103 protein-coding genes, 11 tRNA genes, 3 rRNA genes, 2 CRISPR repeat arrays, 1 riboswitch and 1 other annotated feature (1 of these 121 cut by a window edge) are annotated in these 115,343 nt (G+C 37.7%); of the genes, 102 read left to right on the forward strand and 15 right to left on the reverse strand.

The genetic code is table 11. The annotated features are described in order from the left end of the window. Window positions 1-191 precede the first annotated feature (191 nt). Window positions 192-1,133: an NAD(P)H-binding protein gene (locus AC3B6D_RS06435; RefSeq protein WP_489775219.1), complete on the reverse strand. Its 942-nt coding sequence runs from the start codon at window positions 1,131-1,133 to the stop codon at window positions 192-194. Between the two features lie 155 nt (window positions 1,134-1,288). Continuing rightward, entirely contained in the window at window positions 1,289-2,179 is an 891-nt protein-coding gene (locus tag AC3B6D_RS06440) for a LysR family transcriptional regulator (RefSeq protein ID WP_489775220.1), read from the reverse strand. 195 nt (window positions 2,180-2,374) lie between these two features. Between AC3B6D_RS06440 and AC3B6D_RS06445 the strand changes: the two genes are divergently transcribed. The 27 genes from AC3B6D_RS06445 (at window position 2,375) to AC3B6D_RS06575 (ending at window position 29,872) form a co-directional block, all read left to right on the forward strand. Continuing rightward, on the forward strand, window positions 2,375-3,238 hold the full coding sequence (locus AC3B6D_RS06445; RefSeq protein WP_489775221.1) for a phosphate ABC transporter substrate-binding protein PstS family protein: 864 nt from the start codon (window positions 2,375-2,377) through the stop codon (window positions 3,236-3,238). A 1-nt stretch (window position 3,239) separates the two neighbouring features. After that, window positions 3,240-4,163, forward strand: a complete 924-nt coding sequence (pstC, locus tag AC3B6D_RS06450) for a phosphate ABC transporter permease subunit PstC (protein ID WP_489775222.1) — start codon at window positions 3,240-3,242, stop codon at window positions 4,161-4,163. Then, window positions 4,160-5,044: a phosphate ABC transporter permease PstA gene (pstA, locus tag AC3B6D_RS06455; protein WP_489775223.1), complete on the forward strand. Its 885-nt coding sequence runs from the start codon at window positions 4,160-4,162 to the stop codon at window positions 5,042-5,044. Before pstC ends, pstA begins: the two co-directional genes overlap by 4 nt. A 4-nt stretch (window positions 5,045-5,048) precedes the next feature. Continuing rightward, on the forward strand, window positions 5,049-5,846 hold the full coding sequence (gene pstB, locus AC3B6D_RS06460) for a phosphate ABC transporter ATP-binding protein PstB (RefSeq protein WP_489775224.1): 798 nt from the start codon (window positions 5,049-5,051) through the stop codon (window positions 5,844-5,846). 11 nt (window positions 5,847-5,857) lie between these two features. Then, window positions 5,858-6,616, forward strand: coding sequence for a phosphate ABC transporter ATP-binding protein PstB (pstB, locus tag AC3B6D_RS06465; protein ID WP_489758260.1), 759 nt, complete (start codon window positions 5,858-5,860; stop codon window positions 6,614-6,616). A gap of 12 nt (window positions 6,617-6,628) precedes the next feature. After that, a complete protein-coding gene (gene phoU / locus AC3B6D_RS06470; protein ID WP_489758261.1) occupies window positions 6,629-7,282 on the forward strand; it encodes a phosphate signaling complex protein PhoU in 654 nt (217 codons plus the stop codon). A gap of 275 nt (window positions 7,283-7,557) precedes the next feature. Then, entirely contained in the window at window positions 7,558-8,622 is a 1,065-nt protein-coding gene (locus AC3B6D_RS06475) for a 2,3-butanediol dehydrogenase (protein ID WP_489758262.1), read from the forward strand. 225 nt (window positions 8,623-8,847) lie between these two features. Continuing rightward, window positions 8,848-9,192, forward strand: a complete 345-nt coding sequence (locus AC3B6D_RS06480; RefSeq protein WP_489758263.1) for a phage holin family protein — start codon at window positions 8,848-8,850, stop codon at window positions 9,190-9,192. 21 nt (window positions 9,193-9,213) lie between these two features. Then, the gene (gene hprK / locus AC3B6D_RS06485) at window positions 9,214-10,143 is read left to right on the forward strand and encodes an HPr(Ser) kinase/phosphatase (RefSeq protein WP_489758264.1); all 930 of its coding nucleotides are present in this window, start codon (window positions 9,214-9,216) and stop codon (window positions 10,141-10,143) included. Window positions 10,144-10,145: 2 nt separating this feature from the next. Next, entirely contained in the window at window positions 10,146-10,979 is an 834-nt protein-coding gene (lgt, locus tag AC3B6D_RS06490) for a prolipoprotein diacylglyceryl transferase (protein ID WP_489775225.1), read from the forward strand. A 69-nt stretch (window positions 10,980-11,048) separates the two neighbouring features. Then, window positions 11,049-11,987, forward strand: coding sequence for a thioredoxin-disulfide reductase (gene trxB, locus AC3B6D_RS06495; protein WP_489758266.1), 939 nt, complete (start codon window positions 11,049-11,051; stop codon window positions 11,985-11,987). 172 nt (window positions 11,988-12,159) lie between these two features. Next, a complete protein-coding gene (locus AC3B6D_RS06500; RefSeq protein ID WP_489758267.1) occupies window positions 12,160-13,329 on the forward strand; it encodes an alpha/beta fold hydrolase in 1,170 nt (389 codons plus the stop codon). A gap of 226 nt (window positions 13,330-13,555) precedes the next feature. Continuing rightward, complete coding sequence (locus AC3B6D_RS06505; RefSeq protein WP_489758268.1) at window positions 13,556-15,277, forward strand: phospho-sugar mutase; 1,722 nt, start codon at window positions 13,556-13,558, stop codon at window positions 15,275-15,277. A gap of 223 nt (window positions 15,278-15,500) precedes the next feature. Further along, window positions 15,501-17,513 carry an excinuclease ABC subunit UvrB gene (gene uvrB, locus AC3B6D_RS06510; RefSeq protein WP_489758269.1) on the forward strand — a complete coding sequence of 671 codons (2,013 nt, stop codon included), beginning with the start codon at window positions 15,501-15,503 and terminating at the stop codon, window positions 17,511-17,513. Beyond that, complete coding sequence (uvrA, locus tag AC3B6D_RS06515) at window positions 17,513-20,359, forward strand: excinuclease ABC subunit UvrA (RefSeq protein WP_489769621.1); 2,847 nt, start codon at window positions 17,513-17,515, stop codon at window positions 20,357-20,359. Before uvrB ends, uvrA begins: the two co-directional genes overlap by 1 nt. Before the next feature lie 196 nt (window positions 20,360-20,555). Next, window positions 20,556-21,452, forward strand: a complete 897-nt coding sequence (gene rapZ, locus AC3B6D_RS06520) for an RNase adapter RapZ (protein ID WP_489769622.1) — start codon at window positions 20,556-20,558, stop codon at window positions 21,450-21,452. Beyond that, on the forward strand, window positions 21,449-22,477 hold the full coding sequence (locus tag AC3B6D_RS06525; RefSeq protein WP_489769623.1) for a gluconeogenesis factor YvcK family protein: 1,029 nt from the start codon (window positions 21,449-21,451) through the stop codon (window positions 22,475-22,477). Before rapZ ends, AC3B6D_RS06525 begins: the two co-directional genes overlap by 4 nt. Before the next feature lie 36 nt (window positions 22,478-22,513). Further along, a complete protein-coding gene (gene whiA / locus AC3B6D_RS06530; RefSeq protein WP_489758273.1) occupies window positions 22,514-23,464 on the forward strand; it encodes a DNA-binding protein WhiA in 951 nt (316 codons plus the stop codon). 12 nt (window positions 23,465-23,476) lie between these two features. After that, window positions 23,477-24,157: an SDR family oxidoreductase gene (locus tag AC3B6D_RS06535; RefSeq protein ID WP_489775226.1), complete on the forward strand. Its 681-nt coding sequence runs from the start codon at window positions 23,477-23,479 to the stop codon at window positions 24,155-24,157. A gap of 278 nt (window positions 24,158-24,435) precedes the next feature. Continuing rightward, a complete protein-coding gene (locus AC3B6D_RS06540; RefSeq protein WP_489775227.1) occupies window positions 24,436-25,452 on the forward strand; it encodes a hypothetical protein in 1,017 nt (338 codons plus the stop codon). A 161-nt stretch (window positions 25,453-25,613) separates the two neighbouring features. After that, entirely contained in the window at window positions 25,614-25,748 is a 135-nt protein-coding gene (locus tag AC3B6D_RS06545) for a bacteriocin (RefSeq protein ID WP_489775228.1), read from the forward strand. 474 nt (window positions 25,749-26,222) lie between these two features. Next, window positions 26,223-27,065, forward strand: a complete 843-nt coding sequence (locus AC3B6D_RS06550) for a sensor histidine kinase (protein WP_489775229.1) — start codon at window positions 26,223-26,225, stop codon at window positions 27,063-27,065. A 2-nt stretch (window positions 27,066-27,067) separates the two neighbouring features. Further along, complete coding sequence (locus tag AC3B6D_RS06555; protein ID WP_489769628.1) at window positions 27,068-27,811, forward strand: response regulator transcription factor; 744 nt, start codon at window positions 27,068-27,070, stop codon at window positions 27,809-27,811. A gap of 134 nt (window positions 27,812-27,945) precedes the next feature. Beyond that, window positions 27,946-28,299 (forward strand): YisL family protein, encoded by a 354-nt coding sequence (locus AC3B6D_RS06560; protein WP_489758279.1) that lies wholly within the window; start codon window positions 27,946-27,948, stop codon window positions 28,297-28,299. 19 nt (window positions 28,300-28,318) lie between these two features. Continuing rightward, window positions 28,319-28,975 carry a CPBP family intramembrane glutamic endopeptidase gene (locus AC3B6D_RS06565; protein ID WP_489775230.1) on the forward strand — a complete coding sequence of 219 codons (657 nt, stop codon included), beginning with the start codon at window positions 28,319-28,321 and terminating at the stop codon, window positions 28,973-28,975. A gap of 10 nt (window positions 28,976-28,985) precedes the next feature. Then, a complete protein-coding gene (locus tag AC3B6D_RS06570) occupies window positions 28,986-29,288 on the forward strand; it encodes a DUF4176 domain-containing protein (protein ID WP_489769630.1) in 303 nt (100 codons plus the stop codon). 2 nt (window positions 29,289-29,290) lie between these two features. Next, window positions 29,291-29,872: a 5-formyltetrahydrofolate cyclo-ligase gene (locus tag AC3B6D_RS06575; protein ID WP_489775231.1), complete on the forward strand. Its 582-nt coding sequence runs from the start codon at window positions 29,291-29,293 to the stop codon at window positions 29,870-29,872. Between the two features lie 49 nt (window positions 29,873-29,921). On the opposite strand, the gene clpP is transcribed toward AC3B6D_RS06575, so the two are convergent. Continuing rightward, a complete protein-coding gene (gene clpP, locus AC3B6D_RS06580; RefSeq protein ID WP_489758283.1) occupies window positions 29,922-30,509 on the reverse strand; it encodes an ATP-dependent Clp endopeptidase proteolytic subunit ClpP in 588 nt (195 codons plus the stop codon). A gap of 183 nt (window positions 30,510-30,692) precedes the next feature. After that, window positions 30,693-31,247, reverse strand: coding sequence for an NADPH-dependent FMN reductase (locus AC3B6D_RS06585; RefSeq protein WP_489769632.1), 555 nt, complete (start codon window positions 31,245-31,247; stop codon window positions 30,693-30,695). 332 nt (window positions 31,248-31,579) lie between these two features. Between AC3B6D_RS06585 and AC3B6D_RS06590 the strand changes: the two genes are divergently transcribed. The 16 genes from AC3B6D_RS06590 to pepT all read left to right on the forward strand — a co-directional run bounded on the left by AC3B6D_RS06590 (window position 31,580) and on the right by pepT (window position 49,252). Continuing rightward, window positions 31,580-31,651, forward strand: a tRNA-Arg gene (locus AC3B6D_RS06590). A gap of 151 nt (window positions 31,652-31,802) precedes the next feature. Continuing rightward, window positions 31,803-32,885, forward strand: coding sequence for a sugar-binding transcriptional regulator (locus AC3B6D_RS06595; RefSeq protein ID WP_489769633.1), 1,083 nt, complete (start codon window positions 31,803-31,805; stop codon window positions 32,883-32,885). A gap of 39 nt (window positions 32,886-32,924) precedes the next feature. Beyond that, entirely contained in the window at window positions 32,925-33,944 is a 1,020-nt protein-coding gene (gap, locus tag AC3B6D_RS06600) for a type I glyceraldehyde-3-phosphate dehydrogenase (RefSeq protein WP_489758286.1), read from the forward strand. A gap of 172 nt (window positions 33,945-34,116) precedes the next feature. After that, complete coding sequence (locus AC3B6D_RS06605; protein ID WP_489769634.1) at window positions 34,117-35,331, forward strand: phosphoglycerate kinase; 1,215 nt, start codon at window positions 34,117-34,119, stop codon at window positions 35,329-35,331. 25 nt (window positions 35,332-35,356) lie between these two features. Continuing rightward, window positions 35,357-36,112, forward strand: coding sequence for a triose-phosphate isomerase (tpiA, locus tag AC3B6D_RS06610; protein WP_489775232.1), 756 nt, complete (start codon window positions 35,357-35,359; stop codon window positions 36,110-36,112). A gap of 70 nt (window positions 36,113-36,182) precedes the next feature. Further along, on the forward strand, window positions 36,183-37,478 hold the full coding sequence (gene eno / locus AC3B6D_RS06615) for a phosphopyruvate hydratase (protein ID WP_489769635.1): 1,296 nt from the start codon (window positions 36,183-36,185) through the stop codon (window positions 37,476-37,478). Window positions 37,479-37,589: 111 nt separating this feature from the next. Next, window positions 37,590-38,351: direct repeats of the CRISPR family, unit length 36 nt; unit sequence GTTTTTCTATTGCTAAATCTTTAAGGGTACAAAAAC. 123 nt (window positions 38,352-38,474) lie between these two features. Beyond that, a riboswitch (TPP riboswitch) is annotated at window positions 38,475-38,575 on the forward strand. A 103-nt stretch (window positions 38,576-38,678) separates the two neighbouring features. Beyond that, the gene (gene thiM, locus AC3B6D_RS06620) at window positions 38,679-39,473 is read left to right on the forward strand and encodes a hydroxyethylthiazole kinase (protein ID WP_489769636.1); all 795 of its coding nucleotides are present in this window, start codon (window positions 38,679-38,681) and stop codon (window positions 39,471-39,473) included. A 1-nt stretch (window position 39,474) separates the two neighbouring features. Next, entirely contained in the window at window positions 39,475-40,299 is an 825-nt protein-coding gene (gene thiD / locus AC3B6D_RS06625) for a bifunctional hydroxymethylpyrimidine kinase/phosphomethylpyrimidine kinase (protein WP_489758291.1), read from the forward strand. Beyond that, window positions 40,292-40,936, forward strand: coding sequence for a thiamine phosphate synthase (gene thiE / locus AC3B6D_RS06630; RefSeq protein WP_489758292.1), 645 nt, complete (start codon window positions 40,292-40,294; stop codon window positions 40,934-40,936). Before thiD ends, thiE begins: the two co-directional genes overlap by 8 nt. A 290-nt stretch (window positions 40,937-41,226) precedes the next feature. After that, a complete protein-coding gene (gene secG / locus AC3B6D_RS06635; RefSeq protein WP_489758293.1) occupies window positions 41,227-41,463 on the forward strand; it encodes a preprotein translocase subunit SecG in 237 nt (78 codons plus the stop codon). Between the two features lie 58 nt (window positions 41,464-41,521). After that, complete coding sequence (locus AC3B6D_RS06640) at window positions 41,522-42,265, forward strand: alpha/beta hydrolase (RefSeq protein WP_489775233.1); 744 nt, start codon at window positions 41,522-41,524, stop codon at window positions 42,263-42,265. A gap of 13 nt (window positions 42,266-42,278) precedes the next feature. Beyond that, window positions 42,279-44,603, forward strand: a complete 2,325-nt coding sequence (gene rnr, locus AC3B6D_RS06645) for a ribonuclease R (protein ID WP_489758295.1) — start codon at window positions 42,279-42,281, stop codon at window positions 44,601-44,603. Between the two features lie 14 nt (window positions 44,604-44,617). Continuing rightward, window positions 44,618-45,091: an SsrA-binding protein SmpB gene (smpB, locus tag AC3B6D_RS06650; protein ID WP_489758296.1), complete on the forward strand. Its 474-nt coding sequence runs from the start codon at window positions 44,618-44,620 to the stop codon at window positions 45,089-45,091. Between the two features lie 38 nt (window positions 45,092-45,129). After that, complete coding sequence (locus AC3B6D_RS06655) at window positions 45,130-45,678, forward strand: TetR/AcrR family transcriptional regulator (RefSeq protein ID WP_489758297.1); 549 nt, start codon at window positions 45,130-45,132, stop codon at window positions 45,676-45,678. A 676-nt stretch (window positions 45,679-46,354) separates the two neighbouring features. After that, window positions 46,355-47,986 carry a peptide ABC transporter substrate-binding protein gene (locus AC3B6D_RS06660; RefSeq protein ID WP_489775234.1) on the forward strand — a complete coding sequence of 544 codons (1,632 nt, stop codon included), beginning with the start codon at window positions 46,355-46,357 and terminating at the stop codon, window positions 47,984-47,986. A 3-nt stretch (window positions 47,987-47,989) separates the two neighbouring features. After that, entirely contained in the window at window positions 47,990-49,252 is a 1,263-nt protein-coding gene (pepT, locus tag AC3B6D_RS06665; protein ID WP_489775235.1) for a peptidase T, read from the forward strand. On the opposite strand, the gene AC3B6D_RS06670 is transcribed toward pepT, so the two are convergent. Beyond that, window positions 49,212-49,769 (reverse strand): hypothetical protein, encoded by a 558-nt coding sequence (locus AC3B6D_RS06670; protein ID WP_489758300.1) that lies wholly within the window; start codon window positions 49,767-49,769, stop codon window positions 49,212-49,214. The genes pepT and AC3B6D_RS06670 overlap by 41 nt on opposite strands. Then, complete coding sequence (locus AC3B6D_RS06675; RefSeq protein WP_489775236.1) at window positions 49,766-50,659, reverse strand: Cof-type HAD-IIB family hydrolase; 894 nt, start codon at window positions 50,657-50,659, stop codon at window positions 49,766-49,768. Before AC3B6D_RS06675 ends, AC3B6D_RS06670 begins: the two co-directional genes overlap by 4 nt. A 51-nt stretch (window positions 50,660-50,710) precedes the next feature. Between AC3B6D_RS06675 and AC3B6D_RS06680 the strand changes: the two genes are divergently transcribed. From AC3B6D_RS06680 to tsaE, 3 genes are read left to right on the forward strand one after another with little or no spacing between them, the layout of a single operon-like run. Next, entirely contained in the window at window positions 50,711-51,397 is a 687-nt protein-coding gene (locus AC3B6D_RS06680; RefSeq protein WP_489775237.1) for a uracil-DNA glycosylase, read from the forward strand. Window positions 51,398-51,409: 12 nt separating this feature from the next. Further along, entirely contained in the window at window positions 51,410-52,378 is a 969-nt protein-coding gene (gene pta / locus AC3B6D_RS06685; protein WP_489769642.1) for a phosphate acetyltransferase, read from the forward strand. 7 nt (window positions 52,379-52,385) lie between these two features. Further along, the gene (gene tsaE, locus AC3B6D_RS06690) at window positions 52,386-52,844 is read left to right on the forward strand and encodes a tRNA (adenosine(37)-N6)-threonylcarbamoyltransferase complex ATPase subunit type 1 TsaE (RefSeq protein ID WP_489758304.1); all 459 of its coding nucleotides are present in this window, start codon (window positions 52,386-52,388) and stop codon (window positions 52,842-52,844) included. A gap of 45 nt (window positions 52,845-52,889) precedes the next feature. Here the strand turns inward: tsaE and AC3B6D_RS06695 are convergent, their stop codons facing one another. After that, on the reverse strand, window positions 52,890-53,426 hold the full coding sequence (locus AC3B6D_RS06695; RefSeq protein ID WP_489758305.1) for a 3'-5' exonuclease: 537 nt from the start codon (window positions 53,424-53,426) through the stop codon (window positions 52,890-52,892). A 91-nt stretch (window positions 53,427-53,517) separates the two neighbouring features. Here AC3B6D_RS06695 and murB point away from each other — a divergent pair, with 91 nt between their 5' ends. The 26 genes from murB to AC3B6D_RS06825 all read left to right on the forward strand — a co-directional run bounded on the left by murB (window position 53,518) and on the right by AC3B6D_RS06825 (window position 76,094). Continuing rightward, complete coding sequence (gene murB, locus AC3B6D_RS06700; protein WP_489775238.1) at window positions 53,518-54,456, forward strand: UDP-N-acetylmuramate dehydrogenase; 939 nt, start codon at window positions 53,518-53,520, stop codon at window positions 54,454-54,456. 8 nt (window positions 54,457-54,464) lie between these two features. Continuing rightward, window positions 54,465-55,301, forward strand: coding sequence for a diadenylate cyclase CdaA (cdaA, locus tag AC3B6D_RS06705; protein WP_489758307.1), 837 nt, complete (start codon window positions 54,465-54,467; stop codon window positions 55,299-55,301). Further along, window positions 55,301-56,302: a CdaR family protein gene (locus tag AC3B6D_RS06710; protein ID WP_489775239.1), complete on the forward strand. Its 1,002-nt coding sequence runs from the start codon at window positions 55,301-55,303 to the stop codon at window positions 56,300-56,302. Before cdaA ends, AC3B6D_RS06710 begins: the two co-directional genes overlap by 1 nt. Before the next feature lie 15 nt (window positions 56,303-56,317). Next, complete coding sequence (gene glmM / locus AC3B6D_RS06715; RefSeq protein WP_489758309.1) at window positions 56,318-57,679, forward strand: phosphoglucosamine mutase; 1,362 nt, start codon at window positions 56,318-56,320, stop codon at window positions 57,677-57,679. Window positions 57,680-57,877: 198 nt separating this feature from the next. Beyond that, window positions 57,878-58,519, forward strand: a complete 642-nt coding sequence (locus AC3B6D_RS06720; protein WP_489758320.1) for a deoxynucleoside kinase — start codon at window positions 57,878-57,880, stop codon at window positions 58,517-58,519. A gap of 69 nt (window positions 58,520-58,588) precedes the next feature. Next, window positions 58,589-59,080, forward strand: a complete 492-nt coding sequence (locus AC3B6D_RS06725; protein WP_489758310.1) for a QueT transporter family protein — start codon at window positions 58,589-58,591, stop codon at window positions 59,078-59,080. Between the two features lie 99 nt (window positions 59,081-59,179). Further along, on the forward strand, window positions 59,180-60,379 hold the full coding sequence (locus AC3B6D_RS06730; protein WP_489775240.1) for a glycosyltransferase family 4 protein: 1,200 nt from the start codon (window positions 59,180-59,182) through the stop codon (window positions 60,377-60,379). Further along, window positions 60,372-61,406 (forward strand): glycosyltransferase family 4 protein, encoded by a 1,035-nt coding sequence (locus tag AC3B6D_RS06735; RefSeq protein ID WP_489758312.1) that lies wholly within the window; start codon window positions 60,372-60,374, stop codon window positions 61,404-61,406. The genes AC3B6D_RS06730 and AC3B6D_RS06735 overlap by 8 nt, the downstream gene beginning before the upstream one ends. Further along, a complete protein-coding gene (locus AC3B6D_RS06740; RefSeq protein ID WP_489769648.1) occupies window positions 61,406-62,455 on the forward strand; it encodes a lysylphosphatidylglycerol synthase transmembrane domain-containing protein in 1,050 nt (349 codons plus the stop codon). Before AC3B6D_RS06735 ends, AC3B6D_RS06740 begins: the two co-directional genes overlap by 1 nt. Then, window positions 62,452-64,518: an LTA synthase family protein gene (locus AC3B6D_RS06745; RefSeq protein WP_489758314.1), complete on the forward strand. Its 2,067-nt coding sequence runs from the start codon at window positions 62,452-62,454 to the stop codon at window positions 64,516-64,518. The genes AC3B6D_RS06740 and AC3B6D_RS06745 overlap by 4 nt, the downstream gene beginning before the upstream one ends. Window positions 64,519-64,535: 17 nt before the next feature. Next, complete coding sequence (locus AC3B6D_RS06750) at window positions 64,536-64,991, forward strand: Fur family transcriptional regulator (RefSeq protein ID WP_489758315.1); 456 nt, start codon at window positions 64,536-64,538, stop codon at window positions 64,989-64,991. 273 nt (window positions 64,992-65,264) lie between these two features. Then, window positions 65,265-66,831: ribosomal RNA gene (locus AC3B6D_RS06755) — 16S ribosomal RNA — on the forward strand. A 97-nt stretch (window positions 66,832-66,928) separates the two neighbouring features. Next, window positions 66,929-67,002, forward strand: a tRNA-Ile gene (locus tag AC3B6D_RS06760). Window positions 67,003-67,014: 12 nt separating this feature from the next. Next, window positions 67,015-67,087, forward strand: a tRNA-Ala gene (locus AC3B6D_RS06765). A 102-nt stretch (window positions 67,088-67,189) separates the two neighbouring features. After that, window positions 67,190-70,106 (forward strand): 23S ribosomal RNA (locus AC3B6D_RS06770). Between the two features lie 73 nt (window positions 70,107-70,179). Continuing rightward, a 5S ribosomal RNA gene (gene rrf, locus AC3B6D_RS06775) occupies window positions 70,180-70,296 on the forward strand. The 16S, 23S and 5S rRNA genes sit together here with 8 tRNA genes alongside, the layout of an rRNA operon. A 9-nt stretch (window positions 70,297-70,305) precedes the next feature. Beyond that, window positions 70,306-70,378 (forward strand) — tRNA-Asn (locus tag AC3B6D_RS06780). Window positions 70,379-70,387: 9 nt separating this feature from the next. After that, window positions 70,388-70,478: transfer RNA gene (locus AC3B6D_RS06785), tRNA-Ser, on the forward strand. 13 nt (window positions 70,479-70,491) lie between these two features. Next, window positions 70,492-70,563, forward strand: a tRNA-Glu gene (locus tag AC3B6D_RS06790). Between the two features lie 5 nt (window positions 70,564-70,568). Beyond that, window positions 70,569-70,641, forward strand: a tRNA-Val gene (locus AC3B6D_RS06795). 28 nt (window positions 70,642-70,669) lie between these two features. Next, window positions 70,670-70,741, forward strand: a tRNA-Glu gene (locus AC3B6D_RS06800). 5 nt (window positions 70,742-70,746) lie between these two features. After that, window positions 70,747-70,819, forward strand: a tRNA-Val gene (locus tag AC3B6D_RS06805). 123 nt (window positions 70,820-70,942) lie between these two features. Beyond that, window positions 70,943-71,104 (forward strand): helix-turn-helix transcriptional regulator, encoded by a 162-nt coding sequence (locus AC3B6D_RS06810; RefSeq protein ID WP_489775241.1) that lies wholly within the window; start codon window positions 70,943-70,945, stop codon window positions 71,102-71,104. Between the two features lie 991 nt (window positions 71,105-72,095). Then, window positions 72,096-73,271, forward strand: a complete 1,176-nt coding sequence (locus tag AC3B6D_RS06815; RefSeq protein WP_489775242.1) for a class I SAM-dependent methyltransferase — start codon at window positions 72,096-72,098, stop codon at window positions 73,269-73,271. A 107-nt stretch (window positions 73,272-73,378) separates the two neighbouring features. Then, window positions 73,379-74,578 (forward strand): methionine adenosyltransferase, encoded by a 1,200-nt coding sequence (gene metK, locus AC3B6D_RS06820; RefSeq protein WP_489769650.1) that lies wholly within the window; start codon window positions 73,379-73,381, stop codon window positions 74,576-74,578. Between the two features lie 7 nt (window positions 74,579-74,585). After that, complete coding sequence (locus tag AC3B6D_RS06825; protein ID WP_489775243.1) at window positions 74,586-76,094, forward strand: MDR family MFS transporter; 1,509 nt, start codon at window positions 74,586-74,588, stop codon at window positions 76,092-76,094. Here AC3B6D_RS06825 and AC3B6D_RS06830 read toward each other — a convergent pair. Then, the gene (locus tag AC3B6D_RS06830; protein ID WP_489775244.1) at window positions 76,024-76,650 is read right to left on the reverse strand and encodes a phosphatase PAP2 family protein; all 627 of its coding nucleotides are present in this window, start codon (window positions 76,648-76,650) and stop codon (window positions 76,024-76,026) included. The genes AC3B6D_RS06825 and AC3B6D_RS06830 overlap by 71 nt on opposite strands. A gap of 177 nt (window positions 76,651-76,827) precedes the next feature. Between AC3B6D_RS06830 and AC3B6D_RS06835 the strand changes: the two genes are divergently transcribed. From AC3B6D_RS06835 to AC3B6D_RS06880, 10 genes are all read left to right on the forward strand, one after another. Then, entirely contained in the window at window positions 76,828-77,934 is a 1,107-nt protein-coding gene (locus tag AC3B6D_RS06835) for a glucosaminidase domain-containing protein (RefSeq protein ID WP_489775245.1), read from the forward strand. A gap of 42 nt (window positions 77,935-77,976) precedes the next feature. After that, window positions 77,977-78,184 (forward strand) — a binding site (T-box leader). Between the two features lie 36 nt (window positions 78,185-78,220). Continuing rightward, window positions 78,221-80,641 carry a leucine--tRNA ligase gene (leuS, locus tag AC3B6D_RS06840; protein WP_489757727.1) on the forward strand — a complete coding sequence of 807 codons (2,421 nt, stop codon included), beginning with the start codon at window positions 78,221-78,223 and terminating at the stop codon, window positions 80,639-80,641. Window positions 80,642-80,672: 31 nt separating this feature from the next. Continuing rightward, window positions 80,673-82,337 (forward strand): putative polysaccharide biosynthesis protein, encoded by a 1,665-nt coding sequence (locus AC3B6D_RS06845; RefSeq protein ID WP_489757728.1) that lies wholly within the window; start codon window positions 80,673-80,675, stop codon window positions 82,335-82,337. A 219-nt stretch (window positions 82,338-82,556) separates the two neighbouring features. Next, on the forward strand, window positions 82,557-83,051 hold the full coding sequence (locus AC3B6D_RS06850) for a hypothetical protein (RefSeq protein WP_489775246.1): 495 nt from the start codon (window positions 82,557-82,559) through the stop codon (window positions 83,049-83,051). After that, window positions 83,048-83,770, forward strand: coding sequence for a GntR family transcriptional regulator (locus AC3B6D_RS06855; RefSeq protein WP_489769657.1), 723 nt, complete (start codon window positions 83,048-83,050; stop codon window positions 83,768-83,770). The genes AC3B6D_RS06850 and AC3B6D_RS06855 overlap by 4 nt, the downstream gene beginning before the upstream one ends. A 124-nt stretch (window positions 83,771-83,894) precedes the next feature. Then, window positions 83,895-84,323, forward strand: a complete 429-nt coding sequence (locus AC3B6D_RS06860; protein ID WP_489757731.1) for a PTS sugar transporter subunit IIA — start codon at window positions 83,895-83,897, stop codon at window positions 84,321-84,323. A 14-nt stretch (window positions 84,324-84,337) separates the two neighbouring features. After that, window positions 84,338-84,811 carry a PTS sugar transporter subunit IIB gene (locus AC3B6D_RS06865; protein WP_489757732.1) on the forward strand — a complete coding sequence of 158 codons (474 nt, stop codon included), beginning with the start codon at window positions 84,338-84,340 and terminating at the stop codon, window positions 84,809-84,811. Between the two features lie 11 nt (window positions 84,812-84,822). Next, the gene (locus AC3B6D_RS06870) at window positions 84,823-85,608 is read left to right on the forward strand and encodes a PTS mannose/fructose/sorbose/N-acetylgalactosamine transporter subunit IIC (RefSeq protein WP_489757733.1); all 786 of its coding nucleotides are present in this window, start codon (window positions 84,823-84,825) and stop codon (window positions 85,606-85,608) included. Further along, complete coding sequence (locus AC3B6D_RS06875) at window positions 85,598-86,425, forward strand: PTS system mannose/fructose/sorbose family transporter subunit IID (RefSeq protein ID WP_489775247.1); 828 nt, start codon at window positions 85,598-85,600, stop codon at window positions 86,423-86,425. Before AC3B6D_RS06870 ends, AC3B6D_RS06875 begins: the two co-directional genes overlap by 11 nt. Before the next feature lie 21 nt (window positions 86,426-86,446). Further along, window positions 86,447-87,448 carry an SIS domain-containing protein gene (locus tag AC3B6D_RS06880; protein WP_489775248.1) on the forward strand — a complete coding sequence of 334 codons (1,002 nt, stop codon included), beginning with the start codon at window positions 86,447-86,449 and terminating at the stop codon, window positions 87,446-87,448. A 149-nt stretch (window positions 87,449-87,597) separates the two neighbouring features. On the opposite strand, the gene AC3B6D_RS06885 is transcribed toward AC3B6D_RS06880, so the two are convergent. Further along, window positions 87,598-87,681, reverse strand: a tRNA-Leu gene (locus AC3B6D_RS06885). Between the two features lie 58 nt (window positions 87,682-87,739). On the opposite strand from AC3B6D_RS06885, the gene AC3B6D_RS06890 reads away from it, so the two are divergent. Continuing rightward, window positions 87,740-88,582 carry an NAD(P)H-hydrate dehydratase gene (locus AC3B6D_RS06890; protein WP_489775249.1) on the forward strand — a complete coding sequence of 281 codons (843 nt, stop codon included), beginning with the start codon at window positions 87,740-87,742 and terminating at the stop codon, window positions 88,580-88,582. Window positions 88,583-88,676: 94 nt separating this feature from the next. On the opposite strand, the gene AC3B6D_RS06895 is transcribed toward AC3B6D_RS06890, so the two are convergent. Further along, window positions 88,677-88,747, reverse strand: a tRNA-Gly gene (locus tag AC3B6D_RS06895). Window positions 88,748-88,830: 83 nt separating this feature from the next. Here AC3B6D_RS06895 and AC3B6D_RS06900 point away from each other — a divergent pair. From AC3B6D_RS06900 to argS, 9 genes are all read left to right on the forward strand, one after another. Then, entirely contained in the window at window positions 88,831-89,676 is an 846-nt protein-coding gene (locus AC3B6D_RS06900; RefSeq protein WP_489757737.1) for a YitT family protein, read from the forward strand. A gap of 277 nt (window positions 89,677-89,953) precedes the next feature. Continuing rightward, window positions 89,954-93,337 carry a type II CRISPR RNA-guided endonuclease Cas9 gene (cas9, locus tag AC3B6D_RS06905; RefSeq protein WP_489775250.1) on the forward strand — a complete coding sequence of 1,128 codons (3,384 nt, stop codon included), beginning with the start codon at window positions 89,954-89,956 and terminating at the stop codon, window positions 93,335-93,337. Window positions 93,338-93,604: 267 nt separating this feature from the next. Then, on the forward strand, window positions 93,605-94,519 hold the full coding sequence (cas1, locus tag AC3B6D_RS06910) for a type II CRISPR-associated endonuclease Cas1 (protein ID WP_489757739.1): 915 nt from the start codon (window positions 93,605-93,607) through the stop codon (window positions 94,517-94,519). Between the two features lie 44 nt (window positions 94,520-94,563). Next, window positions 94,564-94,887 carry a CRISPR-associated endonuclease Cas2 gene (gene cas2, locus AC3B6D_RS06915; protein ID WP_489775251.1) on the forward strand — a complete coding sequence of 108 codons (324 nt, stop codon included), beginning with the start codon at window positions 94,564-94,566 and terminating at the stop codon, window positions 94,885-94,887. Then, on the forward strand, window positions 94,884-95,906 hold the full coding sequence (gene csn2-St, locus AC3B6D_RS06920) for a CRISPR-associated protein Csn2-St (protein ID WP_489757741.1): 1,023 nt from the start codon (window positions 94,884-94,886) through the stop codon (window positions 95,904-95,906). Before cas2 ends, csn2-St begins: the two co-directional genes overlap by 4 nt. 19 nt (window positions 95,907-95,925) lie before the next feature. Continuing rightward, window positions 95,926-97,875: direct repeats of the CRISPR family, unit length 36 nt; unit sequence GTTTTTGTACCCTTAAAGATTTAGCAATAGAAAAAC. 167 nt (window positions 97,876-98,042) lie between these two features. Further along, window positions 98,043-98,303 (forward strand): SemiSWEET family transporter, encoded by a 261-nt coding sequence (locus tag AC3B6D_RS06925; protein ID WP_489757742.1) that lies wholly within the window; start codon window positions 98,043-98,045, stop codon window positions 98,301-98,303. Window positions 98,304-98,326: 23 nt separating this feature from the next. Next, a complete protein-coding gene (locus AC3B6D_RS06930; protein ID WP_489775252.1) occupies window positions 98,327-99,673 on the forward strand; it encodes a hypothetical protein in 1,347 nt (448 codons plus the stop codon). A 79-nt stretch (window positions 99,674-99,752) separates the two neighbouring features. After that, entirely contained in the window at window positions 99,753-99,875 is a 123-nt protein-coding gene (locus AC3B6D_RS06935) for a hypothetical protein (protein ID WP_489757744.1), read from the forward strand. A 284-nt stretch (window positions 99,876-100,159) separates the two neighbouring features. Further along, entirely contained in the window at window positions 100,160-101,863 is a 1,704-nt protein-coding gene (gene argS, locus AC3B6D_RS06940; RefSeq protein WP_489775253.1) for an arginine--tRNA ligase, read from the forward strand. 217 nt (window positions 101,864-102,080) lie between these two features. Here argS and AC3B6D_RS06945 read toward each other — a convergent pair whose 3' ends face one another. Next, window positions 102,081-102,947, reverse strand: a complete 867-nt coding sequence (locus AC3B6D_RS06945) for an RluA family pseudouridine synthase (RefSeq protein ID WP_489775254.1) — start codon at window positions 102,945-102,947, stop codon at window positions 102,081-102,083. A 43-nt stretch (window positions 102,948-102,990) separates the two neighbouring features. Between AC3B6D_RS06945 and AC3B6D_RS06950 the strand changes: the two genes are divergently transcribed. The 3 genes from AC3B6D_RS06950 (at window position 102,991) to AC3B6D_RS06960 (ending at window position 106,583) form a co-directional block, all read left to right on the forward strand. Then, window positions 102,991-105,099, forward strand: coding sequence for a transglycosylase domain-containing protein (locus tag AC3B6D_RS06950; RefSeq protein ID WP_489775255.1), 2,109 nt, complete (start codon window positions 102,991-102,993; stop codon window positions 105,097-105,099). 15 nt (window positions 105,100-105,114) lie between these two features. Next, the gene (locus AC3B6D_RS06955) at window positions 105,115-105,456 is read left to right on the forward strand and encodes a YlbF family regulator (protein WP_489757748.1); all 342 of its coding nucleotides are present in this window, start codon (window positions 105,115-105,117) and stop codon (window positions 105,454-105,456) included. Window positions 105,457-105,626: 170 nt separating this feature from the next. Further along, complete coding sequence (locus AC3B6D_RS06960; RefSeq protein WP_489775256.1) at window positions 105,627-106,583, forward strand: 3'-5' exoribonuclease YhaM family protein; 957 nt, start codon at window positions 105,627-105,629, stop codon at window positions 106,581-106,583. Window positions 106,584-106,723: 140 nt separating this feature from the next. Here the strand turns inward: AC3B6D_RS06960 and AC3B6D_RS06965 are convergent, their stop codons facing one another. The 3 genes from AC3B6D_RS06965 to AC3B6D_RS06975 all read right to left on the reverse strand — a co-directional run bounded on the left by AC3B6D_RS06965 (window position 106,724) and on the right by AC3B6D_RS06975 (window position 108,473). Further along, window positions 106,724-107,647 carry a peptidylprolyl isomerase gene (locus AC3B6D_RS06965; protein WP_489757750.1) on the reverse strand — a complete coding sequence of 308 codons (924 nt, stop codon included), beginning with the start codon at window positions 107,645-107,647 and terminating at the stop codon, window positions 106,724-106,726. 110 nt (window positions 107,648-107,757) lie between these two features. Further along, on the reverse strand, window positions 107,758-108,030 hold the full coding sequence (locus tag AC3B6D_RS06970) for a hypothetical protein (RefSeq protein ID WP_489757751.1): 273 nt from the start codon (window positions 108,028-108,030) through the stop codon (window positions 107,758-107,760). Continuing rightward, the gene (locus AC3B6D_RS06975; protein ID WP_489775257.1) at window positions 108,027-108,473 is read right to left on the reverse strand and encodes an HIT family protein; all 447 of its coding nucleotides are present in this window, start codon (window positions 108,471-108,473) and stop codon (window positions 108,027-108,029) included. The genes AC3B6D_RS06970 and AC3B6D_RS06975 overlap by 4 nt, the downstream gene beginning before the upstream one ends. A gap of 91 nt (window positions 108,474-108,564) precedes the next feature. On the opposite strand from AC3B6D_RS06975, the gene AC3B6D_RS06980 reads away from it, so the two are divergent. From AC3B6D_RS06980 to trmB, 3 genes are read left to right on the forward strand one after another with little or no spacing between them, the layout of a single operon-like run. Next, window positions 108,565-109,293, forward strand: coding sequence for an ABC transporter ATP-binding protein (locus tag AC3B6D_RS06980; protein WP_489757753.1), 729 nt, complete (start codon window positions 108,565-108,567; stop codon window positions 109,291-109,293). Window positions 109,294-109,299: 6 nt separating this feature from the next. Next, window positions 109,300-110,508, forward strand: a complete 1,209-nt coding sequence (locus AC3B6D_RS06985; protein WP_489775258.1) for an ABC transporter permease — start codon at window positions 109,300-109,302, stop codon at window positions 110,506-110,508. A gap of 13 nt (window positions 110,509-110,521) precedes the next feature. After that, a complete protein-coding gene (gene trmB, locus AC3B6D_RS06990) occupies window positions 110,522-111,172 on the forward strand; it encodes a tRNA (guanosine(46)-N7)-methyltransferase TrmB (RefSeq protein ID WP_489775259.1) in 651 nt (216 codons plus the stop codon). Between the two features lie 141 nt (window positions 111,173-111,313). Here trmB and AC3B6D_RS06995 read toward each other — a convergent pair whose 3' ends face one another. Continuing rightward, window positions 111,314-111,628: a hypothetical protein gene (locus AC3B6D_RS06995; RefSeq protein WP_489757756.1), complete on the reverse strand. Its 315-nt coding sequence runs from the start codon at window positions 111,626-111,628 to the stop codon at window positions 111,314-111,316. A 119-nt stretch (window positions 111,629-111,747) separates the two neighbouring features. Between AC3B6D_RS06995 and AC3B6D_RS07000 the strand changes: the two genes are divergently transcribed. The 4 genes from AC3B6D_RS07000 to polA form a co-directional block, all read left to right on the forward strand. Beyond that, window positions 111,748-112,071, forward strand: a complete 324-nt coding sequence (locus AC3B6D_RS07000) for a thioredoxin family protein (RefSeq protein WP_489757757.1) — start codon at window positions 111,748-111,750, stop codon at window positions 112,069-112,071. A gap of 18 nt (window positions 112,072-112,089) precedes the next feature. After that, complete coding sequence (ytpR, locus tag AC3B6D_RS07005; RefSeq protein ID WP_489757758.1) at window positions 112,090-112,740, forward strand: YtpR family tRNA-binding protein; 651 nt, start codon at window positions 112,090-112,092, stop codon at window positions 112,738-112,740. Between the two features lie 26 nt (window positions 112,741-112,766). After that, the gene (gene murC, locus AC3B6D_RS07010) at window positions 112,767-114,086 is read left to right on the forward strand and encodes a UDP-N-acetylmuramate--L-alanine ligase (protein ID WP_489757759.1); all 1,320 of its coding nucleotides are present in this window, start codon (window positions 112,767-112,769) and stop codon (window positions 114,084-114,086) included. Between the two features lie 184 nt (window positions 114,087-114,270). After that, a protein-coding gene (polA, locus tag AC3B6D_RS07015; RefSeq protein WP_489769675.1) for a DNA polymerase I crosses the window boundary here: on the forward strand, window positions 114,271-115,343 show its beginning. 1,588 nt of this gene lie beyond the right edge of the window; only the first 1,073 of its 2,661 coding nucleotides appear in the window; its start codon is at window positions 114,271-114,273; the stop codon falls past the right edge of the window.

Genomic DNA, 115,343 nt, shown 5'->3' on the forward strand with positions numbered 1-115,343 from the left:
AATTGGTACCGATATAAATTTTGTTCCGCATTTATATTGGTACCAATTTTTTTGAGAATTATTTGAAGTGTCTTCCCAAGATTTATTTAGAATATGTTCCAAATAAATAAGGCTAGAATTGAATTGTTGACTGTTTGGATAATTTATTCATCCAATTAAGTTGTTCTAGTCTCATTTTTAAGTTTCAAATACTAATCGTCTTTTGAATGGCGTTCACCAATTTGAAATTCTGCTTGGTGTTCAAACATGTAACGCACAGATATCGGTTGACTACCTGTTAATTTGTAAAAATCATCGGTATAGGTATTCATTTTACCTTCACGAATGGCCTTGGCAAAAGTGACCATGCCATCAGATGAGAAGGGTGCTTCAGAATCTTTTTTAAATTGGCCATCAGTGGTTCGAGGGACACCCATGGCATCAAAGATTTGGTAATTTTCTTCATCACTAATGGCATGATATTGAATAGAATTGCCTGTGACGTCATTAGCAATATTGATAAAATCGCTGATGGTTAGTAAATCTTTACCATTGATGTTTAAAATTTGGTGGTGCAAATTATCAGCTAATAAGGCATACGCAACGGCTTTGGCACAGTCTTTACGTGAAATATAGGCCATTTGACCGTCCCCTTGGCTATTGGCTAAATCTTGTCCTTGTTTAACAAAGGTAAAGTAGTTGGTGATCATAGCTTCAGCATATTGTGAATTACGTAAGAACAGATAATCAAGTCCACTCTTTTTTAAATAGTCTTCGGTATAAGCATGGTCAATTTTTTCGATACTAGGATTACTAGGGTCGCCGGCATTGACTAGTGAAGTATAGACAATTTTAGTTACACCGGCTTGTTGAGCAGCATCAATGACATTTTTATGAGCTTGCTGGCGTTTAGCACCCACAAAAGGCATGGAAATCAAAGCAAGGACGTCACCGCCAGTAAACTTTTCCACTAAACCAGCCTTAGAATTAAAATCAGTTTGGCGAACATCAATTCCTTGCTGTGCATAGTTGGCGAGCACGTTAGGATCATAACCACAAAAGATGAGTTGCTGTTTATTGGCTAATTGAATTAGTTCTTGCGCAGCTTGACTACCTAAATTACCATCGACACCTGTTAAGATTAACTTTTTCATGAATTTTTCCTTTCTAGATAAAGCGGAAACAAGCTTATTAACTAACCTGATTAAATATCAAGTGGCGTCACTATACTTGCTTTCAACTTTTAATTAGCTTAATCATATGTGATTATTTGAGCAATTGCCAATATAAAAAATAACTAGGTTAGAGGTTAAACCTCTGCTGAGATTGAATGAGCTTGGTGAATAATTTGTGCTAATTTAGCATGATCAAAATCTTTCCGATAAGCTAAGACGATTTTAAAATGATGATGGGTTTGGTTAATAGGCAATAATTTTAAGTTGGAAGTTTGGTTGGGCAGCGGGTAGTTGTCCGGAAAAAAGCCGATCAAATGTTGTGTTTGAATCAAAAAAAGTTCTGTTTCTAAATCCTGTACTGTTGCTTTTATTTGAGGTGTAAAGCCATCTTGCTGGGCATGCTTTAACATTAGTTGATAAGATTTACCAATTGTCTGTGGAGCAAGCATGACGAGTGGATAGTGATATAACTGTTTCAAAGTGATTGCTTGGCAGTGATATAGAGGATGATCGCTATCAATAAGTGCACAGTATTTTCCTTGATATAAGGTAATGGTTTGCAATGAGGTCTCATTGTGAAATTCTGAATCAAAACTGATGGCTAAATCGTATTGACCATTATTTAAGTTATGAGCCACGTCTTTAAGTTGCTCTTTTTCTAATTCCAAAATTAAGTGTGATTGCTGCTTTAAAGTTTGCGTGATTTTGATTAAAAAATTTAAATCAATAAGTGAAGTATATTCTAGGCGAATACGTTGCTTGTCAGTACAAAAATCGGCCATGTCCTGCTCTAATTTTTGATACTGTTGACAAATTAAGACAGCTTTCGAGTAGAACAACTGTCCTGCAGCCGTAGGAACAATTGGTTGTACACTGCGATCAATTAATTGAACATTGAAATGATTTTCCAATGAACGAATTTGCTGACTAACACTTGTTTGTGCAATATGATTTTTTTGTCCAGTTTTCGTAAAACTGCCAGTATTTACTAGATCAATAAAATATTGCAATTTGTCTAAATTCATGTAAAAACCTCTCACAACCTTGGACTTAGGTCTCAATATTGTCTTAGTGATAAATTGACTGAAATTGGTTTTAGTTTAATCAATAATTAATTTAACTACAAGCAGCCTTAATTTTTCAGAAATTTACATATAATTTACACAATTAATAATAAAGTTTTACATTGGTTTGCTATACTGCTCCCGGAGGTTGAACCAATGAAAAAATTAAATTGGGGATTGCTATTGATCATGGCTGGTCTGCTATTAACTGGCTGTCGGCGTAGCCATCAGGAACAGAGCATTACAGCAGTGGGTTCGTCAGCGTTACAACCCTTAGTGGAAGCAGCTGGTGATCAATATAATCGGTCTCATCCTAATTCTTTTATTACAGTTCAAGGCGGTGGTAGTGGCACCGGATTATCGCAGATTCAACAACGAGCAGTGGCGATTGGCAATTCAGATGTTTTTGCAGAACAAAAGACCGGGATTAAGGCTCACAAGTTAATTGATCATCGTATTTGCGTGGTAGCGGTCGTGCCCGTCGTTAATTCTCAGGTAACGATCAAAAATGTTACTTTGCAGCAACTACAAGAGATTTTTGCAGGTAAAATTACCAATTGGCAAACTTTGGGTGGCCCTAATTTGAAAATTTCAATCGTTAATCGGGCACCAGGAAGTGGCACTCGCATGGTTTTTGAACAACAGGTTATGCAAGGACTAACTAGCGTCAAAGCGCCCGAACAAGATTCTAGCGGGATGGTCCGTCAAATTGTGAAAAATACGCCGGGAGCGATTAGCTATGTAGCTTTACCGTATTTGACGCATGATTTACGAACTTTGAAAATTGACAATATCGCGGTCTCCGCCAAAAACGTGCAAACTAATCGTTGGAAAATTTGGTCGTATGAGCATATGTATACCACTAAAAATCCTAATGTATTAACTAGAAAATTTATTGATTATCTATTAAGTACTGCTTTTCAAGAGCGTGAAGTTAAGCAAATGCACTATATTCCAATCCAGTCCATGCAATATCAACAAGATGCTCACGGCAAAGTCACGAAAGTTAGGGGAAAGTAAAATGTCAGATTCCATTACGAAAAAGCTAAATCGACCTTCCGTATCTGCCAAATTAGAACAACGGGGCAAGTTAATAACACAATGTTTAACTGTTTTGGTCGTCTTATTGGTTTTGGTCATTTTAGGTTTTATTGCCACCAAAGGGGTAGCAGTTTTTTTTCAGGATCATGGTAGCTTGGTGGATTTTTTAACAGGGAAAACTTGGAGTCCCGAACAAACTAATGGACATCATGAACCGTTGATTGGGGCATTACCGATGATTGTCGGTTCTTTTGCGGTGACCTTACTGGCAGTTTTGGTGGCTACGCCGTTTGCCATTGCAGCGGCCATTTTTATGACTGAAATTGCACCGCATAAAGGTAAGCAAATTTTGCAGCCAGTGATTGAACTATTAGTGGGGATTCCGTCGGTTGTCTATGGCTTTATTGGTTTAGAAATCGTCGTACCCATGGTACAAAAAGTTGCTGGTGGTAGTGGCTTTGGGATCTTGGCAGGAGCCATTGTGTTATTTGTCATGATTTTACCAACAATTACCTCAATGACGGTTGACGCTTTAACTGCAGTACCGCGTTATTACCGCGAAGCGTCACTGGCCTTAGGAGCGACCCAGTGGCAAACCATTGCCAAAGTAGTGTTAAGAGCAGCAGCACCGAACATTATGACGGCCATTATTTTTGGGATGTCACGGGCTTTCGGTGAAGCCTTAGCTGTACAAATGGTGATTGGGAATGCTATTTTAATGCCTACTAGTTTGGTAGCGCCTGCTACGACGTTAACGAGTGTCTTAACGATGAATATGGGGAATACAATTATGAAAACAACGGCTAACAATGCTTTGTGGTCCTTAGCCTTGTTATTGTTATTGATGTCTTTGTTGTTCAATATGCTTGTCAAATATTTGAGCAAACGAGGTGCGTTGAAATGAATCCACAAAAAGTTAATAAAATTATGACAGTGATAATTTATTGCCTGTCGGGGCTGATCATTTTAATTTTGTTGGCGTTATTACTATATATTTTTATCAAGGGAATTAGTGTAATTAATTGGCACTTTTTAACTAGTCCAGCTAAAAGTTTTCAAGCTGGTGGGGGAATTGGGGTGCAATTATTTAATTCACTATATTTATTGGTCTTATCAATGGGGATTTCGCTGCCCTTCGCTCTAGGAGTGGCTATCTATTTGTCTGAATATGCGCAAAATCTCCGTTTAACGAATTTGATCCGTTCAGCAATTGAAGTGCTTAGTTCTTTACCATCAATTGTGGTCGGTCTATTTGGCTTTTTAGTTTTTGTAATCAATTTACATTTACAATTCTCAATTTTATCTGGTGCCTTAACGTTAATGGTGTTTAATTTGCCCTTATTAATTCGGAATATGGAAGACGCTTTGCAAACAGTTAGTCTAAGCCAACGTGAAGCCGGCTTAGCGTTGGGCTTGTCGCGCTGGGAGACAGTGCTGCATGTTGTTATTCCGGAGTGTTTGCCCACGATTGTAACTGGCTTAATTTTAGCAGCGGGACGAGTTTTTGGCGAAGCAGCGGCTTTGATTTATACTGCGGGTCAAAGTGCGCCACCATTAAACTTTAGTAATTGGAATATCTTGAGTTTAACGTCACCACTTAATCCGTTGCGGCCCGCGGAAACTTTAGCCGTTCACATTTGGAAAGTGAATTCCGAAGGCTTAATTCCTGATGCACAGGCAGTTTCTTCGGGGGCATCGTTAATTTTAGTATTAGTAGTTTTAAGTTTTAATCTCTTGGCGCGTTATTTAAGTAAAAAACTATACCAGCATTTAACAGGAGAATAAGGTGATGGCAGAATTATTAACTTACACGGCTGCCTTAGCTGACCAGGCAGAAGTAGCGTTAGCGACTAAGAATTTGTGCGTCAGTTACGGTGCGAAAGAAGCTTTACACGAAGTGTCTTTACAATTTGAACGTTATAAAATCACATCGTTAATTGGGGCTTCTGGTTCGGGAAAATCGACGTTTTTACGCGCGCTCAATCGGATGAATGATACGGTTTTTAGTGCGCAAGTTCAGGGGAAAATTATGTATCGCGGAGTTGATATTAATGCTCCTAAAGTCGATGTTTACACGGTTCGTGAACAAATCGGCATGGTTTTTCAGCGTCCGAACCCGTTTGCGAAATCAATTCAAGATAATATTACTTTTGCTTTAAAACGGCGGGGGGTGACTGATCCACAAAAGTTGTCTGAAATTGTAGAAACTTCATTAAAGCAAGCGTCTTTATGGGAACAAGTCAAAGATAATCTGCATCAGAGTGCTTTATCATTGTCCGGTGGGCAACAACAACGCTTGTGTATCGCTCGAGCCTTAGCTTTGCAGCCAGATATTTTGTTGATGGATGAACCAGCTAGTGCCTTGGATCCGATTTCTACGGCAAAATTGGAGAATACGATGCAGCAACTAAAGCAAAAATATACCATTATCATTGTGACTCATAACATGCAACAAGCGGCGCGAGTGAGTGATTATACAGCCTTTTTTCAGTTGGGAAAGATGGTTGAGTTTGACCAAACGCGTAAAATTTTTACGCGGCCGAAAGTGCAATTAACTGAAGACTATGTATCGGGGCATTTTGGTTAAAGGAGGAGTATATGACAGCAGATATTTTAACGGCGCAAAATGTACATGTGTTTTATGGTACGAATGAAGCGTTGAAAGGAATTAATTTAGCCATTAAACAGCACGAAATTACTGCCATGATTGGTCCTTCCGGGTGTGGTAAGTCAACTTTTTTACGCTGTTTAAATCGGATGAATGACCTAATTGCAAATGTTAATATTCAGGGACAAATCGAATTAAAAGGACAAGATATTTATGCGCCTACTATGAATACTGTTCAACTGCGAAAACAAGTTGGCATGGTCTTCCAGCAACCCAACCCGTTTCCATTTTCGATTTATGATAATGTGATTTACGGATTAAAATTGGCGGGGATTCGTGAGCGTCAAGTTTTAGATGAAGCTGTCGAGACTAGTTTAAAAGCAGCGGCTGTTTGGGACGATGTCAAAGACAAACTACATCAAAGTGCCCTGGCCTTATCAGGTGGTCAACAACAGCGAGTTTGTATTGCACGGGTTCTAGCAGTTAAGCCCGAAGTCATCTTATTAGATGAACCAACTAGTGCTTTAGATCCCATTTCAGCCACTAAGATTGAGAATATGTTATTGGAACTACGCCAGAATTACACCATGGTAATTGTGACCCACAGTATGCATCAAGCGTCCCGAATTTCTGATCAAACGGCGTTTTTTTATCAAGGTGAGTTAATTGAAATGGATCAAACTAAAAAAATATTTTTGAATCCACAACAGCAAACAACCGAAGACTATATTAGTGGACGGTTTGGCTAGAAAGAGGTTTTTATGCGGAGTGATTTTACAACAGAATTAAACAATTTACATGTTCGCTTTGCGGAGATGGCAATGATGGTGAATGAAGCTCTCAAAAAAGCGATGACCGCTTTTATGCAGAATGATTTAACCATGGCACAAGCAGTAATTGATAATGATCAATATATTAATAATCGTGAAGTCAACTTAGAACAAAAGTCATTTGAAATGATTGCATTGCAGCAACCTGTGACGTCTGATTTGCGGATGATTGTAACCATTTTAAAGGCTAGTTCGGATTTAGAGCGGATGGGAGATCATGCGGTTCGCATTGCTCGCACGACCTTGAAACTTAAAAATAAAAATGCGGTTGGCCAAGTGAAACTACAGTTAGAACAACTAGCCCAACAAGTTGAAGTTATGTTTAATCAGGCATTAGATGCGTATTTAACCAATGATGCGCAAAAGGCGATAGTTGTTGCTCAGCAAGACGAACAAATTAATCAACTGGCTCATGAAATTGATCATCTTTGTGTGGCAGAAATGAAAGCTAATGCGCAAAGTATTGATGATGGAACTTCTTATTTATTAGTGGCGACCCATTTGAAACGCATTGGCGATTATGTCACTAATTTATGTGAGTGGGTCGTCTATCTTCAAGAAGGAAAAATCTGCGATTTAGGTTAACCAAAAGTTGCTGTAGGCGGGTTAGAACAATAGTTAAAAAATGTCATTAGAAAGTTTTAGACTAGCTGGTGATGTTTTTACAGACTTTGTTCTAACCTGTTTTTGTTTTTGAGCAGAAAGATAAATTTTGTTAAAGAATTAACTTATTTCATCTAGAATTATTTTGAGCAAAGTGATATTATTTACATGTTGAATACGGTTGCATTAAAAAGCAAATAAATAAATTATGCAGCGATATCTGACATTTAGTTATTGAATAATTGGGAGGCAAAATCATGAAAGCAGCAAGAATCTATGGTAAACAAGATTTACGAATCGAAGATGTTGAATTAGATGAGCCAAAATCTGACCAAGTTCAAATCAAGGTGAAAGATATTGGTATTTGTGGCAGTGATATTCATATGTACCAAGAAGGCACTGGTATCCCATATAAGAAGCATCCGTTAACCGGTAAAACTGTACCAATTACTGAAGGACATGAATTCTCTGGTGAGGTTGTGAAAGTCGGCTCCGACGTAACGAATGTTCAAGTTGGTGATCATGTTTGTGTTGAACCTATTATTGCCTGTGGCAAATGCGAATTTTGTCGTAAAGGCTTGTACAACTACTGCACACGTGGTGTGGGTCCCGATGGCAGTTTGCAATTTATTGGTTTTTCCGATGATGGTGCCATGGCTGAATATGTGAATGTGAAAGATATTTATACGTTCAAGTTGCCTGAAGGCATGGACTATGAATTAGGTGCCTTAGTAGAACCGACAGCTGTCACTTATGAAGCAGTGCGTGATAGTGGTTTGATTGCTGGCCAAACAGTTGCTGTTATTGGTGCAGGCCCAATTGGCTTGTTAACAGCTTTGGTAGCTAAATATGCTGGTGCAACTAAAGTTTATATTGCTGATTTATCACCTGAACGTTTGGCTAAAGCTAAAGAATTAGGCTTTAGTGACGTTATTAACTCTGGCGAAGTGGACTTAGTTAAACATGTTTATGAAGAATTACCACAAGGAGTGGACGTAGTCTTCGAATGTGCTGGTGCGCAACCAACTTTAGACCAGGCGGTGCAATTAGTTGCTCCAGCTGGTGTTTTAGAGATTGTGGCTTTATTTAATGGCGATTATAAATTCGACATTACCACTTTACAGAACAAGGGTGCTGATGTGCATACGATTATGGGTTATGCCAATGCTTTCCCACCTTCCATTGGAATTATTAACCAACACCGCGACGTCTTCAAACAATTAGTAACTAAGAAGATTAGTTTGGATGATGCTGAAGAAGGTATTAAGTCATTGATGACTGATAAGTCACAAGTGAAAGTAATGATTTCTCCCGAACTTTAAAAAATAGTTTTTGACTAGCTGATTTTGATTTGTTTCATACTATTGCCTGATGTCTATTAGGCGCAGTTGATACAAGTTGAGATCAGCTTTTTTTTATTATTGCCATTGAAAAAATGATTGCTTTTCAATTTGAGCAAAAATGATTCGAACGTTGTTCAAACAGAACCACGGTGATGTATGCGGGATATGCTATAATGAAAAAATAATGTTAAGGAGAGCCGAGCTTTGAAATTAATTTATCAGACCGTGATTAATACTTTGCTATTTATGGCCATTGCCAAAGTCCTGCCAACACTGTTTTATCTGAGTGATTGGATTACTGCTTTAATTGCTGGTTTTGTTCTAGTTTTGTTGAATTTAACAATTAAGCCATTACTGAAGATTATTTCTTTTCCAATTACGCTACTGACCTTTGGCTTGTTTTCGATTGTCATTAATGCCTTAACTTTAGAGATCATTGCCACCTTAGTTCCAGGTTTTGTATTTCATAATTTTTTAGCCGCAATGTTGACGGCTGTTCTAATGTCATTTGCAAATTCATTTGTTGGTTATCATGTTTTTCAAAGATAAAGTTGAGAGAGGATTTAATTGATGGTAACAGTTCAAGATTTAATCGATCATACGAATATTCAAGTTTACAGTGGAGCAGAATTTTTAAGTGAACGCAATATTACAGAAAGTGAAATTTCTCGACCAGGATTGGAACTAACTGGTTATTTTGATTATTATCCTGCGGAACGGGTTCAATTATTTGGTCAGACGGAGACCTCTTATGCGCAATCAATGACCTCCAAGAATCGTTACCATATTTTACGAGAAATGGCGACTGATCAAACACCAGCGTTTGTTTTTTCTAGAGGCATTCAGCCGTCAACGGAGATGCAGCGTGCCGCGAAAGAACATCGTATTCCTATTTTGACTTCACCCTTAACGACCACTCGAGTTTCCAACATTATTACGCAATATTTAGAAAAGGTTTTGGCGCCCCGGAAAAGTATTCACGGTGTCTTGATTGATGTTTATGGCTTAGGAATCTTGATTAAAGGTGATTCCGGGATTGGCAAAAGTGAAACAGCCTTAGAATTAATTAAAAATGGTCATCGTCTAGTAGCGGACGATCGCGTCGATGTTTACCAACAAAATGAGCATACGATAGTTGGTGAAGCTCCCCAAATTTTAAAAAATTTAATGGAAGTACGCGGAATTGGCATTATTGATGTGATGAATTTGTTTGGTGCAAGTGCGGTCAGAACCTCTATGGAAGTGCAATTAATTGTTAATCTAAGTGCTTGGTCAGAAGATCAGAATTATGATCGGATTGGGACAGACAATCAAACGGAACGGATTTTTGATGTTGATGTACCTTCAATGGTGATCCCGGTCAAAGTCGGGCGAAATATCTCTAATATTATTGAAGTGGCTGCTATGAATTATCGAGCTAAAAAATTAGGATATGATGCTGCCGCCCGTTTTGAAAAACAATTAAATAATTTAATCAAAGAACATTCAGAAAGTGAGTAAGTATGAGTTTAGCTTTAAATCCAATTTTTGTGCAATTTGGCCCCTTTGAGATTCATTGGTATGGGGTCATTATTGCTTGTGGTGCGATTTTAGGAGTTTTGTTAGCTTTAAACGAAGCTCCTAAACGGCAAATTATGAAGGATGACTTAATTGATCTAGTGCTCTGGGGAATTCCGTTTGCACTCATTGGTGCGCGTATTTATTACGTGGTGTTTCAATGGTCTTTTTATTCGAAATATCCGAGTGAAATTATTAAGATTTGGCATGGCGGCATTGCCATTTATGGTGGCTTGATTGCAGCTTTTATTGTGGCAATTATCTTTACTTATGTTCGACAACTGCCGTTTTGGCTAATCTTAGATATTGCTGCGCCGAGTTTATTAGTGGGACAGCTGATTGGGCGCTGGGGCAATTTTATGAATCAAGAAGCTTATGGAGCAGTGACTTCAGCACATTTTTTGCATGCTTTACATCTGCCATCATTTATTATTCACCAAATGTATATTGCGGGGGCTTATCGCCAACCAACGTTTTTATATGAATCATTGTGGAACTTGGTCGGTGTGGTTTTATTATTGAGTTTGCGTCACCGACCGCATTTGTTTAAGCAAGGTGAAGTCTTTTTAAGTTATGTATTATGGTATTCTTTTGGCCGCTTTTTTATCGAAGGAATGCGGACTGATAGTCTATACTTATTGAACATTTTAAGAGTTTCTCAAGTTTTGTCGTTAGTTTTGTTTATTGGCGCTGGTGTTCTAATATATTATCGGCGTAAAAAAGTGCAACCACCAGATTATTTGGCCGGAAGTGGCTTAAAATTTCCCTATCAACGTTAGTGGAAAGCACAATACTAGCTTTTGGTCAATTTAACTCTTATGATTATTATGTGATAAAAAGTAGAAAGTGTGGCTCAAATGCAAGAATATGATGTAATTGTAATTGGCGCGGGACCTGCCGGCTTAACGGCCGCTTTGTATGCTTCACGGGCTAACTTGAAAGTCTTAATTTTAGATCGGGGCATTTACGGCGGGCAAATGAACAATACCGCCGAGGTGGAAAATTATCCCGGCTTTGATTCCATTATGGGACCGGATTTAAGTGAAAAAATGTATCATTCAACTATTCAATTTGGTGCCAAGTATCAATACGGAATGGTGACGGATGTTGAGGATCATCAATCTTATAAAATCGTTAAAACCAGCGATGAAACTTTTAAGACGGGAGCTTTAGTGATTGCTACTGGCTCAGAGTATAAAAAAATCGGGGTTCCTGGCGAAGAAGATTATTCCGGTAAAGGTGTCTCTTATTGTGCTGTCTGTGATGGGGCTTTCTTTAAAAATGAAGATTTAGCGGTCATTGGTGGTGGTGATTCTGCTGTTGAAGAGGGAATTTATCTAACTCAACTAGCTAAATCAGTCACCATCATACACCGGAGAGACCAACTACGGGCCCAACCAATTTTACAAAAGCGGGCCTTTGCGAATGACAAAATTAAGTTTATTTGGAATGCCGACGTGGAGGAGATTCAGGGCGACCAAGCAAAAGTCACTGGTGTGAAATACCGTGATAAAATCTCTGGTGCCGAGCAAGTGCTACCAGCTAGTGGTGTGTTCATTTATGTTGGTATCCAACCTAATACACAGCAATTCAGTGACTTAAAGATTACTGATGAAGCTGGTTGGATTATTACGGATGATCAAATGCAAACCCCAGTCCCAGGAATTTTTGCGGTGGGTGATGTGCGCAAAAAGACTTTGCGGCAAATTACCACAGCAGTTGGTGATGGTGGCTTAGCAGGTCAAAATGTCTTTAATTATTTACAAACTTTGGCTGATGAAAAATAGCTAGTTTAGTTAATTATTTGAATTACAAGAGCAAGTCGCGTGGAAAAGTTTTTAACTTTTGTACGCGGCTTTTTTGGTATCAATTAGTATTTGTAGCTTTTTTGAGAGCAAGTACTTGCATTTAAAAACTATTACTGATACGATTCATTTGTGTTAGAAAGGAGTGGCGACAATGTATCAAAAGTATATGGACAATGAGCAATTTAATTTTCAAATTAATCGTTTTTTAGAACCGTATGAAAAGGACGTAGCAGTACAAAAGGTTATTGCACGAACAGCTTTGCAGATTAAAAGTCGTCAAGATTGGTATGAAACTTGGAATCAGCTAGCAATGAAGACGGCACAAAAAGCCACAGCAACTCAGCAAATGAAAGATTATGGCTTAGCTTCGACTTATTACCAGTTGGCAGATTTCTTTTTGACTGAGCAAGATGAACGCAAGCAAGCAACTTATCGAGGATATGTTGATAATTTTTACCACAGTATTGACACCACTAACTTGATTTTTGAAGATGTTCCTTATCAAAAAGGTATTTTGCCAGTAGTTCGAATCAATCATCCGCATGCGCAAAGAACTTTACTATTTCATGGTGGTTTCGATTCTTATTTGGAAGAAATGCTTCGTTTAGTCTTTCAATACGGTTTAGATGATCAATTACCAAATTATAATTTTGTTTTGTTTGAAGGTCCTGGTCAAGGACGAGCTTTACGTTCAGGGTTAGCTTTAACTTCTAAGTGGGAAGAACCCGTTGGGTATTTGCTTGATTATTATCAATTAGACTCAGCTGATTTATTGGGAATGTCTTTGGGCGGATATTTATCCGTGCGAGCCGCTGCTAAAGATCATCGAATTCGGCGCGTGATTGCCTATGATGCAATGTTGAATTTAAGTGATGCATTGGTAATGAAGTTGCCCCAAGCTAGCCAATATTTAGACCATTTAGATGATCCGAAAATTGCGACTAGTTTTAATGACTTTTTGGTTAAATTATCCAATAATAATGTTGATTTAGCTTTTAAAATGCAAAAAGGCATGGATATTACGTTAACTAAGCAGCCTGTTGATTTTGTAAAAGAGGCTTTAAATTATACCTTGAAGGGAGTATTAGATGAAGTAATAGCAGATGTATTATTAATAGGCGGGACTAAAGATTTATACGTTCCTGCAGCTGTTACTTTAAAAGAAGCAGCAGGTCTAGTTAATGCCAGATCTCTGACGGTAAAAATTTTAACGGAGGCTAGTGGCGGTGCTAGACATTGCCAAGTTGGAGATAAGAAATTGGCTTTTCAAATATTAACTGAATTTTTAAGTTCGAATAATTTAATGACGAATAAAAATTGAGTTGAATTAATTGCTTAAGTTAGCCACTCGAAAAGTAAAGGGCACCGAGATAAAAATTCAGCATCATTTTTTTAACAAAACTCCCAGTAGTTAAATGATTTCTTAAATATTTGGAACGGTCGCGTTTTTTCATTCAGAATAATTAAGTTGTCGTAACCACTTTTCTTAGTAGAACGGTATAATGAAACAGGAAGCTTTAAATAACTAACAAGGTGGAGGCTGAACCATGAGTTGGCAAGATAATTATCAAGTATGGGCACAATATCCGCATTTGGATCCGACTTTACAACAACAATTAACGAAATTAGCAACAGATACGAAACAATTGGAAGCCGCTTTTTATGAACCATTAGAATTTGGAACGGCTGGCATGCGAGGGTTAATGGGCCCAGGCATTCATCGGATGAATTTATATACTGTTCGCCAAGCAGCAGAAGGTTTGGCCAAATTGATGGATACTTTGACACCACAAGAAAAAAACAAAGGCGTGGTCATTAGTTTTGACTCTCGGTACAATTCTCTTTTGTTTGCACAAGAATCGGCGCGGGTTTTAGGTCAACATCAAATCCCAGTTTACCTATTTGACAGTTTGCGACCGACACCGGAATTGTCATTTGCCGTCCGGCATTTGCAAACTTATGCAGGCATTATGATAACGGCCAGCCATAATCCGGCCCCTTATAATGGCTTTAAAATTTATGGTCCTGATGGTGGGCAAATGCCACCGAAAGAATCAGATTTGATTACCAAATATGTGCGCCAAGCAGCCGATTTATTTCAAATTGCTGTGGCGGACTTACATGAATTACGGCAGCAACATTTATTAACAATGATTGGCGAAGATGTGGATCAAGCTTATCTCAAAGCTATTCAAGCAGTTTCAATTGACCGCCAGTTACTGGCTGATTATTCGCAAATGAAATTTGTTTATACGCCATTGCATGGAACGGGTAAAATGTTGGCGGGTCGCGTTTTTGAACAAGCTGGACTGAAAAATATGCAGTTAGTGAGTGAACAGGCGATTTTAGATCCCGAATTTGCCACGGTTCAATTTCCAAATCCGGAATTCGCGGAAACATTTAATCTAGCGATTCGCGATGGTCAAAAGAGTGCGGCTGATGTTTTAATCGCAACAGATCCCGATGCCGACCGCCTAGGAGCAGCTGTCTTGCAACCAGATGGCAATTACCAATTAATGACGGGCAATCAAATTGCTTGTGTTTTGTTGGAATATATTTTAAAGACTAAGCAACGCTTGCATCAATTACCTAAGAATGCGGCAGTGGTTAAATCAATTGTCTCTACCGAATTAGCAACGAAAATTGCCAATCATTATCAAGTCCAAATGATTAACGTTTTGACCGGTTTTAAGTTTATTGCGGAGCAAATTCAACAATTTGAACAAACGGGGGAACATCAATTTTTATTTGGGTTTGAAGAAAGTTATGGTTACTTGATTCAACCATTTGTCCGGGATAAAGATGCGATTCAAGCTAGTTTATTATTAGCTGAAGTGGCCGCGTATTATAAGAGTCAGAATTTGACTTTGTATGATGGCCTACAACAAATCTACCAACAATACGGTTACTTTAAAGAACAAACGATTGCGAAGACGTTTGCTGGTGTCGACGGTGTACAGCAAATGCAGACTTTGATGCAACAATTTCGTCAGCAGGTGCCCCAAACCATTAATGGGACCGCTGTTGTTAGTGTCCAAGATTTTCAAAGTGGTCAACAAATAAATGCCGATGGAACTCAAGCAACGTTGAATCTGCCCCAGTCTAACGTCTTGAAATTTATCTTAGCAGATGAAACTTGGATTGCGGTGCGGCCATCGGGTACAGAACCCAAGATTAAAAATTATGTGGGAGTTTGTGCCGATACCCAGGCCACGGCTGATGCTAAATTAGCTGCTTACGCCCAAGTGGTTAATGCGTGGTATGACTAAGTTGAAAACTTTTTGACTGCGGACTAGTTTAAGGTTATATGTTAATGGCGAAAATATGTTCGGAGTGGTATGATATGAACCACTAGGTTAAAAACTTTATGAAGAGTCAAATTACTAAAGTAAGTTTATCCTTTAGAATTTGGCTTTTTTGACTTTAAAGATTTAAAGTGAGTCGCACTTGAGACGAAAAGAATGCTCGTATTGATGTTAAGGAGGACTCAGAGTGATTGATCGGATAACAGATAATCAATTTGAATTAGTTTCTAAGTATCAGCCGGCAGGTGATCAACAACAAGCTATTGATCAATTAGTAACAGATTTTCAAAAAGGTAATCGTACGCAGGTGTTAAAAGGAGCTACCGGAACTGGAAAAACTTTTACCATGGCCAATGTTATTCAAAAATTGAACAAACCGACGCTCGTGATTTCCCATAATAAAACGCTGGCTGGTCAGTTGTATGGTGAATTTAAGGAATTCTTTCCTCATAATGCGGTGGAATACTTTGTGAGTTATTATGACTATTATCAGCCAGAAGCTTATGTGCCTTCTAGTGATACCTATATTGAAAAAGACTCCAGTATTAATGATGAAATTGATAAATTACGTCATGCGGCGACTTCGGCATTACTAGAACGTAATGATGTGATTGTGGTTGCTTCCGTTTCGTGTATCTTTGGTTTAGGTGATCCGCGGGAATATCAACAAAGTGTCATTTCCTTGCGGTCGGGGCAAGAGATTAGTCGCGATGAATTACTCAAGAACTTAATTAATAATCAATTTGAACGTAATGATATTGACTTTCAGCGGGGCCGTTTTCGGGTACGCGGTGATGTGGTCGATATTTTTCCAGCGTCACGCGATGATCATTCTTTACGCATTGAATTTTTTGGCGATGAAATTGACCGGATTTTAGAAATGGATCCATTAACTGGGGAATTAATTGGCGAACGTCCGCAGGTTTCGATCTTTCCGGCAACGCATTTTATGACTAATGAAACACAAATGCAGGCCGCTTTAGAACGCATCTCTTTGGAATTGGACCAACGTTTAAAAGAATTAAAACAGGCTGGTAAATTGCTGGAAGCCCAACGCTTGGAGCAGCGTACTAATTATGATATTGAAATGATGCGAGAAATGGGATATACGTCAGGCATTGAAAATTATTCGCGACACATGGAAGGGCGTAGCGAAGGCGAACCGCCGTTTACATTACTTGACTTTTTTCCCGATGATTTTAACATTATGATTGATGAATCTCATGTGACGATGCCCCAAATTCGTGGCATGTATAATGGTGATCGCGCCCGTAAGCAGATGCTAGTCGATTATGGCTTTCGCTTGCCAAGTGCTTTGGATAACCGCCCGTTAACTTTAGCGGAATTTGAACAGCATGTTAATCAGATTTTGTACGTTTCTGCAACGCCGGGGCCTTACGAAATGGAACAAACTAACGAAGTGGTGGAACAAGTAATTCGTCCGACTGGTTTGTTAGATCCTGAAATTGAAGTACGGTCGATTATGGGCCAAATTGATGACTTAGTAGGGGAAATTAATCAGCGTATTGAGCAACACGAACGGACGTTAGTGACGACTTTAACTAAAAAAATGGCTGAAGATTTAACCGACTATTTAAAAGATTTGGGCATTAAAGTGGCCTATTTGCACAGTGATATTAAAACTTTGGAACGCACGGAAATTATTCGGGATCTGCGGTTAGGCAAATACGATGTATTGATTGGCATTAATTTATTACGTGAAGGCATTGATGTACCAGAAGTGTCCTTAATTGCAATTTTGGATGCCGATAAAGAAGGTTTCTTACGCTCTGAACGGCCGTTAATTCAAACGATTGGACGGGCTGCGCGGAACGTTCATGGTCATGTCATTATGTACGCTGATCATATCACCGATTCAATGAAAGTAGCGATTGAAGAAACTAAACGGCGGCGGCAAATTCAGCAACATTTCAATGAAGTCCATCATATTCAACCACAAACAATTCAAAAGCCAATTCGCGCAGCGATTACGGCCTTAAAGACTGTTGATAATAGTAGCAGTCAAGAACAAGCAATTACGCAAGATCCGTTTGATTTTAATAATATGACCAAAAAGGATCAGACAGAACTGTTGACGCAATTGACTGATCAAATGAACCAAGCTGCCAAAAAATTAGACTTTGAACAAGCAGCCAATTTACGCGATACAATTTTAGAATTGAAAGCAGAGATTGATTAATGGTAAACGAAAATATTGTCATTCACGGTGCCCGTTCGCACAATTTAAAAAATGTCGATGTCACAATTCCACGCAATAAATTAGTGGTCATGACCGGTTTATCCGGTTCTGGTAAAAGTTCTTTAGCCTTTGATACTTTGTATGCTGAAGGTCAAAGACGGTATGTACAAAGTTTATCTTCTTATGCCCGCCAATTTTTAGGACAAATGGATAAACCAGATGTGGATTCAATTGATGGCTTAAGTCCCGCTATTTCTATTGATCAAAAAACAACATCCAAAAATCCGCGTTCCACCGTCGGCACTGTCACTGAAATTAACGATTATTTACGATTATTATGGGCGCGTGTCGGGACTCCGATTTGTCCGAATGATGGAACACCGATTACGAGTCAATCAGTGGAACAAATGGTTGATCGGTTATTACAATTACCCGAACGTACCAAGGTGCAAATTTTGGCGCCAGTTATTCGTGCCAAAAAAGGCCAGCATAAAAAAGTTTTGGCCAAAATTGCTAAGCAAGGTTATGTCCGTGTCTTAATTGACGGCGAGCAGCATGAAGTTAATGAACAGCTAGAGCTCAACAAAAATCAAAAACACGATATTTCTGTTGTGGTGGATCGGGTAGTTATCAAAGAACAGATTCGTTCGCGGCTGTTTGATTCGATTGAATCGGCCTTACGGTTATCCGATGGTTATATGACCGCCGATGTGATTGGTCAAAAGGCGTTAGTGTTTTCAGAGCACTATGCCTGTCCTTTATGTGGTTTTGGCGTTGGCGAGTTGGAACCGCGCTTATTCTCATTTAACGCTCCGTTTGGTGCTTGTCCGGAATGTGATGGTTTGGGGATGAAACTAGAAGTTGATCCCCAATTGGTGGTTCCTGATCCTGATTTGACGATTGCACAAGGGGCAATTGTTCCTTGGAGTCCAGAGCATTCTCAATATTATCCACAGGTATTGGAACAAGTTTGTGAGCAGTTGCAAATTCCTCAAGATGTGGCTTTTGCCAAATTATCACCTGCACAACAACAGACCGTTTTATATGGTAATGATCAACAAGAAATTCATTTACACTTTGATAATGATTTTGGCAGTGTCCGTGATGTTGATACCTATTTTGAGGGGGTCATTCCTAATATTAAACACCGGTATGAAAAACCTTCCAGTGCTTTTATGCGGGAAGTGATGCGGAAATATTTTACAGAGCTACAATGTCCGCTTTGTCATGGGCAACGGTTAAACCAAAAAGCCCTGTGCGTTCAAGTCAATGGTCAAAATATTGCCGCTGTGTCCGATTTAGCCATCAAACAAGCTTTGCCGTTCTTTCAAAGTGTTAAGCTGTCGCCACAAAATCAAGTGATTGCGCAACCAATTTTAAAAGAAGTTATTGATCGTTTATCCTTCTTACAAAATGTCGGTTTGGACTATTTAACTTTATCACGAGCAGCGGGAACTTTATCTGGTGGTGAAGCTCAGCGGATTCGTTTAGCCACGCAAATTGGTTCCAACCTCTCCGGGGTTTTGTATATTTTAGATGAACCGTCTATTGGTTTACATCAACGGGATAACGAACGCTTAATTCGCTCCTTAAAAAAGATGCGCGATTTAGGCAATACACTTATTGTGGTGGAACACGATGAAGATACGATGCGGCAAGCTGATTATTTGATTGATGTCGGTCCAGGCGCCGGTGCTGCTGGCGGCCAGATTGTGGCAGCAGGGACGCCGGCAGAGGTTCAGGCGAACCCGCAGTCGTTGACAGGACAGTATTTAGCTGGTAAAAAATATATTGCCTTACCTGCACAACGGCGCGCAGGTAATGGGCAATATATTGAAGTAACTGGTGCGGCGGAAAATAATTTAAAAAAGATTGATGTACAATTTCCGCTAGGCAAATTTATTGCGGTGACTGGTGTTTCGGGTTCCGGCAAGTCATCATTAGTTAATACGATTTTACAACGCGCTTTAGCTCAAAAAATCAATCATAATTCGCAACGCGCCGGTCAATATCAAAGTATTACGGGTTATCAACATCTAAAATCTTTAATTAATATTGATCAAAGCCCGATTGGTCGCACTCCCCGGAGTAATCCTGCAACGTACACAGGGGTCTTTGATGATATTCGGGGCTTGTTTGCGCAAACTAACGAAGCCAAAGTGCGGGGTTATACAAAGGGCCGGTTTTCTTTCAATGTCAAAGGTGGTCGGTGTGAAGCCTGCAAAGGTGATGGCATTATTAAGATTGAAATGAATTTCCTACCAGATGTTTATGTTCCTTGTGAAGTTTGCCATGGAACCCGTTATAATTCAGAAACCTTGGAGGTAACTTATAAAGGCAAGACGATTGCCGACGTGTTGAAAATGACGGTAATGCAAGCTTTAGAATTCTTTGATCATTTACCAAAGATTAAACGGAAGTTACAAACTATTGTTGATGTGGGGCTAGGCTATGTCCAATTGGGCCAGTCAGCAACAACTTTGTCTGGTGGTGAAGCTCAACGGATGAAACTAGCTTCTGAACTATACAAGAAAGTCGATGGGCAAAACTTTTATATCTTAGATGAGCCGACAACTGGGTTGCACGTTGATGATGTCAAACGACTTTTGGCGGTTTTACAACGCTTGGTGGATCAAGGAAATACCGTTTTAGTGATTGAACATAATCTGGATGTCATCAAATCGGCAGATTGGTTAATTGATTTAGGACCTGAAGGCGGTGACTTGGGTGGTCAAGTTGTGGCCACAGGAACCCCAGAAGAAGTAGCTGCTAATCCGCACTCATATACTGGGCATTATTTGCAACCTGTGTTAGAACAAACACCACGGGCAAAAGACTTGGATTAATATCCAAGTTTTTTTAATACTACGGGCTAATTATTTAATCGATAAGAATTGTTAATTGATAAAATAATCTCTATAATAAGTTTGTTAATTTCAGTAAGAGTAGTTGAAGTTTAAATTTGCTAGGACTTGTCAGTAAAAATTTTGCTGTCAGGATAGATACTGCAACTTAGTGGCGAGTAAAGGAGCGGATGACTGAGTGACTAAGCAACAAAAAAAGACGGATTTAGTAATTATTTCCGGAATGAGCGGTGCTGGTAAGACAGTAGCGGTTCAGGCTTTTGAAGACATGGGTTATTTTTGCATTGATAATTTACCACCAGCTTTATTAGGTAAATTTATTCAGCTAGTTCAAGAAGCAGGTAATATGAACAAAATTGCTGTAGTCATTGATTTACGGTCACAGGTTTTTTATGATCAGCTTTTGAGTAGTTTAACGGGACTAGAAGATTACTCAACGATTCAAACAAAAATTTTATTTTTAGATGCGACTAATGAAGAGTTAGTGGCACGTTACAAAGAAACTCGACGCTCACATCCATTGGCTATGGAAGGACGCTTGATTAATGGCATTGTCAAAGAACGCCGTTTATTAAAGCCACTATACCAACGAGCGGCTTTAATCGTTGATACCACTAATTTAACACCGCGCCAATTACGCGCCGAAATTTTTCATCAATTTGATCAACAACAAGTAACGCCGTTTCATATTGTGGTCATGTCCTTTGGCTTTAAGTATGGTGTGCCTATTGATGCAGATGATATGATGGATGTGCGCTTTTTACCCAATCCGTATTATGATCCAGTGATGCGGCAACAAACGGGGCTTCAAAAAAATGTTGCGGCTTATGTTTTTAGCCAAACCGCGGCACAGCAATTTTATCAACAATATTTTACTTTAATGAAAACGATCATTCCCCAATATCAACAAGAAGGCAAAACGATGTTGACAATTGCCATTGGTTGTACTGGTGGCCAGCACCGTTCGGTCGCCATCGCTCAACGATTAGGAGAAGATTTACAACAATTAAATTATGATGTCAAAATTGATCATCGAGATATCAATCGACATAAGGAGTCGGTGAATCGTTCATGAGAGATACTACGAAGACTATCAAGGTTATTAAAGGGCGGAAGCCTAAAATCACGGTAATTGGTGGTGGAACAGGCTTACCTGTTATCCTACACAGTTTACAGCAATTAAATGCTGACATCACAGCCGTAGTGACTGTAGCAGATAATGGTGGTTCCTCCGGGGCTATTCGTAATTATATTAATGTGGTTCCCCCAGGAGATATTCGTAATGTGTTAGTTTCTTTGTCCAATTGGGAGCAATTACCGTTAGACGTTTTTCAATATCGCTTTAATAGTGATGATTCTTTTTTGGCGGGGCATGCGATTGGCAATTTGGTGATTGCTGCTTTATCAGAAATGTATCAAAATGATATTTTTGATGCAGTGCAACAGTTGGCCAAAATGATGGAGGTGGAAGGACACGTCTTTCCAGTATCTAATTCACCACTGACTTTGCATGCTGAATTTACAGATGGTACGCAATTAGCTGGTGAACACGAAATTACTTACGCAGGTAAAAATATTCAACGCGTCTGGGTGAGTGATACCAATAATCCCCAGCAAAAGCCCGCGGCAGTTTTGCCGGTCTTAGCAGCTATTATGCAGGCCGATGTGATTGTGTTAGGACCGGGAAGTTTATTTACGAGTATTTTACCGAATTTAATGATTAGTAATGTGCAGCAGGCTTTGCAACAAACTTCAGCAGAAGTGGTTTATATTTGTAATATTATGACGCAGATTGGCGAAACTGTTAATTTTACAGATGCAGATCATGTTCGGGTGTTGAATCGTCATTTGGGCGGGCACTATATTAACACCGTGTTAGTTAATGGTAAGCCAGTTCCGAGTGATTATATGGATCATGAAAAATACAATGAATATTTGGCGCAAGTTAAGTCGGATTTTGCAGGCTTACGGCAACAAGGCTGTCGTGTCATTACGGATGATTATTTATCGTTGCATGATGGCGGTGCCTTTCATGATGGTGATAAAGTGGCGCGAGAATTGTTAAACTTGGCTTTTCAAGCGGGCACTAGAAAACAATAAAAATGAGTTTTGTATGTAAAAAAGGTGGTATGTCTGATGGCTTCTTATGCCAGCACTGTCAAAAAAGAATTAACTAGTCTAGAAGTTCATCCAGAGCATGCGCGGGCCGAATTATCGGCTTTAATTCGAATGAATGGCAGTTTATCGTTAGTTGATCATCATTTTATTTTGGATGTTCAAACAGAAAATCCCGCGATTGCGCGGCGGATTTACGCGTTATTGCAACAGTTGTATACCGTGGAGGCGGATCTAGTGGTTCGTCGCAAAATGAAATTGAAAAAGAATAATCAATATATTGTACGCTTGCGCCGGCAGGTGCAGCCTATTTTAGCCGATTTACGTATTGTAGAAGTTAATGGCTTTCAAATTCGGACTGATATCCCAGCAGATGTGCTGAATTCCAAACAACGCGCGCGGTCCTATTTGCGGGGGGCCTTTTTAGCGGGGGGAAGTGTCAATAATCCGGAAACTTCTAGTTATCATTTAGAAATTTATTCCTTATATGAAGATCAGAATCAGGGAATTTTGCAATTGATGAATCAATTTAACTTGCATGCGCGGGCGACGGCTCGGCGCAGTGGTTATATTGTTTACCTGAAAGAAGCTGAAAAAATTTCGGACTTTTTACGGGTGATTGGCGCCACGTCAGCAATGTTAAAGTTTGAAGATATTCGCATTGTGCGCGATATGCGGAACTCAGTTAATCGTTTAGTCAACTGTGAAAATGCCAATATTAATAAGACGATTAAGGCGGCGAGTCAGCAAGTTGAAAATATTAAATTTTGGCAAGATAATTTTGGTTTAGAAACGTTACCCCCGAAGCTTAAGGAAATTGCGGAATTACGTTTAGCTAACCCAGAGATGTCTCTAACCGAATTAGGACAGCTAGTACCCAGTGGCTCAATTTCTAAGTCCGGAATTAATCACCGCTTACGCAAACTTAATGATTTGATTAAAAGTAAAAGAACTGCTGGATTAGAAGTTTAAGGAGATAAATTAATGCGTGTTTTAGTGGTAGGAGCTCATGGTCAAATTGGACGATTAGTAGTTCAACAATTACAGTCAGAACCACAAATTCAGGTTGTGGCAGGTTTAAGACAGTCTGCGCAAATCGCTGCTTATCAGGCTCAAGGTGTGGCTACGCAATTCATTGATTTATCCGGTGAGTTAAATCAACTGGTGCAAGCAACCCACAATATTGATGCAGTGGTGTTTGCTGCGGGTTCTGGTGGCAAAACTGGGGCAGATCAAACCATTATGATTGACTTAGATGGGGCGATTAAAATGATTCAAGCTGCTCAGTTAGCGCAGGCTCAACGTTTCGTGATGGTTAGTGCTCTCCAAGCTGACAATCGTGGATTATGGTCTTATCAACGGCGGGCGTTATCAACGGGAAATTATTATTACGCTGCTAAATATTATGCTGATCAATGGCTACTGCACAGCGGCTTGGATTATACGATTATTCGCCCGGCAGTTTTAACTAATGCTGTTGGGCAAGGACGTATCCAACTAGCACCACGGTTGAGTTTACAAACTGATGCGGGCTTGCGCTCTATTGCCCGCGCTGATGTAGCGGCAACCATTGTGGCTTGTTTAAAAAATCCGCTCACGATTAAGCAAGCATTTGACCTCAGTAGTGGGGAACAACCAATTGAGCAAGCAATTGCCAGTTTTTAAGTAAAATTATTAATTGAAAAATTACAGCTAGGATCAAAGCTGTCTAACCATTAGACACTAGAGGTCCTAGCTTTTTTAGTAATTTAAGCCAGTAATTGTGATAAAAATATTGCAAAAAGGTTTGAAATTGATTAAGTGTCAGTTTATTTTATGGTTCAATTAAAAATATTTTGTATTTTAAACAATACTTTCGTTTTTGAATTTGTTCACATATGTTATTATTAAACTAAAATAAAGTTTTTGTGTATTTTTTAATTAATGAATTGAAGGGATAATTTTTGAAAAAAGACAAATTAATTTATTTAATTCAAGCAGAAATCAGTAGCCTTAACCAAAGTATCAATGAAAATAATCTATCAACTATTGTGGTGCGGATGCAGGAACAATTAAATATTTTATCAGCCATTGATAAAGCTACTTTTTTGGATGCTGACGTTCCTCTATCGGCACGGGATTTGACAGCAGAATTATCAGCTGGCGGTCCTAAAGCACAGGAGGTAACGGGATATTTTAAACAATTATTACGCGGAGGAATGCTTGATCTAACTCAACCTGTTCCAGTTCCGGAAGCAGTTGTCCGACAATTAAATTTACGTTCAGGAGATCTTGTCCGCGCCACTTTGACATCAGAAACTGTTAATGTGCAAAACACTGTAGAATCACCATATCAGTTTGAAGTTTTGGATCGTAGTCGTGAAGTCGAGTTGGCTGTGCGAGAAGTTAAGTCGCAATTATTAGTGCAACAGCAATCTGATTCCGATCAATTGTATATTGAATTTAATGATGATTCTGGAACGCAAAAGATTATTTTATTAACTGATGAAGATATTGAACCTTTTCAATTGGCAGCAGGAGATGTGGTTGATTATGCCCACGAAATTAATAATCCGGCATCTGGCAAAATCATTTGGAAATATTCAAATACTGAAAATATCACTAGGCCCGTGCTCGAAGCGACCACTGCTAAACATAAACGACGCAAGTTTAAGCCCCTTTTTAAGGGATTAAAGATTTTAACTATTGGTAGTAAATTGGCGGAAACGAAAGATACAATTACTTTAAGAGCTGGCGATTATCGCTCCTTAACTGGTCAGGAAGCACCGCAAGTTTTAGCAGAGCAGATTCAGGATGCAGATTTAATTGTGGTCTTTAATAAGAATCTTAGTTCCACTGAATTAAAAACTGTGCGGCAAATTTGTAAAGAATATCAGAAAGTGACGACTTATACCAAAGATTTAACCGGAACGCCCTTAGCCACCCGATTATCATTAATGAAAAAGCAGCTGAATAAATAAAGTTGAGATATTTTTTAGCTTGAAATAATTAAAATCTAATCAAATGATTATAAATAGATTAAAATGATTTTGATTATGGGCGAAAAGTAAGCGTTAATAAAATATTGCTGACTAATTTAATTCTTGGACTATAATATCAGTTATAAGGGAGGTATTTTATTATGTTGAAGAATTTATCAGATACAGAATTACAAAAAGTTACCGGTGGTGCACAAGTTTCTACAATGGCAACGGTAGTTGCACCAAATGAACCACTCCATGAATGGATATGGCATTTAATTCACAAACATGGATAATAGATGATTTTTGTTAATTTATGGGTTGATATTTTTGATAATTTTTTTATCTTATATTTGGTGTTAAATCTTATTCATTACTTTAATCGTAACTATCATTTGTACTTTATTCTTACGGACCTATTAGTAGCATTCTTTTGGGGGTGTATTGGTAGTGAAGTAGGTAATTTGTATTTTTTATTATGGCTAATTTCTTCTATATTTTTTTCGTTTATTAAATATAAAAAGTTGGATTATTTTAGCTATACTATTAAGACTGTATCTATTGTCCTTTTAATTTTTATCAGTATTTTTGTACAATTTATATTTAGAATATCTAATGTTTACAATCTTTATAATAATGTTGATGTAGTATTTTGGGCTAACTTTATTACCTTAATTTTAATAGTTTGCTTTATAAGCATAGATGCTTTTTATAAATTTAAAATAACAAATTTTTTATTTTATTTTAAAACTATGGATTTATCTAAGTACTTGTTTATTTTTATTTTTACGCTGTTTCTTATTGTAGAAGCTATTTTAGTTACTAGTGATAAAGTTAAATCCACTTATACTGCATTATCATTAATTTTGTTATTATTTGTGGTCTTTGCGACATGGACAATAGTTTACGCTTGGCTATTTTTTAAGGCTTATGTAGCGCGGCAACAGGCCGAGCAGAGGGTTAGAGAAGATCGCCAACTGCGTGCTGATTTAGCTAGTATTGAACAGCAATATTCAGAGTTACGCAAATTTAAGCATGACTACCAAAATATGTTATTGGGTTTAGAAGGTTTTGTCAAAAATGGTAATAATCAACAATTAACTGATTATTATCAAGAGCTACTAAAGCAACAACCTATTAAGCAAGATTTGAAGCAGATGACCATTGCGAATATTGATTATTTAAAAAATGATCCAATTCGTGGCTTGGTTATCCAAAAGTTTTTAACAGCTCAACATGTTGGAGTTCAATTACGGCTTGAATTAACTCAAGAAATTCGATTACAACAAGTTAATATTTTGACAGTTGTTAGAGTGCTGGGAATTTTGTTAGATAATGCGATTGAACAAGCACAAAAAGAAAAAGATCGAGTTGTTGGCTGTTCGTTTGTGTCATCTACTGGTCAAGTCGAGATTGTGGTTGATAATGCAGCATCGAATATTAAAAATGTGCATCAATTATTTGAACCCGGGTATACAACGAAAGCTGCTCATCAAGGTTTGGGATTAACTAATGTCCGGCAGTTAATTAGAGATGATGAACAACTTTGGTTAGATACGCAACTAGGTGAGAACCACTTATGTATTACATTAATAATTACAGAGGAGGGATAGTGATGCTCCCAGTATATTTGCTTGAAGATAATCAAGAACAGCAAATACAGTACGCTAAGATTATTCGTAGTGCAATTAGTGATAATCATATGGACATGGAGTTGATTTGTCAGACACTATCGCCACTGGAATTATTATCAATGGCTCAAGAAAGCGATAGCAATTACGGCTTGTTTTTCTTAGATATGGAAATTAATAACAATACGCATGCTGGTCTGCAATTGGCGGTAGAAATTCGTCACTTATTACCACAAGCTAAGATTGTTTTTATTTCTATCCATGATGAATTAGCCGTGATGACTATTGAACGGCGAGTAGCACCATTAGATTTTATTGATAAAGATCATGGTTTGGATAGCGTTGAAACCAAAATACGCGAAGATTTACATCTAGCCATTGTGGACTATCAAGCAATAGAACAACCACAACAGCGAATGTTTTCTTACCGAATTGGTAGTCGTTATTTCACGGTTCCGTTAGATCAGGTATTATATCTGACGACGGCAGAAGTTGCTGCAGGTCATGTCTTGTTGCATACCAAAACGCGGGAAACTGAATTTTTAGGTAGTTTAAATAATTTGGCACATCGTTATCAAGAGCTGTTTCGGAGTGATAAGAGTTATTTAGTCAATTTGCAACAACCTTGTAAGTATGATAACAAAACTAAACAATTAAGGTTTCAAGATGGTAGTAGCGCTTATGTTTCTTTGCGTCGGGCGCGGGAATTGATTAAATATTTGCGTTAATTAGTGAAGAATTGCAGTAATAAAAAAATGTTCGTGTAATCTGTTAAGATTTGCGAACATTTTTTGTGTAATTATTGCTTAATTACAATGATCTACTAAAATAAAAGTTATTAAATTGGAAAGGGTGAAGTTAGATGTTCTGGCCTTGGTTACATTTAATTGTCGTACTAATTTTAATAATTGCAGTCATTAGTGGTTTACGAAAAAATGGGCAACATCCCAAATTGTGGGCAATGATTGCGCGGCTAGGTTATTTAGTATTGTTAATCAGTGGAGTAGTCATGTTACCTTATCCGTGGCATGAACATCCATTATTAACAATTATCAAACTTTTGGCAGCGTTGGTCTTAATCGGAATTATTGAAATGGCTTTTGCGAAAAAGCAGCAACATAAATTAACTAGTAACTGGTTATGGCTGATGCTATTGGGAGCTGTCATTGTCATTACCTTAGGCTTTTGGCTCACTAGTGGTTTTCCATTATTTTAAAAAGTGAGGATTATTTTGTATGAAAGTAACTAGAAGTAGCCAACGAAATGTACGGCACATTGCAGTTTTAGTTGGTTATTTTTTATTGTATTCGTTGGCGCAAACGCCTATTGCTATCCCCTTATTGCAACGACAAGTGTCAAGCTTAGAATTGATCCTACTGCTTGTCTTATTGTTCATCTTGATGGGAGCATTGATTGCTGCATTGTGGAATAAATACCGCCACTTACCAGCTTTGCGAACAACTTGGCCACCTGTCAAACATGTGGGGCTTACTTTTGTCGGCTTATTTATTATAATGTTCTTGATTGGTCTTTTAAGTAATTTGTTTCCGACCTCTGCTAATCAACAAGAACTGGATTTATTGGCTAAAAAATCGCCAATTATGTTGAACTTGTTTACGATTATTTTTGGTCCCATTATCGAAGAATTCATTTTTCGTGGATTATTTTTTAAATATTTTTTTCCAAAGTTAAAAAATAATGGACAAACGGTCTTAGCAATTGTTTTGTCAGGTGCAATTTTTGGATTGATGCATGCTCCGGCTTTTAGTTTAGTAGTCATTCCCTATATTTTAGCTGGTTGTTTGTTAGCAACCACGTATGTTTTGTATCAAGGCGATATGCGCTATAACATTGCTTTACATTTTTTGAATAATTTAATTGCATCATTGTAAGGAGAATCATATGAAAATTTTACCAATTGGCTCAGTAGTAACCTTAAAGGGTGATCAGGAAACGCCCTTAATGATCGTGAACCGTGCAGCACTGTTTGAAGAAAAGAAAAATCAAATTGGTTATTTTGATTATTCGGGTGTTTTGTATCCCAATGGTGTCGATGAAACCGAAGATTTTTGCTTTTTTAATCAAGAAGATATCAAAGAGGTACTTTTTGAAGGATATCGTAACCAAGAAGAACAAGAATTTGCTCAGCAGTACGATCAATTGGTGGCGCAAAGTGGCTATCCTAAGTTAAAGAGTACGTTATAGTTATGACGGCAATTGAGCAGCAGAAGGTGCAGTTACGTCAAGAACTTTTAAAACGGCGGTCGCAGCTATCACCGAGCTATCGAAAACAAGCAACCAAAGCTATCACGAACTTGTTAATTAATTTGCCACAGTTTCAAATGAGTCACACGATTTTTACTTATTGGTCCGTGGGTTCAGAATTAGCGACGCAGCCTTTGGTTAAGGTGGCGCAAAGTGAGCAGAAGGTGATAGCCTTACCGCGAGTTTATGCACAACATCGGATGCAAGCGCAACTGTTTCAAGGACAACGAGCACTACAAAAAAGTTCTTTAGGAGTTTTAGAGCCACCAATCACAGCGCCTATTATTGCTCCAGCAGAATTAGATTTAGTGATTGTACCGTGTTTAACTTGCTCCTTAGCGGGCAAACGTTTGGGGTATGGTGGCGGTTATTATGATCGTTATTTACAACAACAGTCGTTAACAGCAACGACAGTGGCATTATGCTTTGCGCAGTTGCAAAGCGCACAAGTACCAGTAACGTCGCTAGATTATCCTGTTGATTTTGTGATTACTGAACAAGGTGTTAGTAAAGTGATTGAATAAAAAAACACGGCCATCAGGTCGTGTTTTTTGTAATGATTAATTTGCCCAATTATTTATTTGAATTGTTAGTCATAATATCATCAATTAAACCATAATCTTTAGCCTCTTGAGCGGTTAAATAGTTATCACGTTCAGTATCGCGTTCAATGGTTTCGATATCTTGGCCAGAATTATCTGCTAAGATTTTATTTAAACGTTTGCGGGTTTTTAAAATCTCTTCAGCCACAATTTCAATTTCGGTTTGTTGACCTTGAGCGCCGCCAGAAGGTTGGTGAATTAAGACCGTGGAGTTTGGTAAAGCAAAGCGTTTGCCCTTAGCACCAGAAGATAATAAGACACTAGCCATTGAAGCAGCCATTCCCATAGCAATGGTTTGCACATCGGCTTTGACAAAATTCATAGTATCCATAATTGCTAAGCCGGCGGTTACAGAGCCACCAGGAGAGTTGATGTACATATAAATATCTTTTTCAGAATCTTGAGCATCCAAGAATAACAGTTGGGCAATGACCGTATTAGCTAAATCATCAGTAACTTCGCCCGATAACATAATGATGCGGTCTTTTAATAAACGAGAATAAATATCGTAGGCACGTTCACCACGTGAATTTTGTTCAATAACTGTAGGAACTAACATAAAAAAGCCTCCTATTGCTTATTAGCACTCTATACATTACTCTGCTAATTTATCATATATTTAAAAAAAGTCAACTCTCATGACTTCATTTCCAGATTGCTTAATAGTAATAAATTAATTATTAAAAAAAGGACTCTAAGAGTCCTTCATGTGCGAACTTGAAAAAAGTTCCGATTGTATATCTTAATACCGATTGATCAATTCAACAAATGCATCAACAATGGATTGTAAGAATTGCTTTGTATTGTCATTATTAACTTGACCATTGTCATCTAGGTAATTCATCACATTGCCTAGGTAAGCTTCAGGCTGTTGCAAAGTTGGCATGTTTAAGAAGACTAATGATTGGCGTAAGTGGTGATTAGCACCAAAAGCACCAGGAGCACCAGGTGAAACACTAACAACTGCAGCAGGTTTCCTATCCCAAACGCTTTGTCCATAAGGACGAGAACCGACATCAAGGGCGTTCTTTAAAACAGCAGGCGTGCTGCGGTTATATTCTGGGGTAACGAATAAAATAGCATCCATGTCTTTAACATCATTACGGAAACGGCTGTAACTAGCTGGCTCTTCTAATTCACCATCTTCAAAATCTTGGTTGAAGATTGGCAAATCACTGATATCGATTAATTGTGCATCGTAGCCTTCAGGAAACATTTCTTTCATTGCATTAGCGATTGCCTTGGAAAAAGATTGCTTACGTAAACTACCGACGATAACTCCAATTTTTTTAGTCATAATTTTTCCTCCCAAATTTTATTACAAGAACATAGTATACATAACATTATTGGAAAAGAAAGTTTTTTGCTTCAAGAAAAAGAACGATTAGATACCATTGCAAAGCTAAAAATGCCGTTATTAATGGATTTGTCCACCATTTTTAGTGCTTGAAATTTATTTTCCAAAATCATTTGAAACTAATCAATAGATTTAAGTAGTAAGCACCCAAAATGAAACTTATCATTTTACTATGAGGTAAGATCTGCAGTTAAAATGTTGAAACTAATTAATAAAAAATCTATTTAGGTATTGCCAAATGTTCTTTCGTCGTGTAATATATTTCATGTGTTGCGCCGCTAGTGTAATGGATAGCACACAAGATTCCGGTTCTTGGGATCTGGGTTCGACTCCCAGGTGGCGCATAGTTGGTGGTTCATTACAATTTTGTGATGAACCATTTTTTTCTGTAAAAAAGTGGTTTTGTTTATTGCAAATTAAAAATTAAGTTGTTATAATCTTGTTGTGAGTTGGAAACGATACTCACATATATTTTTTGATTGGATGGGTCTTAATATGCCACACAGGGACAAAATTAGTCCCACGGCAAATGCATCGTCAGTCAACGATGAACTTGGTTGGATCGAAGCCATTGCACCAGATTTTTTAAGTACCCTGCGAAAGCGTTATCGAATTTTGCAGGAAATTCGCTGGATGCAACCAATTGGTCGGCGGATCTTGGCAAGTGAGTTGGATCTTTCAGAACGAGTTTTGCGGCGGGAAACAGATTTGTTTAAAACTAGTGGCTTAATTAGCTCCTCTAAATCAGGGATGATGTTAACCGAAAAAGGCGAAGAGATTGTTGCTCACCTCGATGTGGTTATTGGTAAGTTAAATGATACTTCCGTTATTGCAACGCGTTTAGCTTCCTTTTTAGGAATTGAACAAGTTATAATCATACCGGGTGATAGTGAACATCATCGACGGGTCTTGGAACTAATGGGTCAAGAGTTAAATCAGATGATGGATCATTTTTTGCCTAGCGGACGTTCAACCATCGCGGTAATGGGTGGTACAACAATGGCTGCTGTGGCGCAGGCATTGACTCCTAAGTTGTCACAGGAACGGAATTTATTGTTTGTGCCTGCCCGCGGTGGTTTGGGCGAAGGAGTTTCAATTCAGGCCAATACGGTCTGTGCTGAAATGGCACATCATGCTAAGGGACATTATCGTGCACTCTATGTTCCTGAAGATATCAGTGCTAAAAGTGTGGCCCCTTTACTGGAAGAACCTGTAGTTAAGTCGGTTTTGGATTTGATTAACCAAAGCGATGTGGTAATTCACAGTATTGGTCGTGCCAAAACTATGGCCAATCGGCGCAACATGTCGTCGAAAGAAATTGAGTTATTGGAAAACAAACAAGCTGTTTCAGAAGCTTTTGGTGTTTTTCTGGATGCTCAAGGTAACGTCGTCTATAAGATACCGAAAATTGGTTTACAGGTTTCGGATCTAATTAATGTTTCACATGTGCTAGCAATTGCTGGTGGTGCTAGTAAAGCTGCTGCAATTTGCTCATATATGAAAATTGCTCCTCAGCAGACGGTTTTAATTACTGATGAGGCAGCCTCAGAAGCGATTTTAAGGGATAAAAACCTTTAAAATAAAATATTTTATTTTTCCTGAAGGAGGAAATCTTACATGACTACAAAAGTAGGTATTAATGGTTTCGGACGCATTGGACGTTTAGCTTTACGTCGTATTTATGAAGTTGCAAATGATGACTTGGAAGTTGTTGCAATTAACGACTTGACATCACCAGATATGTTGGCTCATTTATTAAAGTATGATACAGCTCATGGTAACTTCAAACATGAAGTTTCAGCTACTGATGATGCAATCGTAATCGATGGTAAGAAGATTCCTGTTTACGCAGAATCAGATGCCCGCAACATTCCTTGGGTTAAGAATGACGGCGTTGAATTAGTACTTGAAAGTACTGGTTTCTACACATCAAAAGAAAAGTCACAAGCTCATATTGATGCCGGTGCTAAGAAAGTTTTGATTTCTGCTCCTGCTGGTGATTTAAAGACTGTTGTTTATGGTGTAAATGACGACACAATCACTAAAGATGATCAAATTATTTCTGCTGCTTCATGTACTACAAACTGCTTGGCACCACTTGCTAAAGCAATGAACGATGCTTTTGGTATCCAAACTGGTACAATGACAACAATCCATGCTTACACAGCTACTCAAAAGTTACAAGATGGTCCTGATCGTGGTGGTAACAAGCGTAATGCCCGTGCTGCTGCTCAAAACATCATTACTCACTCAACAGGTGCTGCTAAAGCTATTGGTTTAGTTATTCCTGAATTAAAGGGTAAGCTTGATGGCCATGCACAACGTGTGCCAGTTATTACAGGTTCTTTAACTGAATTAGTTGCTATCTTGGATAAGAAAGTTACAGCTGATGAAATTAATGATGCTATGAAGAAAGCTACTGATGGTAACGAATCATTTGGTTACAATGGTGACGAAATTGTTTCTTCCGATATCATTGGTACAGAATTTGGTTCTGTCTTTGACCCAACTCAAACACAAGTTGTTGAAGGTTCAAACGGCGAACAAATCGTTAAGACTGTTGCTTGGTACGATAATGAATCAGGCTTTACAGCTCAAATGATCCGTACTTTGCAAAAATTTGCAAGTATGTTGTAATACCTTAGCTCATAGTAGATGAATTACTGAAGAAGGCGGAGGGAGGATTTCTCCTTCTGCCTTTTTTGATTGAAATGATGCAATCGTAATTAAAATTATAATTTGAGATAAAATTCTTAATAGTTTGAATTTTTGAAGAGAGCATTTTTCTAAGTAAATTAGGAGGCCAATTATGGCAAAATTAATTGTTTCTGATGTTGACGTCAAAGACAAAAAGGTCTTAATGCGGGCAGATTTTAATGTTCCGTTAAAAGACGGTAAAATTACTAATGATAACCGGATTGTCGCAGCTTTGCCAACAATCAAGTATATCTTAGATAATGGTGGTAAGTTGATTCTATTGTCTCACTTAGGTCGTATTAAGAGTGACGCTGATAAAAAAGAATTAAGCTTACGTCCAGTTGCCGAACGTTTAAGCGAATTATTAAAGAAAGATGTCAAGTTTGTTCCTGAAAACGAAGGTCAAGCTGTTGAAGATGCTATTGCTGCAATGCAAGATGGCGATGTAATCTTGTTAGAAAACACACGTTTCCAAGACATTGATAATGATTTTGGCAAGCGTGAAAGCAAGAATGATCCTAAGTTAGGTGAATATTGGGCTTCTTTGGGCGATGTATTTGTTAACGACGCTTTTGGTACAGCTCACCGTTCGCATGCTTCTAACGTCGGGATTGCTACTGCTATGAAAGCAGCCAACAAACCGGTTGCTGCTGGTTTCTTGATGGAAAAGGAAATTAAGTTCTTAGGTAATGCCGTAGAAAATCCAGTTCATCCATTTGTGACAATTTTGGGTGGTGCTAAGGTTTCTGATAAAATTGCTGTGATCGAAAACTTAATTCCAAAATCCGACCATATTATTATTGGCGGTGGTATGGCTTATACCTTCTTAGCTGCTCAAGGTCATAAAATTGGTAAGTCATTATTTGAAGAAGACCGTGTACCAATGGCTAAAGAATTATTAGCTAAAGCTGGCGATAAGATTGTCTTGCCAGTTGACCATGTTGTGGCTACTGAATTTTCTAATGAGGCACCGCATGAAGTTACTGAAGGTGTCGATATTCCTGATGACATGATGGCTTTGGATATTGGTCCGAAGACTATTAAGTTATTTGAAGATACTTTAAAAGGTGCTAAAACAGTGGTTTGGAATGGACCAATGGGTGCTTTTGAAATGAGTAACTTTGCTAATGGTACTTTGCAAATTGGTCGAGCTTTAGGCGACTTGCAAGATGCTACAACAATCGTTGGTGGGGGCGATTCAACTGCTGCTGCCCAACAATTAGGAATTGCTGATAAGTTAAGCCATATTTCTACTGGTGGTGGTGCTTCCTTGGAATACTTGGAAGGTAAAGAATTACCAGGTATTGCTGCTATTTCTGATAAATAATTTAAAATTAAGGGAGAATTTAGTTATGCGGACACCAATTATCGCGGGTAACTGGAAAATGAATAATGCTCCAGCAGATACCACGAAGTTTGTTAATGCAGTTAAGGATCAATTACCTGATTCTAGTAAAGTTGAATCAGTCATTGCTGCTCCTGCTGTTGATTTACCAGCTTTATTAGCAGCTGCTAAAGGTAGTAATTTAAAGACTGCTGCTGAAAATTGTTACTTTGAAAATTCCGGTGCTTTCACCGGTGAAACTAGTCCTCAAGTTTTGGCTGAAATGGGCATTGATTATGTTATTATTGGTCATTCTGAACGCCGGGATTATTTCCATGAAACTGATGCAGAAATTAATAAGAAAGCACACGCAATCTTTGCTAACAAGATGTTACCAATCATTTGCTGTGGTGAAACTTTAGAAACTCGTGAAGCTGGTCAAGCAGAAGAATGGGTTAAAAACCAGGTTACAGCTGCGTTGAAAGATTTATCAGCACAACAAGTATCCCAATTAGTGATTGCTTATGAACCTATCTGGGCGATTGGCACGGGTAAGACGGCTACTTCTGAGCAAGCTCAAGAAATTTGTCACGTTATTCGCCAAACTGTTGCTGATTTATATGATGAAACAACAGCTGAAAACGTCCGGATTCAATATGGTGGTTCAGTAAAGCCTGCTAACGTGAAAGAATTAATGGCTAAACCTGATATTGATGGTGGTTTAGTTGGTGGCGCCAGCTTAGATCCAGAATCTTATTTACAATTAGTTAATTATCAAGATTAAGCAGTTTAATTAATTTAGTTTAAATGTTAAAATTAAGTGTGTTGATCATTTAACAAAAGGAGAATATTAAATGTCTGTTATTACTGATGTTTTAGCTCGTGAAATTTTAGATTCACGTGGCAACCCAACTGTTGAAGTTGAAATGTATACTGAATTAGGTGGCTTTGGTCGCGCTAGTGTTCCTTCTGGTGCTTCTACCGGTGAACACGAAGCTGTTGAATTACGTGATGGCGACAAGTCCCGTTTTATGGGCAAGGGCGTTTTGAAAGCTGTTAAAAATGTTAACGACGTAATTGCCAAAGAAGTTATTGGTATGGACGTTACTGATCAACGCGCTATTGATCAAAAAATGATTGAATTAGATGGTACTCCAAACAAGGGTAAGTTAGGTGCCAATGCTATTTTAGGTGTTTCTTTAGCTGCTGCTCATGCTGCTGCTGATGAATTAGGTTTACCTTTGTACGAATATTTAGGTGGACCAAACAGCCATGTTTTACCAACACCAATGATGAATGTTATTAATGGTGGTAAGCATGCTAACAACAATGTTGACTTCCAAGAATTCATGATTATGCCTGTTGGTGCTAAGAGCATCCATGAAGCTATTCGGATGGGTTCTGAAACTTTCCATAACTTAGCTTCTATTTTAAAGGAACGTGGCGACTCTACAGCTGTTGGTGATGAAGGTGGCTTTGCACCAAACAACATGAAGAACAATGAGGAACCATTCCAAGTTTTAGTTGAAGCTATTGAACGTGCTGGTTACAAGCCTGGTGAAGATATTGCCATTGCTTTTGACTGTGCTTCATCTGAATACTACAATACCGAAACTGGTAAGTATGATATGAAGGGTGACGGCAAGTCTTATACGGCTGAAGAAATTGCTGACTTGTTATCAGACTTAGTTGACAAGTACCCAATCGTTTCCATTGAAGATCCTTTGGATGAAAACAACTGGGAAGATTGGCAAATGTTGACCAAGAAGTTGGGCGACAAAGTCCAAATCGTTGGTGATGACTTATTTGTAACCAATACCGATTACTTGAAGAAGGGTATTGATATGGGTGTTGCTAACTCTATCTTAATCAAGGTTAACCAAATTGGTACTTTGACCGAAACCTTTGAAGCAATCGAAATGGCTAAAGAAGCTGGCTACACAGCGATTGTTTCTCACCGTTCTGGTGAAACTGAAGATACCACGATTGCTGACTTAGTTGTTGCTACAAATGCGGGTCAAATCAAGACTGGTTCTATGAGCCGGACAGATCGGATTGCTAAATACAATCAATTAATGCGGATTGAAGAACAATTAGGTTCCGCTGCTGAATATAAAGGTGCTAAGAGTTTCTACAGCATCAACAAATAATCAGTAAAAAATAAAAGCAGTGTTGGTGCGTTCATGTACCGGCACTGTTTTTTTGTATAAAAAAACTTAATTTTCAACTTACCGTCGAAAATTAAGCTACATAATCATACAATTTTTCTATTGCTAAATCTTTAAGGGTACAAAAACGTTGGCAGGGCACAATATGAATACTTCATTGTTTTTCTATTGCTAAATCTTTAAGGGTACAAAAACCATTGACCATTACCACCGTTATGAGTGGTGGTTTTTCTATTGCTAAATCTTTAAGGGTACAAAAACGCGGCATTGGTGATTGGATCCGCAAGCATAGTTTTTCTATTGCTAAATCTTTAAGGGTACAAAAACCTAATACTGAACAAGTCTTTGAGCAAATGTGTTTTTCTATTGCTAAATCTTTAAGGGTACAAAAACACAGCGACATTTTTCCACAAACTAAAATCAGTTTTTCTATTGCTAAATCTTTAAGGGTACAAAAACGACTGTGGGTCGGTGTTAACGTACTCCAGCGTTTTTCTATTGCTAAATCTTTAAGGGTACAAAAACTCAGTACCCTTAAAACAGTAGATATTATCTGTTTTTCTATTACTAAATCTTTAAGGGTACAAAAACTTTTGAGTCTTAAGCTGCTGCTCGTAATCAGTTTTTCTATTGCTAAATCTTTAAGGGTACAAAAACACCAGATTAGAGGTGATTAGATGCATTCATGTTTTTCTATTGCTAAATCTTTAAGGGTACAAAAACGAAATAAAGCCATTCTCATCTTCCTCTTCGGTTTTTCTATTGCTAAATCTTTAAGGGTACAAAAACCCGCCAAACACTTCTTTGAACATTGACTTAGTTTTTCTATTGCTAAATCTTTAAGGGTACAAAAACCTCAAATTTACTCTGAGATTTTAGATACCCTTTATTTGGATTATAACATAGCAAGTAAAAGATCTTTAATACAATTTTATCTTGCGAAAAATTATTATTTTGATTATAATGAAAGCGTTAAAAAATATAAGCAAGGGGTGCCAACTTGGCTGAGACAGATCTTTAATCTGAACTCTTTGAACCTGTAAGTTAGAACTTGCGTAGGGATGTGCTATTAAAATTAAGACTATTGATTAATAGGCGTCTCAATTGAGGCGTCTTTTTTTAATTGCATTTTTACGAGAGCAATTAATTTAGAAGTTCTGTGCATATTAGGAGGAATTTTAGATGAAGTTATCATTGTTAGATGATTTACGTAAACAGAATCCGGTTGTATTGAACATTTCTAATTTCGTGACTGTTCAAGATGTGGCCAATGGTTTGAATGCATTGGGAGCATCACCAATTATGTCAGAGGAAATTGCAGAAACCAAAGAAATGGTGGGAATCAGCAATGCTGTTTCTTTGAATTTAGGTGCTTTTACTCAAGAACAAATTGAACACTTAAAGACGATGGGCCAAGCGGCTAACGCTGCTCAAAAGCCCGTTGTTTTGGATCCAGTGGCAGTCGGAGCTATTAATTATCGTAAGCAAGTCGCGCTAAAGTTGTTACAAGATTTTCAGGTATCGGTTATTCGAGGTAATGCTGGGGAGATTGCAGCCTTGGCAGATTTTGATTGGCAAGCTAAAGGGATTGATGCAGGTGCTGGAACTGGCGATGTGATTGAAATTGCCAAAACTGCTGCACAAAAGTTTCATTGTGTTGTTTTGATGAGTGGTGCAACGGACTATATTACCGATGGTCAGCAGGTAGTGGCTGTACACAATGGTACGCCACTATTTGCGGCCCATGTTGGCTCGGGAGATATGTTGACTAGTATCGTTGGCGCTTTTTGTGCAATTAGTTCAGATAATTATTTTGAAGCAGCACAAACGGCGGCATTAGTTTTTGCAGCAATTGGTGAATTAGCAGTCGGTAATCAAAAAGTTGGTCCCGGTAGCTTTACTGTAAATTTATTAGATCAATTAGCTTGGGCGACAACTGATCAAATTAATTCAATCGCTCAATATGAGGAATTATAATATGATTGAAAAAATTAATTCTTTTCCACAAACATTAACGATTGCTGGAACAGATTCTGGTGGTGGTGCTGGGATGATGGCTGATTTTAAAACGATGCAAGCATGCCATGTTTTTGCCACAGGTGTCGTAGTGGCTGTCACAGCTCAAAATACTTTAGGCGTACAACAATCGTTTATGTTACCTGAAGAAATGGTCAACGCCCAGTTTGCTTCGTTGGCCGCGGATTTTCAAATTCGTGCTTGTAAAACAGGGATGTTAGGTGACGCTAACCATGTAGAATATGTTGTGAATAATTTAAAAAAATATGATTTTGGACCGTTGATTGTTGATCCGGTCATGATTGCTAAAGGTGGAGCTGCCTTGTTGACTGATGATGCGATTGAGGTTGTTAAGCAACAGTTATTACCGTTAGCAACAGTAGCTACACCTAATTTACTGGAAGCGCAACGGCTAGTCGGACATGAAATCAAAACTTCAGCTGATTTTCAACAGGCCGCTTTAGAAATTCAGGCTATGGGCACCAAAAATGTGCTGATTAAAGGTGGTCATGCTCAAGGCGATGCAGTGCGGGATTATTGGTTATTTCAAGATGGAACGGATTTGTGGTTAAGTGCCCCCCGTATTGCAACCAAGCGAACTCACGGAACCGGTGATACTTTATCATCATGTTTATGTGCCGAGTTAGCAAAACAAAGACCGCTCAAACAAGCAGCAAAAATTGCTAAAGACTTTACGCAAACTGCAATTAAGAATACTATTCAAGTCGGTCATGGACATGGTCCGCTGAATCACTGGGCGTATCAGGAGGAAAAACAAAATGACTAATTTTCAAGCAAGTATTTTAAAAGCATATTTTATTTGTGGAACGCAAGATCTTTTGCCTACTAAAACTTTACCTGAAGTAGTCGAACAAGCTTTAAAATCTGGCATTACTGCATATCAATTTCGCGATAAAGGTCCGCAAGCTATTAGTGATAAGCAACAACGTTTGTTAATGGCTCAACAATTGCGTCAACTATGTAGTCAATATCAAGTCCCTTTCATCGTTGACGATGATGTTGAATTGGCACAAGAAGTTCAAGCTGACGGTATTCATGTCGGTCAAAGTGATGAAAGAATTCAACAGGTTATCAAAGAAGTTGGTGGTCAGATGATTGTGGGACTATCTTGTTCGAATGAACAAGAAATAACATTGGCTAATCAAATTCAGGGAATTGATTACTACGGCTGTGGTCCAGTATTTGCTACAAACTCTAAGGCTGATGCTTCACCCGTGATCGGAATAAAAGGCTTAATTCAATTGAATCAACTGGCGCAACGACCGATTGTCGCCATTGGCGGCATTGCGGCAGATAATGTACGGGAAGTAGCTCAAACTGGAGTGGCAGGTAGCTCTGTTATTTCAATGATTGCTCAAAGTCAAGATATTGCAGCAAGTGTGCAATTATTAAAAGCAAATTAGCTTAAAAATCAACCATATTAATTACTGATAATTTGACGGATAACAACCAATCAATTATGTAAGGGACAGTAATGAAAAAGATTTTTTGAGAATCTGGAAGAAATTGACTAAAAGTTGATTATGCCAAAGCAAATGCTTGTTTCCAATTAATCATTGGATAGGTATTTGCTTTTTTATTTGGTAATTATTTAAAAATAATTGACGAATGAATTAGGCTAGTTAGGTTGCAACTAGTAAATGCTAAATCTTTATGTTATGCTATCAGTAGTGCCATAACGGAGGTTATAAACGTGTACAGTTTACTAACAAATATTTTAGTTATTGATTCTATTTTGATTGTTATTGCCGTTATGATGCAACCACAAAAACAGCAAGACGCGTTGAATGCTTTATCTGGCGGAGCAGGTGATTTGTTTAACACGCAGAAGAAACGTGGCTTTGAAGCATTTATGGAAAAAGTTACGACAATCTTAGCAATTATTTTCTTTGTTTGTGCGCTTGCATTGGCTTTTATGTCATCAAAATAAACTTAAATCCTCCTGTTTTTACAGTGGGATTTTTTTATTGAGTTTGCGAGGTGTAAAGATGAAGCGAGTTCCTCCCAAAACGTTGTTTATTGATCAAGGTGAACGAACGGTTATTTTTTTACATTCATATACAGGTAGTCCCAATGATTTTTTGTCATTGACTCGGGTTTTAGCCAAACAAAATATCAGTTCTTACTTACCGCTATTTACAGGTCATGGAACTTTAAATGCGGTCGATATTTTACAACAAGGTAATCCAACAGCTTGGTGGGCGGATACTAAAGCTGCCATTGATTTTGTCCGTCAAACAAAGCGAGGTCCTATTAGTATTGTTGGGTTATCATTGGGGAGTTTGTTTGCCCTGAAGGCGTTAGCAACGATGCCAGATTTAAAAAGTGGTGCGGTGTTAGGTTGTCCGATTTTTAATAATGATTTAACTAATGTCTCAGCTGGATTTTATCAATATGAAACCTATTTAGAACAACAACAAGAATTAAGCGTTGGCCAAAGAGCCATGCGCAAACGCCAAGTGGAACAATTACTACCGCAGGCGTTGGCAGGAATTAAGCAAACTGCTTTGACAGTCCGCCAACAATTAGACAAAATTAAGCAGCCTTTATTTATTGGTCATGGTCAAAAGGACCAAATGGTTGATATTCAGTCAGCCAAACGTTTAGCAGCTGTTTTGCCACCAAAACAAGTAGTGACACACTTTTATCAAAACGCCGGCCATGTCATTACAGTTAATCAAGCACGGCCCCAGTTAGAACAAGATTTAGAAAACTTTTTATTGGTAAATTAGGAGTAAAAATTGAATGGCTTTAGAAAAAAATAAATTAATTTCAGATGTTTTAGAAGTGTTTCGCAATTATCCGGATCGTAAATATACTGCTCAAGATATAGTAGATTTATTGAGATTACACGGTTCTGAATCTTATAATCACGTTTTAAAAGCGTTAGCTGTGTTAGAGGGTGAAGATAAGATCACTGCTCATGATCGTAACCAATTTAAGATGACACCCATTGATCAAAAAGTTAGTGGGACTTTTCGGGCTAATGACCGCGGCTTTGGTTTTGTTCGGTATGACGATGAAGAACCAGATATCTTTATTGCGCGAACCAATACCTTGAATGCGATCAATGATGACGAAGTTGAAGTCCAGATTTTAAAACCTGCTAATCCTTGGGGAGATAATGGAGCTGAAGGCAAGATTACTCAGATTTTAGATCACGGCCTGAAACAAATCGTTGGTGAATTTATGCCTTATAGCGATGTGCAAGTTAAAAAGACCGGGTTAGTCGGTTATGTCAAGAGTCATGAAAAAAAGATGGCCAATAATCCGGTTTTCATCAAACAAACGGGAATCACGCCCCAAATGGGCGACATGGTACAAGTAGAGATTACTAATTATCCAAGTGCCGACTTTCCACGCAGTATGGCAGGCATTGCACTGAAAACTTTGGGTAATAAAAATGCTCCCGGTGTCGATGAATTGTCCATTGTTTATCAAAATGATGTGAAAGATGAATTTCCAGAAGCAGTTTTGGCAGCTGCTCAACAAGTTCCAGATCACCTAACCGAAGCGGATTGGCAAGGTCGAGTAGATAATACTGAGCAAGTAACTGTAACGATTGATGGCGATGATTCGAAAGACTTTGACGATGCCGTCACTTTATGGAAATTGGAAAATGGCAATTTTCATTTAGGAGTACACATTGCTGATGTAACCCATTATGTTAAGCCCGGCAGTCCTTTAGATCAAGAAGCTTACGAACGTGGGACAAGTACGTATCTCGTCGATCGGGTTATTCCAATGCTGCCATTTCGTTTGTCGAATGGTATTTGCTCTTTAAATCCGGGTGAAGATCGTTGTGTTTTGACCTGTGACATGGAGATTAATCCGCAGGGAGAAATTATCAATCATAAAATTTATCCTAGTGTTATTCGCTCACATGCGCGTTTGACGTACAATAATGTGAATAAAATTTTAAATGGGGATGCTCAAATCCGCGCCCAATATGCCGATTTGGTACCAATGCTGGAAGAAATGGCGCAATTACATGAGATTTTATTTGCTATGCGACATCAGCGTGGGGCAATTGATTTTGAAGAAACAGAAGCCAAAATCATCGTTGATGATCAGGGACATCCTACAGATATTAAACTACTGGAACGTGGTACAGCGGAAAAAATGATTGAATCCTTTATGCTGGCAGCCAACGAAACAGTTGCAGAACATTTTAATAAGTTACACGTTCCGTTTTTGTATCGGGTGCATGAACAACCGGATCCGGAAAAGGTAAAGAATTTCTTTGAAATTGCTAGTTCGTTTGGTTTATCAGTTCCGGGTGATGCTAAGCATGTTACTCCCAAGATGTTTCAAACCGTTTTAGAAAAAGTAGCTGGTAAACCCCAAGAAGCAGTAATTACCACGATGTTATTACGGAGTTTACAACAAGCTAAGTATTCTCCGGATCCATTAGGCCACTTTGGCTTAGCGGCCACTTATTATACGCATTTTACGTCCCCAATTAGACGTTATCCTGATCTAATGGTACACCGGATGATTCATAGTTATGCTGACGAGGGTACCAGCGAAGATATTCAAAACCAATGGGCAGAACAATTACCAGAGGTTGGTGTTCACACTTCAGCTTGTGAGCGAAAATCGATTGATGTAGAACGAGCAGTTGATGATTTGAAAAAAGCTGAGTTTATGGCTGATAAAGTGGGACAAGAATTTGAAGGTGTCATTAGTGGTGTTACCAGTTTTGGCATGTTTGTTAGCTTAGAAAATACGGTAGAAGGTTTGATTCATATTTCTAATATGCTAGATGATTATTATGAATATAATGAAAAAGCCTTATCCATGATTGGCAAACGCACCCATAAAGTGTACACAATGGGTGATAGTATCAAGGTAAAATTGATTCGTGCAGATGCTCAGCAACGCCAAGTGGACTTTGAGCCAGTGCTAAGTCCAGAGGAACAAGAACGGGCCGATGCAGAAAAAAAACGCCGTGAACAGGAACATCAAAAATTCTTGCAACGGCATAAAAATTCAGGACGACGTTCTCAAAAAAATACTAAACAGCGCTCGGGCAAATACGAACGAAATAATCAAAAGTCCCGTCATTAGGGGGATTGATAGTTATGAAGAAGCATCATCAAAAAGCAGCGAATGAAGTTGCTAACAACAAAAAAGCGCGTCATGATTATAATATTTTATCCACGTATGAAGCTGGGATTGCTCTAACAGGTACCGAAATTAAGTCAGTGCGCGCTAGTCGGGTTAATTTACGGGATGGATTTGTGCAATTTCGACGAGGAGAATTGTGGTTAGCTAATGTTCATATCAGTACTTATGACCAAGGTAACCAGTTTAATCATGATCCCTTACGAGATCGTAAATTATTACTACACAAAAAAGAAATTAAAAAAATTAGTGGTGAATTGTCTAAAAAGGGAATTACAGTAGTTCCACTAAAAATGTATCTCAAACACGGTTTCGCTAAAGTTTTAATTGGTGTGGCTGAAGGTAAAAAACAATACGATAAACGAGAAACTATTAAACGTCGTGATCAAGATCGAGAGATGCGGCGCAATTTAAAAAATGTTTTACGATAAAAGATGATATATAAATAAATTTATTCGAGGAGTTAATGATGAAACGTGCAGTAACCATTCATTATTTAATCCAGCATTTGGAAGAATTGCTCAAAGCAAAAGCGACTAATGTTTTGACCGTTAGTGACTTAACTAATAATTTGTCGATTAGTCGCAGTACTTTTTATCGTTATTTTCCGAATGGAACTGCTTCTATTTACCAATCGCTGATTCAAGAGCACTTGGCAAAATTACAGCAGCGAACTTTTAGTGATTGGCATCAACTGGTGAGTTACTGCGTATTTTATTTAAATAATCATCAAACAAGTTGTCGTTTAATTTATCGGGTGCTGTGCCAGCAAAATTTATTAAATTGGTTTTATCATGAAATTTTAAATTTTTTAAATACGTATTCGACGGATAATTTAGCTATTTTGGAAGTTTTACAAAATAATTGGGATGAATTGGAGTTAATAACTAGCGCAATTTTTCACCAATTAAATAGCTGGTTGGAAACAGATTTTCAAATTGAAGTAACTATGGTGTTAAAAAGGTTAGATGTGGTCGGCTATCTGTTAACATGTCAAGCCATTAATGAAGCAATGTGATCTAAATGTATCAAAGTAAGGCGTTTAGGGTAAATTGTTTCTTTTTTTTATCATTTATTCTTTTGTATATTATATTTATATCATGATATAAATAAAAAAATCAGGAGGAATGGATTTTTAAAGAATTCAATTTAAAATAGAGTTTGGACGAAAGTTTCGGTCAATTAGAAAAAACGAATAACCTCTGAGAGGAAGATGGGAATTTTTTCTAGCCAGAACTTCTAACAACAATAAGAGGCAGACACCAGCTTGGTAAAGTTTTGGAGAAAGCCTACTTATTGGTCCAAACTCTATTTTTTTGGAATTGGGTACTTGACATTTAATTTTTAGGATTTATAATTTCACTATATGTTAATATTTTTTAATCTAAAAGATGAGTAAATTAGATTATTCTTATAGAGAGACATTGGCAGGTGTGAAATGTTAGGTAATCTAGTTGAATATGGTCTTTGATTAAGATTAATTGCCGAGTTCAATGAATAAGGTAATTATGGTGATGGCCATTAGCACATAATGAAGAATAATAGCCTAATCGTTTCGAGGTTGTGTACAGACCAAGGTTATTGTTATTCATAAGCGGTTTTATTTTTAAGATCGAAAACCAGGTGGTACCACGTCTTTGTCGTCCTGCAAGTCAATAATTGACTTGCAGTTTTTTAGTTTGGAGGAAAAATTAATGACTCATCAATGGAAAAGTTTTTGGGGAATCTTGCTCTGTACTTTGGCTTTAGGAACACAGGCTAATTTACAGATAGCGCAAGCTAAAACCAAAAACACGTTGAATTGGACAGAAAGTTCTGAATTGGCTACTGCAGATATTTCGCAAGCTTCTGACACCTTAAGCTTTGACGTTTTGTTGAATACGCAAGAAGGTTTATATCGTTTGGATGCTCATGGCAAGGCGCAACCAGCTTTGGCTACTAAAACCAAAGTTTCAGCTGACGGATTAACCTATACGTTTAATCTTCGACCAAATGTCAAGTGGTCCGATAATACGCCCGTTACCGCTCAAGATTTTGTGACTTCATGGCGGCGGACGGTAGATCCCAAAACGGGTTCCAGTGATGCGTTTTATTTAAATCAAGTACAAAACGCGAAGCAGATTAATGCCAATAAACTACCAGTTGATAAATTGGGAATACAGGCTTTAAGTAAGCATAAATTACAGGTGAAATTAACTCAGCCGGTACCATACTTTAAGAAATTGTTAGCGTGGCCGTTGTTCTTCCCTCAAAACCAAGCAGCAGTTAATCGTTGGGGGAAAGATTACGGTACCACTTCTGCTAAAACGGTTGCGGACGGACCATTTATCTTAAAAGGTTGGAATGGCAGTAGTGATAATTGGCGTTTAGTTAAAAATCCGCATTATTGGGATAAAAAACATGTCCGTCTACAACAAGTTAAGGAGGATGTCGTTAAGGATCCGCAAACCGGGTTAAATTTGTATCAATCCAATAAAGTGGATGAAACAATTCTTTCAGGCACGCAAGTTCCTAACTTAAAAGGCCAAAAAGATTTCTTAGTGCGCAAATCGTCTAATATGACTGATATGAATTTGAATCAAAACAAAGTACCAGCCTTTAAGAATCAAAAAGTACGGCGGGCTTTTTCTTTAGCAATTAATCGGCATCAATTGGTTAAAGGTGTTTTAGAAGATGGTTCTTTAGCGCCCAAAGGTTTTGTACCACAAGGATTAGGATCTTATCAAAACAAAGATTTTGCACAAGTTAGTCAAGTTCCTAATTCGACTAGCTCTAACTTAAAACAAGCTAAAAGTTTATTGCGTCAGGGATTGAAGCAAACTAATACCAAGCAATTGAACTTAAGTTTACTAATTGATGATACGACTACTTCCAAGCAAACGGGTGAATTTATTCAAGGCTCATTAAATAAGTTACCCCATGTCAAAATCACATTGAAGACTTTGCCCAAGGTGCAGCGTTTAGCTCGGGAACATCAAGGTGACTATGATTTAGTGATTACTAGTTGGCAATCAGTATTTTCGGATCCTATTAACTTTTTGGATATTTGGGAAAGTAATTCATCTTATAATACTTCTAAATTCCATGATGCTCAGTTTGATCATGATTTGGATTTGTCGGAAAACAAGTTTTCTCAAAATAAAGCCCAACGTTGGCAATATCAAGTCAAAGCTGAAAAGCGTTTAATGAAATTACAAGGAACAGTGCCGTTATATCAAGGCGTCAAAGCGCAATTGTTGAATACCAAGGTTAAAGGTTTAGTTTACAATGGTTCTGGTGTTCCTTATGACTTTAAGACCACTTATTTCAGTTCAAAGAAGGATTAGTGAATGAAGTACGCAATTAATCAACAACAATTACTAGATGATTTCTTAACTTATGTAAAAATAAATACGCAATCTGATGCTTCGCAAGCCTTAGATCAAGTGCCGACCACTGCCGGTCAAACACAGTTAGCACACTTATTAATGCAGCAACTGCAGGACTTAGGCTTGCACGAAATTAAATTAAATCCGCAAAATAGTTTTGTGACAGCTTTATTACCAGGAAATACGCTGGACATGCCCGCTATTGGTTTTATTGCACACTTGGATACTGCGGCTGATTATTCTGGAGCTCATGTGCAACCGCAGGTTCATGCTAATTATCAAGGGCAAGTAATTGAGTGGGCTAACGGGTTAAAGTTAGATCCACAGCAGTTTCCTAATTTGCAGAATTATATCGGTCAAACTTTGATTACTGCCGATGGAACGACGCTCTTGGGAGTTGATGATAAAGGCGGAATTGCGGGATTAATCGCAGCTTTGCGGTATTTGGTTAATAATCCTCAATTGTTACACGGACCGATTAAAGTGGCTTTTGGTCCAGATGAAGAAATTGGGCGTGGTGCAGATCGCTTTGATGTACCGGATTTTGCGGCTGATTTTGCCTATACGTTGGACAATGGTTTAGTCGGAGATATTGAATATGAAACATTTAATGCTGCACAAGCCGTAATTGATATTTCCGGAGTTAGTGTTCATCCTGGACAAGCCTATGGTCAAATGGTTAATGCGATTAGTTTGGCTGAACAAATTGATCAACGATTGCCCCAAAAAGAACGGCCAGAATTAGTTCAAGGCTATGATGGTTTTTATTTATTAAATCAATTTCAGGGTGACGTTTCCCATGCCCATTTGGTTTATATTATTCGTGATTTTTCGCGAAGTGCTTTTGAACAGCGCAAACAAGACCTGCAAAATATTGTCGCCCAATTAAATGCTCAATTTGCTCAACCGCGGATTCAGTTAACACTGACGGATCAATATTACAATATGGCAGATATTATTAACCAAGATCGTTATCCAGTGACCTTGGCACAAGGGGCTTTAAAGAATTTACAAATAGAGCCACATGTGAAACCTTTTCGTGGTGGGACAGACGGTTCCAAGATTACCTATTTAGGTATGCCGACGCCCAATTTGTTTAATGGTGGCGAAAATTTTCATGGCCCGTATGAATTTGTAACAGTAGAGGCCATGGCCCAATTAGCTCAGACAATTATTGAAATAGCTAATCTCTACGCTCAAGATCATAAGCATGTGACAAATTAGTCTGCAACCGATGCAGTGGCCAATTTTTGATTGAACGTTGATTTTTGGATAATCGGCTGGTTTGGTTTAAAACGGCAGCTAATAAAAGTCCAATTTGCGCATCCACTTGGGGACTGATTTGGAGTAGGTAGCCTTCATGACCATTTTTTAAATAAATGTTATCAACAGACATGATTAAATGATGGTGAAAATCATGGACCAAGTAATTATTGGTTAATAAATTACCAGAAACTAACCAATGTAAACTAGGAGCAATCATTAACTGGCGGCGATGATTAGTGATATGAATTAATTTAGTGATTAAAATATCGGCTAATTTAATTTGGTAATTAGCCCATGGATGCGTGCTAGTTTGAATGATATCACCCAACTTAGTTTGGCGCGGTGTTAATAATTCATAATTAATTTTCCAACGGGGAGCTGTGCGAATAAGATAGTAGCACAGCTCTTGTTGTTGATTAGTAACTTGAATGACTCCTGGTAAATTAGCGGCATTAAATTGGAGATAATAAATCATTTTAAATTGGCTGTTTGCTGTTTATTTAAAGCAATCGCATGGTAAATAGCTTGCGCAACGCCATTTTGACTATTACTGCTGGTTTGGTATTGTGCTAGTTTCTTAATTGGTGCAATTGCATTGGCCATGGCGACGCCAATTCCCGCCGCTTGGATCATTGATTCGTCATTTAAATTGTCACCAATCGCCATGACCTCACTCATCTGTAAACCTAGCTTATGAGCAAAAGTGGTTAGTGCGCGGCCTTTTTGGGCCTTAACATTATTGATTTCAATATTATTGGGTGATGAGGAAGTAATGACAATTTCGGAATTTCGTTGTAATTGTGCTCTTAATTGTTGCAATTTTTGCGGATGACGGTCACTAAAGACTAACAGTTTCATCACATTGATTTGAGGATCATGCAAAAGTGCGTCAAAACTTTTCACATAATTGATGTTCATCAATTCGGCCCGTGAAGTAGCACGTGCTACGGCCATTTTATATAAGAGATTGGGGTTTAATTTGACCAATAAATTAGCTGTATGTTGAATACGCTGAATGCGACTATTGGAATAAATTCCTTGATCGGTAATGATTTCAAAATAGAGTTTACTAGTTTTAATATGCGTTAAACATTGTTTTAAATTAGAACGATCAATGGGGATTTTGACGACAGGTTCACGGTCTTGATTATAAACTAAGGCTCCATTTAAAGTGATAAAGTCCGGTTTGACCGTTAAATTGCTGACCAACGGAGCCGCTTCACTTAAACCACGACCAGTGGCGACAACAAATTGAATTCCTGCTTGGTTTGCAGCTTGAATTGCGGTAATATTTTCTTTAGAGACAATTGATTCACTATTTAATAACGTTCCATCCATATCTGAAGCAATTAGTTTAATTGTCATAAGTTCCTCCTATATCAATAATCAAATTTTACCATAATAGGTGGTGTGAAGTTGAAGCAATTAATAAAAAATGATTGGCAACAAATTCTAGAACCGGAGTTTGAAAAAGATTACTATCGACGCTTACACCAATTTTTAAAACATGAGTATCAAGAACAAACTGTGTATCCAGATATGTATAATATTTTTCAGGCTTTTGATTGGACCTCATTTAAACAAACTAAAGTGGTTATTTTAGGTCAAGATCCCTATCATGAACCAAATCAAGCTCACGGATTGAGTTTTTCGGTTTTGCCGGGAAACAAAGTACCGCCATCTTTACAAAATATTTATAAGGAATTGCAAGCTGATTTAGGTTATCCACCGGTGCAACATGGTTATTTAAAATCATGGGCTGATCAGGGCGTTTTGTTGTTGAATTCTGTTTTGACGGTTCGCCGTGGCCAGGCTTATTCCCATCAAGGTAAGGGATGGGAACAATTAACTGACCAGGCAATAAAAGCGCTCTCGCAAAAAGGTGGTGTCGTCTTTATTTTATGGGGAAAGGCTGCTAAATCAAAGATGAACTTAATTGATACTAATAAAAATACCATTATTAGTTCAACTCATCCCAGCCCTTTTTCCGCTAATTATGGTTTTTTTGGCTCGCGACCATTTTCTAGAACCAATGAAGCTTTAAAAAAGTATGGTGAAACGCCAATTAATTGGCAATTACCACAAACAGTCACAGAAAATTAGGAGGATTGAATCATGGAATTATTTGAATCGTTGAAGCAAAAGATTAGTGGTCAAAATAAGAAGATTGTTTTTCCAGAAGCTACTGATGAACGAATTTTAAAAGCTGCTGTGCAATTACGACAAGATCAATTATTAGAACCGGTTTTTTTAGGTGACCCTACTCAAGTTCAAGCTAAGGCGAACGAATTAGCCTTAGATATTTCAGGAATTAAGATTTTAAATCCGCAAGATTATGACCAATTTGATGAAATGGTCACAGCTTTTGTCGATCGGCGTAAAGGTAAGAATACTGCTGAACAAGCACAACAAATGTTACGCGATCCTAATTATTTTGGTACTATGTTAGTTTACTTAGATCAAGTAGATGGCATGGTCTCTGGAGCAATTCATCCAACTGGTGATACGGTGCGCCCAGCTTTGCAAATTATCAAAGTTAAACCAGGTTTAACGCGGACTAGTGGAGCCTTTATTGTTCAAAAAGAACAACAACGTTATTTGTTTGCTGACTGTGCAATTAACATCAATCCAAGTGCAGAAGAGTTAGCCGAAATTGCGGTTACTTCAGCTAAAACTGCCAAACTATTTGACATTGATCCTAAAGTTGCGTTATTGAGTTTTTCAACTAAAGGTTCAGCGAAGAGTGATGAAGTAACTAAGGTTGCTCAAGCAACTAAATTGGCTCAAGCACAAGCACCCGATGTTCCTATTGATGGTGAATTGCAGTTAGATGCAGCTATTGTGCCTTCAGTTGCTGCGCAAAAAGCTCCTGGTTCTAAAGTTGCTGGTCAGGCAAACGTCTTTGTCTTTCCAGAACTACAATCAGGTAACATTGGTTACAAAATTGCCCAACGGTTTGGTGGCTTTGAAGCTATTGGACCGATTTTGCAAGGTTTAAATAAACCGATTTCTGACTTATCTCGGGGAGCCAATGTTGAAGACGTATATAAATTAGCTATCATTACGGCCGCCCAAGCATTATAATCAAATAATGGAAAAAATAACTTATAGTGCATCCGAAACGATCCAGTATGGTTGTCAATTAGCGCAACTTTTATTACCTGGTGATTTATTGCTCTTAGATGGCGATCTGGGAGCTGGCAAAACGACTTTTACACAAGGAATTGCCCAAGGGCTAGGGATTAAGCGCCCAGTTAAAAGTCCGACTTTTACGTTGATTCGCGAGTATCCGCAAGCTAAATATCCGTTGTATCATATGGATATGTACCGCTTGGAAAATGCCTCGGCTGATGATTTAGGTTTGCAGGAGTACTTTGATGGTTCGGGGATCGTAATTGTAGAGTGGTCACAGTTCATCAAAGAACAATTGCCACCGAATTATTTGCGGATTAATATTGAGCGGATGGATGAAGTAACCAGAAAATTGCAATTTCAACCACAAGGTACGCGTTACCAAACGCTGGTACAAAAACTTGCGACAATTAATTAACTAAAAAATCTCTGTTGAATAAAAATATTTGACAGAGATTTTTTATTAATCTTTTAATTGAATTAAATCTTGTAATGCGTCAGCTCCAAATTGTGCTTGTGTTTGTAATAAAATCTCAGCACAAGCTAATGTATCATCTAAGGCATGATGGTGATGTTCTAAATCAATTCCTAAGGCTTCACAAACGGTATTTAAACGATGATTTGGTAAATCGGGAAAAAATTTACGAGAAGTTTTGAGGGTATCAATTACGTGATAACATGGCGGAGTGATTTGATACTTTTGTAAGCAGTTTTTTAAAACGCGGGTATCAAAGGCAGCATTATGCGCCGTGATTAAATGCTGCTGATTAAATAATACTTTAATGTGCGACCAGACTTGCTCAAAGGTCGGTGCTGTTTGGACATCTTGTGGGCGAATGTGATGAATCGCAATATTACGCCGATTAAAGGGTGCTTGGGGATTGATCAATGTATAAAAAGTATCGATAATTTGATTGTTTTCAATTAAAGCGAGCGCTAAAGAACAAGCACTATCAGCTTGATTATTGGCCGTTTCAAAATCCATCGCCACAAAATCCATGGAAAAACCTCACAATTACAAACTTATTTTTAAAATTCATTATATACTATAATGGTGTTATTAGGGAAAACAGTTAGTTAGGAGATTGATCATGCAAGACAAAGTAAGAAATCAATTTTTAGATGATCTACAATTAAAAAAACAATTATTAGCATTACCAGTGGAAATTAAAGTTGCTGATTCCCTGAGTAACTATACATTTACTAAAACCGGTGGTCCGGGCGATTATGTTGCTTTTCCCCAAACTTTGGCGGAATTACAATTATTGACTGACTTTGCGCGAGAAAAACAATTGCCGATAACGGCTTTAGGTAATTCCAGTAATTTAATTATTAAAGATGGTGGTATTAAAGGTTTAGTCATTATCTTAACTAAATTAAACCAAATTGCAGTGCACGAGCAGCAAATCACCGCTCAAGCGGGAGCCAGTTTAATTGAAGTAACTAAAGCTGCGAGTCAAGCGGGTTTAAGTGGCTTAGAATTTGCCGCGGGTATTCCGGGCAGTGTCGGCGGAGCCGCTTTTATGAACGCCGGAGCTTATGGTGGTGAAGTTAGTACAGTAATTACACAGATTCAAGAAATTTTACCTACGGGTCAATTAGTAACTATTAAAAAACAAGATTTAAATTTTGCTTATCGCCATAGTGTGGTGCAGGACAATCACGGCATTGTGACAGCTGTGACGTTTACGTTAGTACCTGGCGATGCACATAAAATTCAAGCTAAAATGGACGAATTAAATGCTTTAAGGCGGGCTAAGCAGCCACTAGAATATCCATCTTGTGGGAGTGTTTTTAAACGTCCAGAGGGTTACTTTACCGGTCCTTTAATTATTAAGGCGGGTTTACAAGGGAAGATTATTGGTGGTGCGCAGGTTTCACAGAAACATGCGGGCTTTATTATTAATTTGGGAACAGCGACTGCCAGTGATTATTTGGCGTTAATTAAATTAATTCAAGCCACTGTGCAAGAAAAATTTGGTGTTGCTTTAGAAACTGAAGTGCGGATTATCGGTGAAGATCAGAGGTGAAAGTAAGCGTGCAAAATTGGTTAAGCCATCTTTTTACGTTAAATTCTTTAACAAATGTTATTGATATTTTATTTGTGTGGTTTTTAGTTTATAAATTATTAATGATGATTCGGGGCACTAAGGCCATTCAGCTATTAAAGGGACTATTTATCATTTTGATCATTAAACTAGTCAGTTGGTTCTTTAATTTACGGACGATTGCCTATTTGACAGATCAAATTTTTAATTGGTCAGTCATAGCAGTTATCATTATTTTTACTCCAGAGATTCGTCGCGGCTTAGAAAAATTGGGCCGTTCGCCATTGTTTTTTTCCATGCGTGACGAACAAAAAGATTTAAGTAATAATTTAATTGATGCCTTGGATAAAGCAATTCAGTATATGTCCAAACGCCGAATTGGGGCTTTAATTACGTTAAAAATGAATACCGGCTTAGAAGAATATGTAGAGACTGGAATTAAGCTGGACGCTGATGTGACCGGCGAGTTATTAATTAATATTTTTATTCCTAATACGCCTTTACATGACGGTGCAGTTATCATCAATCAAAATAAAATTGAAGTTGCTGCAGCATATTTGCCGTTGTCGGAAAGTAATGCCATTCCGAAAAAATTAGGCACTAGGCACCGAGCGGCCGTGGGGATTAGTGAAGTAACTGATGCTTTGACGATTGTGGTTTCGGAGGAAACTGGTGGGGTGATGATTACGCATAAAAACCATATGATGTTAGATCTTAGCCGGGATGATTACTTGAACTATTTACGGGCCCAATTAGCTCCCACAACGCCACAATCCAATTCAATTTTTAAGAAATTTTTGGCACATTTCCAGAAAGGAAATAACTAATGAAAAAGTGGCGCAAATTCATTGATTCTAAATATTTTTATTTGTTATTATCCTTTTTGGTAGCGTTATGGCTGTACTGGAGCGTCTCCTTGCCTAGTATTGGCAGTACCCGAAATGGAGTAACTGCTGGCAATGTGGTTAATGCTAACAAAACTGTTACCTTTAATATGAAATTACAGGTAAATTCCGATGCGGAAAATTATTTTATTACTGGTTATCCTAAACAAGTACGCGTCAAATTGGAGGGCCCCTCAGCCCTAGTTACGGCGACCAAGAACACACATAATTTTACGGTGTATATTAATCTGCACAATTTAAGTGTAGGTCATCATCGTGTTTTAATTCATCAAAGTGGTTTAAATCGCGATCTAAAATACTCTATCAAGCCGCATTATGTCGAAGTTGATATTGAGCCGAAGGCTCAACAAGTATTTCCGATTCAAGCTAAATATAATGCGAAGCAAATTGCTCCGGGTTATATCGGTGGCGATGCTAGTGTGGATCCGCAGGTGGTTCAAGTCGTTGGTGCGCGCAGTGAAGTTCAGCGAATTAGTCAAGTGGTGGCACATGCTAAGTTACCTCATGGTACATCAACTGATTTTCATCAAGAAGTTTTATTGCAAGCGTTAGATGCTCAAGGGCGCACGTTATCAGTCCTGTTAACTCCACAGACTACCCGGGTTAAAGTTCCTGTCAGTTTACCGAGTAAAAAAGTAAACTTAAAATTTGTACCAAAAAATCTACCCGAAAATAAAAATTATCACATCACTTCGGATGTCGCTGCAGTACGCGTTTATGCTAAGAAAACAGTATTGGATAATCTTAATGAATTAGAAATTCCAATCGACGTTTCTAAGATGGGAACTAAAAAATCAAAAGTTGTTACAATTAATCAAGTAAAATCTGATATTATAGATTCGAGTCCACGAACTATTAAGGTCTATTTAAAAACTGGTGATGATCAATCTTCAACAGTTAATCCAGCTTCAATAAATAATTAGAATAAGAGGATAAAAATGGTTAAATATTTTGGTACTGATGGTGTCCGCGGTATTGCGAATAAAGAATTAACACCGGAGCTAGCTTTTCGCTTGGGACGTGCTGGTGGGTTTGTATTGTCCCAACAAAAAGATAGTGACGAAGATCGAGCAGTAGTTTTGGTGGCACGTGATACTCGTAAATCGGGACAAATGTTAGAAACAGCATTAATTTCCGGATTATTATCGGTCGGGATTGAAGTTTTAAATTTAGGAGTGATTACGACTCCAGCAGTGGCTTACTTAGTTAAAGTCCAAGGAGCTGATGCCGGCATTATGATCTCGGCGTCACATAACCCAGCCAGCGATAATGGTATCAAATTTTTTGGTCCAGATGGTTATAAGCTCAAGGATGCTACTGAAGAAGAAATTGAACACTTCTTGGATCAACCAGAAGATTCTTTACCGCGGCCTTCAGCTGAAGGCATTGGTACTTTGGAGGACTATAAGGAAGGCTCTTTGAAATACTTAGAGTTCTTACGGCAGAGTATTTCTGATGATTTATCAGGAGTAAAAGTGGTGTTAGATGGTGCTAACGGTTCAACTAGTCAATTAGTCAGCAAGTTATTTGCAGATTTGAACGTCGATTTTACCACGATTGCTACTAATCCTGATGGGGTTAATATTAATAATGGTGTTGGTTCTACGCATCCGGAAAAATTAGCGCGAGAAGTGGTTAAGCAGGGGGCGCAAGTCGGATTAGCTTTTGATGGTGACGGTGACCGCTGTATTGCTGTTGATGAAAAGGGGAATATTGTTGACGGTGATAAAATTATGTTTATTCTGGGCAACTATTTTAAAGCCCACGGTCGTTTGAAAAAGGATACTATTGTTACTACAGTGATGAGTAATTTGGGCTTATACAAAGCTATTGAAGCGAACGGTATGAAGTCCGTTCAAACGGATGTTGGTGATCGCCATGTGGCTGCTGAAATGGTTCAGAATGGCTATAACTTAGGTGGCGAACAATCAGGTCATGTGATCATTTTTGATTTGCATAACACGGGTGATGGGATGTTAACCGGTATTCAGTTGTTAAACGTTGTTAAACAAACTGGTCAACAATTGTCGCAACTAGCAGCGCCAGTAAAAACTTATCCACAAGTATTAATTAATGTGAAAGTGCAAAATAAAAATGATTGGCAAAATTATCCTGCCATTCAAGAGGCCATTGATACAGTTGAAAAGGAAATGAATGGTGATGGTCGAGTTTTAGTTCGCCCTAGTGGGACTGAAGCTTTACTCCGGGTAATGATTGAAGCTGCTACTAGAGAAGATGCCCAACGTTTTGGCAACCAAATCGCGAGTGTTGTTCAAAAAGAAATGGGATTGGATGCTTAAATTATTTTGATTGATTAAACAGGCTAGCCTCCGTGAAAACTAAAATAGTAATTTACGGAGGCTAGCTTTTTTATTGCTCTCATAGAGATTAGTTAATTGTTGACAACTACTAGATTTAGTAGTAACCCAAAGTTGAGCTACAATATGTGTGGGGTATGTGCTATTATAGATAAGGATTTTTTAAGGAGGGCAAACATGATGATAGTTTTAAGTGGTATGATTGGGGCAGGTAAAAGTAGCCTAGCAACGCTTGTTTCAGAGCATTTAGGAACACAAGCTTTTTATGAACAAGTTGATGATAATCCCGTCTTACCCTTGTTTTATGATGATCCTAAAAAGTATGCATTTTTATTACAAATTTATTTTTTAAACAAGCGTTTTGCTTCTATTAAGCGAGCTTTGTCTGATGATAACAATGTTTTAGACCGTTCAATTTATGAAGACTCTTTATTCTTCCATATCAATGCCGATATGGGACGAGCTACTAAACAAGAAGTTCAAGTTTATGATGAATTATTAGATAATATGATGGAAGAGTTGCCATATGCTGCTCATAAAAAAGCGCCTGATTTATTAGTACATTTGGATGTTTCTTATGAGAAAATGTTGGAGCATATTAAAAAGCGGGGGCGTTCTTATGAACAACCTGAGAATGACCCTTCACTAATTGATTATTATCATAATTTGTTAGGACGCTATGATCGGTGGTACGAGGATTATCATTATAGTCCTAAAATGAAGATTAGTTGTGATCAATATGACTTTGTTGAAAACGAAGAAGATCGCAAAAAAGTTTTACAGTTAATTGATAATAAGTTACAAGAGCGTGATTTGTTATAAAAAAATTTGAGACAGTTTGGAGAACTCCAGGAAAACCTGTCTTTAAACAAAGATGATGGAGGATTTATTTTGAAAAAATATTTTGCAGAGTTTTCAACTCATGATTGGATTTTAAATGCGCTAATGGCAGCAATTTATGTGGTATTGACCATTACCCCACCTTTAAATTCTTTAGCCTACGGCAATATTCAACTACGCATCTCAGAAGTTTTGGTCATGTTACCTTTTTACAATAAAAAGTTTATTCCCGGCTTAACCTTAGGCTGTTTTATTACTAATTTATTTAGCCCGACGGCGGCGGTGGATATTTTTGTCGGAACTTTTGCGTCGTTACTAACTTTCTTATTAATAATTCATCTTCACAAAGGCTATTGGGTCCCCGTGATTGCTGGCATTGTTAACGGTGTGATTGTGGGTTTGGAACTCAACATTATGACGAAGGCACCATTATTTTTAACGATAGTATATATTTTTATTGGTGAGTTTATTGCAGTATTGATTGGATATATTTTGTTTTCCATTTTATGGAAAAATCGGCAATTTAAAAAGTTGCTTTCCTAAAGCAGTTGAAAAACTGCTTTTTTTATTACGATAATATGTTTTGGCGACTTATTTTGTTATAATTAGGCATATCAACCTGATTTAAGGGAGTATGAAATAATGAATATTGGGATATTTACGGATACTTATTTCCCCCAAGTTAGTGGTGTAGCAACGTCTATTCAAACTTTAAAGAATGACTTAGAACGTAAGGGAGATACAGTTTATATTTTTACAACCTCTGATCCGCATGTTGCTAAAAATACTGTGGAACCTAATATTTTTCGTTTAGGCAGTATTCCGTTTATTTCGTTTACCGATCGGCGTATTGCGTATCGTGGAATGTTTCATGCATTAAAATTGGCAAAAGAATTAGATTTAGATATTGTGCATACGCAAACGGAATTTTCATTGGGACTGATTGGTAAGTTTGTCGCGCATAGTTTAAAAATTCCGTGTGTGCATACGTATCACACGATGTATGAAGATTACTTGCACTATGTTTTGAATGGCCATTTATTAAAGCCAGCACACGTTAAGCAAATGTCCAAGTTATTTATTTCCGGAATGTCTGGTGTGATTGCGCCTAGTCAACGCGTTTATGATACTTTACGCGGTTACGGTATTAAAACGCCGATGCAAATTATTCCGACCGGAGTTGATTTGTCGGCTTTTACTCAGCAACTTGACCCACAACCGTTGCTACAACGTTGGCAACTAACTGATCGGCATCCTATTTTATTGACGCTCAGTCGTATTGCCAATGAAAAAAAGATTGAATTATTAATTCAACAGTTACCACAATTAATTAAATATTATCCCGAACTAATTTTAGTCATTGTTGGTGGTGGCCCTGATAAATCTGATTTAGTCCAACAGGTTCAACAGTTAAATTTACAACAACACGTTTTATTTACTGGTGAAGTTGATCATGATCACGTGGCGCCATATTATCAAATGGCAGATTTGTTTGTTTCCGCTAGTGATACGGAATCACAGGGCTTAACATTTATTGAGGCATTAGCTTCTGGTTTAAAGTGTGTGGTGCGTTCGAGTCCTTACACTGATAATTTACTTGATGATCCAGCACTTGGAGTCACTTATGAAGATCCCAAACAGTTCGCTAATTTAGTGTTACAATACTTGGATCATCCAAGAGCTTTTGATGATCCGGAACCACGAAAGAAAAAATTACATGAAATTTCAGCCGATTTATTTGGTGATCAAGTCTTAAACTTTTATCAAGATGCTTATAAATATTTTTTACGTAAAAAATTAGCTAATGAGCCATTAAAGGACGGTCAATATTACGATGATTAAAATCACGATGTTTTCGTCATCACAAAAAGTAGCAGGTCAAGGAGTTGGCAGTGCTTATACTGAGTTGATGCAATTATTAAACACTTCTTTAAGTCAAGATTTTCAAATAAATGTCAATGACTTTGTCCACACCAGCGATATTAGTCACTATCATACCGTTGATCCGCAGTTTTATGCTTCTACTTTTATGAAAAATCGCGGCCGAAAAATTGGCTATGTTCATTTTTTGCCAGAAACACTACAAGGTAGTTTGCGAATTCCTAAAATGGCGCAAGGGCTAGTTAGCAAATATATTATTTCATTCTATCAACGCATGGATCATTTGATTGTGGTTAATCCGAGTTTTATTCCTAAGTTAGCACAACATGGGATTGACCCGCAAAAAGTGACGTATATTCCAAATTTTGTCTCGAACATGGAATTTTACCGGTTTTCTGACAAAAAACGGAATCAAGTTCGGGCTCAATTGGGTTTGGCTCCAACTGATTTCATGGTTTTTGGCGATGGTCAAGTGCAAAAACGTAAAGGTATTGATGATTTTTATCGCTTAGCGGTGGAAAATCCTGATGTCCAATTTATTTGGGCCGGTGGTTTTTCGTTTGGCGCAATTACTGACGGCTATGACCGTTATAAACAGATGATTCGCCAAGCACCAAAAAATTTAACTTTTACAGATATTATTCCGCGTACGCAATTAAATGAATATTTAAATGCGGCTGATTTATTTTTATTACCTTCGTATGATGAATTGTTCCCAATGTCGGTGCTAGAAGCCTTTAATACAGGCACACCAGTAATGTTGCGTGATTTGGAACTTTACCAAGCAATTATTGCTGATAAATATCGTCCAGCTCAGGACTATGCAGCCATGAATCAAGCTTTACGAGAATTGCAACATGATCCAGAACAATTAGCGACTTTAGCACAAAAAGCGATTAGTGCTGCTCATTATTATTCACAAGAACATTTGAGCCGAATTTGGCATGATTTTTATTTAAACCAATTTCAACAGATGAGGAACGATTAATGAATCGTAAAAATTTTGGAGCAATGTTAGTAATGCTCGCGATTGGCGGGGGAATCTTTGCTTTTGAAATTCATAAAACTAACTTGCAATCATTGTTGCATCAAGCAACCACTATCAATTGGTGGTGGCTACTGATCGCTTTTGGATCAATGTTTTGTTCGTTCTTTTTTGAGGCTTTAGTTTTAAAAGTTTTGTTGCAGAATCGTGATGATGAGTTACATCATTGGTGGAATATTTTAAGAATTCCTTGGATCCAAGCTTTATTTAACGCGATTACACCTTTTTCTTCGGGTGGACAACCCGCACAAATCGTTTCTTTAGTTCAATCAGGGGTCGAGGTAGGCCGTGGTAGTTCAGTTCTATTAATGAAATTTGTTATATATCAAACGATTGTTTTAATTAACTTTATCATTGCAATGCTTTTTCAATTTGACCAAATTGCGCACCATTTTGCCGGATTAGCTATCTTGATTGTTTGTGGTTTTTTGTTACACGTTGTGACAATTGGTGTATTATTAATGATTATGTTTTATTATCGTTTTACGCGCCAAGTAACATTATTAATCATGAAATTTGTCGGTTTGTTTGTTAATACAACCAAAGTACAGCATTGGACAACTAAGGTGCTTAATAAAATTGACAATTTTTACCAAGAAAGTTTAATTTTAAAAAAAGAACGGCGAAAAGTTTGTAAAGCAGCTGTTTTGACTTTTATTCAATTAATTTTTTATTATTTAGTGGTTTATTTCACTTTGTTGGCTTTACACGTGCAACATGTTAATATCATTAACGTTTTAATTACACAAGTAATGATTGTCATGATCACATCCATTTTTCCTATTCCGGGTGGTACAGGTGGCGCTGAATATAGTTTTCGCACTTTATTCTCACAGTACATTAGCTTGCCAAGTCAACTGGTTTTAGGCATGTTTATTTGGCGCTTTATAACTTATTATTTAGGCATGTTTTTAGGAATTATTGCCATTGCATTTAAACCAATTAATGAACGTACTCAGTATTCGGTACGTGGAGGAAAGATTTCAGAATGAAGAACTTCGGAAAAAAATTAGCAAAAACTTTCAACACTAAGCTAGGCTTTTTTACTTTAGCGGTGGTTTTGTGTTGGATTAAAACTTATTTGATTTGTTTGAATAAGTTTAATTTAGGAATCAAGACGAGCATGCAGGCGTTTTTGTTATTCTTAAATCCTATTCCAACAACCATTTTATTATTAGGAATTGCGCTTTATTTGAAAGGGCGTAAATCATACATTTACATGATGATTATTGATCTAATTACGTCAACTTGGCTCTTTGCTAATATTTTATATTATCGAGAATTTTCGGATTTTTTAACTTTGACGTTAATTAAGGGTTCTAGTTCTGTTTCGAATAATCTGGGTACCAGTATTGTAGGAATTATTAGACCAACTGACTTTTTAGCTTTTGCAGATGTTTTAGTATTAATTATTTTGTTAGCTTTTAAAGTTGTGAAAATAGATATTCAAAAGTTAACTACGAAAATCCCTTTGACCATTACAGGTATTGCTATTGTTAGCTTTGGGATTAACTTAACTTTGGCGCAACAGGATCGTTCAGGCTTATTAACCCGGACGTTTGATAATAATTATATTGTGAAATATTTAGGCTTAAATGCTTATTCGGTTTATGATACAGTCAAAGCTGCGAAAACTAGCGCAGTCAAAGCTAGTGCTGATAGTTCTGATATGAAGACAGTTAAGAACTATATGAGTAACAATTATGTTGCTCCGAATGTGCAATATACCGGAGTAGCTAAGGGTAAAAATGTTTTTGTGATTCATTTAGAAAGTTTCCAACAATTTTTATTAGATTTTAAATGGGATAATCAAGAAGTTACTCCCAATTTGAATAAGATTTATCATGAAAGTAATACTTTGAGTTTTGATAATTTCTTTAATCAAGTAGGACAAGGTAAGACTGCAGATGCCGAAATGATGATGGAAAATTCTTTATTTGGCTTGCCTGAAGGGGCAGCGATGGTAACTGACGGTACATCGAATACCTTTCAAGCTGCGCCAGCTATTTTAGATCAGCATGGTTATACAACCGCATCTTTTCATGGCGATGTACCTAGTTTTTGGAATCGCGATAACACTTATAAATCCTGGGGGTATAACTATTTCTTTAGCTCCAATTACTATAAGCAAAAGAAAAATTATAATGTTGGTTATGGCATGAAAGATAAGATCTTTATGAAGGATACTGCTAGTTATATCCAACAGTTGCCGCAACCTTTTTATGCTAAAGTGATTACCGTTACGAACCACTATCCGTATTTGTTAGATAAAAAGAATCAGACCATTTCTAAAACTAATACCGGTGATAAAACTGTTGATGGTTATGTACAAACAGCACATTATTTAGATCAATCAATTGGTGAATTTATGAATTGGTTGAAAGCTACAGGCTTAGATAAAAACAGTATGGTAGTCTTTTATGGAGATCACTACGGTATTTCAGGTAATCATAAGAAGGCTGTTGCTAAGTTATTGGGTAAGGACAAATTTAACGATTTTGATAATGCCCAATTTCAACGGGTACCATTTATGATTCATATGAATGGCTTACAAGGTGGAGTTAATCACACGTACGGCGGTGAAATCGATGCATTACCAACAATTTTGAATTTATTGGGTGTTAATAATCGTAATAATATTCAATTTGGTTCTGATTTATTGTCGAATAAACATCCACAATTAGTTGCCTTTCGGAACGGAGACTTTGTATCCCCAGAATTTACAAAGGTCAACGGTGCTTACTACTATACTAAGAATGGTAAAGCGGCAAAAGACTTGACCCCAGAACAAAAAAGTCGTGTTGATGCTATGTCTAATAAAGTAGCAACTGAATTATCATTGTCGGATAAGATTATTACTGGTGATCTGCTGAGGTTCTACACACCAAAGGGGTTTGACAAAGTAAATAAAAAAGATTTTAATTATTCTAAAAAGAAATCCTTAAAGAAATTAAAGGCTCAGAATAAAAAAGATAAGTCTAGCTTGGAATATAAGAATAATAATAAATCATTAATGAATCTCTATCACACAGACGCTCCAGAGCTAGCTAATTAAGAAAGGAGTGGCTAAGTTTGGATACTGATCAATTTGAAGAAGAATTTCAGGAACAAGTTCAAGACCTAAGGCAACACAAAGTAAGGATGACTGAACAGAGATTGCTTATTTTGAAATATATGATGACCCATCAAAATCATCCTACAGCGGAAATGGTTTATAACGATCTCAAAGATGAGGTCACTTCCAATGTTAGTATTGCTACTGTCTATAATAATCTCAAGTTTTTGTCTAAAATAACTCCAATTAATGAATTGACCTATGATGATAGGTCAATTCATTTTGATTATTATCACCAAGAACATTTTCATGCAATTTGCCGAATTTGTGGGCAAGTTTACGATATTAATTATCATGATTATGAATCTTTAAAACGGCGGTTAATCAAGGATTCAGGGTTTGAAATAGAAAAAATCGAATTAAATATCCAAGGAATTTGCAAAAAATGTCAAAAAGGGGTTGCAAAAGGGTAAAAAAGTTGATAATATATTTTCTGTTGTCAATGAGTCATGCGCGTCACTGTTAAGCAAATAAAAAAAACAGTTGACAAGCTCATGATAAGATGATAAACTAAATGAGCCGCTTAATCAAGTGGTAATCAACAAAAAGTTAAGTAGATCTTTGAAAACTGAACAAAGTTTCTTTAAAAGCCAAGTGCTGGGTTCTTGAAAAAGAACCTGTCAATTTAAAAGTAATAAAGAAGACAAAGAACGTTAGAGTTCTAAGTCTGAGTCAACAAACTAACAAAAAATGAGAGTTTGATCCTGGCTCAGGACGAACGCTGGCGGCGTGCCTAATACATGCAAGTCGAGCGAGCAGAAGTAACGGAATACCTTCGGGTAGGAAGATATGGACGCGAGCGGCGGATGGGTGAGTAACACGTAGGTAACCTGCCCTTTAGCGGGGGATAACAATTGGAAACAGTTGCTAATACCGCATAAAGTGCTTAATCACATGATTAAGGAATGAAAGACGGTTTCGGCTGTCACTAAAGGATGGACCTGCGGCGTATTAGCTAGTTGGTGAGGTAAAGGCCCACCAAGGCGATGATACGTAGCCGACCTGAGAGGGTAATCGGCCACATTGGGACTGAGACACGGCCCAAACTCCTACGGGAGGCAGCAGTAGGGAATCTTCCACAATGGACGAAAGTCTGATGGAGCAACGCCGCGTGGATGAAGAAGGTTTTCGGATCGTAAAATCCTGTTGTTGAAGAAGAACGTGCTTGAGAGTAACTGCTCAAGTAGTGACGGTATTCAACCAGAAAGTCACGGCTAACTACGTGCCAGCAGCCGCGGTAATACGTAGGTGGCAAGCGTTGTCCGGATTTATTGGGCGTAAAGGGAGCGCAGGCGGTTTGAAAAGTCTGAATGTGAAAGCCCTCAGCTTAACTGAGGAAGTGCATCGGAAACTGTCAAACTTGAGTGCAGAAGAGGAGAGTGGAACTCCATGTGTAGCGGTGAAATGCGTAGATATATGGAAGAACACCAGTGGCGAAGGCGGCTCTCTGGTCTGTAACTGACGCTGAGGCTCGAAAGCATGGGTAGCGAACAGGATTAGATACCCTGGTAGTCCATGCCGTAAACGATGAGTGCTAAGTGTTGGGAGGTTTCCGCCTCTCAGTGCTGCAGCTAACGCATTAAGCACTCCGCCTGGGGAGTACGACCGCAAGGTTGAAACTCAAAGGAATTGACGGGGGCCCGCACAAGCGGTGGAGCATGTGGTTTAATTCGAAGCAACGCGAAGAACCTTACCAGGTCTTGACATCTCCTGAAAGCTGTAGAGATACAGGGTTCCCTTCGGGGACAGGAAGACAGGTGGTGCATGGTTGTCGTCAGCTCGTGTCGTGAGATGTTGGGTTAAGTCCCGCAACGAGCGCAACCCTTGTTACTAGTTGCCAGCATTAAGTTGGGCACTCTAGTGAGACTGCCGGTGACAAACCGGAGGAAGGTGGGGACGACGTCAAATCATCATGCCCCTTATGACCTGGGCTACACACGTGCTACAATGGATGGTACAACGAGAAGCGAACTCGTGAGGGCAAGCAGAACTCTAAAAACCATTCTCAGTTCGGATTGCAGGCTGCAACTCGCCTGTATGAAGTTGGAATCGCTAGTAATCGTGGATCAGCATGCCACGGTGAATACGTTCTCGGGCCTTGTACACACCGCCCGTCACACCATGAGAGTTTGTAATACCCAAAGCCGGTGGGGTAACCCTTCGGGGAGCTAGCCGTCTAAGGTAGGACAAATGATTAGGGTGAAGTCGTAACAAGGTAGCCGTAGGAGAACCTGCGGCTGGATCACCTCCTTTCTAAGGAAAAATAAACGGAAAGCAGTTGGCAAGAAACTTTGTTTAGTTTTGAGAGGTCTACTCTCAGGGCACCAAGAGACAAGCGCGAAAGAAAATCGGGCCTATAGCTCAGCTGGTTAGAGCGCACGCCTGATAAGCGTGAGGTCGATGGTTCAAGTCCATTTAGGCCCATAGAAATAGTACGGGGGTTTAGCTCAGCTGGGAGAGCACCTGCTTTGCAAGCAGGAGGTCATCGGTTCGATCCCGTTAACCTCCATTGACAGGAAACTGTCAAGGACATTAGTACTTTGAAAACTGAATATTATGAGAAGAAAGACACCGAGAATCGAGAGATTCGAAAGTAAGAAGTAATAAGTAAGGTTAAGATAATAAGGGCGCACGGTGGATGCCTAGGTACTAGGAGCCGAAGAAGGACGCAACGAACAGCGAAATGCTCCGGGGAGTTGTAAGTAAACGAAGATCCGGAGATATCCGAATGGGGGAACCCGGCTAAGGTAAAGCTTAGTCACACTGCGACGAAAGTTGTAAGTGAGGAAGACGTGGTGAACTGAAACATCTAAGTAGCCATAGGAAGAGAAAGAAAAATCGATTTCCTGAGTAGCGGCGAGCGAAACGGAAAGAGCCCAAACCAGAGAGCATGCTCTTTGGGGTTGTAGGACTGGGACGTGAGATAGTCGAAGATAGCTGAATCAGTTGGGAAGCTGAACCAGAGATAGTGATAGTCTAGTAGGCGAAATCAGAGACACTCTACCAGTATCCTGAGTACGGCGGGGCACGTGAAACCCCGTCGGAAGCAGGGAGGACCATCTCCCAAGGCTAAATACTCCCTAGTGACCGATAGAGAACAAGTACCGTGAGGGAAAGGTGAAAAGCACCCCGGAAGGGGAGTGAAATAGATCCTGAAACCGTGTGCCTACAAGTAGTCAGAGCTCGTTAAAGAGTGATGGCGTGCCTTTTGTAGAATGAACCGGCGAGTTACGATTGCGTGCGAGGTTAAGTTGAGAAGACGGAGCCGAAGCGAAAGCGAGTCTGAATAGGGCGAAAGAGAGTACGTAGTCGTAGACCCGAAACCAAGTGACCTACCCATGTCCAGGTTGAAGGTGCGGTAAAACGCACTGGAGGACCGAACCCACGTAAGTTGAAAATTGCGGGGATGAGGTGTGGGTAGCGGTGAAATTCCAAACGAACTTGGAGATAGCTGGTTCTCTCCGAAATAGCTTTAGGGCTAGCCTCGGAGAAGAGGATCTTGGAGGTAGAGCACTGTTTGGACTAGGGGCCCAACATGGGTTACTGAATTCAGATAAACTCCGAATGCCAAAGATCTTTCTCCGGGAGTCAGACGGTGAGTGATAAGATCCATCGTCGAAAGGGGAACAGCCCAGATCACCAGTTAAGGTCCCAAAATCCATACTAAGTGGAAAAGGAAGTGGAACTGCACAGACAACTAGGATGTTGGCTTAGAAGCAGCAACTCATTTAAAGAGTGCGTAATAGCTCACTAGTCGAGTGGTTCTGCGCCGAAAATGTACCGGGGCTAAGTATGGTACCGAAACTGTGGATGTGCATCGAAAGATGTACGTGGTAGGAGAGCGTTGTAAGCACGAAGAAGCCAGATCGAGAGGACTGGTGGAGAGCTTAGAAGTGAGAATGCCGGTATGAGTAGCGAAAGACCAGTGAGAATCTGGTCCACCGGATGACTAAGGTTTCCTGGGGAAGGCTCGTCCGCCCAGGGTTAGTCGGGACCTAAGATGAGGCCGAGAGGCGTAATCGATGGAAAACAGGTTGAGATTCCTGTACTGTTCAGTGTTGTTTGAACGATGGAGGGACGCAGGAGATGAATTGTGAGCATGCAGCTGGAAAAGCATGTCTAAGCAGCGAGTCTGGATATGAGTCAAATGCTTATAACCGCGAAGGATGAGTTGTGATAGGGAGCGAAATTAAAGTAGCGAAGCACAATAGTCACACTGCCGAGAAAAGCTTCTAGTGAGACACTGAATACCCGTACCGCAAACCGACACAGGTAGTCAAGGAGAGAATCCTAAGGTGAGCGAGAGAACTATCGTTAAGGAACTCGGCAAAATAGCCCCGTAACTTTGGAAGAAGGGGTGCTGGTGTAAGAGCCAGCCGCAGTGAAAAGGCCCAAACAACTGTTTATCAAAAACACAGGTCTCTGCAAAATCGTAAGATGACGTATAGGGGCTGACGCCTGCCCGGTGCTGGAAGGTTAAGAGGATGAGTTAGACTTCGGTCGAAGCCCAGAATTGAAGCCCCAGTAAACGGCGGCCGTAACTATAACGGTCCTAAGGTAGCGAAATTCCTTGTCGGGTAAGTTCCGACCCGCACGAAAGGCGTAATGATTTGGGCACTGTCTCAACGATAGACTCGGTGAAATTATAATACCCGTGAAGATGCAGGTTACCCGCGACAGGACGGAAAGACCCCATGGAGCTTTACTGTAGCTTGATATTGAGTTTTTGTGTAACATGTACAGGATAGGTAGGAGCCGTAGAGATCGGTACGCTAGTATCGAAGGAGGCGCTGGTGGGATACTACCCTTGTTATATGAAAGCTCTAACCCGCGCCGTTGAAGCACGGCGGGAGACAGTGTCAGGTGGGCAGTTTGACTGGGGCGGTCGCCTCCTAAACAGTAACGGAGGCGCCCAAAGGTTCCCTCAGAATGGTTGGAAATCATTCGTAGAGTGTAAAGGTAGAAGGGAGCTTGACTGCGAGACAGACAAGTCGAGCAGGGACGAAAGTCGGGCTTAATGATCCGGTGGCACCGTATGGAAGGGCCATCGCTCAACGGACAAAAGCTACCCTGGGGATAACAGGCTTATCTCCCCCAAGAGTTCACATCGACGGGGAGGTTTGGCACCTCGATGTCGGCTCATCGCATCCTGGGGCTGTAGTCGGTCCCAAGGGTTGGGCTGTTCGCCCATTAAAGCGGTACGCGAGCTGGGTTCAGAACGTCGTGAGACAGTTCGGTCCCTATCCGTCGCGGGCGTAGGAAATTTGAGAGGATCTGTCCTTAGTACGAGAGGACCGGGATGGACATACCACTGGTGTACCAGTTGTCTTGCCAAAGGCATAGCTGGGTAGCTAAGTATGGAAGGGATAAACGCTGAAAGCATCTAAGTGTGAAACCCACCTCAAGATGAGATTTCCCATTCAGTAATGAAGTAAGACCCCTCAAAGAAGATGAGGTAGATAGGTTGCGAGTGGAAGTGTAGTGATACATGGAGCTGAGCAATACTAATCGGTCGAGGGCTTAACCAAGGGTGTCGAGTAAGAACATAATATTCAGTTTTGAGAGGACTAAGGTTCTTTCAGAAGGTAAGAAGAGAGTAAGTGTGGTGGCGATAGCGAGGAGGAAACACCTGGAATCATGCCGAACACAGAAGTTAAGCTTCTCAGCGCCGAAAGTAGTTGGTGGGAAACTACCTGCGAGGATAGGTCGTTGCCATGCTGCTCTTATTCCGGTTTAGCTCAGTTGGTAGAGCATCTGACTGTTAATCAGGGTGTCGTCAGTTCGAGTCTGACAACCGGAGTTTTTATTTGGAGAGTTGTCCGAGTGGCTGAAGGAGCATGATTGGAAATCATGTATACGGGCTTTTACCTGTATCAAGGGTTCAAATCCCTTACTCTCCGTTAGCTTTTAGCTGACCCGTTGGTCAAGTGGTTAAGACACCGCCCTTTCACGGCGGTAACATGGGTTCAAATCCCGTACGGGTCATTTTTGGAAGATTAGCTCAGTTGGGAGAGCGTCTGCCTTACAAGCAGAGGGTCACAGGTTCGAGCCCTGTATCTTCCATTTTATTTTATAAATAAATATTTGTTCTGACCCGTTGGTCAAGTGGTTAAGACACCGCCCTTTCACGGCGGTAACATGGGTTCAAATCCCGTACGGGTCATTTTTGGAAGATTAGCTCAGTTGGGAGAGCGTCTGCCTTACAAGCAGAGGGTCACAGGTTCGAGCCCTGTATCTTCCATTTTTAATATCTTGGTAAAGCATTGATAATTAATTAATGCTTTTTTTGTGTTTATACTAGGTTTGACTAAAAGTGTTAAAGTTATTTGACATTATGAAGTGGAATACAATATGGAAAATAAGATTGCCAATTTTAAAAAAACAGCGTTATTCACAGGCGCAGTTAGCTGAATTAGCTAATGTTATACGGCAAACTGTTAATGCTATTGAAAATCATAAGTATGATCCGTTGTTGTTGGTTTGGGAGTGGTCATATGTTTTTACATATTGTCACTTGGACCATTAAAAAATGTATACAATCAAAAATGGCACTTCCTAATTAGAAGTGTCATTTTTAATTCAGGTTTATGTTGATAAGCTAGACTATTTTGTTATCTTTGCTTTTATAAGGGAATTTTTCCTTTAGCGTTAGCTTCTTGTTTGCGAGTGGTTTAGTTACTGCTAATTATTAAAATTAGGTCTGGATTACCAGCCAGACTGTACTTTTACTTTCGCAAATATTTTAGCATTAAAATTTAAATGAAGTAATTTAAAAAACTAAAAATTCCTCGCACAATATCTAATTGATAATCACTTAGTTTCAAATGGAACAGGTATTTAACTATTAAAATTATTAAAAAGCAACCTAAATAGCTCACAACTGCTAAGTTGGTTAAATAATGTAGTAAATATAATCCCAATAAAACTACTCCAATACAAAACCCACCGATAAAAATCTGGTGCGAGTTGTTAGTTAGTGTAGTCAATAAAGTAAAGAAATTAATTAAAATAATATTTAAAATAATTTGGGCGGATAAAAAATGAAGTATTGGAAAAACAATGACAATACTACTAAAAATTGGCAGAAAAAAATTCCAGATAAAAGTTGAAACAGAATTATTAGCAATAAATAAGCAAATTAGTAATTCGCATAACCAAAGAATAAAGAGGTAGTGAGGGTACGATTGCAATTTTAACAAATAAGCAATTGCCAGACTGAATACGAAATAAATAAGATTGAAATATTTATTGGCTTTTAAGGGGTGGAAAATATTACTATAAACAACAATCAGAATTGTTAAGATTAACGACACCATACTATTGTGATCATAGTTGGTGGGGTATTTTAAAGTTAAAATCATCGGATAAATTAACAAACTTATGAGATTAGTTGCGGAATTGATTAGTTTCATTGCTGAACTCCTTTATGAAGACTAGTTTAATTTTACTAAATTTGAAGATTATTAGCTAATGGTGTAATGTAGGACTATTGGATTGAGAAATGAGGTCAATAATCTATGTTAGAAAAAACTTTTTATAAAGAGTTATTAAAAAATTCGTTTAATATTCCTCTTAAGGTAACCTATTGGGATGGTAAGACTGAAACTTATGGTACTGGTGATCCCCAAATTCATATTACTATTCATGAAGCTATTCCAATTAAAGAGATTGCAGCTAACGCTTCAATTGCTTTAGGTGAAGCGTATATGGATAAGAAAATTGAAATCGATGGCAGTATCGAAGATTTAATTTTAGCCGCTTATCAAAGTAAAGATAGCTTTTTATACAATAAAAAATTTAAACAATTTGTTTCCAATCGTCAACATTCAGAGAGTAAAAACCAAGAATATGTTCAAGATCATTACGATATTGGTAATGACTTTTATAAACTTTGGTTAGATGAGACGCTAACTTATTCTTGTGCGTATTTTGAACATGAAGATGATGATTTAAAAACTGCACAGTTGAATAAAGTTAATCATATTTTGAAAAAGTTAGATCCTCAACCAGGCAAAACGTTATTAGATATTGGTTGTGGCTGGGGTACTTTAATGCTGACTGCTGCACAAAAATATGATTTAAAGGTTACGGGCATTACTTTAAGTGAAGAACAGTATAAGTATGTGACTGCACAGATTGAAAAATTAGGTCTGCAAGATCGCGCAGAAATCTTATTGACGGACTACCGTGAACTGAAGGGCCGTCAGTGGGATTACATTGTTTCTGTGGGCATGTTTGAACATGTAGGTGAGGAAAACTTGCCAGGTTATTTCCAAGATGTTAGTGATTTCTTAGTTGACAATGGTAAAGCGTTGATTCACGGAATTACGATGCAAACACAACATGGTGGTTCCAATGGCTGGATTGATAAGTGGATTTTCCCAGGTGGGTACATTCCCGGCTTAACAGAAAATATTCAAAATATTATTGGTTCCGGATTGCAAATTGCTGATACTGAAATGTTACGTAGACATTATCAAAAAACCCTTGAAATTTGGGATCATAATTTCCAAGTTAAATTACCAGAAGTCATTGAGATGATGGACGAACGTTTTAGTCGCATGTGGGATTTGTATTTACAAGCTTGTGCTGCTTCCTTCGCTTCCGGACATATTGATGTTGTGCAATATCTGTTAACTAAGGGTCCTTCTGGAACTGGCTTGCCAATGACTCGTGATTATGTTTATAAATAATTAAGTATTAATGTTTTTAAATATGTGATAACATATTTTAGTTAACTAAATTCCCGATGGGGCTATTTAGCTTACCTGTAACCTAAATTCAAGGGGGAAATATTTTTATGGAAAAAGAACGTCATTTCTTTACATCGGAATCTGTTTCAGAAGGACATCCAGATAAAATAGCTGATCAAATTAGTGATGCTATTTTGGATGCTATTTTAGCTAAGGATCCGCAAGCACGGGTTGCTTGTGAGACCACAGTGACCACTGGATTAGTTTTGGTTGCTGGCGAAATATCAACGACCGCTTACGTTGATATGCAAGCTATTGTACGTCAAACGATTCGTGAAATTGGCTATACGGATTCGGCTTACGGTTTTGATGCTGATACTTGTGCCGTGATTATTGCGGTTGATCAACAATCGCCTGATATTGCGCAAGGGGTGGATGACGCCTTAGAAAAAAGAGATTCAGACAACGATACTGATCCGCTAGATCAAATTGGTGCTGGCGATCAAGGCTTGATGTTTGGTTATGCTACCAATGAAACACCAGAGTTTATGCCTTTGCCGATTATCTTGGCTCACAAGTTGGTTTATAAGGTGACTCAGGTCCGCAAACAACATGAATTGACTTATTTACGCCCAGATTCAAAGGCGCAAGTTACTGTCGAATATGATGATAACTGGAAGGCTTTACGGGTTGATACAGTTGTTTTAAGTACGCAGCATGATCCAGATGTCAAGTTAGCTGATTTACGGCAAGATGTGATTGAGAAAGTGATTAAACAAGTTATTCCGGCTGAACTATTGGATGCTGAAACTAAATTCTTTATTAATCCAACTGGACGCTTCGTTTTAGGTGGTCCAAGTAGTGATACTGGATTAACTGGTCGTAAAATTATTGTCGATACCTATGGTGGTTTTGCTCATCATGGTGGTGGAGCCTTCTCTGGCAAAGATGCGACTAAGGTTGATCGTTCGGCTAGTTATGCGGCACGTTATGTGGCTAAGAATTTAGTTGCTGCTGGGGTCGCTGATCAAATTGAAATTCAATTAGCTTATGCGATCGGGGTAGCACGTCCAGTTTCTATTAATGTTAATACCTTTAATACAAGTGATTATAGTGATTCGCAAATTGTGCAAGCTATTCGGGAAGTCTTTGATTTAAGACCAGCCGGGATTATCGAGATGTTAGATCTAAAGCGGCCAATTTATAAGCAAACGGCTGCTTATGGCCATTTTGGGCGCACTGATGTGCAATTGCCATGGGAACAATTAGACAAAGTTACAGCGATTCAGCAAGCTATTCAAAAGTAGGGATATTGTGAATTCAACAGTAAAAAAAACAAACGTTAAGTGGGTCACGGTTGCAGTCTTTGTAGCAACTTTCATGACAGCCGTCGAAGGAACGATTGTTTCGACGGCGATGCCGACAATTATTAGTGATTTACATGGCTTGAAATTAATGAATTGGGTCTTTTCAATCTATTTATTAATGAGCGCGGTCACGACGCCGATTTATGGTAAATTATCTGATCGCTATGGTCGTAAAATTTTATTAAATATTGGCTTATTAATTTTTGTCTTGGGTTCTTTTTTATGTTGTATTTCGCATTCTATGTTGCAACTAATTTTGTCACGGGTTTTACAAGGACTAGGTGCTGGGGCAATTCAGCCGTTGACGTATACCGTTTTAGCTGATATTTATCCGTTAGAAAAAAGGGCCAATATGATTGGCTTAAATGGATCTGCCTGGGGAATTGCCTCAATTGTGGCGCCTTTGTTAGGTGGTTTTATTGTTGAACAACTGTCTTGGCATTGGGTCTTTGCCATTAATATTCCCATTGGTTTAATTACAATTCTCTTGATTCAATTATTTTTGCACGAACCTAAGCGCAGTCAAGCTGTGCGTGAGCCGGTTGATTTTCAAGGTATTATCTTATTAACGTTCGTCTTAGTTTGTTTAATGCTCGGACTACAGAACTTAAATAATGCCCATGCTTGGCTAATCAGTTTAATTTTGTTAGTAGCAGCCGTATTAGGTGTTTTTGTATTTGTGAAGGTCGAACGGCGAAAAGCAGATCCAATTTTGCCGTTAAAATTATTTAGAAATCGTACTTTTGTTGTACAAAATGTGTCGATTCTATTAATTTCTGGTTTTTTGATTGGTTTTGACGCTTATTTGCCAATTTGGATGCAGAGCGTTTTGGGACTGAAGCCGTCGATGGGGGGCTTTGTGGTTACACCTAGTTCGGTAGTTTGGTTATTTGGTTCTTATATTTCTGGTAAAATGATTGCTAAATATCCACCGCATAAAATTACGTTATTTGCACTTAGCTTTCTAGTGGTTGGCTGTGGGTGTTATCTGTTGTTACCGTTAAAAACGGCCTTTGGCATTTTTCTAATTATCTCTGCGGTGGTTGGTTTTGGTTTTGGTTTGTCGATTACAACTTCCACGGTTACTTCGCAAAGTGTAGTCACAGCAGATGAAGTGGGAACGGCCACCAGTTTCAATACGTTAGCTCGTAATTTGGGGCAAACCTTGATGGTTTCCGTCTTTGGAATTGTGATGAACCTAAAAATGGCACAAGGAGTACAACAACATTCAGGTTTAACTTTTAAAATGTTGGATCAAATGATTAATTCTTCGACTGCGCATTTGTTAGCAAAACAATATTTAGCACCAGCTAGACAAATTGTTTATGAAGGCTTGCACTGGATTTTTGTAGTGGGAATTATCATTTTAATTGTGGCAGTTATTCTCAATTTCTTTGACCATAGTGATTATTTGTTAAAGGATTTTCAAAAAAGCCAAGGTAAATCAGCAGAGTAATTCCACTAGCTAAACAGGTACCTGCTAAAACGTCAGAAAAATAATGAACGTGTAAAATGGGACGACTGATAATAATGATGAGGGCAATTACCATTAAAAAAAATGGTAATTGCTTTTTTTTCGTAGTTTGGTAATAGATGAGAATTAAACTCCCAATTAAAGCAGTGGTAGCCATAGCATGACCGCTAGGAAAACTAAAGCCAGTTGCTTGGACGAGATGATTTAAGTTGGGACGAGGTCTGTGAATGAGCGCTTTTAAAACTTGGTTTAATAATAAATTACTTATTACGTTACTAAGCAGAAAAAATCGTTGGCGTTGATTCTTTAAAATGAAGCTAATAAGGATAGTTAGACTAAAGACGACTTTAGGCGCGCCAATAGTGGTAATGTATTTGAAGAAGGTTCGATTATGTTCACTCAAAAAAGCTAAGTGTTGAAAAAACCAGAAATCACAGTGCCGTAATGCTGGCTGATGATGAAATAACATCATTGTCAAAATTAAAAAACAAGAGATAAAGAAAATGCTAAGAAAAAGTAATAGTTTTGATAATTTCATTAATAATCTCCTAAAAAATAATTAATTTTTTGGTAAATCTTACCGGAAAGGGCATTGATTAAGTTCATTGGTGACTATAATTAGCTTGAAGTAGTGGGAAGTTTAACTAATAAATGAGATTGGGACAAAGACCTTAGTATATTTTTATCCCAGTCGCAAATAAAGGGGGTCTGTTTGATGAAAAAACATTTAAGAAGATCAGTTAAACTAGTTGCAATTAGTTGCCTAAGTTGTTTAACTGCATTAAATGCTTTAAAGCATAGTAGTGTGACAAGTTATGCTGATAGTTTTGATCAAGTGACAATTAACGTCAATGATGCTGATAACTTAGAAAATGTGGTCACATCGTCCGGATATGGGGATCAAACATTTTTAAATTATTTGGGTTTATCGGCGCAAAAGTTAGCCAATAATAATGATCTTTATGCTTCAGTTATGTTAGCCCAAGCACTCTTAGAAAGCGGTTGGGGAACAAGTACTTTAGCCCAGGCACCTAATTATAACTTGTTTGGCGTTAAAGGCAGTTTTCAAGGATCAGCGGTTAATATGGCCACGCAAGAAGATGATGGCAGTGGTAATTTGTACGGTATTCAAGCTAATTTTCGCAAGTATCCCTCCTATCGTGAGTCCTTAGAAGACTACGTTCGTTTACTGCGCGATAATGGCATGTATTCTGGAGCTTGGCGTAGTAAAACTAGTTCCTATAAAGATGCTACTAGCTTTTTAACGGGGCGTTATGCCACGGATACATCATATGCCGATAAATTGAACAGTTTGATTGAAAAGTATAATCTAACGCGGTTTGATCAACCAGTTGATGCTACTAAACCAAGTGTCAATGACATTGTAGTCAATAATGTTAGTTTAGTCACAAATGATGTGAACCATAATTCTACAAGGAATACTTATCAAAATCAACAAGCCCCGGTAATTGTGAGAAATAAATTTCAAAATCCAGCAGCTGATGCTTCAGCTACTAGCGAAACACAAACGCCGGCTTTACCGGTTATTGTTAATAATTCCCTGAATGAATTAATTAATACCAACAAGGAAATATTGCAAGCTCCTAGTACTAAACCAAGCAATCGGCCTAAGGATGCAAAAAATGAAACTGATTTTTCACGGACAATTCCTAGTGGAGATCATGCTGATCCAGCTGCTGTTATTAAAAAAGCACCAGTTGTGCAGGCTAAAGCAGTTTCTAATACTAAGTCAACCCAAGCTACTGATAATTCAATTCAAGTTTCGCCACAGGAAGCTGCAACTGAAAATTCGTCAGACTAGTTGCAATTAGCGTGATTTTTATTTATAATATGCGTCAGATTAGTTTTTACCAAAGGAATAGTAATTGAAAAATTGATTATCAGAGAGTGGAAGGTTAGTGTGATTTCACAGATATTTTTTAATGAACTCATCTTTGGAGTTTGATTACTGAACTAATAGTAAGTAGTCACGGGGTATCGTTAAATACTTGAGAGTTATATAGTTAATATATAAAACTTAGGTGGTACCGCGGGTAAATTTCGTCCTATTGCAAGAGCAATGGGACTTTTTTTGTAGGAGGGTAATTATGGGTTATAATCACAACGTTATTGAAAAAAAATGGCAAGCCTATTGGGCCGAACATAAGACGTTTAAAACAACAGAAGATCCAAATAAGAAAAACTTTTACGCGTTAGACATGTTTCCTTATCCATCCGGTAAAGGATTACATGTTGGGCATCCAGAAGGATATACCGCGACCGATATTATTGCCCGGATGAAGCGGATGCAAGGCTATAATGTCTTACATCCCATGGGGTGGGATGCATTTGGCTTACCCGCTGAACAATATGCGCTGAAAACTGGACATAATCCCATTGATTTTACGCAACAAAATATTGATACATTTAAGCGGCAGATTAATTCGCTAGGTTTTTCTTACGATTGGGAGCGCGAAATTAATACTACTGATCCCAATTATTATAAATGGACACAGTGGATCTTTGAACAATTGTATAAACGAGGGTTAGCTTATGAAGCCAAAGTTCCTGTTAATTGGAGTCCGGATTTAGGTACAGTAGTCGCTAATGAGGAGATTGTCAACGGCAAAACTGAACGTGGTGGTTTTCCAGTTTACCGTAAGCCAATGCGACAATGGATGCTCAAAATTACGGCTTATGCGGATCGTTTATTGGATGATTTAGATTTAATCGATTGGCCCGAAAATATTAAGGAAATGCAGCGCAATTGGATTGGCCGGTCAGTCGGTGCTGAAGTTAAGTTTGAGATTGCCGATCATGATTTAACATTTAATGTCTTTACGACACGGCCAGATACGTTATTTGGCGCTACTTATGTAGTCATGGCTCCAGAGCATGAACTAGTGGATCAAATTACTACCCCACAACAAAAAGCACAAGTTCAACAATATCAGGAAACAACTGCTAAAAAGAGTGATCTGGATCGGACCGATTTAAATACTGAAAAAACAGGTGCTTTCACAGGCGCTTACGCTATTAATCCGATTAATGGCGATCGGTTACCAATTTGGATCTCTGATTATGTCTTGGCTAGCTACGGGACGGGTGCTATCATGGCTGTTCCAGCACATGATGACCGAGATTTCGAATTTGCTAAAATGTTTGACTTACCAATTAAAGCAGTCATTGCGGGTGGTGATGTCAGTGATCATGCTTATACAGGTGATGGTGAACATATTAATTCGGAGTTTTTAAATGGTTTAAATAAACAGCAGGCAATTGATAAGGTTTTGGCGTGGTTAGAAGATCATCAGGTTGGCCAAAAGAAAGTTAATTACCGCTTGCGAGATTGGGTCTTTTCACGGCAACGTTACTGGGGTGAACCCATTCCAATTATTCATTGGGAAGATGGAACCACGAGTTTAGTTCCTGAAGATGAATTACCATTACGTTTGCCAGCAGAACATGATATTAAACCTTCAGGTACGATTGAAAGTCCGTTGGCTAACTTGACTGACTGGGTCAATGTGGTTGATAAAAATGGCCGCAAAGGTCGGCGGGAAACCAATACAATGCCACAATGGGCTGGTAGTTCTTGGTATTTCTTGCGTTATGTAGATCCACATAATGATGAAGCAATCGCTGATTATGAAAAATTAAAACAGTGGATGCCCGTTGATTTATACGTCGGTGGAGCCGAACATGCTGTGCTGCATTTACTGTATGCAAGATTTTGGCATAAGTTCTTATACGATTTAGGTGTTGTACCGACACCAGAACCGTTCCAAAAATTATTTAATCAAGGAATGATTTTGGGTAATAATCACGAAAAAATGTCGAAGTCCAAAGGCAACGTTATTAATCCTGATGATGTTGTCGATGAATATGGTGCTGATACGTTACGTCTTTACGAAATGTTTATGGGACCGTTAGATGCTTCCATTTCTTGGAGTGAAGATGGCTTAGCTGGTTCTTATCGTTTCTTAGAGCGGGTTTGGCGCTTATATATTAATGCAGATGATGACAACACTTTGCGGACTGATTTTATTACCGAGCAGCCGAATGCTGATTTGAAAAAGATTTATAGTGAAACTGTGAAACAAGTTAGTGATCATTATGAAAAGTTACAATTTAATACGGCAATTTCGCAAATGATGACTTTTGTCAACGCTGTGCAAAAGCAAGATCAGTTTCCAAAGGATTACGCTGAAGGTTTAATTAAAATGTTAGCCCCAATCGTACCGCATATTGCTGAAGAAATTTGGCAAAAATTAGGTCATGATGAATCCATCACTTATGCTCAATGGCCAACTTACAATGAAGAAGATCTAGTTAGTGCTGAAGTCGAAGTTATTTTGCAAGTTAATGGTAAGTTAAGAAATAAGATTACGGTGCCAGTTGATATTTCCAAAGCTGATTTAGAACAAAGAGCATTAGCTGATGAAAAGACACAATCATTTATTGCTGATAAAAAGATTGTAAAAACCATTGTGGTTCCGCAAAAAATTGTGAATTTTGTGGTAAAATAATAATTCATCAATTTTAGAGAGGATCAATTTGATGGATCAAGATGTCGAAGAGAATACAGTGACAACTGCGGTAACTGGTGGCAAAAATGATTTAATTAAGGGTTCAGCTTGGATGACGGCGGGAAGTATTTTTTCGCGAGTCTTGGGTGCTATTTATATCATTCCGTGGAATATGTGGTTTGGTTCCGTTTTAACGGCTACCTTGGCCAATGCCCTATTTGCTAAGGGCTATAATATCTATAGTCTATTTTTGATAATTTCGACGGCGGGTATTCCCGGGGCAATTTCCAAACAAATTGCGCATTACAATGCTTTAAACGAGTATGCGGCGGGAAACCAGTTATTTAAACAAGGCATCAAAATCATGGCTTGGATGGGCATAATTAGTGCAGCGCTGATGTATTTTGGCGCACCGCTTTTGAGTGATTGGTTTGCTGATGGCAATGCCAATGCCATTCCAGTTTTAAGAGCCTTGGCGATTGCGTTATTAATCATTCCGTTGATGAGTCTCATGCGGGGCTATTTTCAAGGCTATTCACAAATGGCACCTTCAGCGGTTTCTCAATTAATTGAGCAAGTGGCGCGCGTAATTTATATGTTAGCGGCAACGTATTTAATTATGAAGGTGCAAAAGGGCAGTTATGTTAGTGCCGTAACGCAATCGACCTTTGCGGCTTTCATTGGTGCGGTCTTTGGTTTAGGAGTGTTGGTAATTTACTTTTTAAAACAATTACCGCAAATTCGCCGTCTATCACGACAAAGTAAATTTGAAATTGATACACGTCATCAGAATTTTTTTGGAGAAATTATTCGCCAAGCAGTTCCTTTTATTATTCTGGATTCTGGCATTATCTTATTCCAATTATTTGATCAGTCGACGTTTAATTCAATGATGTCGTCGTTTCAACATTTTAGTAAAGACACATTGAATGCCATGTATGCTCTATTTGCCTTTAATGCAAATAAATTAATTATGATTGTGGTTTCTTTATCAACAGCGATGGCTGTTACTGCGATCCCCTTATTGTCAGCAGCTTATTCGCGTCATAACCAAAGAGAAATTCAAGATCAAATTGGTAATATCTTACAATTGTTTTTCTTAGTTATGTTACCGGCAGCTTTAGGCATGTATGCAGTAGCTAAGCCTTTGTATATTTTGTTTTATCGATATGATCAGTTGGGGATTTACTTGTTACAATTTAGTTGTGTAGTAGCTATCTTGTTGGGGCTATTTACGGTTTTGTCAGCTATTTTACAAGGACTATATCAAAATAAAATGGCGATTAAATATTTTGTGATTGGTTTTATTGTTAAAATGCTTGTACAATATCCATGTATTTTAATTTTTAGTAGTTTTGGGCCCTTAATGGCGACTGCTATTGGCATGGCGGTCACGTGTTGGCTGATGTTGCGATTATTGTGTGTGAAATTTGAGTTTAAATTACAGCCGACCATTAACCGTACTTGTGGCATTTTTATGTTAACAGTTGTGATGTTAGTAGCCATTTTAATCTTGGATTTTGTTGCATATCATTTGGTGAATAATCAAGGTCGTCCGTGGGCTATTGTGTTATTATGCCTGGAAGTTGTATTAGGTGTTGGGATCTATGGTTATTTAATTTTAAAATCGCACTTAGCGGAGAAGATTTTAGGCTCCAAAGTTGCTAATTTACGGCAAAAATTGCATATCAATTAATCTGTTTTAAAAAACAATAAGGTTGGAACGCAATAATGAATTAATGTTCGTTTACTTCTAGATAGAATACGATCATTAATCTTATTGTTCCAACCTTATTTTTTTGCTATTACAAGTTGATTAGAATCAGAAACAGTGGCTGAAAGTCTGAATAATTAGCGATTAAACGGTGGTATATAATATGTTAGTAATAAGCAATTTACCAAGCATGGAACGCTATTGATAGAATGGTCTGAAAATAATATGGAAGTAATTGATTTAAAAAAATATACGACTCCTCTTCAAAAAGTTAAGCAGCATCCAAAGTTGATTAACGTACAAGAAGTCGCAGAATCAGGTTTTTATAATACAATGTTTGCACAAAAAATAGGCCGCTTAAGAAAGCGCGTCTTCGTTTTGTTAGAACAACAGCAACCAACTGCCATTATCACTTCCTTAATTCCCAACCGCTTTTTACCACAATTGGATCAAAGTGATTTAATGGATTTGGAAAATCTAGTAGATTATCAATGTCAGGTTAATCAAATCACTCAAAATGTGATGTTGACATGGACTAATGAACAGGAACGTAAATTGTTCAAACAAGAAGTTGACCGCTTACAAGTTTTGGTAGAAAAAGCAATTTTTCGTAACAATCAAGGAACGATTATTCGCTCGGAAGAAACAGTGCTGTTGCCGGACCAATTTATTTTTCAAAAAGGAGAAGGAGATTGAAGACCTATTTGTATATTGAAGCTAAGGAAAAAATTCTCAATTTAATTACTAGTGGGACTTTTAAATTTAATGAACGGATTTGGAATGAACGAACTTTAGTTAGTCAATTAGGTTACAGTCGTACAACTATTAAAAATGCGATTAATTCATTAGTGGCTGATAATATTTTGGAAAAAAGGCGCGGTGATGGGACGTATTTAGTGGAAGTGGGCACTAACAATTTGGTGAAAATTGGTGATGATGCGCCCAATTCGTTTACACAAATTATGCGTATTAATAAAAGAAATACTACTAGTCGTGTTTGGTCATTTAAAGCCATTTATCATTCTCCAAAATTGCAATTGATTTTTGATAATAAATATGAAGATTTTTACGAGTTAATTCGGACTAGAATGGTGTCACAACAAGTAATCGCCTTTCAAAAATCTTATATTCCGTTTAGAGAATTTGAAGATGCCCATCGCTATGATTTTGGAAAATTGTCGTTGTATGATTATATGGCTTTTAGAAATAAAAAGCCAATTATGTTTCATACGATTTTTCAGGCCCAATCTGTTGAAAAAGCGCCCTTTGTTGCGGAGCAGTTGAAGTTAGCCGAAGAGCGTTATTTGCTTTATTTTGAATATCAAGGTTTTACTAAAAGAAAAAAATTAGTTGAATATACACAGTCATGGTATAATCCTAATTTTATTAATTATAAAAATACAATTCAGAGATGATTGGTCCCTAAATTGGTTTTAAAAATGAGGTCATTTTAAGAAATGGTCTTTTTTTTATTGCCTGAATTTGAAAATAGCTCTAGATTTAATAAATGAAGATATGGCTATAAAGAAGGTGAAAACTGTGGAAATAGTACTGGCAAGTCATTCAACTTTGGCGTTAGGAATGTATCAAACGGTGTCATTAATTATGGGGCAACAGCCGAAATTACATTATATTACAGCTTATGTTGATGACAATCTTAGTTTTCAGGAGCAATTATTGAAAACCATCACGCCCATAAAGAATGAACAAATTATTTTCTTAACTGATGTGTTAGGAGGATCTGTGAATAATGAGTTAGTTCAATTTGTGCAAGGAGAAGATAACTACTTTTTGATTACCGGAATGAACTTGCCCTTGGTCTTGGAACTGATCAATTACGTTAATGTAACTAGTCAAGTTGATGCGGTCACATTAATGCAAAAATTACAGGAATTAGTTGCCATGGGCAAGGATGGTTTACAGATCGTTATGGATGTCGCAGATTCCGTCGAGGATGAAGATTTTTAAGGAGAAACGAGAATATGATTGTAATGACTAGAATTGATTACCGTTTGTTACACGGCCAGGTGGCTTTTGCTTGGACCAATAATTTGTCTGCGAATGCGATTTTGATTGCTAATGATGCAGTAGCACAAGATACTTTTCGCAAAAAAACTTTACAATTAGCCAAACCAGCTAGTGCTAAATTGATTTTTAAATCAATTGCAGATTCTGCCAAAGCAATTAAGAGTGGTGTGACGGATAAATATCGAGTGTTTATTATCGTGGAGACAATTAATGACGCTTATCGCTTAGCTAAGTTAACACCAGATATCAAATTAATTGATTTAGGTTTAGCTAATAAAACAGAAAATAGTCAAAGTATCGCTAAATCAGTCTATGTAACGGCAGCTGATGTGAGACAGTTAACGGATTTAGAAAATAACGGTGTTAAAGTGGTAGTTAAGCAGGCACCTAATGATCCGGACACTGAATTTTCAGCTTTAATTAAGTAAAGGAGAAGGTAATGATATTACAAGTTATCGGCATTTTCATTATTTCCTTAATTGCTAATATGCAAGATTTTTTGGGATCATCTTTTATTGGACGGCCAATTGTAACCGGTTTTTTGGTAGGCGTTTTGTTTGGTGATATTAAGCAAGGACTATTGATGGGAGCTACTTTAGAGTTAGCTTTTATGGGCTTAATGGGAGTTGGAGCAACTGTCCCGCCAGATGAAATTATTGGAGGAATTTTGGCAACAGCCCTGGCTTTAAAAAATGGTTACGGCGTGAGTGTTGCCTTGACATTGGTTTTACCAATTGCCACTTTGGGTTTACTAGTTAAGAATTTGTTGTACGTTGTCGTCTTTCCAGCCATGACACACAAAGCTGATCACTTAAGTGATGAAGGTAAAATCAAGGCTGCAGGCAACATGCATCTCTGGGCTGCCTTGACCAGAATTTTAGTTATGACTTTAGTGACAACGATTTCTTTTGCTTTGGGTAGTGGCTTAGTTAAAGCATTCGTACAAATTATTCCGAAAGCTTTAATCGACGGAATCACGATTACAACTGAAATTTTACCGGCAGTAGGTTTTGCAATGCTTATCAATATGTCATTTTCCAAAAGTGTTGCGCCCTTCTTTTTCTTAGGTTTTGTCTGTTCCGCGTATCTAAAATTAGATATGGTTGCGGCATCGATTATCGGAGCCATTTTTGCCGGAATAATGTACTTAATAATGAATGAAATTCATAAAAATTCAACGACTAGTGCGAATACGCAGACGGAGGTACAAGAGGATGACTTCTAAGTCTCAAGAGCAAAAAAAGTTAACTAATAAAGATTTACGTGGCATTTTTTGGCGCAGTATGCCCATGGAAGCGTCGTTTAACTATGAGCGGATGATGAGTATGGGCTTTGCTTATACGATGTCTGGAATTATTGATAAGTTATATGATCGTGTTGAAGATAAAACTGCTGCCTTAAAACGGCACCTAGAATTTTTTAACTGTACTTCAGCAACTTCGCCGTTTATTGCTGGTGTCTTGGCATCGATGGAAGAAAAAAATGCCAATGATCCTGAGTTTGATCCGAGTGCTATTAACGCTATGAAAACTGGATTAATGGGTCCTTTATCTGGCATTGGTGATTCTGTTTTCTGGGGTAGCTTGAAAATTATCGCTAGTGGAATTGGCATTTCTTTAGCGCAAAAAGGCAGTGTTTTGGGACCCATATTATTTATTCTAATTTATAATATTCCCAATTTATTAGTTCGCTACTATGGAACGATGTGGGGCTATCAATTAGGCAGTGCTTTTGTGGATAAAATGGCCAATGGTCTCATGAATATGATTACTTACGCCATTAATATTTTAGGTAATACGGTGATTGGGGCCATGGTGGCTTCCATGGTGGTCATTAAAATTCCGGTAGCAATTAGTGCAGGTAAGCATCCTGAAACAATTCAATCGGTTTTAAATTCAATTATGCCGGACTTAATGCCATTGCTGGTTACCTTCTTTATTGCCTGGCTGTTAAAGAAAAAGCATATTAAAATGATTTGGATTTTATTAACAATTCTAGTCATTAGTGTTGTCGGTGCATTCTTTGGCTTCTTGAAGCCTTAGTTAAATGAGGAGAATAAATCAATGTATTTTGATAAGCAAGTTTTTATCACCAATTATGAAGCAGCTGTCAGTGAATTAGAACATGTCAGTACTGTGGCTGAGCAATTACAAGCAAAGTCAATTAGTAAAATTATTTTTACAGGATGTGGTGGCACCTATACGAAATTTGTAGATTTGCGGCCCATGATGTTCAAACAGTTAAAAATGCCGTTTTTAATCGTTAGTCCCGAAGAATTAATTTCAGAATATTTTTCAGTGATTGATGAACAAACTTTGATTATTGCTGGCAGCAAAACCGGTGCCACTCATGAACTAATCCAAGCGTTAACAACTATTAGAGCGCAGAAAAAATGTCTGATGATTGGATTTATTGGTGATGACAATAGTCCTTTGGAACAGGCTGATTTGTTAGATGAACGCTTAAAGTCTATCGACACTGACGCTAATTTAATTGAGTTAGGTTGGTTAATTTTAAATTTATCAGGCAATTTGGCTAATGTTCAGGTGACCACCATCCAAAAGCAATTATCTACTTTAGATACTAATTTAGTTCGGGGAATGGAAACCTTAATGCCCCAAGCTTTAGATAAAGTTAATAATACTGATTTAAAAGCACATCAGTTGTGGGTCGGTTCAGGTTTAATGTGGGGTGAAGTTTGCTGCTTTGCTAATTACTTATTAGAGGAGATTCAACGAATCAAAGCGCAAGCGGTTCATTCTGGAGAATTTTTCCATGGGCCAATGGAAATCGTCGATCGCAAGCAAAATGTCAATATTGTAGTTAACAGTGGTGGCAATCGGCAGAATGATCTGAGAGTGGTGAACTTTGCCAAGCAATTTACGAATGATTTGTTGGTAGTTGATATGCAAGCCTTTGAATTGGATCAATTAGACCAATCTTTGCGCGATTTTATTGAACCATACGCGTTAAATCACTACTTTGATACTTTGTTTAATATGTATTCAGTTAAGACGGGGCGTTCCGCCAAAACTCGTAGATATTATCGTTTATTAAATTATTAATTCAACAAAAAAGCTCCCAAATTGGGAGCTAATACATAGGCTTTACTCATATAATATATGTTAGACTGATGTTGAAAAATTAATTCATAGTTTTAGCGGACATATGGTGAACCAATGCTTGCAAAACGTTGATAGATCAAGCGATTTTATGCCGTTGACAGGAGTCGAACCTGCACATGGTAACCCATACAGCGACCTGAACGCTGCGCGTCTGCCAATTCCGCCACAACGGCTTTACAAACAATTATTATAACAAATTTGTGTTAGAAAGTAACTAAGGATTTGATAAAAATGGAAAAATTATCAACAAAAATTTTACAAACGGTCATTCAACCGCGGCCAATTGACTCTTATAAAGGTACTTTTGGCAAATGTTTGATCATTGCAGGCAGTCAACAATTTGGTGGTGCGGCTTTAATGGCGACTGGTGCGGCACTTTATACCGGAACCGGATTAGTGACTTTAGCTACTGATCCAGAGAATCTCACTAGTTTAAGAACCACATATCCAGAAGCGATGGGCTTAGACTTGAATGATACAAGAGCCATTTTAACAATGGTCCAAACTGTTGATGTCGTAGCGTTTGGTCCGGGATTACAAATCACAGCACCAATGGGCGATTTGTTAATTCAAATGGCGACCTTGTTGACGTCCAAACAAACACTGATTTTAGATGCTAGTGCTTTTGGATTGATCGCGCAAACTAAACTGAATTTAAAAAAAATTCAGGCGCATTTGATTTTGACACCACATGTGATGGAATGGAAAAAGCTCAGCCATTTATTACCATCACAACAACAGTTTGAGCGCAATCAGGCGACGCTTGATCAATTAACATTACCCCAAACGGCTTTGATCTTGAAAGGCGCCCCTAGCCATATTTATTTTAGTGGTAGTCAACAAATTTTTGAAAATACTGCTGGAACTCCTGCGATGGCTACCGGTGGCATGGGTGATACCTTAACTGGGATAATGGCCGGCTTTGTAGCCCAATTTGATTGGAGTCCAACAACTGTGTTGGCGGCTACTTTTGCACATAGTTATTTGGCAGAGCAATTAGCCCAAAAGCAGTACGTAGTTTTGCCAACACATTTAATTCAAGCGTTACCTCAGTTTATGAAATTGTGGCAATAATTGTTTTAAACTGGTTCGTGGCAAAGTCAAGTGTCTTTTTTTCAGCGCAATAAAAAAAAGAGCCCTTCAGGCTCATTGGTCAGTAAAATTACGAAGCGGATGACGAGAATCGAACTCGCGACGCCAGCTTGGGAAGCTGAAGTTTTACCATTAAACTACATCCGCAAAATATAAAATTATTATACACCTATTTAAACAAAATAGATATTTTTTTTGATATTTTTTTCAATTTCAGGCATAATATAGTTATGATAACAATTAGAAAAAACAAATACATCAAAAAAATATCGCGAATTTTGGGCGTGTTAGTGGGCCTGGAATTAATTGCAGTTAGTGTTTCAATGTTCTTCGATCCTCATAAAATTGCTGCTGGTGGGGCCACAGGAATTGCTATTTTAGTTAAGCAATTGTGGCAGGTGCCGCTATCCATGACACTTTTAATCTTCAATGTATTTATGTGGATTTTAACTTTGATCTTTCTTGATAAGGTTGCTGCAGCTAAAATCACGTTTGGCAGTTTGGTATTGCCACTCTTTTTAGCGATCACGCCGGATTTAATGATTATTAAAAATCCGCTGTTATCGGACATCATTGGTAGTATTGTTTTTGGCTTTGGGTTGTCGATTATTTACCGCTCAGGTTATTCAGCAGGTGGTACCACGGTTCCACCCATGATTTTTAATAAATATTTTCGCATCCGCAATGCCAATAGCTTGTTTGTTATTGATGGTATTGTCTGTTTGGGGAATATTTGGGTTTCGGGATTTGAGTATTTCTTCTTAGCTATTTTATCAGTTGGTATTTCCACAATGGTGATGAATTATATTCAAACCGGTTTAGATAAAAAATTAGTTGTTTATGTTATGAGTGAACAACACCAGGATGCTATTCAGACTATTTTGGAGCAAGAACTACAACTAGGAAGTACGGTGTTTGACGTTCGTGGTGGTCGTTCTAACGAACCGAAAGAAATGTTGATGATTGTGACCGATACGCAAAATTATCGGAGTATTTTAGATTTGATTTTTGATATTGATGCTGGTGCGTTTATTTTGGCGGATAGCATTGCTGAAGTGCATAATGGCAGTTTTTAATCCCTAATTAAAAATTTGCGAGGCGTTAACTTTTAAATTAGAGCTGATGCATGATTGGTAAAAGTTCAGAGTTAAGGGCGAGCAGAATTTCTCGTTAATTTAGTTTAGATAACGTTTCAAAAGCCAGAAGTTGGTGTTTAATTGCGCGCAGCACTAAAGTAAAAGTTCGTACTTTAATGTTGGCCGCAGTTAATACTCAACTTCTTTTTAATATTTTTGATTAATTCTTTAATTTATTTGTTAAAATAAAATTATTAAAAGGAAACGGAGCAAGGTTATGGCACAATCAATCAGTCTAGGCTTAGATATTGGGGTATCATCAGTTGGTTTTAGTGTCCTGGATTATCAAAAAGGGCATGTTCTAGAACTGGGCTCCAGGTTGTTTAACGCAAGCATTTCGGAAGAAAATGAGACGCGGCGTGATCGGCGTGGAAGTCGGCGATTGTTAAGACGGAAAAAACAACGCCGAATTGATACGGTTAATTTATTTGAACGTTCCAAGTTACTTCCTACACGTTCCAAAACCGATCCGTATTATATTAATTTGCCGCAAAATGTGAATCCGTATGCTTTACGAGTTAAAGGGTTAACGCAGCAGCTAACTCAATCGGAATTAGTAAGCGCTTTATACAACATCGTTAAGCACCGAGGAATTAGCTTTACCTTGGATGATCTAAAGAGCAGTAGTGACTATAGTCAGAGCTTAGAAATTAATGAGACTGACTTACAAACACAGACGCCAGCGCAAATTCAGCTGCAACGATTGCAAAAATATAATCAAGTACGTGCAAAAATTGAAAATACTGAGAATAATCAAGTTTTACTAAATGTTTTTCCCACCGCCGCTTTTGTCAAAGAAGCGCGGCAAATTATTGCTACCCAGCGGCAATTTTATCCCACCATTTTGACTGCCGAATTTGAAGAACAATTTTGTAAGATTTTACAGCGTAAGCGGGGCTATTATCAAGGACCTGGTAGTGAGAAATCACGGACGGATTATGGCATTTATAAAACAGATGGTCGGACCTTGGATAATTTGTTTGAGGAGTTGATTGGGCGTGACAGAATACATCCTGAAGAACTGCGGGCTTCGGCCGCTTCTTATACCGCGCAAGAATTCAATTTATTAAGTGATTTAAATAATTTAACGATTACCACTTATGAAGATGGTAAGATGCCGCCAGCTGATAAATTGCAGTTAATTGAGCAGCTACGGCAAGCTAAGGGTAATCCGTCAATGATGAAATTGATTAAAAAAATTAGTCATTGTGAAGAGCAAGATATTCGCGGTTACCGAGTGGATGAAAACGATAAACCAGAACTGCATTCCTTAGCTATTTATCGGAAAATGCGCAAAGCTTTTTTAAAACAAGATATTGAGATTAATACTTGGAGTACGGCTTTTCTTGATGATTTAAGTTTTATTATGACGCTTAATACTGAAGATGGTGAGATTAGAAAACAACTGCATCAACGGCTGCAACCCCAATATGATTTCTTGGACGATAGTTTAATTCAGGCTATTATTGATAATAAAGCAGCGTTTGAAATCAAAAGTAACAATAAATGGCACCGCTTTTCCATTAAAACAATGCGCGAATTAATTCCTGAAATGCAAAAGCGTCCAGTGGAACAAATGACCTTGCTTCAGGAAAAAGGTTGGTCTTTGCGCGATCAACATCGTTTTCAAGATGACGAGTATTTGCCCTACCGTAAGATTACGGAGGATATTTATAATCCGGTTGCCGCTAAATCCGTGCGGGAAGCGTTAAAAATTGTGAATGCTGTAACAAAAAAATATGGTCAACCAGATTATATTGTTGTGGAAATGCCGCGTGACAAAAACGAAAAGGATATGAAAAAGTATCTGGATCAATTAAAAAAGAATAATCGCAAAATTAAAGATCAAGCCATGCAAGAATTTATAACATCAGTTGGCAGTAAACAAGACGTTGATGATGGGTTACGTAAACAGGGTGGTAAATTATATACCAAAATTCGCCTGTGGTATGAACAACAACATAAGTGTTTGTATAGTGGTAAGACTATTGATGCATATGATTTATTACATTATCCAGAAAATTTTGAAATCGATCATATTATTCCCCAATCAGTATCCTTCGATGATAGTTTAAATAATAAAACGTTGTGTTACAAAGAAATGAATCAACAAAAAGAAAAACAGACACCATATGAGTTTTTTAATATGAACCATGGTCAAGGTTGGAAAAAATTTGAAGCTCAAGTGTTAAACAATACCAATTTTTCTAAAGCCAAACGTGATAATTATTTATGTGATGAGGATTTAAGTGATTTAGAGGTTCGGCAACGTTTTATTAGTCGTAACTTAGTTGATACACGTTACTCTTCACGCGTGGTCTTGAATAGTTTGCAAGAGTTTTACCGCGAAAAAAACCAAAAGACGAAAGTAGCCGTCATTCGGGGTAAATTCACGTCTAATATGCGTAAGCATTGGCATTTACAGAAGTCTCGAGAAACTTATCATCATCATGCAGTCGATGCGACGATTATTGCCGCGACACCGTTTTTGAAGTTATGGAAAAAATCAGGTGGTACGATTTTTCCAGTGAAAGTGTCAGAACATACGATTGATATCAAAACAGGTGCTATTTTAGATGATAAAGAATATGATCAGCAACTACTGAATTTGCCTGATAGTCATTTGGTGACAGAATTACAAGAAATAAAACCACGAGTGCAATTTTCGCACCAAATTGATAAAAAGATGAATCGCAAGATTAGTAATGACACTATTTATTCAGTCCGTAATGGTCAATTAGCTAAAGATAAGCAGCCAGCAGATTATATCATTGCTAAAATTAAAAATATTTATGATGCTACGGATTATGCCAAATTCAAAAAAGTGTATGATAAAGATCCATCTAAGTTTTTGATGGCTAAATTAGATCCACAAAGTTTTGCTTTGTTAGAGCAAGTGTTGCAACAATATCCTGATCAAATAGAAGAAATTGATCAAGCAGGTAAGGTGAAACCTAAAAATGTTAGTCCGTTTGAACTATATCGACGCGATCATGGTTTTTTGCACAAATATGCGAAGCATAACAATGGTCCGATTATTAAGCAATTGAAGTATTATGATAAAAAGATGGGCTCAAAAATTAGTGTTACGCCTCAAAACGCGCGCAATAAGCAAGTTATTTTGCAATCTTTGAAACCATGGCGCACTGACGTTTATTTAGACGAAGCTACTGGTGAATATCAAATCATGGGGATTAATCATTCTGATTTGAGTTGTGTTCATGGCACCTTCGGAATTAAAAGGGCTGATTATCTCGAAATCAAGGCACGAGAAGGGGTTCAGTCTGATGCGAAGTTTTTATTTTCGCTGTACCGGAAAAATCGGATTAAAGTGCAAAATTTAAAAACGAAAGAGCAAATGGAATTACTATTTTGGTCACGGACAACCAGCAATAAGAATTATGCAGAATTAAAATTATTAGATTCGTATGATAATTATTTGACGAAGATTCCACTATATGGTAACGCTAAAGAAGGCAAGCAAATTATTAAGCCGCTAGTACCCAAGGACTGTAAACTTTGGAAAGTCAATACTGACATTTTAGGTAATCCATACTACCTAGAGCAAGAAGAAAAACAGCCACAAAATATTCTTGATTGATTCTAATAAAGGTGTTATACTTACCCCCGTAAGGGACGCCTTATATGTTTGAATGTTCAAGCGACTTAAAGTTTTTCTATTGCTAAATCTTTAAGGATCTACAAAAATAAGGGTTCATCCCGAATTTATTGACTGCCTTTGGCAGTCATTTTTTTTACATAAAATTTTCCAATGTAGAAGTTTTCTTAATTTTTGACAAAAAAAGATTGTCAAAGAATAAAATAAGCCTTATCATGAAAGCGATAACACTAAAAAGAGGCGTTTATTTTGGGTTGGCGGATCGTACATATTAAAGAAGGAGAATTATTGCGACTTAAATTAGATAATGTAGAAATTGTCAAATTATCTAAAACAATCTATATTCCGTTATCTGATATTAATACCATTATTTTGGAAGGCAATCGCACCACGATTACAACCAAACTGTTGGTGGGTTTAAGTCATAATAATATTGGCTTAATTATTTGTGATGATAAATATTTACCAGTAGGCATGTATCTGCCATATGGTCAATACCATCATTCGGCTCAAAGAGTAATTGCTCAAGCTAATTGGACTAGTCAACAGAAAGCTAGAATGTGGAAACAGGTCATTGCACAAAAAATGCTGAATCAAATTGCATTTGCCCGTTACAAGGGAGTGGAATTAGAACGCTTAGAAATGATGGAACAATTGGTCATGGAATTAACCGATGGTGATTTAACTAATCGTGAGGGTCAGGTAGCTAAAGTTTATTTTGATTCGTTGTTTGGCAATTCATTTACTAGAGATGCTGAGGTGTTAGTTAATTATGCAATGAACTTTGGTTATGCAATTGTCCGCTCCTGCGTGGCGCGGTGTGTGGTAGCCGATGGCTTAAGTTCAATGTTAGGCATTTTTCACCGAAATGAATTTAACAGTTTTAATTTGGCTGATGATTTAATGGAACCCTTTCGGCCATTGATGGATTATTGGATTGATCAACAAGTCTTGTCAACAACCGACTATTTGAGTTATGAGGCGCGGATGAGCTTAATTAATTTTATGAATCAAGAAATGTTGATTAGCAATAAGAAAATGACGATGGATCATGTGATTCAGAAATTTGTGCAATCGTTTGTGACCGCCATGAGTACAGATGATCCACAAGCTTTGTTGACGATTAGCTTGCAAGATTTTATTCAGGCAAATAGTATTAAGTAAAGTTTTTTTGTGGAATTAGTATCGTTAATTTATAGGAGGATCAGGTGAAATATCAAAATATGCGCTTACTTTGTATGTTTGATTTACCCATGGAAACAATTAATGAAAAACGGCAATATCGAATTTTTCGCAAAGAGTTAATTCGCAATGGTTTTACCATGCTACAATATTCAGTTTATTATCGTACTTTACCCAATCGTGCAGCTGGTAAAAAATATGAACATAATATTCAGGCTTTTTTGCCTAATTATGGTGAAGTTCGCTTATTAGCGGTTAGTGAGAAACAATTTGATGATATGAAAATTTTAGTTGGTAGTCGCAGTAATCAGGAAGCCTTGGTAGGTAGTAAAAAGCTGGTGCAAATATGAATTTACAAATTGAGTATCAAGACCAGCAATTTGTGGAAGCTGACTTAGACCAAATTCTTTATTTCGTGGGTCCTAATCATGATATGCTGTGGAAAATATTTCGTAGTTTTTATTTTTATCGTCAAAAGTTGGATGTTTCTGAGGCCAATATTTATGGTGAAAATGGTATTGAGTTACTGATTGATGATCATTTAATTGATTTAAAACATAATCACTTTTATTTTATTAATAGTCGTCAAGCGATTTATCAGCAAGTTATCTATCATAAACCATCTTTGTTCTTTGATTATCTGAATCAAAAGGAAAACGAAGTAGCTGTTACTCAACATTTAGAGCATATTAACAATGAATTATATCAACTATCTTTTTTACTACAGGATTATGTTGATGATTTTGCAGATAGTCTGCAAGTGGATTTAAGGGATTTAAATTATTTAGAATTGTTAAAAAATAATTTGGTAGTCGGTTATCAAGAAAATCAAATCATGACGCCAATTGAATTGATGAGTACTGATGAATTAGTGGATGAGTATCTCAATTTAATTACGGCTGTTGCCCAACGAACTGCTGATAAAATGTGGTTAATTATGTATAACCCTACGAGTTATTTATCAACTGATAAAATTGAAGAATTAGTAACTAAGTTAAAACAAATTATGCTTCAAACTAATTTACAAGTTATTTATATAGCGAATGATTTTCAAGGCGTCAGATTAGACAGTGCTGATATTCATAAAATAATTTTGGTTGGTCCTCATATTGAACAATTACCACCATTTGATGTTGTTATTCAAAGTCTAAAAAATCATTATCCCAATATGATGAATTTGTCTAATCAGCAAATCTTAAAATCTTTAGCCCAGTTACTACCCTTGATAGGTAGTAAGCGAGAGGTTGCATTATCATCAAAAGATTTGGTATTATTAAAAATAATAAATGATTTGCTGGATTATGAGACGTCATTTAATTTAGAAGATTATTTATTAACTGATGCAGAAATCTCTTTTTTGAAAAATTAATGATTATTTTCAATTTGAGGTTTTTGTACCCTTAAAGATTTAGCAATAGAAAAACCACCGTGTTTTCCAACACCACTATTTCCTGGTTTTTGTACCCTTAAAGATTTAGCAATAGAAAAACAGCCGTTACATGATTGACCATTACATCGCCGTTTTTGTACCCTTAAAGATTTAGCAATAGAAAAACGATTCACGAGGTAACAGTCGTTGAAAGTTCGTTTTTGTACCCTTAAAGATTTAGCAATAGAAAAACGGCTGAAGGTGGACATGATGAGTACATCGTGTTTTTGTACCCTTAAAGATTTAGCAATAGAAAAACCACTTAAAGCGTTTTTTAAAAGTGCACTCTGTTTTTGTACCCTTAAAGATTTAGCAATAGAAAAACTTCTGATACCGATGACAGTAATCAAGGCTCGTTTTTGTACCCTTAAAGATTTAGCAATAGAAAAACTGGTGGTCAATACATCATCGACCATGAAGTGTTTTTGTACCCTTAAAGATTTAGCAATAGAAAAACAGACATGTTTGTAATGTTTACGGATGGGCAGTTTTTGTACCCTTAAAGATTTAGCAATAGAAAAACTCTGTCATCCCCACCCACGTGGTCTTGATTGTTTTTGTACCCTTAAAGATTTAGCAATAGAAAAACTGAATAGAGAAGAGCTATTAACTATCTATTGTTTTTGTACCCTTAAAGATTTAGCAATAGAAAAACGAAAAAGGTTAATGCCTCATTTCGCTATTTGTTTTTGTACCCTTAAAGATTTAGCAATAGAAAAACTCAAAGTCACTTTCCAAAGCACCAGCAACTGTTTTTGTACCCTTAAAGATTTAGCAATAGAAAAACTAATCACAATTGTGAAATTGTCGGCAATATGTTTTTGTACCCTTAAAGATTTAGCAATAGAAAAACGAGAAATTACTCAACTCTGAAGTGTCTGCCGTTTTTGTACCCTTAAAGATTTAGCAATAGAAAAACATCATCATCGGGCTTTTGGCTTGCTTTTGAGTTTTTGTACCCTTAAAGATTTAGCAATAGAAAAACACTGACCAAGCTAAGCGTCAAAAGTTGGTTGTTTTTGTACCCTTAAAGATTTAGCAATAGAAAAACAAGAATGCCAGAAATTAAATTCAGGGCTTGGTTTTTGTACCCTTAAAGATTTAGCAATAGAAAAACTATGCAGCAGAAATATAAAGGTGCAAAACAGTTTTTGTACCCTTAAAGATTTAGCAATAGAAAAACCAGTATGGGATTACCAACGATTGCCACTTAGTTTTTGTACCCTTAAAGATTTAGCAATAGAAAAACTATCTTGTAAAGAAAGCTTATCCAAATCTCGTTTTTGTACCCTTAAAGATTTAGCAATAGAAAAACTGTAAAAGTAATTGTCGTTTAGAACATCATGTTTTTGTACCCTTAAAGATTTAGCAATAGAAAAACTTAGCAATAGAAAAACTGAAAGGAGGTGAGGTTTTTGTACCCTTAAAGATTTAGCAATAGAAAAACAATCACTGGGGAAACAGTAGCGGTTGAAGCGTTTTTGTACCCTTAAAGATTTAGCAATAGAAAAACAGTCTTTTGGTTAATAATTTCCATAATATCGTTTTTGTACCCTTAAAGATTTAGCAATAGAAAAACATGCTTTAGTTAACTCGCCAACGGGATCTTGTTTTTGTACCCTTAAAGATTTAGCAATAGAAAAACCCAAACTCCGAGTAGGATTCAATGCCCATAGTTTTTGTACCCTTAAAGATTTAGCAATAGAAAAACAATTGACCAGAATTTAATGAAGCCTCAAGCGTTTTTGTACCCTTAAAGATTTAGCAATAGAAAAACCTGTCGGCTGTTCATCTGGGAAGCAATCCTGTTTTTGTACCCTTAAAGATTTAGCAATAGAAAAACAAGTGCTTGGCAGTGATGCTTTTGTGTAGCGTTTTTGTACCCTTAAAGATTTAGCAATAAAACAACTATTTTTATTAAAACTCATTGATTGTAAAAATAAAACAAATTTTATTCTATAAGTACAATTGTGAAATCAAAGTATTGCTATTTGCTAATTTAAACAATATGCACTATGATGAAATTACGCTTAAAATAAAAGCGCTACCAAAAGATCTATCACGGGAGATGTTTATTTGAAATTTGAGAAAGTCATTACTGTTTTAGGATGGATTGCTTCTATAACTGCCATTATTATGTACGTAGCGTATATTCCACAAATTATTAACAATTTACACGGTGTGAAAGGAAGTCCGATTCAACCGTTGGCAACAGCTTTTAACACATTGTTGTGGGTAATATATGCACTATGCAAAAAAGATCGTGATATTCCACTAGCATTGTGTAATGGTGCGGGAGTAATTTTTGGTTTGATTACTTTCTTAACAGCTTTATAAAAATAATTTAGAAAGGATTAGTTATGAAAACTATTAAAATTAGTGATACCTCTAAAAAAATCAAAATTAATGTGCCAGTTGTTTTTTCAGTTACAGAAGATCTCTCAGGCGATTTGTGGTTAGCTCATGATCAAGAAAATCATGAAATTATTTGTCAACGCTTACAAAAAGAAACTGATAAATTTATAGCAATAGTGTCTTTTGCACAAGGTGATGTTCAACTGCAATTAGATCATGTCTTGGAGCCTAGTGAAGTAGATGGTATTCAGGAGATCACATCAACTCAAGAGACGGATACTTATGTTCATTTGAATACAGGTGTTTTTGATTTGGAATTGTGCCGTGGTAATGCTCAGGGAGAGGGTTCCTCCAAATGGGGGTTACGTCATTTTAAATCAGTTCAGGAAGACAAAGATTTATTGCCATCAGGTAATAATGCGATGGGCGGATTTTATGGTCCATTCTTCACCCCTGATAATGGTTTAATCAATCCTGCGGAACACTTGATTGTAGATATTCAGGCTTTGGAAGATGGCCCAATTTTTAAAAAATATCGTCTATCTGGCAGAATTCCTGACGGGTTAAAACCGGAACTATATGGTAAGCATTTTAGTTTGGATTGGTCTTTTTATTATAATGTTCCGTTCTTTTCACGGGTTTACCATGTGGATCATTTTCAAACAACAGTTAATCATCGTTCCATTACTGATAAGATTACCGTCGGTGATGAATTTGAAAGTGGAATCGGTCATCAAGTGTTTGATCGCTTTATTACCGATAGTGGCGTTTGGTATCGTGCCGGTGATCCGTATGCCAATGATTTGGCTGATAAGGTTCAAACGTTAGTTAATGATGGTCAAACGCGAGGAACAGCTTTTGAAAAGTTTCGGTCTTTGTTGACTGGCGATATGGCATCAGCACATTGGGATTTATATTGGCGGTTGTTTTCAGTCTGGGAAAATGCTTTGGAGCGCTCGGAAGATGAAGCGCAATTGGCAGATATTCGAGCTCAAGCATTTGTAGAAGCCGAAACTAACGACCGACCATGGACTTATTCACAGCAACCAGTCGATGTTAGCCAGGTAGCTGATCAAACTATCTTTGCGGGACCAGCAACTAAATCAGCCGAAATTAATACGCAAACGCATCAAGCAATGATTTGGCAAACTGCGCAAGCAGCCGGTGCTTTTCAAATTGTTCAACGTCCTAATTCCGGTTGGCAGAATTGGGGTACTAACGGTGAAAATGAGTGTCCCGCTTTGCCGACCAATACTTTGATTCAGACGGCTTATGGTCCTTTCGAGGATAATTGGCAAGACGTTGCTGATAGTTTGGAAGCTTTAGCAAAAGTTGCTGTACAAGTTCAATAAAATAGTTCAAATGTTTTTGCTTGACATCCTAATATGTTCTGAGTAGAATAAGCAGAATTATATCTAGGAGGTAATGAGCATGAAAAAATTACGCATTCAACTTGATACAGCTTCACAAACGTTCATTGCCGTTGATCCCAGCAGAAATGTCAGTGGACAAGGCAAGACAATTCAAGAAGCTATTATGCATTTAAAACATTAATTAAAAACTATTTTAAAGGTTACTAATTTTTACCGTTGCTTGAAAATTTAACTTGAATCCTTTAAAATGAGTTTTGCAGAGAGTTAAGGTACATTTGGTTGTTTTAGTGAGGTCTTGTGAGTGTGAAAAGGCTACAGTCAAGTACCGTCGTGTCTTTGTGTTTTTTAAAATATGTTTAAATTAAAGTGGATTACTAATCAATTAGAGTGGTACCGCGGGTTAACTCGTCTCTTTCATATTTAATATGAAAGAGCTTTTTTTATGTTATGGAGGATCAGATAATTATGGATTTACAACAAGCCAAAGTAAGCATCCAAGAAGCCTTGCAACCAAATTTAACGAACAGTGATTTGACTGCTGACCAAATTTTGAATTTGATTGAAGTGCCGAAAAATACGCAAATGGGTGATTTTGCTTTTCCAACTTTTCAATTAGCCAAACAGTTACATCAATCACCAGTGGTCATTGCGCAAGATTTAGTCAAACAAATTGATCCAAATGTCTTTGCTAAGGTGGAGGCTAAAGGACCTTATGTCAACTTCTTTTTACAGCGTCCAGCCGTAGCACAAACGACTCTGCAACAAATTCTTAATGAACAATTGAATTATGGTGCAACGAAACAGGGCAACCAACAAAAGATGGTGATCGATATGTCATCACCTAATATTGCAAAACCGATGTCAATGGGCCATTTACGTTCCACTGTAATTGGTAATTCTTTGGCCAAAATTTTAGCCAAGTTAGGTTATCAACCGATTAAGATTAACCACTTGGGTGATTGGGGCACGCAATTTGGTAAATTAATGGTGGCTTACAAAAAATGGGGTTCTGAAGCGGAAGTTAAAGCTGACCCGATTACCAATTTACAAAAATATTATGTTAAGTTTCATCAATTAGATCAGGAACACCCTGAGTTAGATGATGAAGCGCGAGAATGGTTTAAAAAACTGGAAAATGGTGATGCTGAGGCTACGCATCTGTGGCAGTGGTTCCGCGAAGAATCACTCAAAGCTTTTACTAAAGTTTATGACGAATTGGGAATTAGATTTGACTCTTATAAGGGCGAAGCCTTTTATAATGATAAAATGGACGAAATTGTTGATTTATTGGAACAAAAAGGTCTATTGCAAGAAAGCCAAGGAGCCGAGATTGTTGATTTAGGTGAACAATTACCACCAGCGATGATTAAAAAGTCTGATGGGGCTACCTTGTACATTACACGTGATTTAGCAGCGGCTTTATACCGTAAGCGAACTTACGATTTTGATAAAGCTTTTTATGTTGTTGGTAGTGAACAGAGTGTGCACTTTGAACAATTAAAAGCAGTATTAGCTAAAATGGGCTTTGATTGGGCAAAAGATATTGAACATATTAAGTTTGGTTTAATCACTTCGGGCGGTAAAAAATTGTCCACACGAGCAGGCCGGGTGATCTTATTAGAAGACGTGTTGCATGATTCGGTGCAATTGGCCCAAAAACAAATTGCCGAAAAAAATCCTAACTTAGCTAATCCAAAGCAGGTCGCTCAAGAAGTGGGTGTCGGTGCTGTAATTTTTCATGATTTAAAAAATAATCGGACTGATAATTTTGATTTTCAATTAGATGAAGTCGTGCGCTTTGAAGGTGAGACTGGCCCTTATGTTCAATATACTCATGCACGAGCAATGAGTATTTTACGTAAGGCAGATTATCAAGCCCAAACTACAGAAATAACAGCCGCCACTTTAAATGATGAAGCTTGGGACATTGTCTTAACCTTAGCCAATTTTCCTAAAACGATTCAACAAGCTGCTCAACAAAAAGAACCTTCAGTCATTGCCAAGTATGCATTAAAGTTGGCTAAGTCGTTTAACCATTATTATGCTCATAACAAAGTTTTAGTGGATGATGACCAATTGCAAGCACGCTTAAACTTGGTGCAAGCACTAGCTTGGGTTTTGGCAACTGCCTTAGACTTATTAGGGGTTAAAGCACCTGATGAAATGTAATTAAAAACTTTATCTAAGCAGCAAAATATAATGTAAAATTAAGGGTGATTGGGATAAAAAAACTAGTCTACAATTAAGACTAGTTTTTTTAAATACTTCAAAATTCAAATTTTTGTTGTTAAAAATGCTAAACTACAAAATAAAATTCTTTTTTAAAATTTATTGCAGTTGGTAGTTGATTGCTCTATGACTTTGGTCCTAACCGCATTTTATCTAATTAACTAGTTAAGTCTAAAAAATCTGGCGGAATTTTGGTAGTAACTGTCTGTGTTTGCCAATCAAAGGGTTTTTGGTATTGTAATTGGTAAGCATGTAAATACATTCTGGAAGCTTTCAGTGGACTGTACAAGGGATCACCTAGAATTCCCACTCCTACAGCTTGTAAGTGAACGCGAATTTGATGGGTTCGCCCCGTTGTTAATTGTAGTTGCACTAAAGCCCAGTCTTTATTATGTTGTAAGATTTGGTAATGTGTGCTAGCAAATTGGCCTTTGGGATCAATGCGTCGTTTGCGAGGATCTAAAGGATCACGGCCAATGGGAGCAGTAATAGTTTGAGTTGAGGGTAAAGTGGAACGATAAGGAATCACGGCCACATAAGTGCGTTGGAGTTGTTTCAAGGCTAGTTGACGCTCAATAATAGGGACGATTAAAGGATCCTGCCCAACCATGATTAACCCACTAGTCAACATATCTAGCCGGTGTAACATAAGTGGTGGGCTTGGCAAAATAGCAGCTAAATGGTTAAATAAAGTATGAGTTTCTAAGGGTTGATTGGGATGTGTTTTAATACCGGCAGGTTTATCAACAATAACTAAATCTGAATTTTGAAAAATAATTGGACAATTGGTTGTCAATTGGGCTGAATAATGTTGCGGCGTGAGGTTGGTATTAAAGGCCAAATCAATCTGTTCGCCATTATGAACTAATTGATTGAAATAACGATAATGATGATTCACAAAAATTGAACGCTGTGTTCGTAGTTCGTGCTGCCACTTACGTGGTAAATACCAATTGTTTAACAATTGACGAATAGTGAAAACTTGCGGTGCATGTTGTAGAATTAAATGACGTTCTAATATCAATGAGTTACTCCATTTTTTGAAAAAATTAGGTTTGAGGGATACGATGAAACACAGTGAAAAATTTGACTGGTCTGCCGGAATCAAGTATTTATTGGCACAAATTGGTCACGGACTCCATTATATAACGAAACGATTCCACTTGTTACGGTGGTTGTTGTTAATTACGATGACCATTTTTTTGGTTTTTAGTGCAATTTTAACTTTTAAGGCTAAAACTGCTAACGTGAGTCATTTAAAAGCTTCTTTACAAACGACAACTACTATTATGGACGTCGACAATCATAAAGCTGGTTCGTTGTATTCGCAAAAAGGAACGTATGTTGGTTTGCAGCATATTTCAAAAAATATGCAAAATGCGGTAATTGCTACTGAAGACCGCACTTTTTGGACCAATCATGGTTTTAGTCTGAAAGGTTATGCCCGTTCGGCGATTGGCTTATTACTCCACCATCAAATCGTGGGTGGTGGTAGTACTTTGACACAACAATTAGCGAAAAATGCTTTATTAACGCAAAAACAAACTTTGACTCGGAAAGCAGAAGAATTTTTCTTAGCCGTTGAAATAAATCGTGTTTATAGTAAACAAGACATTCTTTCCATGTATTTAAACAATGCTTATTTTGGTAATGGGGTGTGGGGAGTCGAAGATGCTTCCAAAAAATATTTTGCTGAATCGGCCGGTGAATTATCGCCAGCACAAGCAGCCACTTTAGCGGCTATGTTACGTAATCCCAGTTTTTATGATCCGTATCGCCATCCAGATAATTCTAAAGCCCGTCGCAATTTAATTCTGAATTTAATGGTAACTAACAAGGCTTTGTCGAAACAACAAGCCCAGATTAATCAACAAACGGCACTAAGTTTAGATGATGGTTATCATAAACAAAGCGGTTATCGCTATCCTTCTTATTTTGATGCGGTTATTTCTGAAGCAGAAAGTCGTTATCACTTAAGTGAAAATCAGATTTTAAATAAGGGTTATACGATTTATACTAGCTTAGATCAAACCGTGCAACAAAAGATGCAAGCTAGTTTTGATAATGATTATCTCTTCCCGCAAAGCGCTAGTGATAATACTTTATCACAAGGTGCCTCTATTGCATTGAACCCGCAAACAGGTGGTGTTAGTGCAGTCGTTGGTAGGCGTGGTCCGCATGTCTTTCGTGAACTTAATCGTGCTACACAAATGAAACGGCAGCCGGGTTCAACGATTAAACCATTAGCGGTTTATACCCCCGCCATTGAAAGTGGTTATAAGATTGATTCACCATTGCCTAATCAAGTGACGAGTTTCGGTAAAAATCACTATACGCCGACTAACGCTGATGGTTCTTATACGACTGAATTACCATTATATCAAGCACTCAGTAACAGTGAAAACGTGCCAGCAGTAGCTTTGTTGGATAAAATTGGTGTGAAAAAAGGCGTCGCTTCAGTGGAAAATTTTGGGATTAAAGTGGCCAAAAGCGATCAAAACTTAGCCTTAGCCTTAGGCGGACTACAGACCGGAGTGACACCTTATCAGATAGCGCGGGCTTATACAGCCTTTGCGAATAATGGTAAGTTAGCTAGTACGCATTTTATTACGAAAATTGTGGATGCTACGGGAGCCGTGGTTGGCCAAGATGAGCAAACCGCGTCTAAACCGATTATGAGTAAAAAGACTGCGCAAACAATGACTAGTTTGCTGCTGAATGTCTATGATCAAGGAACCGGCGCCGTCGCTAAACCAGCAGGTTATCAATTAGCGGGCAAAACTGGTTCCACAGAAGTACCACAAGATTATGGTAATGGTACGAAGGATCAATGGATGGTGGGTTATACACCGGATATTGTTGTGGCTACTTGGGTCGGATTTGACCGAACTGATCGTCAACACTTTTTACAAGAGGGTAGTGAGCAAGGAATTGGGCCCTTGTTTAAGAATGAAATGACGAATATTTTGCCGACTACTAAAAATACTAGTTTTGAAGTCAAAGATGCTGCTCAAATGGTGCAGCAGCAAAAACATCACGCAACTGGTAATTGGACCCAAGGATTTGGTGATAATTTGAAGCACAAAGTCCAAGATACGATAAATAATTTTAATAATGCCAAACAAAGTGTCAGTCAATGGTATAATCAGATAAAAGGTCGCTGGGGCCAAGAATAATAAGGAGAATTTAGTATGGTTAATGTGTATGATACTGCTAATCAATTAGAAAAAGATTTGCGTCAATCAGAAGAAGTTTTAGGATTACAGGCTGCTTTTAATCAAATGAAAGCTGATCCGATGGCTTACCAAATGTTTCAACAAATGCAAACAATGCAGGATAAATTACAGCAAAAGCAAGTTAATAACCAAGAAATTACGGATGATGAAATTAAACAACTGCAAACTCTGTCTGGTCAATTAGCTAAATTTGATTCTGTACAAAAATTGATGGACCAAGAACGTAAAATTAATGCGATGATGGAAGAATTAAATAAAATCATTTCTAAACCGATTGCTGATATTTATAATAGTTAATCCCAAAAAACGATACCTTGGTGGGTATCGTTTTTTTTGTTATCTTGAGTTTATAGTTTAGTCACCTGATTAGACGATTGCATTTAATGGTGACGTTTATTAAACTAAGCTTAAATAAGAAGCTTGGGTGTTCTTTGCTCTATTTTAGATTAGAAAGAGGATGAAACATAGTGACTGATAAATTAGCTGCTTTACGCACTGGCGATACAATAGATGCTCCGGTTTTAATTGAACAAATGCACGTGCGTACTGCCAAGAATGGTAAACAATTTTTAGATTTAGTATTTGCGGATACTTCTGGTAAAATTTCAGGTAAATATTGGCAAGCTAGTGCAGAAGATGCCCAGAATTTTGTAGCGGGACAAATTGTCCAGTTAAAGGGGCAGTGTGAAACTTATCGTAATATGTTACAAATCAAAATCGAAAGTTTGAAGTTGACACCACCTGATAGCTATTCCGTTGCGCAATTTATGCAGCATGCACCATTAACCAAACAAGAGTTACAAGATCAAATTAATGAATTAATTTTAGAAATTACCCAACCCCATTGGAATCGCATTGTCCGGTACTTAATTAATCAGCACCAAGATAGTTTTTTTGAATATCCTGCAGCTAAAAGCAATCATCATGATTATGCAGGTGGTTTGGCTTTTCATACTGTTAGTATCGCGCGATTGGCTAACAATGTTTGTCAGCAATATCCGCAAGTTAATCGTTCATTGTTAATTGCGGGAACCATTTTACATGATTTGGGTAAAACCCGAGAATTAAGTGGTGCTGTTAATACCCAATACACGCTTGAAGGTAATTTGTTAGGACATTTAGTGATTATGGATGCGGAAATTGTGGCGGCTTGTCAGCAATTAAAATTGGATACCGAAGCAGAGGATATTGTCTTATTAAGACATATGGTCATTGCGCATCATGGCTTGCTAGAATACGGCTCAGCTAAGCGCCCCCAAATATTAGAGGCGGAAATTTTACATGCGCTGGACGAATTGGATGCGACGATTACGATGATTACCAAGGCTGAACGTAAAATTCAACCCGGAGAATTTAGTGAACGGATTTTTGGCTTGGATAATCGGCGCTTCTATCGTCCGCTTGAGCATACCACTAAGGATTAAAAAGGGCATTGAATTGAAACATTGCACCCAGTATTTTTGAAGAAGCTGGTAAGCTATAATTAAATGATTTTATCGTACAAAAAAACGCATCGCAGTTTGTTCACTGAAATACGCTTTTTTGTAATTAATATTTAGAACTCTTATTTAGAACCACTAGTGGATTTAGCATTATCTTTCTTGTTATTGTTAGATAAGAATCCAGACAAGACGTTCTTTAAGTCGTTATCTTTGATAGAAATATCAGAACGCTTCAAGACTTTCGTGATCACTTTTTGCATAGTTGCTGAATCATTCATCCGAGAAGCATAAATTTGATTCTTCAAAGTTTGTTCATGTTGCTTCATAGTACCTTTAGCTGGACGCTTAACCATCTTAATGACATGGTAACCGTAAGATGATTTGACAGGTTCTTTAGTATATTGACCTTGCTTTAATTTTAAAGCAGCTTTCTTAAAGTTAGCATCTAAAGAAGTGTCATTGTTATTGAAGGCTGGTAATTTACCACCTTTATTCTTAGTACCAGTATCTGTGGAATACTTCTTAGCTAATTTATCAAAGCTTTGACCAGCATCTAATTTAGAGATTACTTCTTTGGCTGTTGCATCATCTTTAACCAAGATATGTTGTACTGTAACTTTTGGTGTATATTTTGCCCATTGTTTCTTTAATTGCGCATTAGAAATGTTGGTTTCCTTGCGAATGGCCACTTTGGTTAACAGTTGGGTTCGAATGGTATCTTTGAAATCACTCGCATCCATGCCATTTTGTTGTAACAATGTATTGAATTGAGAACCATATTTATTCTTATATTGGTTAAATTCTTTGTTAACTTCTTTATCGCTAACTTGTTTACCATATTGTGACTTCAAAGCCTGAGCAATCACCATTTGTTGCAATTGCTGTTGTCCAGCTTGAGATTTTTTCATTTTTTGGTAAAGCTGCTCTTGAGTGATTTTACCACCCTTCATAGTTACCACAGCCTTATTGCCGGAACAACCAGCAACTAAGGTAACGGAGAATAAGGCAACTAAAGTCAAGATCCATTTACTAAACTTTTTTGACATAATCTACTTACACATCCAATCTTATTTTATCTTGAATTAAGATAACAAATACAAAGATAACACATTTATTATCTTTTTCCTACAAGTTAAATTATAAATTCATTAAAAAATCACAATTTAGTCGGAAAATCTTGCTGTAACTGTTTCAATTGTTGTTGTAATTGTTGCAAATCAGCAACAATGGGTTCTTTGCCCTGCATTAAAGTGGTTTGTAAATCTTTGAGGATCGGTAATGATTCGTCAGTTAATTGTTGCTTCAATTTTTTGAGTTCCAAATTTAAATTTTTCCAAGCAGCGATGCGCGGACGTTGTTGTTGCATAATTCTGTTGGCTCCAGCGAATAAACCAATGCCTGTTAATAAACCGAGGTTAAAACTTTTCATGCTTCATCTCCAAAATTCGTTTGAATAGTTGTGGCGATCTGATCTAACTTAGCAGCATCATACTGATCAGTATTGTCTGCCCATTCCATAGAAAAGCCGTCTTCTTCATTATAACGCGGAATTAGATGAATGTGGGAGTGAAAGACTGATTGATAAGCAATCTTGCCGTTGTTAATACAAATATTCATGCCCTGAATTTTCGGATCAAGTTGTTTAATCGCGCGGGCAATTTTGGGAATTCGGCTAAAGACCAAACTGGCCTGTTGGCTATCATAATCAAAAATATCTTTAATATGTTGCTTGGGAACAACTAAAACATGGCCTGGGGTGACTTGTGATAAGTCTAAGAAAGCTTTAACGACATCATCTTCATAAACGGTGTGACTGGGAATCTCCCCAGCAATAATTTTGCAAAAAACACAATTTGGATCTAGGTTGGTCATGATTTATTCCTCCTTAAGAATAAAAAATTATATCGGGTTAATTTCATGCTATCATAAATACAAAGCAATAACAGAGGGTAGGTAAAATTTTATGGCTTTAGTAGTAGAGCATTTAACTGGGGGCTATGGACGTATCCCGGTGATCAAAGATGAAAGTTTTACAGTGCGATCTGGAGAGACGGTAGGGTTAATCGGTTTAAATGGTGCCGGCAAATCAACAACAATTAAACATGTCATTGGTTTGTTAAAGCCACAAAAAGGGACGATTAGTTTAAATGACACTCAATTAGACCAAGACATTACCGCTTACCGCAGCCAAATTGCGTATGTCCCAGAATTACCAGTCTTATATCCTGAGTTAACTCTGAAAGAACATTTGGAGTTAACGATGATGGCTTATGATCTAAATCATGAAGCCGCTTGGCAAGATGCAAACCAGTTACTTAAAACTTTTCGTTTAGCTGATAAGTTAGATTGGTTTCCGATCAATTTTTCTAAGGGAATGAAGCAAAAAGTGATGATTGTTTGTGCTTTCATGACTCAAGCGAAGCTATTTATTATTGATGAGCCCTTTACAGGCTTAGATCCGTTAGCTGTGAACGATTTATTGAAGTTGGTACAAGCCAAAAAACAAGCGGGTGCGGGAATTTTAATGTCCACACATATTTTGGCGAATGCTGAACAAAGTGCCGATCGTTTCCTTTTGTTAAATCATGGTCAAGTCAAAGCTCAAGGCACCTTGGCTGAAATTAAAGCCCAATTTGGGGCGCAGGATGATAATTTAAGTGACTTGTATTTACGTTTGGCTGAGGAGGGCTAAGTTAGCATGAAATCTCTATGGCAACAACGCCTGACACAGCATTTAAAAGAACAAGCCAAGTTTTTAAAATTGGTCTTTAATGAATATTTTATTATTGCCATTATCTTTATGATTGGCGCTTTTGGCTATTGGTATTCACAAGCTTTGACTCATTTGACGTTAAATTCGTGGTGGGTCAAACCCTTAGGTATTATTATCTTAACGGTTTGCGGATTATTTTTTAAAGTGGCGACGTTAATGCAATCCGCGGATACAACTTTTTTATTACCTAAAGAAGTGGCTTTGCGCGAATATTTGGTCAAGGCCCGTAATTATAGTTGGTGGTTACCGTGCTTGACTTTAATTTTGGTCAATTTTTTCTTGACGCCTTTTTGGGCTAAGGGCGCGGGTTTTAAGCCAACCACTGTGGTATTGATTGCATTGGCCACTTTAATTTTGGAAATTGGCGTGATTAACAATCGCTTAGCTAGTAATTATGTGGAACAACCTGCTAAACTGTGGTGGGAAAGTTGCATTAGTTTTGTGGTGGTTTTGATTGTGGCCTTGTATTGGCTGCCGTTAGTCGGTGTTCTTTTAGCTTTAATCGTAACGGCGCTCAGTTTTTATCAATTACATCAACTCTTAAATCAATGGCCATTGCAGTGGACTTATTTAGTGCAGCAAGAACAGCAACGTAGTTACCAGCTGAAAAGATTTTATAATTTGTTTACCGACGTGCCAGGAATGAAGGGCAAATCACGACGTTATCGTTGGTTAGATGGCCTTTATCGTCCTATTAAATTGCAACAGGCGCAGAGTGGTCTCTATCTTTTTAGTCGCGGCTTTGTACGTAATACTGACTATAGTGGCTTATTTTTACGTTTAACCATTGTTGATTTGGTATTAATTGCCTGTTTGAAGAATGTCTGGCTGATTAGCATCATGAGTTCATTGTTTTTATATTTAGTCGAATTTCAATTGGTGCCACTATATAAAAGTTATGATACGAATGTTTTATTTCAAATTTATCCGTTGAGCACACACCAAAAGCAGCATAATTTTCAAACATTACTCAGTGTAATTTTAATGAGCCAATGGTTGTTAGGATTAGTAGTTTTAGTTATTGTCTATCATCTGCAACAAGTAACGCTCATTGCTGGTTTAGTCGGATTAATTATGGTAATATTTTTGCTTAAAGTTTATTTACCACACCAATTAAAAAATTTGGAAAGATAGGAATTATGTAGTTATGCGTTTACGAAACAAACCTTGGGTGCAAGGCTTGATTGCCGAACATCCTGAATGGATTTTAAATGAACCTGAGCCCCAAAGTATTCAAGGACAGTGGCAACAGCGGTTTACAAAGAACCAGCCGATTGAATTAGAATTAGGTTCAGGCAAAGGCCAATTTATTATTGCAAAGGCACAACAAAATCCAGAGCGAAATTTTATTGCAATGGAATTACAACCAGTTGCTGCAGCGATGATTCTGAAGAAACAGTTGCAGGCACAATTGCCTAATTTACAAATTTTAGTAGCTAATGGGCGGCAGTTGCCAGAATTATTCGCTACTGGAGAAATTAGTAAATTATATTTAAACTTTTCGGATCCGTGGCCCAAGACACGCCATGAAAAACGTCGGTTAACGGCACCCAATTTTTTGAAATTGTACCAATCGGTTTTACCGGCACACGGTGTTATAGAATTTAAAACGGATAATCAAGGTTTATTTGAATACTCCTTAGGCAGTTTTAATCATTATGGAATGCAATTTGATAAAATTAGCTTAAATCTCCATCAGAGTCCGTGGGCTGAACATAATATTATGACAGAATATGAAGCTAAATTTTCGCAAAAAGGCCAGCCCATTTATTATTTAGTTGCACATTTTCCTAATTAACGGTCAGTTTTTAGTCAAAGTCAATTAATTGCAAGTTGATAGGAAGAGTTGGTAGTTTTTGTGTACTGGTAGTTATAAAATTCAGATTATGTAATAAAAAAACACCAATCCGGAAATTTTCCAGTGGTGTTTTTTTAATAGTTAAACGCGTTGAATGTCTAATAGTTGTCCTGTTAAAGCTGATGCAATAAAATGATATTGTGCTTCTTCATCATCTTGCACAGCAGTAACGCCACCAACTAAAGCCCAGGTATCAGAGCCTTCAACATTAACTTTTTGGAACATTGGTTCAACCCAAGTAGTAATAATGTTGGTATCAGAACCTAAATTATTTTTAATTCGCTCAATTACTTGTTTACTATCAATTTGATGTATTAAGTATAAAGCACCAGCTCCGACAACAGCTGCTGTTGTTGAAGCAACGAGGGTTGATTTAACTAATCCCTTTAAACTCATAGATCTAACCTCCTCAGTTTATATATCTATTTTATCATTATATTATAAATAACGTTGGTAATTGACAACTTTTTTTTAGTTTGTAATATAGTTTATAGGTCAGAAAGGAATTGAAGACAATGAAAAAGCTAGAAGATCAAGCAACAACAAATATTGAACAATTAACGAAAGATGGTAAATTTATTTTATTTTTTGAAGCCGATTGGTGCCCCGATTGCAAATTTATTGAACCCGAGATGCCAGCAATTGAACAAGATTATCCAGAATATGAATTTATCCAAGTTGATCGAGATCAATTCTTAGACTTAGCCAAAGACTTAGGAATTATGGGTATTCCTAGCTTTGTTGCTTTTTCTAATGGCCAAGAAATTGGACGTTTAGTTAACAAGGAGCGCAAAACTAAGGCGCAAGTAGAGAGTTTTATGGATTCTTTAAATAAATAAAATTTAATTGGGAAAGATATGGTGAAACGATTGCAGATTAGTGTTTACAATCCAGCAGTTTTTGGTGACGTAGTTTTGATAATTTTAGGAGCCAACACTGCGGAGCAAAGTACAGTACAAAAGGGTAACATTGTACAAATTTTAAATGATCAAAATGAAGTAATTGGCTATAACTTCTTTGATGTGTTGGCCAAGTTGAATTTAAGTACACAAGCAGCGGGCCAGTTTCATTTGACTGCACCACAAATTCAAGTGTTAAATCAACAGTTACAAGCCGCAGGTTTTGCTGAGCAATTGGAAGTAGATACGACTGAGTATTTTGTGGCAGGTTTGGTCAAAGAAATGACCCCTCATCCTGATTCTGATCATTTGCATGTTTGCCAAATTGAATTAGATCAAGGTCAAGTTGAGCAGATTGTTTGTGGTGCGCCCAATATTGCCGTTAATCAAAAAGTTGCAGTAGCCAAAGTGGGAGCCATGATGCCCGCGGGCCAGATTATTTATCCAGGTGTTCTTCGAGGTGTCAAAAGTAATGGAATGGTTTGTTCACCTCGTGAACTAGCCTTAGCTAATGCCCCACAAAAACGTGGCATTTTAGTTTTAGACGACCAAGTACCTACGGGTTCAGCGTTAGACTTTGACCAATTGAACCAAATTTTTGTGAAATAAGTAAATTTTACAGCAGAGGTAAACAAATGGAACAACCAATTTATCATTTTATCGGTATTAAAGGAACCGGTATGAGTGCCTTGGCGTTAATCTTGCATGATTTAGGATATGAAGTTGAAGGTTCTGATATTAGTAAACAAACTTTTACGCAAACTGGTTTGCAACAAGCGGGCATTCAGATTACCGATTTTGCAGCAACTAATATTCATCCCGGTTTGACGATTATTTTAGGAAATGCCTTTGGTGATGACAATCCGGAAGTCGCGCAAGCCCAAAAATTAGATTTACCAATCTTTACTTATCCACAAATGGTGGGCAAGTTGGTGAATGAATATACGTCGATTGGGGTAGCTGGTGCTCATGGTAAAACTAGTACAACGGGCCTATTAGCTCATGTTTTACAAGGAATAGCTCCTACTAGTTATTTAATTGGTGATGGTACGGGGAAAGGTGACCGGCAAAGCCAATTTTTCGTCTTTGAAGCTGACGAATATCGGCGCCACTTTTTGGATTATGCACCGGATTATTTGATTATGACGAATATTGATTTTGATCACCCAGATTATTTTGCCGACATTGATGATGTCTTTTCAGCATTTCAACAAGAAGCCAATCAAGTCAAAAAGGCGATTTTTGCTTGGGGTGACGATCCTTTATTACAGAAAATTCAAGCACCTAAAGGTACACAGTTATTTTATTATGGTTTGAATGATCGCGATGATTTTCAGGCAATTAAGATCCAAAAAACGACGCATGGTTCCAGCTTTGAAGTGCTGTATCATGGGCAAAATTTGGGGCAATTTCAAATTCCATTATTTGGTCAACATAATATTTTAAATGCGTTGGCGGTAATTGGTGTCAGCTATTTAGAAAAGATTGCGCCGGCAGAGATTCAACGAGAGTTACAAAGTTTTCACGGTGTCAAGCGGCGCTATAGTGAAAAGAAAGTGGCAGATATGGTGGTAATTGATGATTATGCTCATCACCCTTCCGAAATCAAAGCCACGATTGATGCAGCGCGCCAGCAGTATCCAGATAAACAAATTTTGGTTGTATTTCAACCACATACCTATAGTCGCTTGCTGGCATTATTACCTGGATTTGTGCAAAGTTTGGATTTAGCAGATCAAGTCTTTTTAACGGAAATTTTTGGTTCGATTCGGGAAAATCAAGGCCAAATTTCTAGTGCAGATTTAGGAGCACAATTACAGCATGGTGGGCAAGTAATTACCCAAGATCAGATGCAACCTTTATTAGACTACCATGATGCTGTGGTCATCTTTATGGGTGCAGGTGACATTCAAAAGTATGAAGTTAGTTATGAGCAACAATTAGCGCAACGCTAAAATTTGAAAATGAAGATTGAAACGAGCATTGAGACAGTTCAAGTTAATGGATTAAAACTGTTGATTAGCTTTCGCTTCAATCTTTTTTTATTATTTTGAAAAAGAAATCTTCAAGTTCTTTTGTATTTTCAAATCTATTTAACGAATAGTTTGTTAAAATTAAAGTATTAGAAGATGAGGTACGATGATGAAACCAACAAAATTAGTTTTAGTGGACGGTAATAGCATTGCTTTTCGAGCTTTTTTTGCGATGCATAATGTCCTAGATAAATTTGTCACACCAGATGGATTGCATACTAATGCCATTTACGCGTTTAATAATATGTTAGATTTGATTCTTACTAAAAGTCAGCCGGATGAAATGTTGGTTGCGTTTGATGCAGGAAAAACGACTTTTCGCACCAAAATGTATTCGGAATATAAGGGAAATCGTCCCAGTACGCCACCGGAGTTTCGCGAACAATTGCCTTTTATTAAGCAGTTGTTAGTGGCCCGGGGCATTAAAACTTATGAGTTAGCTAATTATGAAGCTGATGATATTATTGGTACTGTGGCCAAACAAGCGCAAGCTTTGGGCTATGAGGTGCTAGTCGTGACCGGCGATCATGATTTGACACAACTAGTGACGGAGCAAATTACAGTTGCGGTAACTATTAAGGGTGTTTCTGATTTAGAATTTTATACACCTGAGCATTTTCAAGAAAAATTAGGAATTACTCCTACACAATTAATTGATTTAAAAGGTTTGATGGGCGATACTTCAGACCATTATCCTGGGGTTAATAAAGTTGGTGAAAAAACTGGACTGAAATTATTAAAGCAATATGGTTCGATGGAAAACTTATACGCTAACTTAGATACTATGAAGACCAGTAAGCTCAAGGAACATTTACAAGAAGATCGTGAAATGGCCTTTTTATCTAAAAAGTTAGCAACGATTGATTGTCAAGCACCAGTGACGATCTCTGTTGATCAATTAAGTTATGACGGTGATCAAACGGAAATGTTAATTGAATTTTATCGTAAATTGAATTTTCAATCATTTTTGAACAAAATGGATGTTCCACTAAATCCCATTGCCCAAGAAGCTAAAAAACAAGCTGCTTATCAAGAATTGACGTCTGCAACATTAGCTAGTTTTATGCAGGATCACCAACCAGCTAGCATTATTATTGAAATGTTAGATGATAATTATCATGAAGCACCAGTCATCGGCATTGCATTGGGCAATCAAGATACAATTTTAGTAACTGATCA

The organism is Bombilactobacillus sp. ESL1097, from assembly GCF_058107205.1.

What these genes read in the sequence shown, in the direction of transcription:
- AC3B6D_RS06435 (WP_489775219.1), bottom strand. Translation starts at nt 1,133, where the DNA reads ATGAAAAAGTTAATCTTAACAGGTGTCGATGGTAATTTAGGTAGTCAA.
- AC3B6D_RS06440 (WP_489775220.1), bottom strand. Translation starts at nt 2,179, where the DNA reads ATGAATTTAGACAAATTGCAATATTTTATTGATCTAGTAAATACTGGC.
- AC3B6D_RS06445 (WP_489775221.1), top strand. Translation starts at nt 2,375, where the DNA reads ATGAAAAAATTAAATTGGGGATTGCTATTGATCATGGCTGGTCTGCTA.
- pstC (WP_489775222.1), top strand. Translation starts at nt 3,240, where the DNA reads ATGTCAGATTCCATTACGAAAAAGCTAAATCGACCTTCCGTATCTGCC.
- pstA (WP_489775223.1), top strand. Translation starts at nt 4,160, where the DNA reads ATGAATCCACAAAAAGTTAATAAAATTATGACAGTGATAATTTATTGC.
- pstB (WP_489775224.1), top strand. Translation starts at nt 5,049, where the DNA reads ATGGCAGAATTATTAACTTACACGGCTGCCTTAGCTGACCAGGCAGAA.
- pstB (WP_489758260.1), top strand. Translation starts at nt 5,858, where the DNA reads ATGACAGCAGATATTTTAACGGCGCAAAATGTACATGTGTTTTATGGT.
- phoU (WP_489758261.1), top strand. Translation starts at nt 6,629, where the DNA reads ATGCGGAGTGATTTTACAACAGAATTAAACAATTTACATGTTCGCTTT.
- AC3B6D_RS06475 (WP_489758262.1), top strand. Translation starts at nt 7,558, where the DNA reads ATGAAAGCAGCAAGAATCTATGGTAAACAAGATTTACGAATCGAAGAT.
- hprK (WP_489758264.1), top strand. Translation starts at nt 9,214, where the DNA reads ATGGTAACAGTTCAAGATTTAATCGATCATACGAATATTCAAGTTTAC.
- lgt (WP_489775225.1), top strand. Translation starts at nt 10,146, where the DNA reads ATGAGTTTAGCTTTAAATCCAATTTTTGTGCAATTTGGCCCCTTTGAG.
- AC3B6D_RS06500 (WP_489758267.1), top strand. Translation starts at nt 12,160, where the DNA reads ATGTATCAAAAGTATATGGACAATGAGCAATTTAATTTTCAAATTAAT.
- AC3B6D_RS06505 (WP_489758268.1), top strand. Translation starts at nt 13,556, where the DNA reads ATGAGTTGGCAAGATAATTATCAAGTATGGGCACAATATCCGCATTTG.
- uvrA (WP_489769621.1), top strand. Translation starts at nt 17,513, where the DNA reads ATGGTAAACGAAAATATTGTCATTCACGGTGCCCGTTCGCACAATTTA.
- AC3B6D_RS06525 (WP_489769623.1), top strand. Translation starts at nt 21,449, where the DNA reads ATGAGAGATACTACGAAGACTATCAAGGTTATTAAAGGGCGGAAGCCT.
- whiA (WP_489758273.1), top strand. Translation starts at nt 22,514, where the DNA reads ATGGCTTCTTATGCCAGCACTGTCAAAAAAGAATTAACTAGTCTAGAA.
- AC3B6D_RS06535 (WP_489775226.1), top strand. Translation starts at nt 23,477, where the DNA reads ATGCGTGTTTTAGTGGTAGGAGCTCATGGTCAAATTGGACGATTAGTA.
- AC3B6D_RS06545 (WP_489775228.1), top strand. Translation starts at nt 25,614, where the DNA reads ATGTTGAAGAATTTATCAGATACAGAATTACAAAAAGTTACCGGTGGT.
- AC3B6D_RS06555 (WP_489769628.1), top strand. Translation starts at nt 27,068, where the DNA reads ATGCTCCCAGTATATTTGCTTGAAGATAATCAAGAACAGCAAATACAG.
- AC3B6D_RS06560 (WP_489758279.1), top strand. Translation starts at nt 27,946, where the DNA reads ATGTTCTGGCCTTGGTTACATTTAATTGTCGTACTAATTTTAATAATT.
- AC3B6D_RS06565 (WP_489775230.1), top strand. Translation starts at nt 28,319, where the DNA reads ATGAAAGTAACTAGAAGTAGCCAACGAAATGTACGGCACATTGCAGTT.
- AC3B6D_RS06570 (WP_489769630.1), top strand. Translation starts at nt 28,986, where the DNA reads ATGAAAATTTTACCAATTGGCTCAGTAGTAACCTTAAAGGGTGATCAG.
- AC3B6D_RS06575 (WP_489775231.1), top strand. Translation starts at nt 29,291, where the DNA reads ATGACGGCAATTGAGCAGCAGAAGGTGCAGTTACGTCAAGAACTTTTA.
- clpP (WP_489758283.1), bottom strand. Translation starts at nt 30,509, where the DNA reads ATGTTAGTTCCTACAGTTATTGAACAAAATTCACGTGGTGAACGTGCC.
- AC3B6D_RS06585 (WP_489769632.1), bottom strand. Translation starts at nt 31,247, where the DNA reads ATGACTAAAAAAATTGGAGTTATCGTCGGTAGTTTACGTAAGCAATCT.
- AC3B6D_RS06595 (WP_489769633.1), top strand. Translation starts at nt 31,803, where the DNA reads ATGCCACACAGGGACAAAATTAGTCCCACGGCAAATGCATCGTCAGTC.
- gap (WP_489758286.1), top strand. Translation starts at nt 32,925, where the DNA reads ATGACTACAAAAGTAGGTATTAATGGTTTCGGACGCATTGGACGTTTA.
- AC3B6D_RS06605 (WP_489769634.1), top strand. Translation starts at nt 34,117, where the DNA reads ATGGCAAAATTAATTGTTTCTGATGTTGACGTCAAAGACAAAAAGGTC.
- tpiA (WP_489775232.1), top strand. Translation starts at nt 35,357, where the DNA reads ATGCGGACACCAATTATCGCGGGTAACTGGAAAATGAATAATGCTCCA.
- eno (WP_489769635.1), top strand. Translation starts at nt 36,183, where the DNA reads ATGTCTGTTATTACTGATGTTTTAGCTCGTGAAATTTTAGATTCACGT.
- thiM (WP_489769636.1), top strand. Translation starts at nt 38,679, where the DNA reads ATGAAGTTATCATTGTTAGATGATTTACGTAAACAGAATCCGGTTGTA.
- thiD (WP_489758291.1), top strand. Translation starts at nt 39,475, where the DNA reads ATGATTGAAAAAATTAATTCTTTTCCACAAACATTAACGATTGCTGGA.
- thiE (WP_489758292.1), top strand. Translation starts at nt 40,292, where the DNA reads ATGACTAATTTTCAAGCAAGTATTTTAAAAGCATATTTTATTTGTGGA.
- AC3B6D_RS06640 (WP_489775233.1), top strand. Translation starts at nt 41,522, where the DNA reads ATGAAGCGAGTTCCTCCCAAAACGTTGTTTATTGATCAAGGTGAACGA.
- rnr (WP_489758295.1), top strand. Translation starts at nt 42,279, where the DNA reads ATGGCTTTAGAAAAAAATAAATTAATTTCAGATGTTTTAGAAGTGTTT.
- smpB (WP_489758296.1), top strand. Translation starts at nt 44,618, where the DNA reads ATGAAGAAGCATCATCAAAAAGCAGCGAATGAAGTTGCTAACAACAAA.
- AC3B6D_RS06655 (WP_489758297.1), top strand. Translation starts at nt 45,130, where the DNA reads ATGAAACGTGCAGTAACCATTCATTATTTAATCCAGCATTTGGAAGAA.
- AC3B6D_RS06660 (WP_489775234.1), top strand. Translation starts at nt 46,355, where the DNA reads ATGACTCATCAATGGAAAAGTTTTTGGGGAATCTTGCTCTGTACTTTG.
- pepT (WP_489775235.1), top strand. Translation starts at nt 47,990, where the DNA reads ATGAAGTACGCAATTAATCAACAACAATTACTAGATGATTTCTTAACT.
- AC3B6D_RS06670 (WP_489758300.1), bottom strand. Translation starts at nt 49,769, where the DNA reads ATGATTTATTATCTCCAATTTAATGCCGCTAATTTACCAGGAGTCATT.
- AC3B6D_RS06675 (WP_489775236.1), bottom strand. Translation starts at nt 50,659, where the DNA reads ATGACAATTAAACTAATTGCTTCAGATATGGATGGAACGTTATTAAAT.
- pta (WP_489769642.1), top strand. Translation starts at nt 51,410, where the DNA reads ATGGAATTATTTGAATCGTTGAAGCAAAAGATTAGTGGTCAAAATAAG.
- tsaE (WP_489758304.1), top strand. Translation starts at nt 52,386, where the DNA reads ATGGAAAAAATAACTTATAGTGCATCCGAAACGATCCAGTATGGTTGT.
- AC3B6D_RS06695 (WP_489758305.1), bottom strand. Translation starts at nt 53,426, where the DNA reads ATGGATTTTGTGGCGATGGATTTTGAAACGGCCAATAATCAAGCTGAT.
- murB (WP_489775238.1), top strand. Translation starts at nt 53,518, where the DNA reads ATGCAAGACAAAGTAAGAAATCAATTTTTAGATGATCTACAATTAAAA.
- AC3B6D_RS06710 (WP_489775239.1), top strand. Translation starts at nt 55,301, where the DNA reads ATGAAAAAGTGGCGCAAATTCATTGATTCTAAATATTTTTATTTGTTA.
- glmM (WP_489758309.1), top strand. Translation starts at nt 56,318, where the DNA reads ATGGTTAAATATTTTGGTACTGATGGTGTCCGCGGTATTGCGAATAAA.
- AC3B6D_RS06720 (WP_489758320.1), top strand. Translation starts at nt 57,878, where the DNA reads ATGATAGTTTTAAGTGGTATGATTGGGGCAGGTAAAAGTAGCCTAGCA.
- AC3B6D_RS06730 (WP_489775240.1), top strand. Translation starts at nt 59,180, where the DNA reads ATGAATATTGGGATATTTACGGATACTTATTTCCCCCAAGTTAGTGGT.
- AC3B6D_RS06735 (WP_489758312.1), top strand. Translation starts at nt 60,372, where the DNA reads ATGATTAAAATCACGATGTTTTCGTCATCACAAAAAGTAGCAGGTCAA.
- AC3B6D_RS06740 (WP_489769648.1), top strand. Translation starts at nt 61,406, where the DNA reads ATGAATCGTAAAAATTTTGGAGCAATGTTAGTAATGCTCGCGATTGGC.
- AC3B6D_RS06745 (WP_489758314.1), top strand. Translation starts at nt 62,452, where the DNA reads ATGAAGAACTTCGGAAAAAAATTAGCAAAAACTTTCAACACTAAGCTA.
- AC3B6D_RS06815 (WP_489775242.1), top strand. Translation starts at nt 72,096, where the DNA reads ATGTTAGAAAAAACTTTTTATAAAGAGTTATTAAAAAATTCGTTTAAT.
- metK (WP_489769650.1), top strand. Translation starts at nt 73,379, where the DNA reads ATGGAAAAAGAACGTCATTTCTTTACATCGGAATCTGTTTCAGAAGGA.
- AC3B6D_RS06830 (WP_489775244.1), bottom strand. Translation starts at nt 76,650, where the DNA reads ATGAAATTATCAAAACTATTACTTTTTCTTAGCATTTTCTTTATCTCT.
- AC3B6D_RS06835 (WP_489775245.1), top strand. Translation starts at nt 76,828, where the DNA reads ATGAAAAAACATTTAAGAAGATCAGTTAAACTAGTTGCAATTAGTTGC.
- leuS (WP_489757727.1), top strand. Translation starts at nt 78,221, where the DNA reads ATGGGTTATAATCACAACGTTATTGAAAAAAAATGGCAAGCCTATTGG.
- AC3B6D_RS06845 (WP_489757728.1), top strand. Translation starts at nt 80,673, where the DNA reads ATGGATCAAGATGTCGAAGAGAATACAGTGACAACTGCGGTAACTGGT.
- AC3B6D_RS06865 (WP_489757732.1), top strand. Translation starts at nt 84,338, where the DNA reads ATGATTGTAATGACTAGAATTGATTACCGTTTGTTACACGGCCAGGTG.
- AC3B6D_RS06870 (WP_489757733.1), top strand. Translation starts at nt 84,823, where the DNA reads ATGATATTACAAGTTATCGGCATTTTCATTATTTCCTTAATTGCTAAT.
- AC3B6D_RS06875 (WP_489775247.1), top strand. Translation starts at nt 85,598, where the DNA reads ATGACTTCTAAGTCTCAAGAGCAAAAAAAGTTAACTAATAAAGATTTA.
- AC3B6D_RS06880 (WP_489775248.1), top strand. Translation starts at nt 86,447, where the DNA reads ATGTATTTTGATAAGCAAGTTTTTATCACCAATTATGAAGCAGCTGTC.
- AC3B6D_RS06890 (WP_489775249.1), top strand. Translation starts at nt 87,740, where the DNA reads ATGGAAAAATTATCAACAAAAATTTTACAAACGGTCATTCAACCGCGG.
- AC3B6D_RS06900 (WP_489757737.1), top strand. Translation starts at nt 88,831, where the DNA reads ATGATAACAATTAGAAAAAACAAATACATCAAAAAAATATCGCGAATT.
- cas9 (WP_489775250.1), top strand. Translation starts at nt 89,954, where the DNA reads ATGGCACAATCAATCAGTCTAGGCTTAGATATTGGGGTATCATCAGTT.
- csn2-St (WP_489757741.1), top strand. Translation starts at nt 94,884, where the DNA reads ATGAATTTACAAATTGAGTATCAAGACCAGCAATTTGTGGAAGCTGAC.
- AC3B6D_RS06930 (WP_489775252.1), top strand. Translation starts at nt 98,327, where the DNA reads ATGAAAACTATTAAAATTAGTGATACCTCTAAAAAAATCAAAATTAAT.
- AC3B6D_RS06935 (WP_489757744.1), top strand. Translation starts at nt 99,753, where the DNA reads ATGAAAAAATTACGCATTCAACTTGATACAGCTTCACAAACGTTCATT.
- argS (WP_489775253.1), top strand. Translation starts at nt 100,160, where the DNA reads ATGGATTTACAACAAGCCAAAGTAAGCATCCAAGAAGCCTTGCAACCA.
- AC3B6D_RS06950 (WP_489775255.1), top strand. Translation starts at nt 102,991, where the DNA reads ATGAAACACAGTGAAAAATTTGACTGGTCTGCCGGAATCAAGTATTTA.
- AC3B6D_RS06955 (WP_489757748.1), top strand. Translation starts at nt 105,115, where the DNA reads ATGGTTAATGTGTATGATACTGCTAATCAATTAGAAAAAGATTTGCGT.
- AC3B6D_RS06965 (WP_489757750.1), bottom strand. Translation starts at nt 107,647, where the DNA reads ATGTCAAAAAAGTTTAGTAAATGGATCTTGACTTTAGTTGCCTTATTC.
- AC3B6D_RS06970 (WP_489757751.1), bottom strand. Translation starts at nt 108,030, where the DNA reads ATGAAAAGTTTTAACCTCGGTTTATTAACAGGCATTGGTTTATTCGCT.
- AC3B6D_RS06975 (WP_489775257.1), bottom strand. Translation starts at nt 108,473, where the DNA reads ATGACCAACCTAGATCCAAATTGTGTTTTTTGCAAAATTATTGCTGGG.
- AC3B6D_RS06980 (WP_489757753.1), top strand. Translation starts at nt 108,565, where the DNA reads ATGGCTTTAGTAGTAGAGCATTTAACTGGGGGCTATGGACGTATCCCG.
- AC3B6D_RS06985 (WP_489775258.1), top strand. Translation starts at nt 109,300, where the DNA reads ATGAAATCTCTATGGCAACAACGCCTGACACAGCATTTAAAAGAACAA.
- trmB (WP_489775259.1), top strand. Translation starts at nt 110,522, where the DNA reads ATGCGTTTACGAAACAAACCTTGGGTGCAAGGCTTGATTGCCGAACAT.
- AC3B6D_RS06995 (WP_489757756.1), bottom strand. Translation starts at nt 111,628, where the DNA reads ATGAGTTTAAAGGGATTAGTTAAATCAACCCTCGTTGCTTCAACAACA.
- AC3B6D_RS07000 (WP_489757757.1), top strand. Translation starts at nt 111,748, where the DNA reads ATGAAAAAGCTAGAAGATCAAGCAACAACAAATATTGAACAATTAACG.
- ytpR (WP_489757758.1), top strand. Translation starts at nt 112,090, where the DNA reads ATGGTGAAACGATTGCAGATTAGTGTTTACAATCCAGCAGTTTTTGGT.
- murC (WP_489757759.1), top strand. Translation starts at nt 112,767, where the DNA reads ATGGAACAACCAATTTATCATTTTATCGGTATTAAAGGAACCGGTATG.